This window comes from Streptomyces sp. NPDC046925 (assembly GCF_040644915.1).
GTDB lineage: Bacteria > Actinomycetota > Actinomycetes > Streptomycetales > Streptomycetaceae > Streptomyces.
This window is the reverse complement of the sequence record NZ_JBEYWZ010000007.1, coordinates 1-115,343: the sequence shown is the minus strand read 5'-3', so window position 1 is coordinate 115,343 and position 115,343 is coordinate 1. Positions and strand designations below refer to the sequence as shown.

Annotated in this window: 95 protein-coding genes, 2 tRNA genes and 1 pseudogene (1 of these 98 running past the window's edge); 57 read left to right on the top strand and 41 right to left on the bottom strand. The window is 70.5% G+C overall.

Features of this window, described 5'->3' with window-relative positions:
• From ABZ906_RS27485 to ABZ906_RS27465, 5 genes are all read left to right on the top strand, one after another.
• Positions 1–352: the 3' portion of a TetR family transcriptional regulator gene (locus ABZ906_RS27485; RefSeq protein WP_361387000.1), read on the top strand. It extends 305 nt beyond the left edge of the window; the window shows 352 of its 657 coding nt (coding positions 306–657); the start codon falls outside the window, past its left edge; its stop codon occupies positions 350–352.
• 399 nt (positions 353–751) lie between these two features.
• Positions 752–1,513 (top strand): DeoR/GlpR family DNA-binding transcription regulator, encoded by a 762-nt coding sequence (locus tag ABZ906_RS27480; protein WP_361195164.1) that lies wholly within the window; start codon positions 752–754, stop codon positions 1,511–1,513.
• A 71-nt stretch (positions 1,514–1,584) separates the two neighbouring features.
• Positions 1,585–2,532 carry a 1-phosphofructokinase gene (pfkB, locus tag ABZ906_RS27475; protein WP_361387439.1) on the top strand — a complete coding sequence of 316 codons (948 nt, stop codon included), beginning with the start codon at positions 1,585–1,587 and terminating at the stop codon, positions 2,530–2,532.
• Positions 2,533–2,623: 91 nt separating this feature from the next.
• The gene (locus ABZ906_RS27470) at positions 2,624–4,606 is read left to right on the top strand and encodes a fructose-specific PTS transporter subunit EIIC (protein ID WP_361386997.1); all 1,983 of its coding nucleotides are present in this window, start codon (positions 2,624–2,626) and stop codon (positions 4,604–4,606) included.
• A 126-nt stretch (positions 4,607–4,732) separates the two neighbouring features.
• Entirely contained in the window at positions 4,733–4,987 is a 255-nt protein-coding gene (locus ABZ906_RS27465) for a hypothetical protein (RefSeq protein WP_361386994.1), read from the top strand.
• Positions 4,988–5,066: 79 nt separating this feature from the next.
• Here ABZ906_RS27465 and ABZ906_RS27460 read toward each other — a convergent pair whose 3' ends face one another.
• The 4 genes from ABZ906_RS27460 to ABZ906_RS27445 form a co-directional block, all read right to left on the bottom strand.
• Entirely contained in the window at positions 5,067–5,858 is a 792-nt protein-coding gene (locus ABZ906_RS27460; protein WP_361386991.1) for a DUF6227 family protein, read from the bottom strand.
• 194 nt (positions 5,859–6,052) lie between these two features.
• A complete protein-coding gene (locus ABZ906_RS27455) occupies positions 6,053–7,282 on the bottom strand; it encodes an Ig-like domain-containing protein (RefSeq protein ID WP_361195172.1) in 1,230 nt (409 codons plus the stop codon).
• A 208-nt stretch (positions 7,283–7,490) separates the two neighbouring features.
• Positions 7,491–8,546 carry a P1 family peptidase gene (locus ABZ906_RS27450; protein ID WP_361386988.1) on the bottom strand — a complete coding sequence of 352 codons (1,056 nt, stop codon included), beginning with the start codon at positions 8,544–8,546 and terminating at the stop codon, positions 7,491–7,493.
• A 45-nt stretch (positions 8,547–8,591) separates the two neighbouring features.
• Positions 8,592–9,827: a low temperature requirement protein A gene (locus ABZ906_RS27445; RefSeq protein WP_361386985.1), complete on the bottom strand. Its 1,236-nt coding sequence runs from the start codon at positions 9,825–9,827 to the stop codon at positions 8,592–8,594.
• A 207-nt stretch (positions 9,828–10,034) separates the two neighbouring features.
• On the opposite strand from ABZ906_RS27445, the gene ABZ906_RS27440 reads away from it, so the two are divergent.
• The 4 genes from ABZ906_RS27440 (at position 10,035) to ABZ906_RS27425 (ending at position 15,153) form a co-directional block, all read left to right on the top strand.
• On the top strand, positions 10,035–11,468 hold the full coding sequence (locus ABZ906_RS27440) for a NarK family nitrate/nitrite MFS transporter (RefSeq protein WP_361195178.1): 1,434 nt from the start codon (positions 10,035–10,037) through the stop codon (positions 11,466–11,468).
• A gap of 324 nt (positions 11,469–11,792) precedes the next feature.
• Positions 11,793–14,060 carry a formate C-acetyltransferase gene (pflB, locus tag ABZ906_RS27435; protein WP_361386982.1) on the top strand — a complete coding sequence of 756 codons (2,268 nt, stop codon included), beginning with the start codon at positions 11,793–11,795 and terminating at the stop codon, positions 14,058–14,060.
• 18 nt (positions 14,061–14,078) lie between these two features.
• Positions 14,079–14,879, top strand: a complete 801-nt coding sequence (gene pflA, locus ABZ906_RS27430) for a pyruvate formate-lyase-activating protein (protein ID WP_361386979.1) — start codon at positions 14,079–14,081, stop codon at positions 14,877–14,879.
• A gap of 37 nt (positions 14,880–14,916) precedes the next feature.
• The gene (locus tag ABZ906_RS27425) at positions 14,917–15,153 is read left to right on the top strand and encodes a hypothetical protein (protein WP_361386976.1); all 237 of its coding nucleotides are present in this window, start codon (positions 14,917–14,919) and stop codon (positions 15,151–15,153) included.
• Between the two features lie 7 nt (positions 15,154–15,160).
• On the opposite strand, the gene mscL is transcribed toward ABZ906_RS27425, so the two are convergent.
• The 6 genes from mscL to ABZ906_RS27395 all read right to left on the bottom strand — a co-directional run bounded on the left by mscL (position 15,161) and on the right by ABZ906_RS27395 (position 21,045).
• Positions 15,161–15,688 carry a large conductance mechanosensitive channel protein MscL gene (gene mscL / locus ABZ906_RS27420; RefSeq protein WP_361386973.1) on the bottom strand — a complete coding sequence of 176 codons (528 nt, stop codon included), beginning with the start codon at positions 15,686–15,688 and terminating at the stop codon, positions 15,161–15,163.
• A gap of 138 nt (positions 15,689–15,826) precedes the next feature.
• A complete protein-coding gene (locus ABZ906_RS27415; protein ID WP_361386970.1) occupies positions 15,827–16,342 on the bottom strand; it encodes a hypothetical protein in 516 nt (171 codons plus the stop codon).
• Between the two features lie 276 nt (positions 16,343–16,618).
• The gene (locus ABZ906_RS27410; RefSeq protein WP_361386967.1) at positions 16,619–17,500 is read right to left on the bottom strand and encodes an S-methyl-5'-thioadenosine phosphorylase; all 882 of its coding nucleotides are present in this window, start codon (positions 17,498–17,500) and stop codon (positions 16,619–16,621) included.
• A 75-nt stretch (positions 17,501–17,575) separates the two neighbouring features.
• Positions 17,576–17,941: an FmdB family zinc ribbon protein gene (locus ABZ906_RS27405; RefSeq protein WP_361386964.1), complete on the bottom strand. Its 366-nt coding sequence runs from the start codon at positions 17,939–17,941 to the stop codon at positions 17,576–17,578.
• A 67-nt stretch (positions 17,942–18,008) separates the two neighbouring features.
• On the bottom strand, positions 18,009–19,274 hold the full coding sequence (locus tag ABZ906_RS27400) for an MFS transporter (RefSeq protein ID WP_361386961.1): 1,266 nt from the start codon (positions 19,272–19,274) through the stop codon (positions 18,009–18,011).
• 250 nt (positions 19,275–19,524) lie between these two features.
• A complete protein-coding gene (locus ABZ906_RS27395; protein WP_361387436.1) occupies positions 19,525–21,045 on the bottom strand; it encodes a potassium/proton antiporter in 1,521 nt (506 codons plus the stop codon).
• A 213-nt stretch (positions 21,046–21,258) separates the two neighbouring features.
• Between ABZ906_RS27395 and ABZ906_RS27390 the strand changes: the two genes are divergently transcribed.
• Positions 21,259–24,015 (top strand): penicillin acylase family protein, encoded by a 2,757-nt coding sequence (locus ABZ906_RS27390; protein WP_361386958.1) that lies wholly within the window; start codon positions 21,259–21,261, stop codon positions 24,013–24,015.
• Between the two features lie 67 nt (positions 24,016–24,082).
• Here the strand turns inward: ABZ906_RS27390 and ABZ906_RS27385 are convergent, their stop codons facing one another.
• Positions 24,083–24,694: a 5-formyltetrahydrofolate cyclo-ligase gene (locus tag ABZ906_RS27385; RefSeq protein ID WP_361195197.1), complete on the bottom strand. Its 612-nt coding sequence runs from the start codon at positions 24,692–24,694 to the stop codon at positions 24,083–24,085.
• A 94-nt stretch (positions 24,695–24,788) separates the two neighbouring features.
• Here ABZ906_RS27385 and galU point away from each other — a divergent pair, with 94 nt between their 5' ends.
• The 7 genes from galU (at position 24,789) to ABZ906_RS27350 (ending at position 30,374) form a co-directional block, all read left to right on the top strand.
• Positions 24,789–25,694: a UTP--glucose-1-phosphate uridylyltransferase GalU gene (galU, locus tag ABZ906_RS27380; protein WP_361195199.1), complete on the top strand. Its 906-nt coding sequence runs from the start codon at positions 24,789–24,791 to the stop codon at positions 25,692–25,694.
• Between the two features lie 4 nt (positions 25,695–25,698).
• Positions 25,699–27,030 (top strand): gephyrin-like molybdotransferase Glp, encoded by a 1,332-nt coding sequence (glp, locus tag ABZ906_RS27375; RefSeq protein ID WP_361386955.1) that lies wholly within the window; start codon positions 25,699–25,701, stop codon positions 27,028–27,030.
• 86 nt (positions 27,031–27,116) lie between these two features.
• Entirely contained in the window at positions 27,117–27,617 is a 501-nt protein-coding gene (gene moaC / locus ABZ906_RS27370) for a cyclic pyranopterin monophosphate synthase MoaC (protein WP_361386953.1), read from the top strand.
• Positions 27,614–28,114, top strand: coding sequence for a MogA/MoaB family molybdenum cofactor biosynthesis protein (locus ABZ906_RS27365; RefSeq protein ID WP_361195204.1), 501 nt, complete (start codon positions 27,614–27,616; stop codon positions 28,112–28,114). The genes moaC and ABZ906_RS27365 overlap by 4 nt, the downstream gene beginning before the upstream one ends.
• Entirely contained in the window at positions 28,111–28,734 is a 624-nt protein-coding gene (locus ABZ906_RS27360) for a GNAT family protein (RefSeq protein WP_361195325.1), read from the top strand. Before ABZ906_RS27365 ends, ABZ906_RS27360 begins: the two co-directional genes overlap by 4 nt.
• Positions 28,735–28,931: 197 nt before the next feature.
• On the top strand, positions 28,932–30,233 hold the full coding sequence (gene glpR, locus ABZ906_RS27355) for a gephyrin-like molybdotransferase receptor GlpR (RefSeq protein WP_361386950.1): 1,302 nt from the start codon (positions 28,932–28,934) through the stop codon (positions 30,231–30,233).
• A 67-nt stretch (positions 30,234–30,300) separates the two neighbouring features.
• Positions 30,301–30,374 (top strand) — tRNA-Ala (locus ABZ906_RS27350).
• Positions 30,375–30,469: 95 nt separating this feature from the next.
• Here ABZ906_RS27350 and ABZ906_RS27345 read toward each other — a convergent pair.
• On the bottom strand, positions 30,470–30,982 hold the full coding sequence (locus ABZ906_RS27345) for a GNAT family N-acetyltransferase (RefSeq protein WP_361386947.1): 513 nt from the start codon (positions 30,980–30,982) through the stop codon (positions 30,470–30,472).
• Positions 30,983–31,066: 84 nt separating this feature from the next.
• On the opposite strand from ABZ906_RS27345, the gene ABZ906_RS27340 reads away from it, so the two are divergent.
• Complete coding sequence (locus ABZ906_RS27340) at positions 31,067–31,867, top strand: exodeoxyribonuclease III (RefSeq protein ID WP_361195210.1); 801 nt, start codon at positions 31,067–31,069, stop codon at positions 31,865–31,867.
• Between the two features lie 91 nt (positions 31,868–31,958).
• On the top strand, positions 31,959–33,008 hold the full coding sequence (locus tag ABZ906_RS27335; protein ID WP_361386944.1) for a DUF6528 family protein: 1,050 nt from the start codon (positions 31,959–31,961) through the stop codon (positions 33,006–33,008).
• Positions 33,009–33,061: 53 nt separating this feature from the next.
• Here the strand turns inward: ABZ906_RS27335 and ABZ906_RS27330 are convergent, their stop codons facing one another.
• Complete coding sequence (locus ABZ906_RS27330; RefSeq protein ID WP_361387433.1) at positions 33,062–33,703, bottom strand: MerR family transcriptional regulator; 642 nt, start codon at positions 33,701–33,703, stop codon at positions 33,062–33,064.
• Between the two features lie 186 nt (positions 33,704–33,889).
• Between ABZ906_RS27330 and ABZ906_RS27325 the strand changes: the two genes are divergently transcribed.
• From ABZ906_RS27325 to ABZ906_RS27315, 3 genes are read left to right on the top strand one after another with little or no spacing between them, the layout of a single operon-like run.
• On the top strand, positions 33,890–35,473 hold the full coding sequence (locus tag ABZ906_RS27325; RefSeq protein WP_361386941.1) for an NAD(P)/FAD-dependent oxidoreductase: 1,584 nt from the start codon (positions 33,890–33,892) through the stop codon (positions 35,471–35,473).
• Complete coding sequence (locus tag ABZ906_RS27320; RefSeq protein ID WP_361386938.1) at positions 35,470–36,423, top strand: alpha/beta hydrolase; 954 nt, start codon at positions 35,470–35,472, stop codon at positions 36,421–36,423. Before ABZ906_RS27325 ends, ABZ906_RS27320 begins: the two co-directional genes overlap by 4 nt.
• Complete coding sequence (locus tag ABZ906_RS27315; RefSeq protein WP_361195216.1) at positions 36,420–37,298, top strand: SDR family oxidoreductase; 879 nt, start codon at positions 36,420–36,422, stop codon at positions 37,296–37,298. The genes ABZ906_RS27320 and ABZ906_RS27315 overlap by 4 nt, the downstream gene beginning before the upstream one ends.
• 88 nt (positions 37,299–37,386) lie before the next feature.
• On the opposite strand, the gene ABZ906_RS27310 is transcribed toward ABZ906_RS27315, so the two are convergent.
• Together ABZ906_RS27310 and ABZ906_RS27305 are read right to left on the bottom strand one after the other, a co-directional pair.
• The gene (locus ABZ906_RS27310; RefSeq protein ID WP_361195218.1) at positions 37,387–37,593 is read right to left on the bottom strand and encodes a hypothetical protein; all 207 of its coding nucleotides are present in this window, start codon (positions 37,591–37,593) and stop codon (positions 37,387–37,389) included.
• 86 nt (positions 37,594–37,679) lie between these two features.
• Complete coding sequence (locus tag ABZ906_RS27305) at positions 37,680–40,970, bottom strand: S41 family peptidase (protein WP_361386935.1); 3,291 nt, start codon at positions 40,968–40,970, stop codon at positions 37,680–37,682.
• Positions 40,971–41,228: 258 nt separating this feature from the next.
• On the opposite strand from ABZ906_RS27305, the gene ABZ906_RS27300 reads away from it, so the two are divergent.
• The 3 genes and pseudogenes from ABZ906_RS27300 to ABZ906_RS27290 all read left to right on the top strand — a co-directional run.
• Positions 41,229–41,801 carry a TetR/AcrR family transcriptional regulator gene (locus ABZ906_RS27300; RefSeq protein ID WP_361195328.1) on the top strand — a complete coding sequence of 191 codons (573 nt, stop codon included), beginning with the start codon at positions 41,229–41,231 and terminating at the stop codon, positions 41,799–41,801.
• A 109-nt stretch (positions 41,802–41,910) separates the two neighbouring features.
• Entirely contained in the window at positions 41,911–44,166 is a 2,256-nt protein-coding gene (locus ABZ906_RS27295; RefSeq protein ID WP_361386932.1) for an MMPL family transporter, read from the top strand.
• A 92-nt stretch (positions 44,167–44,258) separates the two neighbouring features.
• Positions 44,259–44,628: pseudogene (locus ABZ906_RS27290) on the top strand (hypothetical protein); the annotation flags it as partial.
• Positions 44,629–44,662: 34 nt separating this feature from the next.
• Here ABZ906_RS27290 and ABZ906_RS27285 read toward each other — a convergent pair.
• On the bottom strand, positions 44,663–45,004 hold the full coding sequence (locus ABZ906_RS27285; RefSeq protein ID WP_361386930.1) for an SsgA family sporulation/cell division regulator: 342 nt from the start codon (positions 45,002–45,004) through the stop codon (positions 44,663–44,665).
• Positions 45,005–45,216: 212 nt separating this feature from the next.
• Between ABZ906_RS27285 and ABZ906_RS27280 the strand changes: the two genes are divergently transcribed.
• Genes ABZ906_RS27280 through ABZ906_RS27265 form a run of 4 tightly spaced genes read left to right on the top strand, consistent with a single transcriptional unit; the run spans position 45,217 to position 48,995 of the window.
• Positions 45,217–46,281 carry an energy-coupling factor ABC transporter permease gene (locus ABZ906_RS27280; protein ID WP_361386927.1) on the top strand — a complete coding sequence of 355 codons (1,065 nt, stop codon included), beginning with the start codon at positions 45,217–45,219 and terminating at the stop codon, positions 46,279–46,281.
• A gap of 1 nt (position 46,282) precedes the next feature.
• On the top strand, positions 46,283–47,044 hold the full coding sequence (gene cbiQ / locus ABZ906_RS27275; protein ID WP_361386924.1) for a cobalt ECF transporter T component CbiQ: 762 nt from the start codon (positions 46,283–46,285) through the stop codon (positions 47,042–47,044).
• Complete coding sequence (locus ABZ906_RS27270; protein ID WP_361386921.1) at positions 47,032–47,796, top strand: ABC transporter ATP-binding protein; 765 nt, start codon at positions 47,032–47,034, stop codon at positions 47,794–47,796. Before cbiQ ends, ABZ906_RS27270 begins: the two co-directional genes overlap by 13 nt.
• Before the next feature lie 35 nt (positions 47,797–47,831).
• The gene (locus ABZ906_RS27265) at positions 47,832–48,995 is read left to right on the top strand and encodes a serine hydrolase domain-containing protein (RefSeq protein WP_361386918.1); all 1,164 of its coding nucleotides are present in this window, start codon (positions 47,832–47,834) and stop codon (positions 48,993–48,995) included.
• 121 nt (positions 48,996–49,116) lie between these two features.
• Here ABZ906_RS27265 and ABZ906_RS27260 read toward each other — a convergent pair whose 3' ends face one another.
• The 5 genes from ABZ906_RS27260 to ABZ906_RS27240 all read right to left on the bottom strand — a co-directional run bounded on the left by ABZ906_RS27260 (position 49,117) and on the right by ABZ906_RS27240 (position 56,025).
• Positions 49,117–49,968: a DMT family transporter gene (locus ABZ906_RS27260; protein WP_361386915.1), complete on the bottom strand. Its 852-nt coding sequence runs from the start codon at positions 49,966–49,968 to the stop codon at positions 49,117–49,119.
• Positions 49,965–50,480 carry a YbaK/EbsC family protein gene (locus tag ABZ906_RS27255; RefSeq protein WP_361195234.1) on the bottom strand — a complete coding sequence of 172 codons (516 nt, stop codon included), beginning with the start codon at positions 50,478–50,480 and terminating at the stop codon, positions 49,965–49,967. Before ABZ906_RS27255 ends, ABZ906_RS27260 begins: the two co-directional genes overlap by 4 nt.
• 119 nt (positions 50,481–50,599) lie before the next feature.
• Complete coding sequence (locus ABZ906_RS27250; RefSeq protein WP_361195236.1) at positions 50,600–52,297, bottom strand: penicillin-binding transpeptidase domain-containing protein; 1,698 nt, start codon at positions 52,295–52,297, stop codon at positions 50,600–50,602.
• A 228-nt stretch (positions 52,298–52,525) separates the two neighbouring features.
• Entirely contained in the window at positions 52,526–54,157 is a 1,632-nt protein-coding gene (locus ABZ906_RS27245; RefSeq protein ID WP_361386912.1) for a penicillin-binding transpeptidase domain-containing protein, read from the bottom strand.
• A gap of 119 nt (positions 54,158–54,276) precedes the next feature.
• Positions 54,277–56,025 carry a phospholipid carrier-dependent glycosyltransferase gene (locus ABZ906_RS27240; RefSeq protein WP_361386909.1) on the bottom strand — a complete coding sequence of 583 codons (1,749 nt, stop codon included), beginning with the start codon at positions 56,023–56,025 and terminating at the stop codon, positions 54,277–54,279.
• A 62-nt stretch (positions 56,026–56,087) separates the two neighbouring features.
• On the opposite strand from ABZ906_RS27240, the gene rsmI reads away from it, so the two are divergent.
• The 11 genes from rsmI (at position 56,088) to ABZ906_RS27185 (ending at position 70,612) form a co-directional block, all read left to right on the top strand.
• A complete protein-coding gene (rsmI, locus tag ABZ906_RS27235; protein WP_361195242.1) occupies positions 56,088–57,014 on the top strand; it encodes a 16S rRNA (cytidine(1402)-2'-O)-methyltransferase in 927 nt (308 codons plus the stop codon).
• Positions 57,015–57,323: 309 nt separating this feature from the next.
• On the top strand, positions 57,324–57,677 hold the full coding sequence (locus ABZ906_RS27230) for a hypothetical protein (protein ID WP_361387430.1): 354 nt from the start codon (positions 57,324–57,326) through the stop codon (positions 57,675–57,677).
• A gap of 79 nt (positions 57,678–57,756) precedes the next feature.
• Positions 57,757–58,647 (top strand): TatD family hydrolase, encoded by an 891-nt coding sequence (locus tag ABZ906_RS27225; protein WP_361195244.1) that lies wholly within the window; start codon positions 57,757–57,759, stop codon positions 58,645–58,647.
• Between the two features lie 179 nt (positions 58,648–58,826).
• The gene (locus ABZ906_RS27220) at positions 58,827–60,182 is read left to right on the top strand and encodes a ubiquitin-like domain-containing protein (RefSeq protein WP_361386906.1); all 1,356 of its coding nucleotides are present in this window, start codon (positions 58,827–58,829) and stop codon (positions 60,180–60,182) included.
• Positions 60,183–60,502: 320 nt separating this feature from the next.
• Entirely contained in the window at positions 60,503–61,372 is an 870-nt protein-coding gene (gene rsmA / locus ABZ906_RS27215; protein ID WP_361386903.1) for a 16S rRNA (adenine(1518)-N(6)/adenine(1519)-N(6))-dimethyltransferase RsmA, read from the top strand.
• Entirely contained in the window at positions 61,369–62,268 is a 900-nt protein-coding gene (locus tag ABZ906_RS27210) for a 4-(cytidine 5'-diphospho)-2-C-methyl-D-erythritol kinase (protein WP_361386900.1), read from the top strand. Before rsmA ends, ABZ906_RS27210 begins: the two co-directional genes overlap by 4 nt.
• A gap of 83 nt (positions 62,269–62,351) precedes the next feature.
• Complete coding sequence (locus ABZ906_RS27205; RefSeq protein WP_361386897.1) at positions 62,352–63,707, top strand: acyltransferase; 1,356 nt, start codon at positions 62,352–62,354, stop codon at positions 63,705–63,707.
• Between the two features lie 83 nt (positions 63,708–63,790).
• Positions 63,791–65,614: an ABC-F family ATP-binding cassette domain-containing protein gene (locus ABZ906_RS27200; protein ID WP_361195254.1), complete on the top strand. Its 1,824-nt coding sequence runs from the start codon at positions 63,791–63,793 to the stop codon at positions 65,612–65,614.
• 146 nt (positions 65,615–65,760) lie between these two features.
• Positions 65,761–67,623 (top strand): PQQ-binding-like beta-propeller repeat protein, encoded by a 1,863-nt coding sequence (locus ABZ906_RS27195; protein WP_361195255.1) that lies wholly within the window; start codon positions 65,761–65,763, stop codon positions 67,621–67,623.
• A 67-nt stretch (positions 67,624–67,690) separates the two neighbouring features.
• Positions 67,691–69,625, top strand: a complete 1,935-nt coding sequence (locus tag ABZ906_RS27190; RefSeq protein WP_361386894.1) for a PQQ-binding-like beta-propeller repeat protein — start codon at positions 67,691–67,693, stop codon at positions 69,623–69,625.
• 261 nt (positions 69,626–69,886) lie between these two features.
• Entirely contained in the window at positions 69,887–70,612 is a 726-nt protein-coding gene (locus tag ABZ906_RS27185; RefSeq protein WP_361195258.1) for a LuxR C-terminal-related transcriptional regulator, read from the top strand.
• A 24-nt stretch (positions 70,613–70,636) separates the two neighbouring features.
• Here ABZ906_RS27185 and ABZ906_RS27180 read toward each other — a convergent pair whose 3' ends face one another.
• Both ABZ906_RS27180 and ABZ906_RS27175 read right to left on the bottom strand, forming a co-directional pair.
• Positions 70,637–70,918, bottom strand: a complete 282-nt coding sequence (locus ABZ906_RS27180; protein WP_361195260.1) for a hypothetical protein — start codon at positions 70,916–70,918, stop codon at positions 70,637–70,639.
• A gap of 21 nt (positions 70,919–70,939) precedes the next feature.
• On the bottom strand, positions 70,940–72,622 hold the full coding sequence (locus tag ABZ906_RS27175; RefSeq protein ID WP_361195262.1) for a sodium:solute symporter family protein: 1,683 nt from the start codon (positions 72,620–72,622) through the stop codon (positions 70,940–70,942).
• 229 nt (positions 72,623–72,851) lie between these two features.
• Here ABZ906_RS27175 and galT point away from each other — a divergent pair, with 229 nt between their 5' ends.
• The 3 genes from galT to galK are packed head-to-tail and all read left to right on the top strand — an operon-like array spanning position 72,852 to position 76,056.
• Positions 72,852–73,922: a galactose-1-phosphate uridylyltransferase gene (galT, locus tag ABZ906_RS27170; RefSeq protein ID WP_361386891.1), complete on the top strand. Its 1,071-nt coding sequence runs from the start codon at positions 72,852–72,854 to the stop codon at positions 73,920–73,922.
• Positions 73,919–74,872 carry a UDP-glucose 4-epimerase GalE gene (gene galE / locus ABZ906_RS27165; protein ID WP_361386888.1) on the top strand — a complete coding sequence of 318 codons (954 nt, stop codon included), beginning with the start codon at positions 73,919–73,921 and terminating at the stop codon, positions 74,870–74,872. The genes galT and galE overlap by 4 nt, the downstream gene beginning before the upstream one ends.
• Before the next feature lie 23 nt (positions 74,873–74,895).
• Complete coding sequence (gene galK / locus ABZ906_RS27160) at positions 74,896–76,056, top strand: galactokinase (protein ID WP_361386885.1); 1,161 nt, start codon at positions 74,896–74,898, stop codon at positions 76,054–76,056.
• Positions 76,057–76,089: 33 nt separating this feature from the next.
• On the opposite strand, the gene ABZ906_RS27155 is transcribed toward galK, so the two are convergent.
• A complete protein-coding gene (locus ABZ906_RS27155; RefSeq protein WP_361386882.1) occupies positions 76,090–76,545 on the bottom strand; it encodes a GNAT family N-acetyltransferase in 456 nt (151 codons plus the stop codon).
• A 267-nt stretch (positions 76,546–76,812) separates the two neighbouring features.
• Here ABZ906_RS27155 and ABZ906_RS27150 point away from each other — a divergent pair, with 267 nt between their 5' ends.
• Positions 76,813–77,589 (top strand): response regulator transcription factor, encoded by a 777-nt coding sequence (locus tag ABZ906_RS27150; RefSeq protein ID WP_160505515.1) that lies wholly within the window; start codon positions 76,813–76,815, stop codon positions 77,587–77,589.
• Here the strand turns inward: ABZ906_RS27150 and tamR are convergent.
• Entirely contained in the window at positions 77,548–78,045 is a 498-nt protein-coding gene (gene tamR / locus ABZ906_RS27145) for a MarR family transcriptional regulator TamR (RefSeq protein WP_361195271.1), read from the bottom strand. The two genes, ABZ906_RS27150 and tamR, sit on opposite strands and share 42 nt — an antisense overlap.
• Before the next feature lie 141 nt (positions 78,046–78,186).
• Between tamR and ABZ906_RS27140 the strand changes: the two genes are divergently transcribed.
• Both ABZ906_RS27140 and ABZ906_RS27135 read left to right on the top strand, forming a co-directional pair.
• Positions 78,187–79,017: a trans-aconitate 2-methyltransferase gene (locus tag ABZ906_RS27140; protein WP_361386878.1), complete on the top strand. Its 831-nt coding sequence runs from the start codon at positions 78,187–78,189 to the stop codon at positions 79,015–79,017.
• 3 nt (positions 79,018–79,020) lie between these two features.
• Entirely contained in the window at positions 79,021–79,389 is a 369-nt protein-coding gene (locus ABZ906_RS27135; RefSeq protein WP_361386875.1) for a VOC family protein, read from the top strand.
• Between the two features lie 25 nt (positions 79,390–79,414).
• On the opposite strand, the gene ABZ906_RS27130 is transcribed toward ABZ906_RS27135, so the two are convergent.
• Positions 79,415–80,104: a TetR/AcrR family transcriptional regulator gene (locus tag ABZ906_RS27130; RefSeq protein WP_361195276.1), complete on the bottom strand. Its 690-nt coding sequence runs from the start codon at positions 80,102–80,104 to the stop codon at positions 79,415–79,417.
• Complete coding sequence (locus tag ABZ906_RS27125) at positions 80,101–81,114, bottom strand: fatty acid desaturase (RefSeq protein WP_361386872.1); 1,014 nt, start codon at positions 81,112–81,114, stop codon at positions 80,101–80,103. The genes ABZ906_RS27130 and ABZ906_RS27125 overlap by 4 nt, the downstream gene beginning before the upstream one ends.
• A 289-nt stretch (positions 81,115–81,403) precedes the next feature.
• On the opposite strand from ABZ906_RS27125, the gene ppc reads away from it, so the two are divergent.
• Positions 81,404–84,136 carry a phosphoenolpyruvate carboxylase gene (ppc, locus tag ABZ906_RS27120; protein ID WP_361195280.1) on the top strand — a complete coding sequence of 911 codons (2,733 nt, stop codon included), beginning with the start codon at positions 81,404–81,406 and terminating at the stop codon, positions 84,134–84,136.
• Positions 84,137–84,316: 180 nt separating this feature from the next.
• Here the strand turns inward: ppc and ABZ906_RS27115 are convergent, their stop codons facing one another.
• From ABZ906_RS27115 to ABZ906_RS27085, 7 genes are all read right to left on the bottom strand, one after another.
• Entirely contained in the window at positions 84,317–84,778 is a 462-nt protein-coding gene (locus ABZ906_RS27115; protein ID WP_361195282.1) for a hypothetical protein, read from the bottom strand.
• An 80-nt stretch (positions 84,779–84,858) separates the two neighbouring features.
• Complete coding sequence (gene pth / locus ABZ906_RS27110; RefSeq protein ID WP_361386869.1) at positions 84,859–85,461, bottom strand: aminoacyl-tRNA hydrolase; 603 nt, start codon at positions 85,459–85,461, stop codon at positions 84,859–84,861.
• Between the two features lie 93 nt (positions 85,462–85,554).
• Positions 85,555–86,148 (bottom strand): 50S ribosomal protein L25/general stress protein Ctc, encoded by a 594-nt coding sequence (locus ABZ906_RS27105; protein ID WP_361195286.1) that lies wholly within the window; start codon positions 86,146–86,148, stop codon positions 85,555–85,557.
• A 204-nt stretch (positions 86,149–86,352) separates the two neighbouring features.
• Positions 86,353–87,330: a ribose-phosphate diphosphokinase gene (locus ABZ906_RS27100; RefSeq protein ID WP_190083527.1), complete on the bottom strand. Its 978-nt coding sequence runs from the start codon at positions 87,328–87,330 to the stop codon at positions 86,353–86,355.
• Positions 87,331–87,465: 135 nt separating this feature from the next.
• Positions 87,466–88,923 (bottom strand): bifunctional UDP-N-acetylglucosamine diphosphorylase/glucosamine-1-phosphate N-acetyltransferase GlmU, encoded by a 1,458-nt coding sequence (glmU, locus tag ABZ906_RS27095; protein WP_361386866.1) that lies wholly within the window; start codon positions 88,921–88,923, stop codon positions 87,466–87,468.
• A 120-nt stretch (positions 88,924–89,043) separates the two neighbouring features.
• Positions 89,044–89,116: transfer RNA gene (locus ABZ906_RS27090), tRNA-Gln, on the bottom strand.
• Positions 89,117–89,143: 27 nt separating this feature from the next.
• Complete coding sequence (locus ABZ906_RS27085; RefSeq protein ID WP_361386863.1) at positions 89,144–90,007, bottom strand: hypothetical protein; 864 nt, start codon at positions 90,005–90,007, stop codon at positions 89,144–89,146.
• A gap of 167 nt (positions 90,008–90,174) precedes the next feature.
• Between ABZ906_RS27085 and ABZ906_RS27080 the strand changes: the two genes are divergently transcribed.
• Positions 90,175–91,512 (top strand): histidine kinase, encoded by a 1,338-nt coding sequence (locus ABZ906_RS27080; protein WP_361195291.1) that lies wholly within the window; start codon positions 90,175–90,177, stop codon positions 91,510–91,512.
• Between the two features lie 24 nt (positions 91,513–91,536).
• On the opposite strand, the gene ABZ906_RS27075 is transcribed toward ABZ906_RS27080, so the two are convergent.
• Positions 91,537–92,058 carry an SUKH-3 domain-containing protein gene (locus ABZ906_RS27075; protein WP_361195293.1) on the bottom strand — a complete coding sequence of 174 codons (522 nt, stop codon included), beginning with the start codon at positions 92,056–92,058 and terminating at the stop codon, positions 91,537–91,539.
• A gap of 34 nt (positions 92,059–92,092) precedes the next feature.
• Positions 92,093–92,650, bottom strand: coding sequence for a YwqJ-related putative deaminase (locus ABZ906_RS27070; RefSeq protein WP_361195295.1), 558 nt, complete (start codon positions 92,648–92,650; stop codon positions 92,093–92,095).
• Positions 92,651–92,965: 315 nt separating this feature from the next.
• On the opposite strand from ABZ906_RS27070, the gene ABZ906_RS27065 reads away from it, so the two are divergent.
• From ABZ906_RS27065 to ABZ906_RS27055, 3 genes are all read left to right on the top strand, one after another.
• Positions 92,966–93,952 (top strand): SMI1/KNR4 family protein, encoded by a 987-nt coding sequence (locus ABZ906_RS27065; RefSeq protein ID WP_361195297.1) that lies wholly within the window; start codon positions 92,966–92,968, stop codon positions 93,950–93,952.
• Positions 93,953–93,959: 7 nt separating this feature from the next.
• Entirely contained in the window at positions 93,960–96,833 is a 2,874-nt protein-coding gene (locus ABZ906_RS27060; RefSeq protein ID WP_361386860.1) for an SUKH-4 family immunity protein, read from the top strand.
• 222 nt (positions 96,834–97,055) lie between these two features.
• Positions 97,056–97,955 (top strand): cellulose-binding protein, encoded by a 900-nt coding sequence (locus ABZ906_RS27055; RefSeq protein WP_361386857.1) that lies wholly within the window; start codon positions 97,056–97,058, stop codon positions 97,953–97,955.
• 88 nt (positions 97,956–98,043) lie between these two features.
• Here the strand turns inward: ABZ906_RS27055 and ABZ906_RS27050 are convergent, their stop codons facing one another.
• The 3 genes from ABZ906_RS27050 to ABZ906_RS27040 form a co-directional block, all read right to left on the bottom strand.
• Positions 98,044–99,687 (bottom strand): cation acetate symporter, encoded by a 1,644-nt coding sequence (locus ABZ906_RS27050; protein ID WP_361386854.1) that lies wholly within the window; start codon positions 99,685–99,687, stop codon positions 98,044–98,046.
• A complete protein-coding gene (locus ABZ906_RS27045) occupies positions 99,684–100,256 on the bottom strand; it encodes a DUF485 domain-containing protein (protein ID WP_361386851.1) in 573 nt (190 codons plus the stop codon). Before ABZ906_RS27045 ends, ABZ906_RS27050 begins: the two co-directional genes overlap by 4 nt.
• Before the next feature lie 122 nt (positions 100,257–100,378).
• Positions 100,379–102,193, bottom strand: coding sequence for an MFS transporter (locus ABZ906_RS27040; protein WP_361386848.1), 1,815 nt, complete (start codon positions 102,191–102,193; stop codon positions 100,379–100,381).
• A gap of 427 nt (positions 102,194–102,620) precedes the next feature.
• On the opposite strand from ABZ906_RS27040, the gene ABZ906_RS27035 reads away from it, so the two are divergent.
• From ABZ906_RS27035 to mfd, 3 genes are all read left to right on the top strand, one after another.
• Positions 102,621–103,409, top strand: a complete 789-nt coding sequence (locus ABZ906_RS27035; protein WP_361386845.1) for an ABC transporter ATP-binding protein — start codon at positions 102,621–102,623, stop codon at positions 103,407–103,409.
• Complete coding sequence (locus ABZ906_RS27030; RefSeq protein WP_361386842.1) at positions 103,406–105,991, top strand: FtsX-like permease family protein; 2,586 nt, start codon at positions 103,406–103,408, stop codon at positions 105,989–105,991. The genes ABZ906_RS27035 and ABZ906_RS27030 overlap by 4 nt, the downstream gene beginning before the upstream one ends.
• 254 nt (positions 105,992–106,245) lie before the next feature.
• Complete coding sequence (gene mfd, locus ABZ906_RS27025) at positions 106,246–109,776, top strand: transcription-repair coupling factor (protein ID WP_361386839.1); 3,531 nt, start codon at positions 106,246–106,248, stop codon at positions 109,774–109,776.
• 19 nt (positions 109,777–109,795) lie between these two features.
• Here the strand turns inward: mfd and ABZ906_RS27020 are convergent, their stop codons facing one another.
• A complete protein-coding gene (locus tag ABZ906_RS27020) occupies positions 109,796–110,218 on the bottom strand; it encodes a nuclear transport factor 2 family protein (RefSeq protein WP_361386836.1) in 423 nt (140 codons plus the stop codon).
• A 233-nt stretch (positions 110,219–110,451) separates the two neighbouring features.
• On the opposite strand from ABZ906_RS27020, the gene ABZ906_RS27015 reads away from it, so the two are divergent.
• Together ABZ906_RS27015 and ABZ906_RS27010 are read left to right on the top strand one after the other, a co-directional pair.
• On the top strand, positions 110,452–111,150 hold the full coding sequence (locus tag ABZ906_RS27015; RefSeq protein ID WP_361387427.1) for an HNH endonuclease family protein: 699 nt from the start codon (positions 110,452–110,454) through the stop codon (positions 111,148–111,150).
• A gap of 85 nt (positions 111,151–111,235) precedes the next feature.
• Entirely contained in the window at positions 111,236–111,979 is a 744-nt protein-coding gene (locus tag ABZ906_RS27010; protein WP_361386833.1) for an N-acetyltransferase, read from the top strand.
• Between the two features lie 31 nt (positions 111,980–112,010).
• Here ABZ906_RS27010 and ABZ906_RS27005 read toward each other — a convergent pair whose 3' ends face one another.
• Positions 112,011–112,790, bottom strand: coding sequence for a hypothetical protein (locus tag ABZ906_RS27005; protein ID WP_361386830.1), 780 nt, complete (start codon positions 112,788–112,790; stop codon positions 112,011–112,013).
• Between the two features lie 197 nt (positions 112,791–112,987).
• Between ABZ906_RS27005 and ABZ906_RS27000 the strand changes: the two genes are divergently transcribed.
• Entirely contained in the window at positions 112,988–115,033 is a 2,046-nt protein-coding gene (locus ABZ906_RS27000; protein WP_361386827.1) for an N-6 DNA methylase, read from the top strand.
• Positions 115,034–115,343 lie beyond the last annotated feature (310 nt).

Here is a 115,343-nt window from a genome sequence, read left to right as displayed (position 1 = left end):
TGCGGCTCCGGGGGTCGCCATCGGGGACGCGGAGGCCCTTGAGTGGGTGCGGGCGCTGCTGCGGATGGTGATGGCGGGGGAGAGTGCGGCGCTGCGGGCGGTGTGGTCGGACGCTTGCCGCGTATCGGAGGAGACGCTGATCTCCGTCCTGGGGGAGCGGGAGGCGGGGGGTCCGGTCGCGGGGGAGGATGTGTCGCTGGAGCTGCGGCTGGTGGCGGGGGTTGCCAGTGCGGCGGTGCGGGTGGCGGTGGAGGCGTGGGCTTCGGGGGATGAGGCGGCCGGGGGTGCGGGTGGGCCTGCGGCCCTGGCTGAGCGGTGCATTGTTGCCCTGGAGGGCTTTCGCTGGCCGTAGGGCTTTTTCCGTCGCCGGGGGGCGGGGCGGGGGCGGGGGTGGGTCCGTGCCGGGTGTGTGCCGGGTGCGGGTCCGTACGGGGGCGGTGCGGGTCGTGTGTGGGTGCGGGGGCGCGCCGGTATGTCCGTCCTCGCCATCCGCTTGTGGGCGTCTGATTGCTTCGGTTCGGGAGAGCCGCTTGCCGTGCTCCGGGCGGAAATACCGGCACACCCCCTCGCGTCTCGTTGCCGACTGCGGGCCGTCGAGGGGTGCTGCTTGCCGTGCTCCGGGCTGCGGTCGGCGTGCCTGTCGGAGTCCGTTTGTGTCTGGGTTGGGTCCGGGTCTGTTTACTTTGGGGAAATCTCGCCGTAGCCTGCAAGTGAAACCACAGACTCGGGCATCAGGCGGAGGCAAACGGACATGTACGCACCGGAGCGGCAGCAGGAGATTCTGCGGCTCGCGCGTGACGGCGGACGGGTCGACGTGCTGTCGCTGGCCGAGGAGTTCAAGGTCACCGCCGAGACCATCCGGCGCGACCTGAAGGCCCTCGACCGTGCCGGTCTCGTGCGGCGCGTGCACGGCGGTGCCATACCGGCCGGACGTCTCGACTTCGAGCCCGACCTCGCCGAGCGCGAGGGAACGGCCGCCGACGAGAAGGACCGTATCGCCCGGGCCGCCCTCGCGGAGCTGCCCGCCGAAGGGAGCGTCATCCTCGACGCGGGCTCGACGGTGGCCCGCCTCGCCGCCTCCCTGCCGCTGGAAGCGACCTTCACCGTCGTCACGCACGGCCTGCCCACCGCCGCCCGCCTCGCCGACCACCCCGGCATCCAGCTCCACCTCATCGGGGGCCGCGTCCGCAGCCGTACGCGCGCCGCGGTCGATGCATGGGCGCTGCGGGCGTACGCCGAGATCCGCGCCGACGTCCTCTTCGTCGCCGCGAACGGCTTCTCCGCCGAAGCCGGTCTGACCACCCCCGACCTCGCCGAAGCGGCCGTCAAGCGCGCGGCGATCGGCGCGGCCCGCCGCGTGGTGCTCCTCGCGGACTCCGCCAAGCACGGGCAAGAGCACTTCGCGCGCTTCGGCGATCTCGACGACGTGGATCTGCTCATCACCGACACCGGACTCAGCCCCGAGGACGCCGCCGCGATCGAGAGCGGCGGCACGGAGGTGATCCGGGCATGAGCGGCGGCCCGGACCCGAACGCGGTCGACAGCAGCAATACGCAGGTCAGCAACGAAACGGTACGTACGCGCATGATCCTCACCGTCACCCCCAACCCCTCCCTCGACCGCACCTACGAGGTCCCCTCGCTGGACCGCGGCGAGGTCATCCGGGCCACCGGCGACCGGATGGACCCCGGTGGCAAGGGCGTCAACGTATCGAGGGCGGTCGCGGCGGCGGGGGGACAGACGCTCGCCGTCCTGCCGCTCGGCGGCGCGCCCGGCGCGCTCGTCGACCAACTCCTCGACGAGCAGGGCATCAAGGTCGCCCCGGTGTGGGTCGCGGGCCAGACCCGCTCCAACATCGCCGTGGCCGAACCGGACGGCACCCTCACCAAGATCAACGCGACCGGGCCCGAACTGACATCGGACGAGGCAGAGTTGCTGCTCTCCGCCGTGCGAGAGCGGTCCGCGGGGGCCGACTGGATCGCCTGCTGCGGCAGCCTCCCGCGCGGGCTCGCGCCCTCCTGGTACGCGGAGCTCGTGGCCCGCACGCACGCCGCGGGCGCCCGTATCGCCCTGGACACCTCGGGCCCCGCGCTGCTCGCGGCGCTCGCCGAGCGTCCCGATGTCGTCAAGCCGAACGCCCGTGAGCTCGCCGAAGCGGTGGGCCGCCCCCTGTCGACGGTCGGCGACGCGGTCAAGGCGGCGGAGGAGCTGCGGGCTTCGGGCGCGCGGGCCGTGCTCGCCAGCCTGGGCGCCGACGGGCAGATCCTGGTGGACGACACGGGCACGTACTTCGGCAGCGCTCCGGTCGACGCCGTACGCAGCAACGTCGGCGCCGGTGACTCCTCCCTGGCCGGTTTCCTCATCGCGGGCGGCAGCGGCCGGGACGCCCTCGCCTCGGCCGTGGCGCACGGCGCGGCGGCGGTGCAGCTGCCCGGCAGCGCGATGCCGACCCCGTCCGACCTCGCGCCCGGCGCGGTCACCGTCACCTCCGAGGTCCCCCTGGACCGCGTACTGACGGAGCCTGCGCCATGACGCCCCACCCCCAGCACCACCCGCACCTCCAGCTCCACACCCCCGTCCCCACCCCCGCCCTCCGGGCGATACGCGTGCGAAGGAGCCCGCGATGAGCGAGATGATCACCGCGGAACTGGTCGACCTCGAAATCGACCGGTCCGCCGGAACCAAGGAAGCGGCGGCCCGTGCCCTCGCCGAGCGCATGGTGGCCCTGGGCCGGGTGACCGACCTGGAGGGATTCCTCGCCGACGTGGCGGCCCGCGAGGCGCAGATGCCGACCGGCCTCGACGGCGGCATCGGCATCCCGCACTGCCGCAGCGCCCATGTCACCGAGCCGACCCTGGCCTTCGGCCGCTCGGCCGCCGGCATCGACTTCGGGGCGCCGGACGGACCGGCCGACCTGATCTTCCTGATCGCCGCCCCGGCAGGCGCCGACGACGCCCACCTGACCATCCTGTCGTCCCTCGCACGCCAGTTGATGGACGAGGAGTTCACCGGTGCGCTGCGGGGTGCGTCCGATCCGGCGTCGGCAGCGGCGCTGATCTCGGGTGACACGGCGGCCGCCCCCGACGCCGGGCAGCCGTCCCCGGAGGCGCCCGGCGAAGAGCCTCCTGCGTTCAGAATCGTCGCCGTCACGTCCTGCCCCACAGGCATCGCCCACACCTACATGGCGGCCGAGTCCCTGGAGAACGCCGCCCGCGAGGCAGGCGTAGAGCTGACGGTGGAGACCCAGGGCTCCGCGGGCTTCACCCGTCTCGGCCCGGAGGTCATCGCCGCCGCGGACGGTGTCGTCTTCGCGCACGACGTTCCCGTACGCGAGAAGGAGCGTTTCGCTGGTAAGCCCACCGTCGACGTCGGCGTGAAGGCCGGCATCAGCAGGCCCGCGGAGCTCATCGCGGAGGTCCGCGCGAAGGCGGCCCGCGGCGAGACGACGGCGGACGTCGGGCCGAGCCCCGTCGACAACGCCGGTGACAGCGGCGACGGCTACGGCACCAAGCTGCGCAAGTGGCTGATGTCCGGCGTCAGTTACATGGTCCCGTTCGTCGCCGCGGGCGGTCTCCTCATCGCACTCGGCTTCGCCATCGGCGGCTGGAAGATCGACAAGGCGCCGTCCGTCGCCGAGCACTTCGTGTGGACGGACACCACCAGCTGGGCCGCCCTCCTCTTCCAGATCGGCGGGCTCGCCTTCGCCTTCCTGGTGCCGGTACTCGCGGGCTACATCGCGTACGGCATGGCCGACCGCCCCGGACTCGTCCCCGGATTCGTCGGCGGCTCCGTCGCCGTCACCATCAACGCGGGCTTCCTCGGCGGCCTCGCGGCTGGTCTGATCGCGGGCGCGGTCGTCATGGGCATCCAGCGCGTGAAGATCCCGGCGGTCCTTCGCGGCATCATGCCGGTGGTCGTGATCCCGCTGATCTCCTCCGCGGTCGTCGGCTTCCTGATGTTCCTCGTCATCGGAAAGCCCATCGCCGAGTTGCAGAGCGCGCTCACCGACTGGCTGGAGGGCCTGTCCGGTGCCAACGCCATCATTCTCGGCGTCATCCTCGGCCTGATGATGTGCTTCGACCTCGGCGGCCCGCTGAACAAGGTCGCGTACGCCTTCGCCGTCGGCGGCCTCGCCAACCCGACCGAGGGCAGCCTCAAGGTCATGGCCGCGGTGATGGCGGCCGGTATGGTCCCGCCGCTTGCCATGGCCCTGGCCACCACGGTCCGCGGCCGCCTCTTCACCAAGACCGAGCGCGAGAACGGCAAGGCGGCCTGGTTCCTCGGCGCCTCCTTCATCACCGAGGGCGCGATTCCGTTCGCCGCGGCCGACCCGCTGCGGGTGATTCCCGCGTCGATGGCGGGCGGCGCGGTCACCGGCGCCCTGTCGATGGCCTTCGGCTGCACGCTGCGGGCCCCGCACGGCGGCATCTTCGTGGTGCCGCTCATCGGGCAGCCGCTGCTGTACCTGGTGGCGATCGTCGCCGGTGTCGGAGTCTCGACCGCGGCGGTCATCCTGCTCAAGGGCGCCCGGAAGACGGGCTCTCCGGAGGGCAGCGCCACGGCCGATGAGGCCGCGACGGACAAGCGCGTTCCGGCGGCCGTCTGAGCCCCTGCTGTCGGCCTCGGGCCGATGTAGCCCTATGAGGGGGGTTGTGCGACATGCGTCACTTCAGGACGTAAGTCCCACAACCCCCCTGTCGTAAGCCCCGGATCGTGTTGTCTACTGTGCGGCATGTTCCAGAATGTCTCGATCCTCCAGCAGGCAGGCGTGGCCGTACTGGCCGTCGCGACTGCCGCCTGGGCCGTGGGCCTGGTGCGGATGCTGCGGCGCGACCAGGTCGACATGGACGCCTTGCGCCGGTCGCAGGCGCTGGGCGTGCTGCCCGCACAGTCGGGCCCGCCGCGCGCGGAGACGGTCGAGCTGACGGCGGACGAACGAGCCGCCTTCGCCGGTCTCGTGCGCCAGTTCGGCGACCGCCGGTCCTGATACAGGCCGAGGGGCGCCGGTCCCGGCGCCCCTCGGGTGGCCGCGGTCGGCGCTGATGCCCCCGCGTCGCGGCCGGTGCCTACTTCGCCCGCTGCTGCGGGATGCTCCGTGCGCGCTGCTCCATCGCCGCGCGGGCGGCGCCCTCGGAGTCGTACACCTCGCAGCGGTGCCGCTTGTCGGGCGTGACCGTGTGCTCGACCTCCCAGAGGCTGAGCTCGCTGCCGTCGAAGAGCAGGAACGCGTGTTCGTAGAGCGAGAAGCTGAGGCGTGCCTCGCCCGGCAGGCAGGGGCGGCCGAAGGCCTGGGTGATCTGGTGCGCGAAGGCCGAGCGCAGTAACCGCTCGATGTCCTCGCCGGGACGCCCCTCGACCGCCGTGTTCTCCGCGCGGCGCAGCAGCCTTCGCGCGTGGTCCGCGGAGTCGTCCGGGACGTACGTATGACGGGGCTCCTCGGTTACCGGGAGCTGGAGCACGACGGGCTGTTCGCAGGCGCCCGCGGGGGTGTCGGGCGGGAGCGGCAGGCGTGAGGTGGCCACACCGGCGTCCTCCTCGTCCGCGTACAACTCGTGCTGGGCGTGGCTGCCGGGGCCCGTGTTGTGCACGAGCTCCCAGAGGGTGAGGGCGCTCGCGTCGGCGAGCAGCCACGTGTGGCGGTACGTCTCGCGGTGCAGGCCCGCGCTGTGGTGCGCTGAGTGCAGCGAACTGTCGTACGCGAGGGCGGACTCCAGGCGCCCTATCGTGTCGTCCGGCAGGTCGAAGGAGTTCAGGGCGCGGCGAAGAAGCTGCTCGAGATGCTCCTGTGGGGAGTGCGGAGACTTCTGCTCGGCAGACTGTGGCTCGTACGCCGTCTCGTACTCGTACGGAACGCTCAAGGTCTCTCCCGGCGTTGCTGCATGTCACCTTGTGAGTGCATACCGTAGCCCCTGTGTCGGACATCATGTCCGGGAACGGGAAAACGAACGAGCCGCACGGCAAGTTCCCGTGCGGCTCGCGGTGTTGGGGCTGGTGAGAGGCCTGTGCCGGAGGACTCCTCGATGGGCGTCCGGGGCCCGGCGGAGGGCCGGGGTCAGCCCGCGCTGCCCGCCGTCCACTGACTCCAGGACATGTTCCAGCCGTTGAGGCCGTTGTCCGGGGCGATGGTCTCGTCCGGCGAGCCCTTGACCGTCACGACGTCCCCGATGAGGGAGTTGTCGTAGAACCACGCGCCCGGCGTGCTGGAGTCGCCCGCGCCCTGCGCGTCCTGGAGGCCGACGCAGCCGTGGCTGGTGTTGGAGCTGCCGAAGATCGAGGGCGAGCCCCAGTAGTTGCCGTGGATGAAGGTGCCGGAGGACGACAGGCGCATCGCGTGCGGGACGTCCTTGATGTCGTACTCACCGCCGAAGCCGACCGTGTCGCCGTTCATACGGGTCTGGGTGAACTTCTCGGAGATCACCATCTTGCCGTTGTACGTGGGGTTCGACGGGCTGCCCGCGGAGATCGGGATGGTCTTGATGACCTTGCCGTCCCGCTCGACCGTCATCTTCTTGGCCTTCACGTCGACCGTGGAGACCTGCGCGCGGCCGATGGTGAAGGTGACCGTCTTGTTCTGCACGCCGGTGGCGCCGTCCGCGCCCTTCACGCCCTCGAGGTCGATCTTCATCGTGACCTTGGAGCCGGCCTTCCAGTACTCCTCGGGCCTGAAGTCGAGGCGCTGGTTGCCGAACCAGTGGCCCACGACCTTCTGGCCGCTGTCGGTGGTGACCTTGATGTGCGACTGGACGGACTGCTTCTCGGTGATCGCCTTGTCGAAGTTGAAGGAGACCGGCATGCCGACGCCGACCTTCGTGCCGCCGTCGGGGGTGTAACTGCCGATGAAGCTGTTGGCCTTCGAGACGGTGGTGAAGATCGAGTTCTCCGTCGCCTCCTTGCCTTCGGAGTCCTTCGCGTCGGCCGTGATCTTGTACTTCATGCCGCGTTCCAGCTGGGCCTTCGGCTTCCAGCTGGACCCGTCGTCCGCGAGCGTGCCGTCGACCGCGGCTCCGGTGGAGACCAGGGTCATCTTCACCTCGGTCAGCTTGCCGTTCTTGACCTTGACGCCGGTGGCGTTGATGGAGGCGCCGGTCGAGCCGTCCTTCGCCGAGATGGTGATCTCGGCGCCCTGCGCCTTGGACTTGCCGTCCTTGTCGTCGCCGTCGGCGTCCGCGTCGCCGCCGCAGGCCGTGAGGGCGAGTGCACCGACGGCGGCGAGTGCGGTGGCCGCCATCAGGGTGCGTCGCCGGGGCTTGGCTATGTGCGACGTTGTCACGGGCTGCTCCATCTTTTTGCGAAGTGCGCGTTCTGACCAGGTAGGAGATAAGAGCGGCCATCGGGCGGAAAGGTTCCGTCCGCTTGGTGTGAGGACGGGCACAGGGACATGGCCCGACGGCGGCCCAACGGGCTTTGCTCTGCGGCCATTTGTAGTTGTTCTTTCTGGGAATTCCCTTAGATGGCGCTTTGGGATACCTGAGAGGGATTTGGGTCGGCGGTCACCGGGACTGCTTGCCGTAGAGGTCCTCGTACGAGGGGAAGTTGCCGCCCGGCGTCTGCACGGACTCCGCGGCCAGGAGCGCCCGTACGATCGCCGCGGTCACCATGTCCGCGCCCGCCGCCAGGACCTCGTTCAGGGCGAGCGGGTTCTCCGCCGCTCCCGGCAGGGGGCGTTCGCCGGTGGCGAGGGCGAAGACGGTGTCCCCGTCGTTGAGGAGATGGACGGGGCGCACGGCGCGCGCGATGCCGTCGTGCGACGTGCCGGCGAGCTTCTGGGCCTGGGCCTTGCTGAGTTCGGCGTCCGTCGCGACCACGGCGAGGGTGGTGTTCAGCGGGGCGGGCCCGCTCTGGGCGGCGGCCTCGGCGAGGCGGCGCGCGGCCTCCTCGTGGACCTCGGGGGCGGGATAGGCCACCCGCCCTCCCTCGAAGTACCGCCCGTACAGCGCCCCCGTCCCCGGATCGACCCCCGAGCCCGCGGCGTTCGCCACCACCAGCGCGGCCACGGTGACCCCCGACTCCAGCCTGACGCTCGCGCTGCCGACGCCGCCCTTGACCTTGCCGACCAGGGCGCCGGTGCCCGCGCCGACGTTCCCCTCCTCGACCGGGGTGAACGGCCCGGTGCCCGCGGCGGCCTCCACGGCGGCGCGTCCTGTCGCGGCGTCGGGGCGTGCCGTGAACGCACCCCCGCGGCCGAGGTCGAAGACGCAGGCGGCCGGGACCACGGGCACGACGTGGGAGGGATCGGGGCCGACCCGTACGCCGCGGCCCTGCTCCTCGAGCCACGCCATCACCCCGGCCGCGGAGTCCAGGCCGTACGCGCTGCCGCCGGTCAGCACGACGGCCTCGACCCGCTGCACCAGATTGCGGGGGTCCAGGGCGTCCGTCTCGCGGGTGCCGGGGCCGCCGCCGCGCACATCCACCGCCGTGACGGCACCGCCCTCCGGGGCGAGCACGACGGTGGTGCCGGTGAGGTGGCCAGGGTGCGCCGGGGCGGTGCGGGTGGCATGCCCTACGCGGAGGCCGGGGACATCGGTGAGGGAGTTGGAGGAAGCCATGCCGACCTGCGTATCACGCACGGCAGTTGCACGGCTGCCCGGAAGCTACGTGGCTGCCACCTCCTTTCGCGCCGCACGGCTGGTCAGCGTCACACCGGTGGCGACGGTGGCCGTCGCCACGAGCCCCGCGACCAGGACGGCCCAGCTGCCCGCGAACGTACTGGCGAGGGTCGCCACGGCGGCGACGGGCAGCACGAGTTGCTGGGCGAGGCCCACCTTGTAGTAGCGGGAGTGCAGCAGCCAGACGGTGAAGAGGTACAGCGCCATCGGCACGGTCACGGCGGCCGACGCGGCGAGCGTCGAGATGTGCGCCTTGCCCGCGGCCTCCTCGACCGCGACCTCGATCCCGGCCCCGATCGCGGCGGCCGCGCCGAGGATGAAGTAGTGCCCGTAACCCCACAGGAAGGACTGCCGGTTGGAGTTCAGGTGGCCGTGGATGGGCACGACGAAGTAGATCCACCACGCGGCGAAGACCATCAGGAGGCCGCCCGCGGCGATGGGCAGGATCTCGCCGAGCGCGTCGTGCTCCTCGATGCCGGTCTTCACGGCGACGGTCGCCGCGGCGATCGTCTCGCCCAGCACGATGATCGTGAACAGGCCGTACCGCTCGGAGATGTGATGCGGATGCCAGGCCGTGCTGTAGACGCGCTCCGCGAACACCGGCACGCACATCTCGGCGATCGCCATCACGAGGAACAGCCAGGACCGCCCGCCCTCGGGCAGGAACAGCAGTCCCGACCAGCCGATCTGGCAGATCAGCACGCCGCACGCGTACCGCAGTGCGGTGGCCCGCTCCTCTCCGGTGGCCGATCTGGCGACGCGCAGCCACTGGGTGGTGAGCGCGACCCGCATGATCAGGTAGCCGAGCCAGATGAGGAGGAAGTCATGCTCCTCGAACCCCCGGGAGACTCCCGCGGCGAACACGAGCACACCGGCGATCTGTACGAGCGTGACGACCCGGTAGAGCACGTCGTCGTTGTCGTACGCCGACGCGAACCACGAGAAGTTGACCCACGCCCAGAACAGCGCGAAGAACACCATCGCGTAATTGAGCACGCCCTCGCCCGCGTGCCCCTCGGCGACGGCGTGCACGAGCTCGACGCCGGCCTGCGCGACCGCCACGACGAAACAGAGGTCGAAGAAGAGCTCCAGGGGAGTCGCGGCCCGATGCGCTTCCCCGCGCCCCCGTGAGCGCAGTGGCCGCAGGGCGGCGGGAGGGGAAGGCGGGCCCGATACGGGCTCGGGGGCGGGTGCTGGCTCGGGGGCAGGTGCTGACGTCATGGGGACCAGCACAGCAGAAGGTGCCTGCCGAACCGGGCTGCGGCACGCGCCCCGGCGGCCCCCGAGGTCCGAAGGGCCCCTGACTTTCGTGCCTTTGGGCTGGTCAGAGCGTGTCCTATGACTCTGCTCCCGGAGAACCGCGCGCGGGAACGTGGATATGTCAGGCCCCGGAGCAAGGTCGGGACCCGTAGCGAACAGGGATCCAACATGACATCGCCTGCCGCCCAAGAAGCGCGGTCCGCACCCTCGGTCAGTACGTACGACCCGGCGCAGTACCGCCCCGGCAAGACCATCACCGACTGGGAGCCGGAGAACGAACTCTTCTGGAAGTCCATCGGCAAGAAGGTCGCCTCCCGCAACCTGTGGATCGCCGTCCCCGCGCTCCTGGTCGCGTTCGTCGTCTGGCAGGTGTGGTCGGTCACCGCGACCAACCTCAAGGACGTCGGCTTCGGTTTCTCCACCTCGCAGCTGTTCTGGCTGACGGCCGTCCCCGGCATCACCGGCGGCACGGCGCGCGTGTTCTACACCTTCCTCGGCCCGATGATCGGCCAGCGCCGCTTCACCGCGCTCTCCACGGTCGTGCTGGTCATACCGCTGATCTGGCTCGGCATCGCGGTCCAGGACCCGAACACCTCGTACGGCGTGATGGTCGCCATCGCGGCCCTGTGCGGCGTCGGCGGCGCGAACTTCGCCTCCTCCCTCGCCAACATCGGCTTCTTCTTCCCCAAGCGGGACAAGGGCAACGCCACCGGCATCAACGGCGGCCTGGGCAACCTCGGTGTCTCCGTCGTCCAGCTGGTCACCCCGATCGTCATCACCAGCTCGGTCCTCGCGGTCGGCTCGGCCCAGCACAAGGCCGACGGGACGCCCGTGTGGCTGCAGAACGCCGCGTTCCTGTGGGTGCCCGTCCTGGTGATCCTGGCCGTCGTCGCGTGGTTCGGCCAGAACGACCTGAAGGTCGCATCGACCCCCTTCAGCCAGCAGAAGATCATCTTCAAGCGCAAGCACAACTGGCTGATGACCTGGCTCTACGTCGGTACGTTCGGTTCCTTCATCGGGTTCGCGGCAGCGCTGCCGATGCTCATCAAGACCACGTTCACGCCGATCGACGCGGCCTACTCCGCGGCCACCTACGCCTGGATGGGCCCGGCCGTGGGCGCGCTCGCCCGCTGGGCCGGCGGCTGGATCGCCGACAAGATCGGCGGCGCCAGGGTCACCATCATCTCGTTCGTCGGCATGGCGCTCTCGATCATCGGCGTCATCAACTTCCTTCCCTCCGGCGGCGACAACGGCAACTTCTGGGGCTTCTTCGCCTGCTTCCTGTGCGCGTTCTTCTTCTCGGGCATCGGCAACGGCTCGACGTTCCGCCAGATCCCGGTGATCTTCCGCGGCCAGCACCTGAAGGGCCTGGAGGAGGGCACTCCCGCCTACACGAAGGCGCTGAAGCAGTCCGAGATGGAGGCGGGCGCCGTCACCGGCTTCACCTCCGCCATCGCGGCGTACGGCTTCTTCTTCATCCCCGCGATGTTCGCCAATTTCGCGGTCACCAGCGCGATGTGGGGCTTCGTGGGCTTCTACGTCAGCTGTATCGCGGTCTGCTGGTGGTTCTATGCCCGCAAGGGCGCGGAATCGCCGAGCTGACGCCCCGAGGGGTGTCGGCGGGACGGGCCGGGTGTGGGAGCACCCGGCCCGTTCGCATGCCCGGATTCGGGCGCACGGGGGCTGCCGGTCCCGTGGAGGCTGCCGGTACCACGAGATCTCCCCGAAATTCTTGTGAATGCATTCACAAGCGAACTTAGGTCCAAAGTCCCGAGAGAAATGCTAGGTCAGGGCGGGTTCGGTGGACCGGGTGCGCCGGGAGTGGGGACCTCCGGCCCTGAAGTGGGGACCATTGCGGACCCCCTGAGCGGTCGCTTCGCAGTGCAATGGACACATAGCGAAAAGGCGACTCGGAAGGTGCCGGCGATGACTGCCACTCCCGCGGAAACGACAGTGCACGGCGAGGCATGGGACGGCTTCAAGGGCGGCTTGTGGCGGGACGCGGTCGACGTCCGCGACTTCGTCCAGCAGAACTACACCCCGTACGAGGGCGACGACTCCTTCCTGGCCGGCCCGACCGAACGCACCTCCCGGGTTTGGCAGAAGCTCCTGTCGATGTTCCCCGCGGAGATCGAGCGCGGCATCCACGACGTCGACGTGAAGACCCCGTCCCGCATCGACGCCTTCGCGCCCGGCTACATCGACGCCGACCTCGACCTCATCGTCGGCCTCCAGACCGACGCCCCGCTCAAGCGCGCCATCATGCCCAACGGCGGCTGGCGGATGGTCGAAGGGGCGCTCAACGCCTACGGCTACGAGGCGGACCCCGAGGTCAAGGAGGTCTACACGCACCTCCGCAAGACCCACAACGAAGGCGTCTTCGACGCCTACACGCCCGAGATCCGCGCCTGCCGCTCCTCCGGCATCATCACCGGCCTGCCCGACGCCTACGGCCGCGGCCGCATCATCGGCGACTACCGCCGCGTCGCGCTCTACGGAGTCGACCGCCTCATCGCCGAGAAGGAGGCCGACCGGGCCCGGCTCGGCCAGGAGTGGGCCACCGAGGACGTCATCCGCGCCCGCGAGGAGACCTCCGAGCAGATCAAGGCCCTGGGCGAGCTGAAGGCCATGGCGATGTCCTACGGCCACGACATCTCCGGCCCCGCCACCACCGGCCGCGAGGCCGTCCAGTGGCTGTACTTCGCCTACCTGGCCGCCGTGAAGGAGCAGAACGGCGCGGCCATGTCGATCGGCCGCATCGACAACTTCCTCGACATCTACCTCCAGCGCGACATCGAGTCCGGCCGCATCACCGAGACCGAGGCCCAGGAGTTCGTCGACGACTTCGTCATCAAGCTCCGCATCGTGCGCTTCCTGCGCACCCCCGAGTACAACGAGGGCTTCTCCGGCGACCCGACCTGGGTCACCTGGTCGATGGCCGGCATCGGCGAGGACGGCCGCCCGCTGGTCTCCCGCACCACGTTCCGTGCCCTGCAGACTCTCTACAACCTCGGCCCGGCCCCCGAGCCGAACCTGACGGTCTTCTGGTCGCGGGAACTGCCGAAGGGCTTCAAGGACTTCGCCGCCAAGGTCGCCGTCGACACCTCGGCCCTCCAGTTCGAGTCCGACGACCTGATGCGCCCCAAGTACGGCGACGACACCGCGATCGCCTGCTGCGTCTCGGCGATGGCCGTCGGCAAGCAGATGCAGTTCTTCGGAGCCCGCGTCAACGTCGCCAAGGCTCTCCTCTACGCGATCAACGGCGGCCGCGACGAGAAGACCGGCAAGCGCGTCGTCGAGGGCTTCGAGCCCATCGAGGACGAATACCTGGACCACGACAACTACGACACCCTCGCCGAGCGCTACGACGCGATGCTCGGCTGGCTCGCCAAGACCTACGTCCACGCGCTGAACGTCATCCACTACATGCACGACAAGTACGCCTACGAGCGCATCGAGATGGCGCTGCACGACCAGGAGATCCTGCGCACGATGGCATGCGGCATCGCGGGCCTCTCCGTCGCCGCCGACTCGCTCTCCGCCGTCAAGCACGCCAGGGTCAGGGTCATCCGCGACGAGACGGGACTCGCCGTCGACTACGAGATCGAGGGCGACTACCCCGCCTACGGCAACAACGACGATCGGGCCGACCAGATCGCCCGGCGGATCGTCTCGGACTTCATGGGCAAGATCCGGCAGCACCCGACCTACCGCGACGCGGTGCACACCCAGTCCGTCCTGACGATCACCTCGAACGTCGTCTACGGCAAGAAGACCGGCAACACCCCCGACGGCCGCCGCTCGGGCGAGCCGTTCGCCCCCGGCGCCAACCCGATGAACGGCCGTGACGAGCACGGCTACATCGCCTCCGCGCTGTCGGTGGCCAAGCTCGACTACGACGACGCCGAGGACGGCATCTCGCTCACCAACACCATTACGCCCGACGCCCTGGGCCGCACCCCCGGCGAGCGGATCCAGAACCTCTCCGGAGTCCTCGACGGCTTCACGGCCAGCGGCGGCTTCCACATGAACGTCAACGTGCTCGACAAGGCGACCCTGGAGGACGCCATGGAGCACCCGGAGAACTACCCGCAGCTGACCATCCGGGTCTCCGGCTACGCGGTCAACTTCATCCGCCTGACCCGCGACCAGCAGCTCGACGTCATCAACCGCACCTTCCACGGCTCCCTCTGAGCCACCTGGAGCCCTGCCATGACTGCTCTGCTCGACACCGCGACTCTGCTCGACACCGCGACCCCGGCTGCCGCGGTCACCCGGCGCCCCGTCACCGGATCCGTCCACTCCTGGGACCTGTCCACCGGAGTCGACGGCCCCGGCAGCCGCTTCGTCACGTTCCTCGCGGGCTGCCCGCTGACCTGCCTGTACTGCCACAACCCCGACACCTGGCGGATGCGTGACGGCAAGCGGACCACCGCCGACGACGTGATCGCGGAGGCCGCCAAGTACACGAAGTTCATCTCGGCGGCGGGCGGCGGAGCCACCGTCAGCGGCGGCGAACCCCTGCTGCAGCCCGTCTTCACCGGCGAACTGCTGCACCGCCTCAAGCACGAGCTCGGCCTGCACACCGCCCTCGACACCAGCGGCTTCCTCGGCACGCGCGCCACCGACGCCCTGCTCCGAGACGTCGACCTGGTGCTCCTCGACATCAAGTCCTGGCACCGGGAGACCTACCAGAAGGTCACCGGGCGGCCCTTGCAGCCCACCCTCGACTTCGCACGGCGCCTCGCCGACCGCGGCCAGGACGTCTGGGTGCGCTTCGTCCTCGTCCCCGGCCTGACCGACGACCCGGACAACATCGAGGGCGTCGCCCGCTTCGCCGCCTCGCTCGGCAACGTCTCGCGCGTCGACGTGCTGCCCTTCCACAAGCTGGGCGAGGCGAAGTGGGACGCGCTCGGCAAGGACTTCACCCTGCGCGACACCCCCACGCCCACGGCGGGGCAGCTGGGCGCCGCCAGGGAGATCTTCGCAGCTCAGGGGCTCTACGCCGTCTGACGGCCGCCGCCCCGCCGCACGGACGTACCCTGGAGGCATGAGCACCGCCCCCGCCCCCGAGCCGCGCGATCCCGAGGGTCCCGAGACCCCGAAGGGCTCCGCGTCGCCGAAGAAGCCGAAGCGGCCGAGCAGCGACCTGGTCTTCGACGACCCCCTGTCGCAGCAGTCTTCGGACGACACGGACCGCGGGTGGGGCGAGCGGCCGTCGGCAGGCGGCGACAGTGCCGCCGACCTGGCGCGCTTCCTCGACGAGAAGCCGCCCCACCACCTCTGAGCCCGCGCTAGAGCTTCTCGGGCCCCACGGGTCCGGAGCCAGGCCCGTCCGGCCCGGCACCGCGCTCGTCGGGCCCGGCGCCGCGCTGCGCCACCAGGGCGTCGCGGATCTCCTTGAGGACCTCCAGCTCCGAGATCTCGATGACCTCCTGCGTGCCCTCCTTCTCGGCCTTCCGCGCGGCCTGCCGCGCCAGGTACTTGGCCATGGGCAGCACCATCAGGAAGTAGACGACGGCCGCGGTGATCACGAAGCTGAGGGTGGCGCTGAGCACCGAGCCCCACATGATCGGGATGCCGCTCTCGACGGTGCCGTCGGCCGCCGTCTTGCACGGGGCCTTCAGACACGAGCTGTAGTGGTCGAGATCCTTCGTACCGAAGGCGCCGACCAGCGGGTTGATGACGCCCTTCACCACGGAGTTCACGATGTTCGTGAACGCGGCTCCGATGACGACCGCGACCGCCAGGTCGACGACATTGCCGCGCATCAGGAAGGCCTTGAAGCCCTCCCAGAGACCCGGTTCGTTCTTCTCGCTCACCACGAGGCCTTTCGTTGCAAATGCAGTTCGTGAAACAGACAGCTTCGCAAACTACGGGAGGCACTGGTCGGACTGTCCAATTGGGTAACCCGAACGAGCGACTTGACACGGATTCGGTGCAGTCGCACACGTTGTGAGTCAGCACAGCGTCACCGCCAGACGCATGCTCGCCCCGGCTCCGGCGAGCCGTGCCGCCGTCGCCCGCGGCACGGAGAGGACGACCAACGCCCCGGCCTCGGAGGCGCTTTCGGCCGAGCTCTCCCGGCGCTCCGGCACCTCGACCACCCGGGCGCCGGCCGCCACCACCCGTGACGTGGAGCCGTCGGCGCCGACGACATCGACCCGGTCGCCCCGGTGCAGCAGCCGCACCGTCTCCGCGTCCGCGATCCGCACCGGCGCCGTCACGGGGGCGGCTGCCCGATGCCGCTGCTCCGCATCAGCCGAGGGCGTCGCGGCGGCCGCCGGATGCCCCGGCGGGCGCGCCCGCTCGGCGTCCCGCGGTCCGGCGGCCACGAGCGTCGCCGCGGTCACCGCGAGCCCCACGGCCACGGCCCGCCGTCTGTGCCGCAGCAGCCTTCGCAGGCGCTGCCGCCCGCCTCGTACGCGCACGGGGGAGAAGTGCGGCACGGGGCACGGCGGGGGAGCGTCCCGCACGGGGGGAGCGTCCCGCACGTGAGGTGCGAGGGGAGTGGGTGAGGCTGAGGGAGGGGGAGTGTGCGTCACGACGGCCACCGCCTGCGGAGTCGGGAGAGCTGAGGATCTTGCCTGCCGCTCTCACGATGCAGGCCCGCGCCGAATCCCGCTGAGCCCCGTGCACTACTCGCCGGTTGTGGACAACTCCCTCACCCGAAGGCGAAGTTCCGCCCGCCCCCGACCATGCTCCGAACCGCTCCGAACCGCTCCGAACCGCTCCGAACCGCTCCGAACACCTCAGGGCAGCCGAATCCCCGGCTCCATCCCGCCCAGCGCCCCCGCACACGAACAGTCCCGCTCGCTCTCCGCGGGCAGCCCCGCCACCGCGTCGAACAGCACCGTCCGCAGCCGGTCCACATTCGCCGCGAAGACGCGAAGGACCTCTTCGTGCGAGACGCCCTCCCCGCTCTCAGCGCCCGCGTCCAAGTCCGTGACCAGCGTCAACGACGTGTAGCAGAGCTCCAGTTCGCGGGCGAGCACGGCCTCGGGGTGGCCGGTCATGCCCACCACCGACCAGCCCTGCGCCGCGTGCCAGAGCGATTCGGCCCGCGTCGAGAACCGCGGCCCCTCGATCACCACCAGCGTCCCGCCGTCCACCGGCTCCCACTCGCGCCCGCGCGCCGCCTTGAGCGCTGCGCCACGCCCGACGGGGCAGTACGGGTCGGCCAGCGACACGTGCACGACGTTCGGGACGGTCCCGTCCGGCAGCGGAACCCCGTCGAAGTACGTCTGCGTACGCGTCTTCGTGCGGTCCACGAGCTGATCGGGCACCAGCAGCGTGCCGGGCCCGAACTGGGGCCGCAGTCCGCCCACCGCACAGGGGCCGAGCACCTGCCGTACGCCCACGGAGCGCAACGCCCACAGGTTGGCGCGGTAGTTGATGCGGTGCGGCGGCAGATGGTGGCCGCGCCCGTGCCGGGGCAGGAACGCGACCCGGCGCCCGGCGATCTCACCGACGAACAGGGAGTCGCTCGGCGCTCCGTAAGGGGTGTCGACCTGGAGCTCGGTCACGTTGTCGAGGAAGGAGTAGAAGCCGGAGCCGCCGATGACACCGATCTCGGCCCGCACCCCGCTCGCCGGACCCGCGTTCACCGTCTCCGCGTTCGCCGTATTCACCATGCCGAGCACAGTAGCCGGACGCGGGAACGCCGAAATCCCCGCTGTCGTACGACAGCGGGGAAGCGGAAGAAGAACTTATGCGGCCGACGAGCTCGACGAGCTGGACGAACCGGCCGACGACCCCGAGGACGAGCCCGACGACTTCGAGTCCGAGGAACCTGACGAGGAGGACGAAGAAGTGCTCGCGGAGGACTTGGAGTCCGACGACTTGGAGTCCGAGGACTTCGAGGCGGACGTCGACGACGGCGTGCTGCTCGACGACGAGCCGCGGCTGTCGTTGCGGTAGAAACCGGAGCCCTTGAAGACGATGCCGACCGCCGAGAACACCTTCTTGAGGCGTCCGTCGCAGCTGGGGCACACGGTCAAGGCGTCATCGGTGAACTTCTGCACCGCCTCGAGGCCCTCGCCGCATTCGGTGCACTGGTACTGGTACGTCGGCACTTGCTTCCTCCTGGCACTCTCACTCGATGAGTGCTAACGACGGTCCATAGTGACCTATTCCGCGAGATCAGTCCACCGTGACCGGCTCGCGGTGACCCACGCCACGTGCCACGGTGCGTCCGACGGACCGCGGGACGAGCCGCGAGCGCAGGGTCACGAGCACCACGAGCGCCAGCGCCGTACCGCCGAGGGGCACCAGGAATCCGGCGCCGTCCCAGAAGCGGTCCTCCAACTGTCCGGCGACCGTGACGGCGGCCGCCTGGCCGAGCGCGACGGCACCGGTGAGCCAGGTGAACGCCTCGGTCCGGCCGCCCGGGGCGACGAGCCGGTCCACCAGCGTGTAGCCGGTGATCAGCGCGGGCGCGATGCAGACGCCGACCAGGAGGCCGAGCCCGGCGAGCAGCAGCACGGAGTGCGCGGCCCACAGACCGGACGCCATCAGGGTCAGCGCCGCGTACCCGACGAGGAGCCGCCGCTGCGGGGCGATCTTCCAGGCGATGGCACCGCAGACGAGACCGGAGAGCATGTTGCCCGCGGCGAACGTGCCGTACAGGACGCCGTTCAGGCCGGGTTCGCCGATGGACTCGGTGAAGGCGGCCAGCGAGACCTGCATGCCGCCGAAGACGGCGCCGATGCCCAGGAAGGTCACGATCAGGACCCGCACACCGGGGATCCGCAGCGCGGAGGCGTGCTCCACGCGCGCGTGCTCCTCGCGGGAGGCGGGCTTGGGCTGGGTGCTCTTCTGCGCGGCGAACAGCAGGCCGCCCACCAGCGTCAGTCCGGCCTCGGTGAAGAGTCCGGCGGCCGGGTCGATGGTGGTGCACAGCGCGGTCGCGAAGAGCGGGCCGAGGACGAACGTCAGCTCGTCCGTGACCGACTCGAAGGCGGCCGCCGTGCCCGCCAGGGGCGAGTCCTGGAGCTTGACGCCCCAGCGGGCCCGCACCATGGGGCTGATCTGCGGCTGTGAGGCGCCGGTGGGCACCGCGGCCGCGAAGAGCGCCCACAAGGGGGCGTCGGAGAGCGCGAGCACCGTCAGGGTGAGCACCGAGGCGGTGTGGATGAGTACGCCCGGCACGAGGACGGCGCGCTGGCCGAACCGGTCGGCGAGCTTGCCGCCGAAGGGGGCGAACACCGCCATGGAGACGCCGGTGACGGCGGACACGGCGCCCGCGACGCCGTACGAGCCGGTGGTGTGCTGCACGAGCAGCACGATGGAGATGGTCAGCATCGCGAAGGGCTGTCGCGCCGCGAAGCCGGGCAGGAGAAACGTCCAGGCGCCGCGGGTGCGCAGCAGCTGTCCGTATCCGGGGCGGGAGGTGACCGTGGATGCCACGGCCCGTGCCTTTCTGCTGCCTGGTAGCGCGGCCCCCCTGTTTCGGGGCGGCGGCGCCGAGAGCTGTCCTCTAGCGCGGAATCGCGGTAGATGCCGGGTTGCCCACTGCGAGGACACGCGGCCGCCATACGGTCGGCGCCAGCTCTGCTTCAGACAGAGTTGGTTCGATCATTCGGTACAGAAGAAGTGTGCCTTCATCGTACAGGGACTTGCGCCATCAGACCTGTGAATTCAGAGACTGAGGCGCCCGTCACCTGCGATTGCCCCGCCTCTCCGGCTCCTGACCAGTGGTTCCCAGCCATCCGGCCAGCTTTCCGCCTTGTCCGACGGCCCGCAGCCGCTTCTCCGCGGCGTCCCGCACCGGGTCGGTCGCGACGACCAGGAGTTCGTCCCCGCGCTGAAGGACGGTCGTGGGCTGCGGCACGAACGATTCGCCGTTGCGAACGACGAGGGTGACCGCCGCCCCCGCGGGCATCCGGAGCTCGCCCACCTCGACGCCGTGCATCCGCGATCCCTTCGGGATCGCCACCGAGAGCAGATGGCCGCGCAGGCGCTCCAGGGGCGCCGATTCGATGCCCAGGTCGGCGGCGCCCGAGGAGTCGCCGAGGCGCAGCTTCCTGGCCAGCCACGGCAGCGTGGGGCCCTGGATGAGGGTGTAGACGACGACCAGGACGAAGACGATGTTGAAGATCCGCTGGCTGTCGTCGACGCCGTTCACCATCGGGATCGTGGCCAGGATGATGGGCACGGCTCCGCGCAGCCCGGCCCAGGACATCAGGGCCTTCTCCTGCCAGGGCATGCGGAACGGCAGCAGGCTGGCGATGACCCCCAGCGGTCTGGCCACCATGGTCAGGATCAAGCCGATGATGATCGCGGGCCAGGTGTCGTCGAGCAGGTCGTGCGGGGTGACCAGGAGGCCGAGCAGGACGAACATGCCGATCTGCGCGATCCAGCCGAGCCCTTCGGCGAAGCCGCGGGTGGCGGGCCAGTGCGGCAGCTTGGCGTTGCCGAGGACCATCGAGGCGAGATAGACGGCGAGGAACCCGCTGCCGTGCGCCATGGCTCCGGCGGCGTAGGCGGCGACCGCGATGGCCATCACGGCGATGGGGTAGAGGCCGGACGCGGGCAGTGCGACGTGCCGCAGGCCGTAGGCGCCGAGCCAGCCCACCGCGATGCCGATCGCGGCACCGATCGCCAGTTCGAGGGCGATCTCGGCGATGAGGATGTACCAGTGCTCCACGGGGCCCGCCGCGGAGAAGGCCACGACCAGGATCACCACGGGGGCGTCGTTGAACCCAGATTCCGCTTCCAGGATGCCCGTCACGCGCGAGGGGAGCGGCACCTTCCGCAGCACGGAGAAGACCGCCGCCGCGTCCGTGGACGAGACGACCGCGCCGATGATGAGCGCCTGCCGCCACTCGAGGCCGACCAGGTAGTGGGCGCCCGCGGCCGTCACGCCGACGCTCACCGCGATGCCCGCGAGCGAGAGGACGGCGGCTGCGGGCAGCGCCGGCTTGATCTCTTTCCACTTCGTGCCGAGGCCGCCCTCGGCCAGGATCACGACGAGCGCCGCATAGCCGATGACCTGCGTCAGTTCGGCGTTGTTGAAGCTGAGATTGCCGACGCCGTCCTGGCCCATGGCAATGCCGATGCCCAGGTAGAGAAGCAGGCTGGGGAGCCCGCTGCGCGACGAAATGCGGACCGCCGCGACCGCGACGAGCAGGACGAGCGAGCAGACGAGCAGAAGCTGGTTGAGGTGATGGACAGTCAGGGGCCGTTCCTTCCTCCGCGCGAGCCAAGTACTTCGTTACCTTACCTAATTGTTAACGCTTCCTTGACGCCTTCGAACGCTCATACGATCTGTTGCCATGTAGGTTCCTGACTCCGCGTCCGAGGCCGCAGTGCCCTGCGCCTACAGTTGCTCCAGCGCTCCCACCACCGCCCAGCCAGCCCTGCCGCTCGCGTAAGGACAGCAAGGACAGCGATGCCCTCGAATACCACCGCCTCTTCCGGTCATAAGTCCGGCAAGAAGAAGGGGCGCCGAGCCCGCCTCATCGTGATCGTCCTGGTCCTGGCCATCGTGGCGGGCATCGGTTACGGCGCCTACTGGAGCGTCGACACGGTGCGGGCCTCCTTCCCGCAGACGAAGGGGACGATCAAACTCGACGGTCTCTCCGGCCCCGTCGACGTGAAGCGCGACGGCAACGGCATCCCGCAGATCTACGCCGAGTCCGACGCCGACCTCTTCATGGCCCAGGGCTTCGTCCAGGCGCAGGACCGCTTCTGGGAGATGGACGTACGCCGTCATACGACCTCCGGTCGCCTCTCCGAGATGTTCGGCAAGAGCCAGGTAAAGACCGACGAGTTCCTGCGGACGCTCGGCTGGCACCGAGTGGCGCAGAAGGAGTACGACTCCAAACTCTCGCCGGAGACGAAGAAGTACCTCCAGGCATACTCCAAGGGAGTCAACGCCTACTTGAAGGACAAGAGCGGCAAGGACATCTCCCTGGAGTACGCCGCCCTCGGCTTCACCAACGACTACGCGCCCCAGGAGTGGACTCCCGTCGACTCCGTGGCGTGGCTCAAGGCCATGGCCTGGGACCTGCGCGGCAACATGCAGGACGAGATCGACCGCTCCCTGATGACCAGCCGCCTTGGCCCGTCCCAGATCAAGTCTCTGTACCCGGCCTACCCGTACTCCCGGAACAAGCCCATCGTCCAGGAGGGCGCCTACAACAGCGCCACCAAGGAGTACGAGGCCAAGGGCAGCGCGGGCAGCCAGTCGCAGTCACAGACCGGCGGCGCGGCCGGTACGGGCCTCGCGGGCAACGCCCAGGCCCCCGACGGACTGCAGTCCCAGCTGTCGGGCCTCTCCGACATCCTGGACAGCGTCCCGGACGCGGGCCTCGGCCCGAACGGCAACGGCATCGGGTCCAATTCCTGGGTGGTCTCCGGTGACCACACGATCACCGGGAAGCCCCTGCTCGCCAACGACCCGCACCTGTCGCCGCAGCTGCCCTCCACCTGGTACCAGATGGGCCTGCACTGCCGCCCGGTCTCCGAGGACTGCCAGTACGACGTCTCCGGCTACACCTTCGCGGGGATGCCCGGCGTGGTCATCGGCCACAACCAGGACATCGCCTGGGGCATGACGAACCTCGGCGCCGACGTCACCGACCTCTACCTGGAGAAGTTCGAGGGCGACGGCTACTCGTACGACGACAAGGTGCTGCCCTTCAAGACCCGCACGGAGACCATCAAGGTCGCGGGCGGCAAGCCCAAGAAGATCACCGTCCGGGAGACCGGAAACGGACCTCTGCTGTCCGACCGCGACGACGAACTGGTGAAGGTCGGCAAGAAGGCCACCGTCGACAGCGCCGCCCCCGACCGGGGCGACGGCTACGGAGTCTCGCTGCGCTGGACCGCGCTGAAGCCGGGCAAGTCGATGGACGCCGTCTTCGAGCTCAACAAGGCGAAGGACTTCGCCGGCTTCCGCAAGGCGGCCGCTTCTTTTGAAGTGCCCTCGCAGAACCTGATCTACGCGGACACCAAGGGCCACATCGGCTACCAGGCGCCCGGCAAGATCCCGGTCCGCGGCAAGGGCGACGGCGCGCTGCCCGCGCCCGGCTGGGACTCCGACTACCGCTGGACCGGCTACATCCCGCAGTCCGCACTGCCCTACGAGTACGACCCCAAGCGCGGCTACATCGTGACCGCGAACCAGGCCGTCATCGACAAGAGCTACCCGTACAAGCTCACGTCGGACTGGGGCTACGGGGCGCGCAGCCAGCGCATCACCGACCTGATCCAGTCGAAGATCAAGAACGGTGGGAAGGTCTCCACCGAGGACATGCGCACGATGCAGATGGACAACAGCAGCGAGATCGCCAAGCTGCTCGTGCCCAAGCTGCTCAAGATCGACGTCAAGGACAGCTACGTCCGCGAGGCGCAGAAGCTCCTCGAGGGCTGGGACTACACCCAGGACGCCGATTCGGCGGCGGCCGCGTACTTCAACTCGGTCTGGCGCAACATCCTCAAGCTCTCCATCGGCAACAAGCTGCCCAAGGAGCTGCGGGTCAAGGGCCAGTGCCTGAACGTCGAACCGGCCGGCAACACGGGCCCGGCCGACGAGGCCGAGCCGGTGCGCGAGTGCGGCCAGCGCGACGCGGAATCCGCGCAGCCCGACGGCGGCGACCGCTACTACGAAGTGATCCGGTCGATCCTCGACGACGAGGACAACGACTGGTGGAAGTCGCCGAAGACCCGTACGGACTCCGCGACCAAGACCCGCGACCAGCTGTTCGGCCGGGCCATGGAGGACGCACGCTGGGACCTGACGGCCAAGCTCGGCAAGGACGTCGACACCTGGAGCTGGGGCCGCCTGCACCGGCTGACCCTGAAGAACCAGACCCTGGGCGTCGAAGGCCCCGGCTGGCTCCAGTTCATGCTCAACCGCGGCCCGTTCAAGCTGGGCGGCGGCGAGGCGGCGGTCAACGCCACCGGCTGGAACGCGGCGGGCGGCTACGGCGTGCAGTGGGTGCCCTCGATGCGCATGGTGGTGAACCTCGAAGACCTCGACAAGTCCAAGTGGATCAACCTCACCGGGGCTTCGGGGCACGCCTACAACGCGCACTACACCGACCAGACCAACAAGTGGGTCAAGGGCGAACTGTTGCCGTGGTCCTACACGGAGGACGCCGTCAAGAAGAGCACGAACGACACGCTGGTGCTGCGGCCGTGAGCTGACACCCGCACCACCGGAAGGGCCCTCCACGCGCGCGTGGAGGGCCCTTCCTGCTCCCTGGACCTCAACGGAAGCGGCGTGCTCCCGACGGCGTGACCACGGCGTGCACGGGCTTGTCGTGCGGCTCCCGGGGGACGTGCGCGACGACCTCCGTGTCGTACAGGAGCACCACCAGGGCGGGATCGGCACCGGCCCGCCCGAGCCGGGCAAGCACCCTGTCATAGGACCCGCCGCCGCGCCCGAGCCGCATCCCGCTCTCGTCCACGGCCAGACCCGGCAGCAGCACGGCGTCCGCCGCCACGACGGCATCGGGCCCGAGCGGCGCCCCCGCGGGCTCCAAGAGCTCCATCTTTCCGGCGTGTTGGACGCGGGCCAGCGAACCCGCGCCCTCATAGGCCGCCCAGTCCAGGTCGTTGTCCGCGAGGAGCACCGGCAGCAGGACCCGCGTCCCGCGCGCGTGGAGGGCGTCCAGGAGCGCCCGCGTCCCCGGTTCGCTCCCCACGGAGACGTACGCGGCGACCGTGCGCGCTCCGGAGAGCTCGGGCAGCTCCAGTGCGCGGTCGGCGAGAACCGCCGCGGCCTTCTGGGCGTCATCCCTAGTCAACCGGCGTCTCACCGCGAGGATTTCTCCGCGCAATGTGCGCTTGGTTGGCTCGGCAGGGCCGGTTTCTTGCATGGTGCGCTCACAAACCCCTTCAGGTGCGCTCATATGAGAACAAAATGTCCTCACCCACAGATTCCGCACATACTCACCAGTTATGGTTACGGACATGACTGAGTCTCACCCCCCGCGGATCAGCAAGGCTGTCATCCCCGCAGCAGGTCTCGGCACCCGGTTCCTGCCGGCCACCAAGGCCACTCCGAAGGAGATGCTGCCGGTCGTCGACAAGCCGGCGATCCAGTACGTGGTCGAGGAGGCCGCCTCCGCCGGCCTCGACGACGTCCTCATGATCACGGGCCGCAACAAGCGCCCCCTGGAGGACCACTTCGACCGCAACTACGAACTGGAATCCGCCCTCCTGAAGAAGGGCGACGAGGCGCGACTCGCGAAGGTCCAGGAGTCCAGCGACCTCGCGACCATGCACTACGTACGCCAGGGCGACCCCAAGGGGCTCGGTCACGCCGTCCTGTGCGCCGCCCCGCACGTGGGCAACGAACCGTTCGCGGTGCTCCTCGGCGACGACCTGATCGACCCGCGCGACCCGCTGCTCGCCCGCATGGTCGAGGTCCAGGAGCGGCACGGCGGCAGCGTCGTCGCCCTCATGGAGGTGGCCCCGGAGCAGATCCACCTCTACGGCTGCGCGGCCGTGGACGCCACGGACGAGGGTGACGTCGTCAAGGTGACGGGCCTGGTCGAGAAGCCCGACGCGGCGGACGCCCCCAGCAACTACGCCATCATCGGCCGCTATGTCCTGGACCCCCACGTCTTCGACATACTGCGCACGACCGAGCCGGGCCGCGGCGGCGAGATCCAGCTCACCGACGCCCTCCAGCAGCTCGCCGCGGACGAGAAGGTCGGCGGCCCCGTGCACGGCGTCGTCTTCAAGGGCCGCCGCTATGACACCGGTGACCGGGGCGACTATCTGCGTGCCATTGTCAGACTCGCGTGCGAACGTGAAGACCTGGGCCCGGACTTCCAGGCCTGGCTTCGCAGTTACGTGTCCGAGGAGATGTAGCACTTTGAGCAGCAGCGCGACGACCGAAGTCACCGGCCAGGACCATGTCTGGTCGGTGAGCGAGCACCTGGACGACATCCTCGGATCCGTCCGGCCCCTGGAGCCCATCGAGCTCCAACTCCTCGACGCCCAGGGCTGCGTCCTCGTCGAGGACGTCACGGTGCCCGTCTCGCTGCCGCCCTTCGACAACAGCTCCATGGACGGATATGCCGTCCGGGTCGCCGACATCGCGGGCGCGAGCGAGGAGTTCCCCGCCGTCCTGACGGTCATCGGCGACGTCGCCGCGGGCCAGGGCGAGCAGCCGGAAGTCGGCGCCGGCCAGGCCGCCCGCATCATGACCGGCGCCCCGCTGCCGCCCGGCGCCGAGGCCGTCGTCCCCGTGGAGTGGACCGACGGAGGCCTCGGCGAAGGCCCCGTCTCCGGAATGCGCGCGCACAGCGCGGCCCCCGAGGGAGCCTCCGGCGAGGTCCGCGTGCACCGCGCCGCCGAGGCACGCGCGCACGTGCGGGCGCGTGGCAGCGACGTCCAGGCCGGTGACCGCGCCCTGACCGCGGGCACGGTCCTCGGCGCCCCGCAGATCGGCCTGCTCGCCGCGATCGGCCGCGGCACGGTCAAGGTGCGCCCGCGCCCCCGGGTGGTCGTCATGTCCACCGGCAGCGAACTGATCCAGCCCGGCGAGGAGTTGGCCAAGGGCCAGATCTTCGACTCCAACAGCTTCGCCCTGACCGCCGCGGCCCGCGAGGCCGGAGCGATCGCCTACCGCGTGGGCGCGGTCGCCGACGACGCCGAGACGCTGCGCTCCACCATCGAGGACCAGCTGATCCGCGCCGACCTCATCGTCACCACGGGCGGCGTCAGCGTCGGCGCGTACGACGTCGTGAAGGAAGCCCTCTCCTCCGTCGGCGACGAGGACGAGGACGGCAGCGGCATCGAGTTCCGCAAGCTCGCCATGCAGCCCGGCAAGCCGCAGGGTTTCGGCTCCATCGGCCCCGACCACACCCCGCTGCTCGCGCTGCCGGGCAACCCGGTGTCGTCGTACGTCTCCTTCGAGATCTTCGTGCGTCCCGCGGTGCGCGCCCTGATGGGCCTGCCGGACGTCCACCGGCCCACGGCCCGCGCTGAGCTCGTCGCCGACAAGGCGCTGAGCTCGCCCGAGGGGAAGCGGCAGTTCCTGCGCGGGCAGTACGACGCCGAGGCGGGCAGCGTGCGCCCCGTGGGCGGCGCGGGCTCCCACCTCGTGGCGGCCCTCGCGCACGCGAACGCGCTGATCGTCGTGCCGGAGGACACCGCGTCGGTGGAGCCGGGCGCCGATGTCGAAGTGGTCCTGCTCGGCTGAAAGCCCCTTCCGCGCGGTACGGTATCGCGCACATAGGCCCCTTGCGCCGCACCGTGAGAGGGCCCGGACCGGGAGCGCCAGAGCACATGAGTACGCAGCAGGGGCAGCAGAGGCTGACACACATCGACGAAGCGGGCGCCGCCCGCATGGTCGACGTATCCGCGAAGGACGTGACGGCGCGCACCGCGAGCGCCAGCGGTCGCGTCCTGGTCTCGCCCCGGGTGATCGAGCTGCTGCGCGGGGAGGGCGTCCCCAAGGGCGACGCCCTGGCCACCGCGCGGATCGCGGGCATCATGGGCGCCAAGCGCACGCCCGACCTGATCCCGCTCTGCCACCCGCTGGCCGTCTCCGGGGTGAAACTGGACCTCTCCGTGGCGGACGACGCCGTCGAGATCCTGGCCACGGTGAAGACGACGGACCGTACGGGCGTCGAGATGGAGGCCCTCACCGCGGTGAGCGTCGCCGCCCTCACGGTGATCGACATGGTGAAGGCGGTCGACAAGGGCGCGGTCATCACGGACGTACGCGTCGAGGAGAAGTCGGGCGGCAAATCCGGGGACTGGAGCCGCGAAGGAGCCGACGCATGACGGCCTACCGCGCTCTCGTCGTCACGGCGTCCAACCGCGCGGCCGCCGGTGTCTACGCCGACCGGGGCGGGCCGATCATCGCCGAGGCGCTGGCCGCGCTCGGCTTCGAGGTCGAAGGCCCCCGGGTCGTCCCGGACGGCGACCCCGTCGAGCAGGCCCTGCGCGAGGGCGCCGACGCCGGATACGACGTGATCCTCACCACAGGCGGCACCGGCATCTCGCCCACCGACCGCACCCCCGAGGCCACCCGCGCCGTCATCGACCACGAAGTGCCGGGCATCCCCGAGGCGATCCGCGCCTACGGCAGGGAGAAGATCCCCACGGCCGTCCTGTCCCGCGGCCTCGCCGGAGTCGCCGGGCGCACTCTCATCGTGAACCTGCCGGGCTCCACCGGCGGCGTACGGGACGGCATGGCCGTCCTCGAGCCCCTCCTCGCACACGCCATCGAGCAGCTCAGGGGCGGCGACCATCCCAGACCCCCGGGCGGTGCGAGCTGAACAGCCCTTCCTGGCCCGTCGAGCTGACGGACGGCGATGTCGCCCTCCGTCCGATAAAGATGCGCGACCAGCGGCCCTGGCGTGAGGTCAACCGGCGCAACCGGGACTGGCTGCGCCCCTGGGAGGCGACGATCCCGCCGCCCGGTCCCAGCGGCCCGATCGTGCACCGCCCGACGTACCGTCAGATGGTCCGGCATCTGCGCGCCGAGGCGCACGCCGGGCGCATGCTGCCCTTCGTGATCGAGTACCAGGGCAGGCTCGTCGGACAGTTGACGGTCGCCGGGATCACCTGGGGATCGATGTGCTCGGGCCATGTCGGCTACTGGGTCGACCAGTCGGTCGCGGGCCGCGGCGTGATGCCGACCGCCGTCGCTCTCGCGGTCGACCATTGCTTCCGATCGGTCGGGCTGCACCGTATCGAGGTCTGTATTCGCCCCGAGAACGGGCCCAGTCGCAGGGTCGTGGAGAAACTCGGATTCCGCGAGGAGGGCCTTCGTCCACGCTATCTCCACATCGACGGCGCCTGGCGCGATCATCTTGTCTTCGCGCTCACCGCGGAAGAGGTACCGGAAGGGTTGCTGCGGCGCTGGCACCAGGCAAGACCTCGGAACACCGCGTAAATAGAATAAGTGTTTGAAAATGATCGGCGATCGTCCGTCTGATGCCCGACTTGATCCCCCCAGGGCATTAATTTCACGGTCTCGGTGGCCTGTTGATCGCATCAGTCACAAAAAAAGTTCGAGATATCAGCCAGATCGTGCGACACACCGGCGCAATTGGCAGATGGCCTCAAGCAAACCCCTCTACCGTGTGAGGCGTGAGCAGCAGCGGCCTCATCTACGCAGTCATCGTCGGGGCCTGGGCCGCCTACTTGGTGCCGATGTGGCTCCGTAGGCAGGACGAGCTCAATGAAGCCCGTCCGACGGAACGCTTCAGCACCGCCATCCGGCTCCTGTCCGGACGTGCGGGGATGGAGCGCCGGTACGCCAAGGACCTGCAAGCGCGCTCGCCTGAAGAGGAGGAGTCGCGCGACCCGGACAATGTCACCGGCTCGGTGGACGTCCGGGCCTTCGTCGCGCCTCCGCATCGGCAGGGCGCACCGGAAGAGCGGCCCGCGCCGCAGGGCAAGGCCCCGGTGAAATCCCGGGACCGGCAGCCATCGGCGAGACCGGCGCCCAAGCAGCAGCCTGCCAAACAGCAGTCGGCCAAACAGCAGGCCAAGCCCTCCGTGAAGGCCCGCGTCGACGCCCCGGAGCCCACCCCGGCCCCGACCGGCGCCCGGCCCCAGCAGTCCGCCGCCCGGCGCGCGGCATCGGCGGAAGCCGCCGCGCGCGCCCGGCGCACGAAGGTGCTCGCGCGCCGTCGGCGTACGACAGTGATGCTGTTCGTCGCCTTCACGCTCGGCGCGGTCGTCGCCGCGGTGGGCGGGCTCGCGTTCCTCTGGGTGCCCGCCGTACCGGCCGCGCTCCTGAGCGCGTACATCGTGTATCTGCGAGGCCAGGAGCGGCGGCGCTTCACCTACACCATGGACCAGCGCAGGGCCGAGGTCGCGGCGCAGCGGCTGCGGGAGCGCCAGCCGCGCAGGCGTGCGGCGGGCGGCGGCGCGGAAGCGGTCGTCGACGACGCGGAGGAAGGACCCGGGCCCGACACGGAGACCGGCCTTTCCGCGCTCGCCGCCGACCGCCGCGCCCTGGTCGAGCAGACCGACCACGCGGAGTGGGTGGACCAGCAGCGCGAGCGGCAGCGGCGCCCCGGCCACGGCGACAGCTGGGATCCGGTGCCGGTGCCCCTGCCGACGTACGTGACCGCGCCGGTCGCCCCGCGGGCCACCGGTGACGTCGACTTGAGCGCGCCCGACGCCTGGAGTTCGGCGCGGTCGAGCTCCGTGGAGCCCGCCGCCGACGAGGCGCAGGGTGAGGCGGAGGAGAGCGAGTACGCCGAGTACGGCGAGTACGGCGAGTACGGCGAGGACGCGGAGGCCGCCGAGGGCGCGGACGGAGGCGATGGCCGCAGCGACGCACGGCGGGCCGCGTCCGCCCGCCGGGCCCGCGAACGGGGGCGTACGCCGCTCTTCGATCAGTACGAAGAAGGGGAGCGGCCGCGTGCCGCCAACGAGTGAGGCCTGACCAGCCAGGAACGGATTTCCGAGCACCCCAATCGGGATGCTAGAGTTTCACTCGTTGCAAGGGCCTGTGGCGCAGTCTGGTAGCGCACCTCGTTCGCATCGAGGGGGTCTGGGGTTCAAATCCCCACAGGTCCACTGCACATGAGATCCCGTCCAGTTCATCGAACTGGGCGGGATCTTTGCGTGCGCCGACACCGGCGCCGTGAGGCGGGCGCCGCGTGCCGCGAGGGTTAGAGGAACTTCACGAAGCAGCGGCTCAGGTCCTCGAAGCGGTAGTGGCCGAACTTGGCGGGGGCCGGGGTGTAGCCGGTCGACGTGTAGAGGGCTATGGCCTCCGGCTGCTTCGTGCCCGTCTCCAGGACCATGCGGATACGGCCCGCGGACCTCGCGTCGTCCTCCAGGGCCGCCAGGATGCGGCGGGCCAGGCCGAGGCCGCGCGCCTCCGGGGTCACGTACATGCGCTTGATCTCGGCGTCGCCGTTTCCGTAGCCCTCGTCGTTCTCCTCGTGACCGCGCCAGCCGCCGGTGGCCAGAGGGGTGCCGTTCTCGTCGTACGCGAGGAGGTACAGGCCGCTCGGTGCCCTGAACATGGCCGGGTCGAGCGGTGTGACGTCGCCCTCATCGCCGTAGCGCTCCGCGTATTCGAGCTGGACGCGGTCGTTGAGCTTGACCGCGTCGGGGTGGTCGAAGGGGGTGGGGCGCAGCTCTACGGCGGGCCGCTGCGGCGAGGGCTGAATAGTCATGCGATCCATCGTACTTCTATGCGGGAGCGTCTTGGGCGCTTGCGGTGTGCGGGTGTGCTTCAAGTGTGCCGGTATCGTTCCCGGATGCTCACCGTGACCAGTGTGAATGTGAATGGGCTGCGCGCCGCCGCCAAGAAGGGCTTCGTGGAGTGGCTCGCCGAGACCTCCGCCGACGTGCTCTGCCTCCAGGAGGTACGGGCCGAGCCGCAGCAGCTGCCCGAGGAGGTGCGGGCGCCCGAGGGCTGGCACGTCACGCACGCGCCGGCCGCCGCCAAGGGGCGCGCGGGCGTCTCCCTCTATACGCGCCGTGAGCCGGACCGGGTGCAGATCGGGTTCGGTTCGGAAGAGTTCGACGGCAGCGGGCGCTACGTCGAGGCCGATCTGCCCGGTGTCACGGTCGCGAGCCTCTATCTGCCCTCCGGCGAGGTCGGCACGGAGCGGCAGGACGAGAAGATCCGCTTCATGGGGGAGTTCCTCACGTATCTGAAGGGGCTCAAGCAGCGGGCCGCCGCCGAGGGGCGCCAGGTCGTGGTCTGCGGCGACTGGAACATCGCGCACCAGGAGGCCGACCTCAAGAACTGGAAGGGCAACAAGAAGAACTCGGGCTTCCTGCCCGAGGAGCGTGACTGGCTCAGCGAGGTCTTCGAGGGGGAGGCCGGGTACGTCGACGTGGTGCGGGCGCTGCACCCCGACGTCGAGGGGCCCTACTCCTGGTGGTCCTACCGGGGGCGTGCCTTCGACAACGACACGGGCTGGCGGATCGACTACCACGTGGCGACGCCGGGGCTCGCGGAGCGCGCGGTCAAGGGGTTCGTGGAGCGGGCGGCCACGCACACGGAGCGGTGGTCGGACCATGCGCCCGTCACGGTGGTCTACGACATGTGAGTCCGCGCGGCGCCATGGCATGTTGCGAGCGCGTACCTGACAATGACTCAACTGTCAGCCGTGTGGGGGAGACTTCATGTCCGGTGCGTCGATGCCGTCTCGTCGGGGAGTGCTGCTGGGGGCGCTGGTCGCCGGGGTCGGGGCGGGGCTGCCGCTGGCCGCCGCGTCACCCGCCGGGGCGTCGGGCGGCACTCCGGGCGGGGTGCCCCGCCGGACGCCGCCCGTGCTCCTCACCGAGCAGGCGACCCAGCAGATCCTCGTGCTCGACCCGCGGCGCAGGGTGTGGGACGCGGAGCGTGATCCGTCCGTCGTGCGGTGGGCGTTCTCGCCGACGCGGCGCAAGGGGTACGAGGATCTCCGGCCCGAGGAGAGCTGGGTGTATCCGAGCGAGTCGAAGGTGCGCAGACTCAAAGGGCGTACGTACGTCCTGACCACCGCGTCCTTCGGGTTCGTCGCCGTCGTCGACTACCCCTCGGGAAAGCGCTACTGGGGCGCGGCGCTCGGTCCCGGCGACGACCTCTTCAATCCGCACAGCGCGGAACTCCTGCCCGACGGCAATGTCGCGGTGGCGTGCAGTACGGGGGCGCTGGTGCGGTTGTACGCGGCTTCGCAGGGGCCGCGTGCCTCGCAGTACGCCGAGGTGGAGCTGAAGGGGGCGCACGGGCTGCACTGGGATGGTGCGCGCCAAGTGCTGTGGGCCATCGGTGACGATGAGTTGGTCACGTACGAGGTGGGCGGGACGCGGGCGCGGCCGACGCTGACGCGGCGGTCCTCGGTGGGGCTTCCCGTCGGGACGCCGGGGAAGACCCCCGGCGGGCATGATCTCTTTCCCGTGGCCGGGGGCGTGGGGCGGGGCGGGCGTGTGGAGCGGCTCTGGGTGACCACCAACGCGGCCGTCTTCCAGTACGACATCGGGGGTGGGGGCTTTGTGCAGGACTTCGCCGGGGCCGAGGAGATTTCCCGGAAGTCCGTGAAGGCGGTCGGGGATGATCCGCGGACCGGGCAGGTGCTGTCCACCGTGCCGGAGGCTGGGCTTGAGGAGACCTGGTGGACCACCAAGGTGAGTGTCCATCGGCCCCGGGGTGAGTATTCGCTGGTCGACGGGGGGATTTACAAGGCTCGGTGGTTCTTGCCGCGGTGAGGGGGGTGAGTGCGGGTGGCGGGTGGGTGCGGGTGGTGGGCCCCCGGCAGGGGTTACTCCTCGGGCTTCTCCGAAGCCAGTCTGCGGTCCAGGGCCATCGACAGTTCCGCCTCCACCACGCTCTTCGCCAGTGGGCGCAGGCGTTCGATGCTGACGTTGCCTGCCTCCGACGGTGTGTGGGTGCGGATGGTCGTGATGAACAACTCCGCGAGCGCGTCCGCGTGTTCGCGTACGCGCTGGCCCGCCTCCAGGACAGCCGCCAGCGGGATGCCCTCGCGGACCAGGGCCGATGAGACGTCCAGGAGGCGGCGGCTCACGTGGACGATTTCGTCGCCGTCCGTGCCGAGATAGCCGAGGTCCATGGCCGCCGCGAGGTTCTCGGGGGTGACCTCGCCCGCGAAGCGGTCGGCCAGCTCCTCGGGGGTGAGGCGGACCGGGGTCTCCTCCGTGGGTTCGCCGATGCCCAGGAGCTCGCCGACGTCGCGGCCGTTCTCGAAGGCCTCCGCGAGTTCCGCGATGCCGCTCAGGGTGTGGCCGCGTTCCAGGAGGGCGGCGATCGTGCGGAGTCTTGCCAGGTGGTGGTCGTCGTACCAGGCGATGCGGCCCTCGCGGCGGGGCGGCGGGATCAGGCCGCGTTCACGGTAGAAGCGCACGGTGCGCACCGTGATGCCGGCGACCTTGGCCAGCTCCTCCATGCGGTACTCGCGTGTCTCTGCCACGGCAGCAGCCTATGTGCTGGCGGATCGCGTGCGTCGTGCGCGTGTTCTACCGGCGGTAACTCGCGGCGCCAGACCCCTACCCATCAGTAGGGAGTTGTTCTACTCTCCCAATTGCGCCAGTGGTCACTGGCAGAGTCGTGATGCAGTTCGGGAGGCGGCGGCATGGCCGAGGACGAGCGCCAGCAGGAGCGCGAGCAGGGGCGCGAAGGTGGTCGCGCACACGAACATGTGCGGGTGGCGGTGATCGGGTCCGGATTCGGCGGGCTCGGGGCCGCGGTCCGGCTGCGCCGCGAAGGCATCACCGACTTCGTCGTCCTGGAGCGGGCCGACGCGGTGGGCGGCACCTGGCGGGACAACAGCTATCCGGGCTGCGCGTGCGACGTGCCCTCGCATCTTTACTCGTTCTCCTTCGCGCCCAACCCCGACTGGCCGCGCACCTTCTCGGGCCAGGAGCGCATCAGGGAGTACCTGGAGCAGGTCGCCGACACCTTCCGGCTGCGCTCGCACATCCGCCTGAACACCGAGGTGGAGCTGTTGCGCTGGGACGCGGACCGGCTGCTGTGGGAGATCGAGACCAGCAACGGCACCCTCACCGCCGACGTCGTCGTCTCCGCCACCGGGCCGCTCTCCGACCCGAAGCTGCCGGACATCCCCGGCCTCGACACCTTCGAGGGCAAGGTCTTCCACTCCGCGCGCTGGGACCACGACTACGACCTGCGCGGCAAGCGCGTCGCGATGATCGGCACCGGCGCTTCCGCCATCCAGATCGTGCCCGCCATCCAGCGCGAGGTCGGCAAGCTCACCCTCTTCCAGCGCACCCCGCCCTGGGTGATGCCGCGCATGGACCGCCCCATCAGCAGGGCCGAGCGCTGGCTGCACCGCCAGCTGCCGTTCACCACGCAGGCCCGGCGCGGCATCCTGTGGGGCATCCGGGAGCTGCAGGTCCAGGCGTTCACCAAGCGGCCCAACGAGCTCGGCATGGTCGAGCAGCTCGCCAAGCGGAACATCGCCAGGGCCATCAAGGACCCGGCGCTGCGGGCCAAGCTGACCCCCTCGTACCGCATCGGCTGCAAGCGGATCCTGCTGTCCAACACCTACTACCCGGCGCTCGCGCAGCCCAATGTGGACGTCGTCGCCAGCGGGCTCAGCGAGGTGCGCGGCAATACCGTCGTCGCCGCGGACGGCACCGAGACCGAGGTCGACGCGATCATCTTCGGTACGGGGTTCCACGTCACGGACATGCCGATCGCCAACCGCGTGGTGGGTTCGGACGGCGTGACGATGATGGAGACCTGGAAGGACGGGATGAAGTCGCTGCGCGGCGCGACCGCTGCGGGCTTCCCCAACTTCATGACGGTCATCGGCCCGAACACCGGTCTCGGCAACTCCTCGATGATCCTGATGATCGAGTCCCAGCTGAACTATCTCGCCGACTACATGCGGCAGTTGGACGTGCTCGGCGACCGGGCCGCGCTCGCCGTACGGACCAGCGCCGTCAACGCCTGGAACGACAAGGTCCAGGAGCGGATGAAGCGCACCGTGTGGAACACCGGCGGCTGCAACAGCTGGTATCTCGACGAGAACGGCGTGAACACCACGATCTGGCCGGGGACGACGAGCGAGTTCCGCAGCGCGACGCGGCGGGTGGATCTCGCCGAGTACGAGGTGGTGCGGCCGCCGAAGGTGAGCGCGGAAGCGGCGAAGCCGAAGTCCCGTAAGACGAAGAAGGTCGAGGCAGGCGCATGAGCAGGCTGATGCATGTGACGAGCGGCCCCTTCGCGCCGCCTCCCGCGGCCAGGGAGCTGACCGTCGTGTCGGCGGACGGCGCGCGGCTGCACGCCGAGGTGCACGGGCCCGAGGGCGCGCCCGCGGTGGTGCTCGCGCACGGGTGGACCTGTTCGACGGCCTTCTGGGCGGCGCAGATACGCGAGCTCGCCGTCGACCACCGCGTGATCGCGTACGACCAGCGGGGGCACGGGCGCAGCGCCGCGCCGGACGGCATCGAGGGCTACAGCACCACCGCCCTCGCCGACGACCTGGAGGCGGTCCTCGCGGCGACGCTCGCCCCTGGCGAGCAGGCCGTCCTCGCCGGGCACTCCATGGGCGGCATGACGATCATGGCCGCGAGCACACGGCCCGGGTTCCGGGAGCACGCGGCGGCGGCCCTGCTGTGCAGTACGGGCAGTTCGCGGCTCGTCGCCGAGTCGCTTGTGGTGCCGCTGCGCGCCGGGCGGCTGCGGACGCGGATCACGCGGTCGGTCCTCGGTGCGAAGGCGCCGCTGGGCCCGGTGACGCCCGTGGCCCGCAAGATCCTCAAGTACGCGACGATGGGGCCGGGTTCGGCGCCGGAGCGGGTCGAGGTGTGCGCGCGGATCGTGCACGGATGCCCGCGGGTGGTGCGCTACCGCTGGTCGCACGTGCTGGACGAGCTCGAACTCGACGCCGGTGTCCTGGAGCTGACGGTGCCGACCGCGGTCGTCGCGGGCACGGCCGACCGGATGACACCCGTCGCGCACGCGCGCCGCATCGCCGGGATGCTGCCGGACTCCCTCGGCCTCACCGAGCTGCCGGGCCTCGGCCATATGACGCCCGTCGAGGCGCCGGAGGCGATCACGGACGGGATCAGGGATCTCGTGAAGAGGTACGTACGGGTCGGCGATCAGCAGGTTCAGGGGCTTGAGGGGAGCAGCGCATGAGCAAGGTCAGCCTTGAGGGTCAGGTCGCGGTCGTCACCGGGGCGGCGCGGGGCGTGGGCGAGCTGCTCGCGCGGAAGCTGTCGGCGCGGGGCGCGAAGATCGCGCTCGTCGGTCTCGAACCGGACGAGCTGAAGCAGGTCGCGGGGCGGCTGCACACCGAGGCCGAGGCCTGGCACGCGGACGTCACCGACCATGTCGAGATGGCGCGGGTCGCTCAGGAGGTCAAGGAGCGGTTCGGGAAGGTCGACATCGTCGTCGCCAACGCGGGCGTCGCCAACGGCGGTCCGTTCGTCGAGTCCGACCCCGTGGCGTGGCGCCGGGTGATCGAGGTCAACCTCATCGGCAGCGCGGTGACGGGGCGGGCGTTCCTGCCGGTCCTCACGGAGAGCCGGGGCTATCTGCTCCAGATCGCCTCGCTCGCGGCGATCACTCCGGCGCCGATGATGTCGGCGTACTGCGCGTCGAAGTCGGGCGTGGAGGCGTACGCGCACTGCCTGCGGGCCGAGGTCGGCTACAAGGGCGTGAAGGTGGGCGTCGGCTACCTGTCCTGGACGGACACGGACATGGTGCGGGGCGCCGACCAGGACGACGTGATGCGGGAGTTGCGGCAGCGCCTGCCGTGGCCGTCCAACAAGACGTACCCCCTCGGTCCGGCCGTCGACCGGATCGTCGCCGGGATCGAGCGCCGGTCCAGCCATGTGTACGCGCAGTGGTGGCTGCGGGGGATGCAGGGCATCCGGGGCTACCTCCCGGCGCTCATCGGCACGGTCGGACAGCGCGAGATGCGGCGGTTCGAACCCCGCCTCGCCTCGGTCTCCACGGGTCTTGTGGGGGCGGGGGGCTCCGCCGACGAACAGGCTCGTACCGGGCGGTAGTCGAGGGGTCCGGCACGCGTGCCGGACGCAGAAGCGAGGCCCGCCCGGCGTCCCGGGCGGGCCTCGCTGTCTCAAGCTCAGCGCAGCGTCAGGCGTCGTAGTCCCGGTTGAACTTGTCCTGCTGCTCCTGCGCGGCGTCCCGGGCCTGGTCCTGGCCCTGCGAGGAGCGCTCGCTCGCCTCGTCCCGCGCCTGCGAAGCCCGCTCGCTCGCCTCGTCCTTCGCGCCGCCCATCGAGTCCTTCGCCTTGTTGGCGAGGTCGTTGGCCTTGTCCTGGAACTGGTCCTTGATGCCCATGCTTGTTCACTCCTAGAGGGTGAGGTTGGAGGGGCCTCGATCAGCCTGACATGAGGGAACTTTCCGCGCATTTCGATCATTAACGGTCAGTTGTCACGGGGCGGCAGCTTCGGACGCCGCCGGTCCGGCACGTCGTCCAGGCCCGGAGGCGTCGCCGCCGGATGCTGTGCCAGGAGGTCGAGCGCGACCTGCACCGCGTCGTCGAGCTGCGCGTGCCGCCCCTCCGCCCAGTCCAGGGGTGTGCGAAGGACCTCCAGGTCCGGGGCCACGCCGTGGTTCTCCACGGACCAGCCGTAGGCGTCGAACCACGCCGCGTTCATCGGCACCGTGATCACCGTGCCGTCCCCGAGGACATGCCGCCCGGTCATCCCCACCACGCCGCCCCAGGTGCGCAGGCCCACCACGGGGCCGAGGTTCAGGAGCTTGAAGGCCGCCGTGATCATGTCGCCGTCGGAGGAGGTCGCCTCGTCGGCCAGGGCCACCACGGGCCCGCGTGGGGCGTTCGACGCGTACGAGACGGGCTGGGCGTTGCGTGTCAGGTCCCAGCCCAGGATTTTCCGCGTCAGCTTCTCGATCACGAGCTCGCTGATGTGGCCGCCCGCGTTGCCGCGCACGTCGACGATCAGGGCCGGGCGGGACACCTCAAGGCGCAGGTCCCGGTTGAACTGGGCCCACCCCGATCCGCCCATGTCGGGGATGTGCAGATAGCCGCACTTTCCCTCGCTCAACTCCCGTACGACGTCACGTCGTTTGGCCACCCAGTCCTGGTAGCGCAGGGGGCGTTCATTGATGAGCGGGACGATCGCCACCCTGCGCGGTCTGCCCTCCGACTCCGCCGCTTCGAACGTCAGCTCGACCGTCGTGCCGCCCGCCGCCGCGAGCAGCGGAAAGGGGCCCGTCACCGGGTCCACCGGGCGGCCGTCGATGTGGGTGAGGACCGCTCCTTCGCGGATGCCCGCGCCCGCGAGCGGCGAGCGTGCCTTGGAGTCGGACGATTCGCCGGGCAGGATGCGCTTGACCATCCACTTGTTGTCCCGGCAGACCAGGTTGGCGCCGAGCAGCCCCATCGCCCGCTGGTAGTGCGGCGGCCCTTCGTTGCGGCGGGCGGGGGAGACGTACGCGTGGGACGTGCCCAGTTCGCCGAGGACCTCGCGGAGCAGGTCGGCGAACTCGTCGGGGGACGCGACCCGCTCCACGAGCGGCCGGTACTGGTCCAGGATCGCGGGCCAGTCGATGCCGCACATGTGCGGCTCCCAGAAGTAGGCGCGGATGAGCCGGCCCGCCTCGTCGTAGGCCTGGCGCCACTCCGCCGCCGGGTCGACCTCGTGCAGGATGCGGCGCAGGTCGATCCAGACGGTCGTGTCGCCGTCGCCGACCTCCGTCGAAGGGACCGCGCTCAGATCGCCCTCGTCGACCACCACGAGCCGTGTGCCGTCGCCGCTGAGCGCGAACCAGTCGAGGTGATCGACCAGGGCGGACTTCTTGGCCTTGGCGATGTTGAAGTACTCCAGGGTGGGGCGGCCCGAGGTGTCCGCCGGGTTGGCGAACGTCTCGCCGAGGGCGCCCGAGATCGGCCAGCGCAGCCAGACGAGGCCGCCGCCGCTGACGGGGTGCAGGGCCGAGTACTTCGACGCCGAGACCGGGAACGGCGTCACCCTGTTCTCCAGGCCCTCCACCTCCACGATCACCGTGCCGTCCTGCGACCTGCCGTCGGCCGGATCGAGCCCGCCCGCGGCCGGGCGGCCGTCGGGGGAGAGCGCGAAGGGCGAGGGGGTCGCCGACGACAGGGGCACCAGGTAGGGGCGGCAGCCGAGCGGGAAGGAGAGGTCGCCGGTGTGCACGTCGTAGACGGGGTCGAAGCCGCGCCAGGACAGGAAGGCGAGATAGCGGCCGTCACGCGTGAAGACGGGGTTCTCGTCCTCGAAGCGGCCGTTGGTGACGTCGACGATGATGCGGCAGCCGGGGCCTTCGATACGGGCCATCTTGATCTGCCGCAGGGAGCGGCCGATCCCCGGATGCGACCAGGTCAGCCATGCCCCGTCCGGGGAGAACGCCAGGTCGCGCACCGGGCCGTTGGTGGAGACGATCAGCTCGGTCACCTCGCCGTCGGACTCCTCGGTCGCGTCGACCAGGAGGAGCCGCCCGTCGTTCGACGCGATCGCGAGGCGTTCGCCCTCGGGGTCGGAGACCAGTTCGAGGACCCGGCCGAGTTTCCCCTGCGCCAGCCTGCGCGGCAGGCGCGCACCGCTGGCCCGCGGCAGATAGGCGATCTCGACGGCGTCCTCGCCCTCCGCGTCGGTGACGTAGGCGACCTGCCCGCCCTTGCCGAGCATCTCCGGCAGCCGCACACGTACGCCGGGGGTGTCCGTGATGGTGCGCGCGGGCCCGTCCCGGTGCGTCAGCCAGTACAGGCTGCCGCGTACGACGACGGCGCTGGCCCGACCCGTCGCGTCCACGGAGAGCGAGTCGACGTGCTGCGCGGCCGGCACCTGGTAGATCCGCCGCCCGGCGCGCGGCCCGCCGAGGCGCACGTCGAGGCGGCGCGGCACGGAGCCGGCGCTCAGGTCGTCCACCAGCCAGACGTCGCCCGCGCACTGGTAGACGACGCGGGCGCCGTCGCTTGAGGCGTGCCGGGCGTAGAACGTGTCGTGATCGGTGTGCCGCCGCAGGTCGGAACCGTCCGGCAGGCAGGAGTAGAGATTGCCGATGCCCTCGTGGTCGGAGAGGAAGGCGATCCTGCCGTCCACGAACATCGGGGCGTCCAGATGTCCGCCGAGGTCGGGCAGGATCTGCTCGCCGTGCATCCACAGGCGGCCCATGGCGCCACCCCGGTAGCGCTTCCAGGCCGCGGGCTCGTGCGGCGGCTTTCCGGTGAGCAGGAGCGTCTTGCGGTCGCCGTCGACGTCGTTGACCGCGATGTCGTACACCGGGCCCCAGGGCAGCTTGCCGCCGGGCGAGCCGTCGGTGGGCACGCTGTAGGCCCAGCAGAAGTACGAGAAGGGCTGGCCGTGCGAGGAGACGGCGAGGATGTCGCCGTCGGGGGACCAGCCGCAGACCCGGGTGTCCGTACTGCCCCAGTAGGTGAGGCGGCGGGCGGGGCCGCCGTCCACCGGGGTGAGGTGGATCTCCGGGTCGAGACTGCGCCATGTCGTGTACGCGATGTGCCGGCCGTCCGGCGAGAAGCGCGGGTGGCTCACCTTGGTCCGGTCGACGGTCACCCGCCAGGCCCGGCCCGCGGGCTCGCCGTCCTTGCCCATCGGGGCCACCCAGAGATCGTCCTCGGCCGCGAAACAGAGGCGGTCGCCGCTGAGGTGCGGAAATCGCAGGTAGGCCTGGTCGGCGTGGTCAGCATGGGCTTCATCGCGCGCGTCGGTCACTTCACCATGCTTTTCCGGTGCGCAGGGCCCGGCAACTCGTACAGGGGGACGAACAGGCGTGGCCGGATGCGGCGGGGTGTGGCGGGGCGGGATGCGGCGGGCTGCGGTCGGACGCGGCGGGCGCGGTCGGGCGCGGGGACGTACGCGTGACGCAGCACACGTACGAAACGGTTTCGTTTCGTTAAGCTGCCGGGTACAGTCATGGCGTACGGAACAGTTTCGACAAGGAGCGGAGGGATCATGGCTGAGGCGGCAACGGTGCGGCGCAGCCGGATCACACCCGAGCGCGAGGCCGAGCTCTACGCGGCCGTGCTCGATCTGCTCCGTGAGGTCGGCTACGAAGCGCTCACGATGGACGCCATCGCGGCCCGCTCGAAATCCAGCAAGGCCACCCTCTACCGCCAGTGGGGGAGCAAGCCCGAGCTGATCGCCAGGGCGCTGCGGCACAACAAGCCGGTGTCCATCGCGGACATCGACACCGGGTCCCTGCGCGGGGACCTGATGGAGAGCGTGGACCGTTCGGACGACTGTCAGATGGAGCGGGACGCCGCGCTGATGCGGAGCCTGTTCCACGCCATCCACGGAAACCCCGAACTCCACCAGGCGCTGCGGCAGGTGCTCATCGAGCCGGAGCTCACCGGCCTGAACACCCTGTTGCGCAGGGCCGTGGAGCGCGGCGAAGTGTCCCCGGACAACCCCGCGCTCGACTTCGTCATCCACATGATGGTCGGCGGCTTCGTCGCCCGTGACCTGATCGAGGACCGCACGGTCGACCGTGAGTTCCTCCGTTCCTATGTCGACGCCGTGATCCTCCCCGCTCTCGGCGTCTGACCCACCCCCTTCACCAGGACCACCCCTTCCACCTGACGCGACCGCTCACGTCGTCGGGCTGATCCCTCCTGCCCCGTAGACACCACGACCTGACCGGGAGTACGCCCTCGTGGCCACTTTCCTCTACAAACTAGGCCGACTCGCCTTCAGGCGGCGGCACTTCGTCGCCTTGATATGGGTGGCGCTCCTGACCCTCGCCGGAGTCGGCGCCGCGTCCGCGCCCACCGCTGCGTCAAGCTCCTTCTCCATTCCGGGTACGGAGGCGCAGAAGGCCTTCGACCTGCTCGAAGAGCGGGTGCCCGAAGCCAGTGCCGACGGTGCGAGCGCCAAGGTCGTCTTCAAGGCGCCGGACGGCGAGAAGGTCACCGACCCGGCCAACAAGGCCGACATCGAGAAGACCGTCGCCGCTCTCAAGTCCGGTTCGGACGAGGTCGCGCGGGCGGACAGCCCCTTCCAGACCAAGACGGTCAGCAAGGACGGCTCCACGGCGTACGCGTCAGTGTCGTACAAGGTCACCTCGATGGAGCTGACCGAGGACAGCCGTGACGCCCTGGAGAAGACGACCGACGAGGCGCGGGAGTCCGGACTCACGGTCGAGGTCGGCGGCGACGCGCTCCAGGCGATGCCCGAGACCGGGGCCACGGAGGTCATCGGCATCGCGGTCGCGGCGGTCGTCCTCGTGATCACCTTCGGTTCGCTGGTCGCGGCGGGGCTTCCGCTGCTGACCGCGCTGATCGGTGTGGGCATCGGCGTCTCCACCATCACCGCGCTGGCCAGCGCGCTCGACCTGGGGACGACGACCTCCACGCTCGCCATGATGATCGGCCTCGCGGTCGGCATCGACTACGCCCTCTTCATCGTCTCGCGCTACCGCGGTGAACTCGCCGACGGGCGGGACCGCGAGGAGGCCGCGGGGCGGGCCGTGGGGACCGCCGGTTCTGCCGTGGTCTTCGCCGGGCTCACCGTGGTCATCGCCCTGGTCGGCCTCGCCGTGGTGAACATCCCGATGCTGACGAAGATGGGCTTCGCCGCGGCGGGCACGGTGGTCATCGCCGTCCTCATCGCGCTCACCCTGATTCCGGCGCTGCTCGGGTACGCGGGCAAGAAGGTCAAGCCCACGGGCGAGAAGAGCAAGGTGCTGGGCGGTGGCCGCAAGAAGGACGCGGCCGCGTCGGAATCCGCTGTCGCGGACGCCAAGCCGAAGGACAACCTCGGTACGCGCTGGGCGCGCTTCGTCGTCCGGCGGCCGCTCACCGTCCTGCTCGTCGGTGTGATCGGTCTGGGCGCCGCGGCGCTGCCCGTCTCCTCCCTCGAACTGGGCCTTCCGGACGACGGCTCGCAGCCGACGTCCACGACCCAGCGCAAGGCGTACGACCTGGTCTCCGAGGGATTCGGTCCCGGCTTCAACGGCCCGCTGATGGTGGTCGCCGACCTGAAGGACTCCAAGGATCCGAAGGCCGCCGCCGGTTCGATCACCAAGACGATCTCCGGACTCGACGACGTCCTCTCGGTCGCCCCGCCGGCGCTCAACAAGGAGGGTGACACGGCGATCATCAGCGTCGTCCCGTCCTCCAAGCCCAGCGGCATCGAGACCGAGAACCTCGTGCACGCGATCCGTGACGCGGGCGGCGACATCACGTCCGACACCGGTGCGAGTGTCATGGTCACCGGCACGACGGCCATGAACATCGACGTCTCGGAGAAGCTGAACGACGCGCTGCTGCCCTACCTGGCACTCGTCGTCGGCCTCGCCTTCCTCCTCCTGATCGTCGTCTTCCGCTCCATCCTGGTTCCGCTCAAGGCGGCGCTCGGCTTCCTGCTCTCGGTGCTCGCGGCCCTGGGCGCGGTCGTCGCGGTCTTCCAGTGGGGCTGGCTCGGCTCGCTCTTCGGGGTCGAGCAGACCGGCCCGATCATGAGCATGATGCCGATCTTCATGGTGGGCGTCGTCTTCGGCCTCGCGATGGACTACGAGGTGTTCCTCGTGACGCGCATGCGAGAGGCGTACGTCCACGGGGAGCGCCCCGGCCAGGCAATCGTGACCGGCTTCCGGCACGGCGCCCGGGTGGTCTCGGCAGCCGCCGTCATCATGATCGCGGTCTTCGCCGGATTCATCGGTTCCACGGAGCAGATGGTCAAGATGATCGGCTTCGGTCTGGCGATCGCGGTCTTCTTCGACGCGTTCATCGTCCGCATGGCACTGGTCCCGGCGGTGCTTGCGCTGCTCGGCAAGAAGGCGTGGTGGCTCCCGAAGTGGCTGGACCGCGCGCTGCCGAATGTGGATGTCGAGGGGGAGGGGCTGCGCGCGCTGGATGAGAAGGGCGCGGCTCAGGACCCGGACGCGGACCGGGAGCCGGCCCGAGTCTGATCTGGGGGCCGCTTGGTAGGGGCGGTGAGAAGCGCAGAAGGGCCCGCGCTTCTCACCGCCCCTTTCGCTCTGTCGGCCACCACTCGACCGCGACCGGCTTCCGGAGCGGCGGCGAGGCGTGCGCGCGGGTGGTCTCGGCGGCCGCCGTGATCATGATCGCGGTCTTCGCGGCCGGGGGTCCGGGGGGTTCCCCCGGAAAGACGCAGCATCGGTTCCACGGAGCAGATGGTCAAGATGATCGGCTTCGGTCTGGCGATCGCGGTCTTCTTCGACGCGTTCATCGTCCGCATGGCACTGGTCCCGGCGGTGCTTGCGCTGCTCGGCAAGAAGGCGTGGTGGCTCCCGAGGTGGCTGGACCGCGCGCTGCCGAATGTGGATGTCGAGGGGGAGGGGCTGCGTGGCCTCGACTCGGCGGGCAAGCAGGGTCCCGGCGACGACGACAGGGAGCTGGAGCGCGTCTGACGTACGGCGCTGACGTACGCGGCTGACCTGCGCGTCAGTGTGGGACGGGAGTGGCCGTGTATGTGCGGCGGAGGAAGCGGATCAGTGCGGACGCGTCGAACTGTACGACCGCCACTCCCTGCGCCGAATGGAACTCCATCACCGTCTGGACCCGCCCACAGGGCCAGATGTGGACGTCGCCGCTGGTGGTCGGGGCGCGCAGGCCCTGTTCGAGCAGTTGCCGGGCGAACGTCCACTCGTGGGAACCAGGGAGGCCGATCCGCACCGAATGCGGGTCGGCCTCCGGGTCGTAGCGCAGGACGGCGGGGACGGCGAGTTGGTCGTCGGGGGAGTCCGAGACGACGTGGACGCGTGCGAACTGTTCTACTGCGGGCATCGCCGACTCCTCACCGTCACGGCCGTCTCAGGCCTTATGACCTCTAATGTCCCATATATTCGGATTCTCGCTCCAGATGTGACCGAGTGTGACCGGGATAACTGGGTACTCATCGCTCTTGCAAGCCGTTCGCAACAGAGCACTATCATTGAACGGTTCACGAGCGACCCGCTCTGTCTGTCTTTCTTCCTGTCCTGCCCAGGAGCGCGCGCATGCATGTCCCCGACGGATTCATCAACGCCCCCGTCTCCGCCGCCACCGGACTCATCGCCGCCGGAGCGGTCGCCGTCAGCCTCCGCGGCGCCCGGCGCGAACTCGACGAACGGACCGCGCCGCTCGCCGGCCTCGTCGCCGCGTTCATCTTCGCCGTACAGATGCTGAACTTCCCCGTCGCCGCCGGGACCAGCGGACATCTGCTCGGCGGAGCGCTCGCCGCGATACTCGTCGGCCCCTATACGGGGGTCCTGTGCGTCTCCGTCGTCCTGCTCATGCAGGGCGTCCTCTTCGCGGACGGCGGCCTCACCGCCCTCGGCGTGAACATCACGGACATGGCGATCGTCACGACCGTCGTGGCCTATCTCACGTTCCGCGGACTCGTGAAGGTGCTCCCCCGCACCCGCCGTTCGATCACCGCCTCCTCCTTCGTCGCCGCGCTGATCTCCGTGCCCGCCGCCGCGGTCGCCTTCACGTTCCTCTACGCCCTCGGCGGCACCACCGACGTCTCCATCGGCAAGGTCGCCACGGCGATGATCGGCGTGCACGTCCTGATCGGCATCGGCGAGGCGGCCATCACCGCGCTCACCGTCGGCGCCGTCATCGCCGTCCGCCCCGACCTCGTCTATGGCGCCCGCGGCCTGACCCAGAAGCTCAAGCTCCGCGTCGGCGGCGAACTCGTCGACGCCCCCGACGCGACCCCCGAACCTGCCCCCGTCGCGGCCCGCTCGCACCGCAAGGTGTGGCTCGCGGGCCTGGTCACCTCCCTCGTCCTCGCGGGCTTCGTCAGCTTCTACGCGTCGGCGAACCCCGACGGTCTGGAGAAGGTCGCCGCCGACAAGGGCATCGACAAGAAGGCCGAGGAGCACGCCACCGCGGACTCCCCGCTCGCCGACTACGGCGTCAAGGACATCACCGACACCCGCCTCTCCGGCGGCCTCGCGGGCGTGATCGGCGTCGGCGTCACCGTCGTCGCGGGCTCGGGGATCTTCTGGGCGCTGCGCCGCCGCCGTACGACGGACGCGGGCCCGGCCTCCACGGACTCCGTCTCGGAGAACGCCTGACATGGGCGCGGGCCACGCCCACCGGCTCTACCGGCACGGCCACTCGCCGGTGCACGCGCTGCCCCCGCACACCAAGCTGGCGGCGGTCTTCTGCTTCGTGGTCGTGGTGGTCTCCACACCGCGCGAGGCGATGTGGGCGTTCGGCCTGTACGCGGTGCTGCTCGGCGCGGTGGCGTACGCCTCCCGCGTCCCGCTCCCCTTCCTCCTCAAGCGGCTGCTCATCGAGGTCCCGTTCGTGGCGTTCGCGGTGCTCATGCCGTTCGTGGCGGAGGGCGAGCGGATCGACGTACTCGGCATGTCCCTGAGCGTCAACGGCCTCTGGGGCGCCTGGAACGTCCTGGCCAAGGGCACGCTCGGCGTAGCGGCGTCGGTCCTCCTCGCCTCGACCACCGAACTACGGGCCCTGCTCCTGGGCCTCCAGCGCCTGAAGCTCCCCCCGCTCCTGGTGCAGATCGCCTCGTTCATGATCCGGTACGGCGACGTGATCACGGACGAGATGCGCCGCATGAAGATCGCCCGCGAGTCCCGCGGCTTCGAGGCGCGGGGCGTACGGCAGTGGGGCGTCCTCGCGAAGTCCGCGGGCGCGCTCTTCATCCGCTCGTACGAGAGGGGCGAGCGGGTGCACCTGGCCATGGTCAGCCGGGGGTACGCCGGTTCGATGCCGGTGATCGACGAGGTCACCGCCTCGCGTGCGCAGTGGACGTACGCCTTCGCCCTGCCGGCCGCCGCTCTTGTCGTATGTCTGTTGGGATGGACCCTGTGACTGCTGCACCCTCACTCGAAGTGGCCGGACTGGCCTTCGCCTACCCCGACGGGCACCAGGCGCTCTTCGGCGTCGACATGACGATCGGCCGCGGCGAGCGGGTGGCGCTGCTCGGCCCGAACGGCGCGGGCAAGACGACGCTCGTCCTGCACCTCAACGGCATCCTGACCGGCGGCGCGGGCACGGTCACCGTCGCGGGCCTCCCGGTCGGCAAGAAGCACATGGCGGAGATCAGGCGCCGGGTCGGCATCGTCTTCCAGGACCCCGACGATCAACTCTTCATGCCGACGGTGCGCGAGGACGTGGCGTTCGGTCCGGCGGCGGGGGGAATGCGGGGCCCGGAACTGGAGGCCCGGGTCCAGAAGGCCCTCGCCCGGGTCGGCATGGCGGAATTCGCGGACCGCCCGCCGCACCACCTCTCCTTCGGCCAGCGCAGGCGCGTCGCGGTGGCGACGGTCCTCGCCATGGAGCCGGAGATCCTGGTCCTCGACGAACCCTCCTCGAACCTCGACCCGGCCTCGCGCCGTGAACTGGCCGACATCCTGCGGTCGTTGGACGTGACGGTCCTGATGGTCACCCACGACCTGCCGTACGCCCTCGAACTCTGCCCCCGCGCCCTGATCCTGAGCGACGGCGTGATCGCCGCGGACGGCCCGACGGGGGAACTCCTCGCCAACGAGGACCTGATGTCCGCCCACCGGCTTGAACTACCGTTCGGCTTCGATCCGAAGACCGTCGAGGCGAATCGGTAGGGAATCCTTGGTCGGGGGAGGGTGTTGGTCCTGTCATGAACGTTGATGTGCACGGGACAGTCGCCGAGGGATACGAACCGGTCCGGGATGCCTTCGTACGGAACTTCACCGACCTCGGCGAGCGCGGAGCGGCCGTCAGCGTGTACCGCGACGGACGACCGGTCGTGGATCTGTGGGGCGGCACGAGGGATGTCGGCGGGGGCGGGCCCTGGGAGCACGGCACCGCGCAGGTCGTGCGCTCGGCCACCAAGGGTGTGGCCGCCGCCGTCCTGCTTCTCCTGCACCAGCGCGGGGAGTTGGACCTGGAAGCGCCCGTCGGGTCGTACTGGCCCGAGTTCAAGGCGCGCGGCAAGGAGCGGGTACTGGTCCGGCATGTGCTCGCGCATCGCGCGGGGGTGCCGGCGCTCGACCGTCCGCTGACGCCCTCGGAGGCGCTCGACCCGGATCTCGGCGCGGCGGTGGTCGCTGCCCAGGCCCCGTTCTGGGAGCCCGGCGAGGACCACGGGTATCACGCGCATACGTACAGCTGGCTCACCGGTGAACTCGTGCGGCGGGTGACGGGGCGGTCCATCGGGGAGTTCGTCGCCTCGGAGATCGCCGGGCCGCTCGGCATCGACCTGTGGATCGGTCTTCCGGAGGCGGAAGCGGGCCGCGTCGGGCGCCTCGGCCGGATCGAGGACTCCGTCCCTGCCGGAGGGCTCAGGGTGCGGCCCAAGCGGGGCGTCGCGGAGGCGTACGCGGACCCCGCCTCGCTGACCCGCCGTGCGTTCGGAGCGATCACCCCGGAGCCGGACGAGAACGAACCGGCGTACCGGGCGGCCGTCCTCCCCGCGTCCAACGGCGTCGCCACCGCCGACGGCCTGGCCCGCCTCTACGCCTCCCTGATCGGCGAAGTGGACGGCGCCGCACGGTTGTTCACGCCGCCCACGGTCGAACTGGCCCGCGCCGAGGCGTCCTCGGGGCCCGACCGCGTCCTGGTCGTGAACACCCGCTTCGGCCTCGGCTACATGCTGCACGGCGGGGCTTCGCCCCTGCTCGGCCCCGGCTCGTTCGGCCACCCCGGCCGGGGTGGCGCACTGGGCTTCGCCGACCCGGAGTCGGGGGTGGGGTTCGGGTACGTGACCAACGGGATGGCGAAGGGGGTTACGGCGGATCCGCGGGCGCAGGGGCTTGTGCGGGCGGTGCGGGGGCTGTTGTGAAGGGACTTTTCCCCAACCCCGCCCCTTCCCGGCTGTATCTATTTGCGGCTCCGCCGCGGAGGGGCTCCGCCCCGGCCCCCGCTCCTCAAGCGCCGGACGGGCTGAAATCGGGTACGCCCCCTCACCCCGCGTGCAGCATCAACCCGATTCCCGCCACCATCAGGCCCGCCGCCACCAGCCTCGGCGCTCCGAACTTCTCCTTGAAGAAGATCGCGCCTATGGCCGCGCCCACGATGATGGAGGACTCCCGGAGTGCCGAGATGGGCGCGAGGTCCGCCTTGGTCTGGGCCCACAGGACCAGGCCGTACGCCGCCACCGACAGGGCCGCTCCCAGTAGGCCCACCTTCGCGAACGGGCGCAATTTGCCGACCAGTTCGCCCCGCCAGCGGTACGCCGCGTATGCCGGGATCGCCAGGCCCTCCAGGATCATCAGCCAGGCGATGTAGCCCATCGAGGTGCCGGACGCGCGGACGCCGAGGCCGTCCACCACCGTGTACGCCGCGATCGAGACGCCCGTAGCGAGCGCGGCGCCGATCGCCGCCCAGTCGGGGCGGCGCCCCGAGCCCCGTATGCCCCAGAGGGCCAGGCCCGTCAGGCCCGCGCACGAGACCGCGACGCCCGCCGCCTGCCAGCCGTCCGGTATCTCGCCCGCGAAGACCGCCGCGAGGACCGTCACCACCAGCGGCGCCGTGCCGCGTGCGATCGGGTAGGCCTGGCCGAAGTCGCCGAGCTTGAACGACTTCATGAGCAGGGCGTAGTAGCCGACGTGGATCGCCGCGGAGACGATCAGGTACGGCCAGGCGCCCGCCGCGGGTATCGCCGCGAACGGGGCGATGAGCAGGCCGATCAAGAGCCCGCCGCCGGATATGAGGGTGAAGCCGACCAGCTTGTCGGTGATGTGGTGCGCGATCGCGTTCCAGCTCGCGTGCGTCACGGCGGCCAGCAGGACCGCCGCCGCCACCAGCGGCGTCACTTGGCGAGCTCGCGCACGTCCACCAGGGTGCCGTTCGCGTGGGTGATCAGATCCTTGGGCGCCATGGGGAAGACCGCGTACGGGGTGCCCGCCGCCGCCCACACCACCTCGTGGCCGAGCAGCGAGCGGTCCGCGAGGACCCGCGTCTTCGTCACGTGGCCGAAGGGCGGTACGCCGCCGATCGCGTAACCCGTGGTCTCCCGTACGACGTCCGCCTTCGCCCGCGTGACCTTCTCCGCGCCCAGTTCCCGCCGTACGAGTTCCAGGTCGACGCGCGAGGCGCCGTCCATCAGGACCAGGACCGGGACCCCGTCCGCGGCGAAGATCAAAGACTTGCAGATCTGGCTCAGCTCGCAGCCGATGGCCGCGGCGGCCTCCTGGGCCGTGCGCGTCGCCTCCGGGAAGCGGCGGACCTCGCCGACCAGGTCGGCGAGGCCAAGGTCGCCCAGAGCCGCGGCGAAACGGGGGTGTGCGGGGGAAGCGGGTGAAGCTGGGGAATCCGTAGCGCTCATGCCCGGCACGCTAGCGGTCCGTGTACCGGGCACGCGACCGTGTATCCGTATACCGGACGGCCGCTCCCGCCGAGCGGGACACCACACGGCCGCCCCGCCCCCGCCGAGCGCGACAGCGGCTACTTGTTCGCCAGGAACATCGCCCGCACCAGCGGACCCGCGGAGTCCCCGCCGTGGCCGCCCTCCTGCACCACCGCTCCCGCGGCGAGGTCACCGCGGTATGCCGTGAACCAGCCGTTGGGCTTCTTCTGGCCGTCGACCTCCGCCGAGCCCGTCTTGGCGCCCATGTCGGAGCCGAGCCCGGACATGGGTTCCATCGCCGTGCCCGAGGTCGCCGTGTAGTGCATCAGGTCCCGCAGCGCCGAAGACGTCGCGCCCGACATCTTCCGGGGAGCCGTCGCCAGCGTGCGGTTGTCGACGTCCGGCGAGACCAGGTACGGCTGCTTGAACGTGCCCGACTTCACCGTGGCCGCCACCGACGCCATGTTCAGCGGGTTCATCCGCACCCCGCCCTGCCCGATCAGCGAGGCCGCCATCTGCGCGTCGCTCTGCACGGGGATCGCGCCGTCGAAGGTGGGGGCGCCGGTCGACCAGTTGTCGCGGCCGAGCCCGAAGACCTCCTGCGCCTGCTTGGTCAGGGAGTCGTTCTCCAGCTCCTTGGCCTGGCTGATGAAGGCCGTGTTGCAGGACCGGGCGAAGCTCGCGCGGAACGTGCCGTCCTTGATCTGGAACTTGTCGTCGTTCTGGAACTTCCACCCGCCGTACGTCACGTACTTCGGGCAGGGGTGCTTCTTGTCGACCCCCGCGAGCTTCTTCTCCAGGAGCAGCGACGACGTGATGACCTTCATCGTCGAACCGGGGGCCAGCGAACCCTGGAACGCCGTGTTGAAGCCGCCGGGGTTGGAGTTGGCCGCCGCCAGGATCTCGCCCGTGCTCGGCTTCACCAGGACCACCGAAGCCTGCTTGCGCTTGCCGGTCTCCTTCTCCGCCGCCGCCTGGAGCGTGGCGTCGAAGGTCGTCTCCAGGGTGCCGGGAGTGCCCGGGGAGAGCGTCAGGAGCGTCTTGTCGGGCGTGGCCTCGGCGTCGTCCTTCGTCGTCTTCGACTTCTCGGCGTCCTTCGCGCTGTCCTTGCGCACGACGCGCAGCTCCACGCCCGCCTTGCCGCCTGCCTTGTCGCCGAACTTCTCGCGCAGGCTGTCCAGGACCGTGCCGAGGGAGGGGTACTTCGCCTTGGTCAGCTCGCCGCCGTCCCGGTCGACCGCCTTGATGGGCGGATCCCCGGCCTCGCCGGTGACCAGGCGGTCGCCGTCCTTCAGGTCCGGGTGGACGACGGAGGGCTGCCAGCCGACCAGCGTCTTGCCGTCGGCCTTTCTTCGTACGACGGTCAGCTCGGACTCGTACGCGAACGGCTTGCTCTGTCCCTCGTACGAGACCGTGGAGGTGACCGAGAACGGCACCTTCGCGCCCGCCCGCTTGCCCGGCGTCAGCTTCACCTTGGTCAGGTGCGAGTCCTTGGCGTACGCGGTGAGGGCCGTCTTCGCCGTCGCCCGGTCGTCGGTGAGCGCCGCGGCCCCCGCCGCGTCGCCCTTCTCCCATGCCGCGAGGAAGTCCTTCGTGGTGGCGCGGACCTCGGCGGCCGTCGGCGGGCCCGAGGCCACCTGCTTCTCGTCGACCGTCCCGTCGCCGTCACCGGACGAACCGCCGATCAGGCTGTACGCGGCGATGCCCACGCCGCACACGACCACGGCGGCAGCACCGCCGAGCACACCGGGATGCACCTTGCGCTTCGCACCGGAAGCCCCCGGTCCGCCCGGCATACCCGGTCCACCCGGTCCGCCGGGCATACCCGGTCCGCCCGGCCCGCCCGGAACACCCGGCGCACCGGACGCCACCCCCGCGCCCGTGATGCTCTTGAAGCCCTTGCGCTCGCTGGCGCGCCCTCGCTTACCCACTGACCCTCCGCAGATCCCAGATCACGGAGCCCCCAGGCTCCGCACCGGAAGGCTCACACTAGGGGGCTTTCATGAAGCCCCCGACCACATGCCTCAACTGCCTGCGGCAAGCACCGCCGCCACGATAGGGCCCGCGGTGTCGCCGCCGTGGCCGCCCTCCTGTGCCACCGCCGCCGCTGCCACGTCTTCCCGGTAGCCCGTGAACCAGCTGTTCGGCTTCTCCTGGCCCGTCACCTCGGCCGAGCCGGTCTTCGCGCCGATCCGGCCGCTGAGCCCGGCCATGGCGCCCGCGCCGGTGCCGCTGACCGCCGTACGGTTCATCATCTGACGCAGCTGCCCGACCGTGGCCGCGGGCAGTCCGCGCGCCTGCGCCAGCTCACGGTCGTCCATCGCCCGGGGCACGATGACCGGCTGCCGGAAGGCTCCCGTCATCGCGGTCGCCGTGACCGACGCCATGTTCAGCGGGTTCATCTGCACCTGGCCCTGGCCGATGACGTTCATCGCGCGGTCGGGGCCGGGAGACGCCGGGACCGAGCCGTCGGTCGTCGTGACGCCCACCTTCCAGTCGAGCCCGAGGCCGAACCCCTGCTGTGCCTCCTCGGTGAGCGACTCGTCCGAGATGCCGTCCTCGTCGACCAGCTTCACGAAAGCGGTGTTGCAGGAGCGGGCGAAGCTCTCCGAGAGGGTCGCGCTCTCGTTCGGCGCCATCCCCTTGAGGTTGTTGACCTGCTGCCCCTGCCAGACCGCCGTGTCGGGACAGGGCGCGGGACCGCTCGCCTTCGTCACGCCCTTGTCGATGAGCATCGCCGCCGAGACGATCTTCATCGTCGAGCCGGGGGCCAGCTTGCCCTCGAACGCCGCGTTGAACGCGTCCTGGCGGTGGTTGGCCACCGCGAGGACCTCGCCGGAGCTCGGCTGCACGGCCACCACGGACGACTCCGGGTGCTGCGCCACCGCCTTCTCGGCGGCCCGCTGGGCGGGCGCGCTCAGGGTCGTCTCCAGCCGGCCCGCCTTGCCCTTGGAGAGCGTGAGGAGCGTCTTGGTGCCCGCGTCCTCGTCCGCGCGCCGGACGTAGAGCTCGATGCCGGGGGTGCCGCCTGCCTCGTCGCCGTACTTCGCCCGCAGCTGGTCGAGGACAGGGCCGAGCGACGGATAGACCTTCCTGTCCAGGACCTGATCGTGCCGGTCGACGGCCTGGACGGGCGGCGCGGCGGCCTCACCCGTCTCCAGGGTGTCGTCCCGCTCCAGGTCCGGGTGGACGACCGAGGGCTGCCAGTCGACGAGCGCGCGGCCGGTGGTCTTGCCGCGCACGACGGTCAGTTCGGAGTCGTACGCGAACGGCTCGGTCTTCCCCTTGTACGACACGGTCGCCTCGACCGAGAACGGCACGACCGCGCCGGTGGCCTTGCCGGGTACGAGCTTCACCTTCGTCAGGTGGGCGTCCTCGCGGTAGCCGGTCAGAAGCGTCGATGCCGCTTCCGCGTTGTTCGTGTAGTACGAGGCCTGCCTGGCGTCCCCCTTCGCCCACGCGGCGAAGAACTTCTTCGTGGTCTCGCCTATCTCACCGCTCGTCGGCGGCCCCGCCTTCACCGTCTTGGGCCCCGCACCGGGCGAACCCCCGCCCCCGGTCACTCCGTTCACCAAGTTGTACGCGCCATATCCGGCGCCCCCCACCATGACGGCGAATACCCCGCCGACCAGCGTGACCTTTACCCCTTTACGCATGTCGCGTTCCCCTCCCCGGGAGCCTTCCCGAATGAATTCGGGAAGGTCGCACGCCCAGAACCCTAAGCGGCGGGAGTGACGGAAGAGAGGGCTGTTATGCGTCCGGTACAGGCAAATGTCTAGACCCATGTGTCGAGCAGCATGCGGGCCCGCCAGGAATCGATGGGAATGGCCTGACCCGTGTAGATCGGCCAGAACCAGACGAAGTTCCAGATGATCAGGAGCACCAGGACACCCGATGCCGCCGCCCCCACGACCCGGCGCCGCTCGGTGGACCCCGGCGGCCCCAGGATCGCGCCGATCATCATCGCCACGGCCAGACACAGGAACGGCACGAAGACGACGGCGTAGAAGAAGAAGATCGTCCGCTCCTGGTACATGAACCACGGCAGATAGCCCGCCGCGATCCCGCACACGATGGCGCCCGCCCGCCAGTCCCTGCGGAACACCCACCGCCACAGCACGTACAGCAGCGCGAACGCCCCCGCCCACCACAGCATCGGAGTGCCGAGCGCCAGGACCTCGCGGGCGCACTTCTCGGCGGTGCCCGACGGACAGCCGTCCTTGCCGGGCAGCGGCGACTCGTAGAAGTACGAGACGGGGCGGCCGTCGACGATCCAGCTCCACGGGTTCGACTGGTAGGTGTGCGGCGAGGAGAGCCCCACGTGGAAGTCGTACACCGCGTGCTCGTAGTGCCACAGGCTGCGCAGCCAGTCCGGCAGGATCGTCCAGGAGCCGCCCTTGCCGTCCGTCGCCGCCCAGTTGCGGTAGTAGCCGCCCGAGCCGTCCGTCGGGGAGAGGATCCAGCCGAGCCAGGACAGGACGTACGTGCCGATCGCGACCGGCACCGTCGAGACGAACGCCGGGAACACGTCCCGCTTGAGGACCGTGCGGTAGGGGTGCGCGGCGCCGGCGACCCGGCGGCTGCCCACGTCCCACAGGACGGTCATCAGGCAGAAGAAGACCATGATGTACAGGCCGTTCCACTTGGTCCCGAACGCGAGACCCAGGCAGAGCCCGGCCGCCCACCGCCAGGGCCGCCAGCCCAGGCGCAGCGTCCCGGCTACGTACGCGTCGGCGCGGACGATTCCGTCCTCGTCCGTCGGCAGCGCGTCCGCGAGCTTCTGCCGCGCCCTGTCCCGGTCGATGAGGAAGCAGCCGAACGCGGCGAGCACGAAGAACATCAGGACCTGGTCGAGCAGCGCGGTGCGGCTCATCACGAAGTGCAGCCCGTCCACCGCGAGCAGCGCGCCCGCCAGGCACCCCAGGAACGTGGAGCGGAAGAGCCGCCGCCCGATCCGGCACAGCATCAGGACCGAGAGCGTGCCCAGCAGCGCCGTCATGAAGCGCCAGCCGAACGGATCGAAACCGAAGATCCACTCGCCGATGCCGATGACGTACTTGCCGACCGGCGGATGCACGACGTACGCGGCGTCCGTGGGGATCGTGACGCCCGAGCCCTGCTGGAGGACGGTGTCGTTGACCTTGTCCGGCCAGTTGACCTCGAAGCCCCGGTGGATCAGCGCCCAGGCGTCCTTGGCGTAGTACGTCTCGTCGAATATCACGGCCTTCGGGCTGCCGAGATTCCAGAACCGGGTGAGCCCCGCGACGAGCGTGATCAGCAGGGGGCCGATCCAGCCCGACCACCGGACCAGCAGGTCGGCGTAGTGCTTGGGCATGCCGATCGACGCCCACAGCCGCGGGCTCGGCCCGGTGTACGCGGGCACGAGCCGGGCCCGGACGTCGGAGGTGGGCCCGGTGGGCCGCGCCACATATCCGAAGCGGCGCAGCCTGTGCTGCCACGACGGCTGCTGCTCCTCGGCTGCCTGGCCCTGGCGGGTGTCCGGGGAAGACGCGGTACTGGTCACCGCGCCATCGTAGGGAACCCGACTGTGTGAGTCCCGCTCCCGGCTCCTGCGAGGATGGAACAGTGACAGGAAGCGCAGATTCTCCCGGCAACCAGCCCCCCGGAAACCCCTCGTCGGGCACCCTCGTCCTCGCGGGCACGCCCATCGGCGACGTCGCGGACGCACCGCCGCGCCTGGCCGCCGAGCTGGAGTCGGCCGATGTGGTGGCCGCCGAGGACACCCGGCGGCTGCGCAGGCTCACCCAGGCGCTCGGTGTGCAGGTGGGCGGCCGGGTCGTCTCGTACTTCGAGGGCAACGAGAGCGCGCGGACGCCCGATCTCGTCGAGGCGCTGGTCGGCGGCGCGCGCGTGCTGCTCGTGACCGATGCCGGGATGCCTTCGGTGTCCGACCCCGGCTACCGGCTCGTCGCCGCCGCCGTCGAGAAGGACATCCGGGTGACCGCCGTGCCGGGGCCGTCCGCGGTGCTCACCGCGCTCGCGCTCTCGGGGCTTCCGGTGGACCGTTTCTGCTTCGAGGGCTTCCTGCCGCGCAAGGCGGGCGAGCGTCTTTCGCGGCTGCGCGAGGTGGCCGAGGACCGTCGCACTCTCGTCTACTTCGAGGCACCGCACCGTATCGACGACACCCTCGTCGCGATGGCCGAGGCGTTCGGCGAAGAGCGCAGGGCGGCCGTGTGCCGCGAGCTGACCAAGACGTACGAAGAGGTCAAGCGGGGTTCGCTGAAGGAACTCGCACAGTGGGCGGCCGACGGCGTACGCGGTGAGATCACCGTCGTCGTCGAGGGCGCACCCGAGAAAAGCCCCGGTGACCTGGGCCCGGACGAGCTGGTGCGCAGGGTGCGGGTGCGCGAGGAGGCGGGGGAGCGGCGCAAGGAGGCGATCGCCGCCGTCGCGGCCGAAGCGGGGCTACCCAAGCGTGATGTGTTCGATGCGGTGGTGGCGGCAAAGAATGCGGCTCGAAGCGCCCCATCGGAGAGCAAAGGACTATCGTAAAAGGCAAAGTGCGGGCCGCGCACCGGGCCTGAAGGCTATGGAAAGCCAAAATCGCCTTCAACTGTCGACAGGTCCGATGCGCTCGCTCCGGGAAAGGCGTCCACTGGTCAAAGGGGACGCACCCGTCCCCACGCTTCCGGCCGGGAGGAAATCCCCGGTCCGGCAGCGCTTGTCCAGCGGACAAGAGGAGCTGGCATGAGTGAGATCGCCGACACCGGTCGTCAACACACCACGGCGTCCAGGGCGTCCGACGCGATATCCGCGGCACACCCGGCAAACACCGTTCACGAGTCGTACGCCTTTGCCTGTATGCGCTGCGGGCACGGCTGGGAGCAGTCGTACGAGATCGAGCATCACGTGGACGGCGAGGGCAAGGAATTCGTGATGTACCGGGCGGACGGCCTTCATGTGCCCTCGCCCCTGACCCGGCCGACGTGCCTGAACTGCGGCGGGCATGTCGTACGGATCATGCGGGCCGGGCAGGTGTCGTCGGTACTCGATCTGATGCAGCGGCATCATGCGCCGCGGGGGGCCACGAAGGCGGTGGACGCGTCCGCGGACGACGGGCAGCCCGGGGCGGAGGCCGCCGGTGAGCCGAAGCAGCACCATCACTGGCATCTGTCGGCGCTGCTGCACCCCTTCCACCACCGCAAGGCGGGCTGACGGCCTCTTCCGCCGTCCCTGCCGGTCGTCCCTCGGTCGTCCTTTCCGGCGGGCCGATGTCCCTTCGTAGGATCGGGGCATGCCTTCCTCTTCCAAAGACGCCGACGCCAAGAACGCCGCGCCGCCGCTGCCCGAACCCCTTCGGGTGGCGGTCGCCGACTCCCACACCCACCTCGACATGCAGTCAGGGACGGTGGACGAGGGGCTCGCCAAGGCGGCGTCCGTGGGCGTGACGACGGTCGTGCAGGTGGGCTGTGACGTGGCGGGCTCGCGCTGGGCCGCCGAGACGGCCGCCGCGTACGGGAGCGTGCACGCCACCGTCGCCCTGCACCCCAACGAGGCGCCGCGCATCGTGCACGGCGACCCCGACGGCTGGTCCCGGCAGGGGGCGCGCGTGGCGGGCGGCGAGGGGGCGCTCGACGCGGCGCTCGCCGAGATCGACGCGCTCGCCGCCCTCGACCAGGTCAAGGGCGTGGGCGAGACCGGGCTCGACTACTTCCGCACCGGGCCCGAGGGCAAGGCCGCCCAGGAGCGCTCCTTCCGCGCCCACATCGAGATCGCCAAGCGGCACGGCAAGGCCCTGGTCATCCACGATCGCGAGGCGCACGAGGATGTGCTGCGGGTCCTGAAGGAGGAGGGGGCTCCGGAGCGCACCGTCTTCCACTGCTACTCGGGCGACGCGGCGATGGCCCAAGTGTGCGCGGAGAACGGGTACTTCATGTCCTTCGCGGGCAACATGACGTTCAAGAACGCGCAGGGTCTGCGCGACGCGCTGGCGGTGGCACCCCTCGAACTGGTTCTCGTGGAGACCGACGCGCCCTTCCTCACGCCCGCTCCCTACCGCGGACGGCCTAACGCGCCATATCTCATTCCGGTCACATTGCGGGCCATGGCCGAGGTGCGCGGCATCGGAGAGGACGCCATGGCTGAGGCGATCTCGGTCAATACGGCGCGTGCCTTTGATTACTGACGGATAACGCCCCGGGGCCTGTGGTTATGGGCCATGCCGCGACACTGCGTAGTCGTGCTGCTTTGGAGAGTGACGGTCGCTCCGCTAGGTTCTGGTCGCCTTGCTCGATCCGGACCGACCGGATCAGACCGGACCAGACCAGTACGAGAACGACAGTACGAGAACGCTGGAGCGTCGTCGTGAGTCATGCGCCGCAGTACGAGACGCCCTATGGGGTCGGCACGGCCTATGAGCCGGAGCCGGGCCCGGAGCCCGGACAGGTGCCGGTGCCGGAGCGGGACACCGAGCCGGCCTTCCGGGCCGACTTTCCCCGGCAGGCAGCCGGGCCCGTCTCCGCAGGGGGGCGGGCCGAGGCGCGCCGGGCCGCCCGGCGCAGGAAGACGAAGCCGACGCCCACGCCGCGGGCGGGTGCGCGGTCGAAGGGGACCGCCGAGCGTGTCTCCGAGCGGCCCGAGGCCTTCCGGCGGCTGTTGCCGCAGGCCCTGGTCGTCGCGTTTCTCGCGGGCGGCACCTCCGCGTTCGTCGCCGACGACAAGGCCGTGCAGCTGACGGTCGACGGGGAGTCGCGCACCCTGCACACCTTCGCGGACGACGTGGGCGAGCTCCTCGAGGACGAGGGCGTGGACTTCGGGGCGCACGACATCGTGGCGCCGGGCGCGGGCGCGGCCCTGGCCAGCGGCGACGAGATCGCCGTCCGCTACGGGCGGCCGGTCAAGCTCACGCTCGACGGGCAGCGGCGCGAGGTGTGGACGACGGCGCGCACGGTGGACGGCGCGCTGCGGCAGCTCGGGGTGCGGGCCGAGGGCGCCTATCTGTCGGCCTCGCGGAGCAAGCGGATCGAGCGGGCCGGTCTCGACCTGGACGTACGGACCGAGCGCACCGTGACGATCATGGCGGACGGGCGTGAGCGGACCATCCGTACGAACGCGGCGACGGTGGGAGAGGCGGTCGAGGAGTCGGGGGTCAGCCTGCACGGCCAGGACACCACATCCGTCCCGCCCGAGAGCTTCCCGCGGGACGGCCAGACGGTGACCGTCATGCGGATCTCCGGGCGCAAGGAGGTGCGGGACGAGCCGATTCCGTTCGACGTGCGGCGCAGCGACGATCCTTCGCTGTTCGCCGGTACGGAGGTCGTGGAGCGGCAGGGCCACCAGGGCACCCGGCGGGTCACGTACGCGCTGCGCACGGTCAACGGCGTCAAGCAGAAGCCGCGGCGGCTGCGTGCGGAGGTCGTGCGGGAGCCGCAGACGCAGATCGTGAAGGTCGGCACCAAGCAGCGGCCGAATTCGGTGGCCGGGGCGGAGGGGCTCAACTGGGGCTCGCTGGCGCACTGCGAGTCGGGCGGGCGGCCGGGCGCGGTGGACGCGTCGGGGACGTACGGGGGGCTCTACCAGTTCGACACGCAGACGTGGCAGAGCCTGGGCGGCTCGGGCCGCCCCCAGGACGCCTCCGCGGACGAACAGACGTTCCGCGCGAAGAAGCTGTACGTGCAGCGGGGGGCGAGCCCGTGGCCGCATTGCGGGGGGCGGTTGTAGGGGGCCGGCGGTGGTCCGGTTGCCGGGTGCGGGCGCGTGGGGCGACTGCGGTTTCGCTCCGTCTATGGGTGCGGGGGCGCGTCGGTATGTCCGTCCTCGCCATCCGCCTCTGGGCGCCTGTCCACTTCGCCTCGGGAGCGCCGCGAACCGTGCTCCGGGCGGAAATACCGACACACCCCCTCCCGTCTCGATGCCGGGTGCGGGTGTGCGGGGCCCGGGCTCCCGACACGGGGCGATCGGGCCGGCGGGAGAGCCTGGCAGGGCAGCGGGGCCGGGGTGACTGGTGTCAGGGGCCCGGGGGCCAGACGTAACCTGGTGCCGTGAGTAACAGTGAGCCCGGGGCCCTGCTTGGTGCCGCCGACATCCGCGAGCTGGCCGCAGCTCTGGGCGTACGCCCCACCAAGCAGCGCGGCCAGAATTTCGTCATCGACGCCAACACCGTCCGCCGTATCGTCCGCACCGCGGAAGTCGGCCCCGAGGACGTGGTCGTCGAGGTCGGTCCCGGGCTCGGCTCGCTGACCCTCGCGCTGCTCGACACCGCGGCCGGCGTCGTCGCGGTCGAGATCGACGACACCCTCGCGGCAGCCCTGCCGGCGACCATCGAGGCCAGGCTCCCCGCGAAGGCCGGATCCTTCGCGCTGGTGCACAGCGACGCCATGCTCGTCACCGACCTGCCGGGCCCCGCCCCGACCGCACTGGTCGCCAACCTCCCGTACAACGTCGCCGTGCCGGTCCTGCTGCACATGCTCGACACCTTCCCCACCATCGAGCGCACGCTCGTGATGGTGCAGGCCGAGGTCGCCGACCGCCTCGCCGCCGCCCCGGGCTCGAAGGTGTACGGGGTGCCGTCCGTGAAGGCGAACTGGTACGCCGACGTGAAGCGCGCCGGTTCCATCGGGCGCAACGTCTTCTGGCCCGCCCCGAACGTCGACTCGGGCCTCGTCTCGCTCGTGCGGCGCGCCGAGCCGGTGAAGACCACCGCATCGAAGAAGGAAGTCTTCGCCGTCGTCGACGCGGCCTTCGCCCAGCGCCGCAAGACCCTGCGCGCCGCGCTCGCCGGCTGGGCGGGCTCGGCCGCGGCCGCGGAGACGGCGCTCGTCGCCGCCGGGGTCTCGCCGCAGGCACGCGGCGAGGCACTGACCGTGGAGGAGTTCGCGCGGATCGCGGAGAACAAGGGAGCCGGCGCGTGAGCCACAGCGTGACCGTACGGGTGCCCGCCAAGGTCAATGTCCAGCTCGCCGTGGGGCCCGCCCGCGCCGACGGGTTCCATGACCTGGCGAATGTCTTTCTCGCCGTCGGCCTCTACGACGAGGTCACCGTGACCCCCGCCGAGCAGCTGCGGGTGACCTGCTCGGGGCCCGACGCCGGGCAAGTACCCCTCGACCGTACGAACCTGGCGGCGCGGGCCGCGGAGCTACTTGCCGCGCGCCACGGACGTACGGACGGCGTGCACATCCACATCGCCAAGGACATCCCCGTCGCGGGCGGCATGGCAGGCGGCAGCGCGGACGGCGCGGGCGCGCTCCTGGCGTGCGACGCACTGTGGGGGACACGGGCCTCGCGGGACGAACTGCTCGACATCTGCGCCGAGTTGGGCAGCGACGTGCCGTTCAGCCTGGTCGGCGGCGCGGCGCTCGGCACCGGGCGCGGCGAGAAGCTGGAGATCCTGGAGGTCGGCGGGGACTTCCACTGGGTGTTCGCGGTGGCCGACGGCGGCCTCTCCACGCCCGCGGTCTACCGCGAGTTCGACCGGCTGACTCCGCAGGCCCCGGCCCCGCAGGCGTCCCCCGCGCTGCTCGACGCCCTGCGCAAGGGTGACGTCGAGGCGCTCGCGGGCGCCGTCACCAATGATCTTCAGCCCGCGGCCCTCTCGCTGTTCCCCTCGCTCGCCGACACCCTCGCCGCCGGTACGGACGCGGGCGCCCTGGCCGCGCTGGTCTCCGGCTCCGGGCCGACGACGGCGTTCCTGGCCGCGGACGCCGCAGCCGCGCGCCGGATCGCCGACGCGCTGACGGCCTCCGGCACCTGCCGCACGGCCCGGATCGCGGACTCGCCCGCTCCGGGCGCGACGGTGCTCCAGGGGTAGGGGCAGCGGGCAGGGATACTCAGACGCCGATCTGAGTACGTACGCGCTGACGCGGGCCCCGCGGCCCGCGCGACCGTACGTACATGGGATCAAGCGTTCGCGAACTGGCCGAGAAGACGCCCGCCGGGCGCGACCGGTACATCGACCTGCTGCGGGTCGCCTCGCTGGGCACGGTCGTCGTCGGGCACTGGCTGATGGCGGCGGTGACCGTCGGGGACGACGGCCATGCCGAGGTCGGCAATCTCCTCGCCGTCGTGCCCGGCCTGCAACCACTCACCTGGCTGCTCCAGATCATGCCGGTGTTCTTCTTCGTCGGCGGCTTCTCGCACGCCCTGTCGTACCGCTCCCTCCGCCGCAAGACCCCCGGCGGTTCCGTCTACTCGGCGTTCCTGCGGGCACGACTGCAACGGCTCCTGCGGCCGACGATGGTCTTCATTGGGGTATGGGGCGCGGCTGCCCTGCTGCTCCAACTGCTCGGCCAGGGCGGGGCGTTGCTGGACGTGACGCTCCGGCTCGTCGCCCAGCCGCTGTGGTTCATCGGCATCTACCTGGCGATGGTGGCGTTCACACCGCCGCTGCTGAGGCTGCACGAGCGCTACGGGTGGGGCGCCTTCGGCGGCCTCGTCCTGGCCGCGGGGGCGGTGGACACGGCGCGTTTCGCCTTCGGGGTGCCGTACGTGGAGTTCCTGAACTTCGCCTTCGTATGGCTCGCGGTGCATCAGCTCGGCTTCCTGCGGGCGGACGGCAGGCTGCGGATGCCCGGCGTCCCCCTGCCCGCGGCCCTGGCTGCGGCTGGCCTCGCGGGCGCCGCCGCCCTGGTGGCCCTCGGCCCCTATCCGCTCTCGATGGTCGGCATGCCCGGCGAGCGCGTCTCGAACATGGCCCCGCCCACCTTCGCCCTCCTCTGCCACGGAATGTGGCTGGTGGGAGCGGTGGAGCTGCTGCGCCAGCCCGCCGTGCGGTGGCTCGCGCGGCCCCGGGTGTGGCGGGGCGTGGTGGCGGCGAACGGAGTCTCCATGACGGCGTTCCTGTGGCACCTGACGGCGATGCTCGGCGTGTACGGCACGCTCATCGCCGCGGACGTACCGCTGCCGGAGCCCGCTTCGGCCGCGTGGTGGGCGCAGGTCCCGCTGCGGATGGTCGCCGCCGCCCTGCTCACCGCGGTGCTCGTGGCCGCGTTCCGCCGCTTCGAACGGCCCTCGAGGGCGCGGGAGTCGGCGGCGGTCGCGCCGGGCGCGGTCTCCGGCCCCGCTGCCGCGCTCGGTGTCGCACTGTGCCTGTTCGGGGTGCTCGGCCTCTCCATGGTCGGCTTCGGCGGGCTGCTCGAAGGACGTACGGCGATGGTGGTGGCCGTCCGTATGACGGCGCCGGTGGCGGTGGGCATGGCCCTGGCGGGGTGGCTGCTCGTGGAGCGGGCGGGGCGGCGTTCCGCGGGCTGATCGGCTCCGCAGCGGCCGCCGGGCCGGTTGTCGTCGCCTCCGACTACGCTGGAGGTCGATCGATCCCCTTCCCTGGAGCGTTAATGGCCGTCAACCTGGTCAATGTCGAGGCAGTCAGCAAGGTGTACGGCACCCGTGCCCTGCTCGACGGTGTCTCCCTCGGCGTGTCCGAGGGAGACCGGATCGGCGTCGTGGGGCGCAACGGCGACGGCAAGACGACCCTCATCCGGATGCTCGCCAAGCTGGAGGAGGCCGACTCCGGGCGGGTCACGCACAACGGCGGTCTCGTGCTCGGCGTGCTGACCCAGCACGACTCCCTCGACCCGGCGGCCACCGTGCGGCACGAGGTCATCGGTGACCTCGCCGATCACGAGTGGGCGGGCAACGCCAAGATCCGCGACGTGCTCACCGGCCTCTTCGGCGGGCTCGACATGCCGGGCTTCCCGCAGGGGCTCGACACCGTCATCGGGCCGCTCTCCGGTGGCGAGCGGCGCCGTATCGCGCTCGCGAAGCTGCTCATCGGCGAACCCGACCTGATCGTGCTCGACGAGCCGACCAACCACCTGGACGTCGAGGGCATCGCCTGGCTCGCCGAGCACCTGCGCACCCGGCGCTCGGCGCTCGTCTGCGTCACGCACGACCGCTGGTTCCTCGACCAGGTGTGCACGCGCATGTGGGACGTCCAGGCGGGGGCCGTCTTCGAGTACGAGGGCGGGTACTCCGACTACGTCTTCGCGCGTGCCGAGCGCGAGCGCATCGCGGCCACCGAGGAGACCAAGCGCAAGAACCTGATGCGCAAGGAGCTCGCCTGGCTGCGGCGCGGCGCCCCCGCCCGCACCAGCAAGCCGCGGTACCGCATCGAGGCCGCGAACGAACTCATCGCCGACGTGCCGCCGCCCCGCGACACCAGCGAGCTGATGAAGTTCGCGACGACCCGGCTCGGCAAGACCGTCTTCGATCTGGAGGACGTGACCGTGCAGGCCGGGCCCAAGGTGCTCCTCAAGCATCTGACCTGGCAGCTCGGCCCCGGCGACCGCATCGGCCTGGTGGGCGTGAACGGCGCGGGCAAGACCTCGCTCCTGCGGGCGATGGCCCAGGCGCAGCGCTCGGACGGCGACGTGCAGCCCGAGGCGGGGCGCGTGGCGGTCGGCAAGACCGTCAAGCTCGCCTATCTCTCGCAGGAAGTGGCCGAACTCTCCCCGACGCTGCGGGTGTTGCAGGCCGTGCAGCAGGTGCGCGAGCGGGTCGACCTCGGCAAGGGCCGGGAGATGACCGCGGGCCAGCTCTGCGAGACGTTCGGCTTCAACAAGGAGAAGCAGTGGACGCCCGTCGGCGACCTCTCCGGCGGCGAGCGGCGGCGGCTCCAGCTGCTGAGGCTCCTCATGGACGAGCCGAACGTCCTCTTCCTCGACGAGCCGACGAACGACCTCGACATCGAGACGCTGACGCAGCTCGAAGACGTCCTCGACGGCTGGCCCGGATCGATGGTCGTGATCTCCCACGACCGGTTCTTCCTGGAGCGCACCACCGACAAGATCTTCGCGCTGCTCGGCGACGCCACGATGCGGATGCTGCCGCGCGGCATCGACGAGTATCTGGAGCGGCGCAAGCGGATGGAGGCCGCGGGTGTCCCTGCGGCCCCTCTCGCTGCCTCCGCCGCGCAGGCTGCCGCCCCGCAGAAGGCGGCGGTCTCCTCCGCCGACGCCCGCGCCGCGAAGAAGGAACTCCAGAAGATCGAGCGGCAGCTGGACAAGATGTCCACGAAGGAAACGTGGCTCCACGCCCAAATCGCCGATAACGCCACCGACTTCGAAAAGGTGGCCAAACTGGACGCGGAGCTGCGCGAACTCGTGAGCGAGCGGGACGAGTTGGAGATGCGCTGGCTGGAGCTTGCGGAGAGCGCGTAGAGGTCTCGTAACGGACACATCACGGGCCGGTCCTCCCTTGGGAACAGGGGGCGGACCGGTCAGTTGTGCTAGGGGGACAGGGTGATAGAAAGGTCCGCCTGAGCACCACTTGGCGTGCCGAAAAATCAGTGAAGGGGGAAGCGCTGATGTCTCAGCCGCCCAACCAGCCGCCGTCCGGCGGTTTCGGAGCTCCGCAGGATCCGCAGCAGGGAGCGCCGCAGCCACCGGGTCAGCCGCCGCAGCCACCGGCCCAACCGCCACAGGCTCCGGGCCAGCCGCCGCAGGCTCCGCAGACCCCGCCGTCCGGGGCCCCGCAGACGCCGCCCGCGCCGCAGCCCGGCTACGGCTACCCGCAGACTCCGCCCGCGCCCCAGCCGGGGTACGGCTACCCGCAGTCCGGACCGTACAACCAGCCCGGACCGTACAACCAGCCCACCCAGCCGGCTCAGCCCGGCCCTTACAACCAGCCCACGCAGCCGGGCCCCTACGCCGCCCAGCCGCAGTACGGCTACCCGCAGCAGCAGTTCCCCGGCGGCCCCGGCGCGCCCGGAACCCCGCCCGCCGGTGGCAGCAAGAACCCGTTCAAGGGCAAGCCCGGCCTGATCGTGGCGGCCGTGGCGGCCGCGGCGCTGGTCATCGGCGGTGTCGCCTGGGCGGTCGTCGGCGGTGACGACGAGCCGAGCAAGAAGAAGCCCGTCGCCGGAAACAGCGACGACCCCAAGGCCAGCGGCTCCGCCCCGGTCAACCCGGGCGACGGCGACGGTGACGGCGACAAGGCCACGGAAGACCTCAACGCGGGCCGCCAGCCCGGCGAGTCGAAGGTGCTCTGGTACAAGGAGGCGCCCAAGGTGCCCGGCTCCGGCGCCGACGCCAAGGGCATGTGGATCCACGACGACATCGCGGTCAAGGCGGCGTTCAAGGAGATCACCGCCTACAAGGTCAAGACGGGCGACCAGGCCTGGCCGACGATCAAGTTCCCGCAGAAGATCTGTGGCACGACCCCGCAGATCTCGGACGACAACAAGATCGTCGTGGCGTACAAGGACGGCCAGAAGGACGACGCCAAGTGCAACCAGGTCCAGGTCGTCGACCTGAAGACCGGTGGCAAGGGCTGGGTGAAGCCGGTGAAGGAGGAGGGCCTCTTCGACATGTCGATGAGCACCGACCTCTCCCTCACGGGTGACACGGTGATGGTCGGCCGCTCCCAGTCCGGCACGGCACTGCGCCTGAGCGACGGCAAGGAGCTCTTCGTCGCCGACAAGAAGGACCCGGGGACCTGCTTCCCCAGCGGCTTCGCGGGCGGCAAGAAGATGCTCGTCGCCTACTCGTGCGGGGCGAGCTCGCCCAGCGAGCACGACGAGCTCGCGCAGCTCGACCCGAAGACCGGCAAGACCGTGTGGACGAAGAAGTTCCCCAAGGGCTGGAAGGTCGGGCGGATCTACTCCGAGAGCCCGACGATCGTGTACCTCACCAATGAGGACAAGAAGCAGTGGAACATCACCACGCTGAAGCCCAACAGCAGCGCCACCCGCTCCGAGGTCGCCGTCGACGAGAAGTTCGCGCCCGAGTGTGACGGCTCGACGTTCCTCGGCGGCAGCCTCCAGGGCTGCCTGGGCGCGACGACCGACGACAAGAACCTCTACCTGCCGACCGATGCGACGTCCGGCCCCAACGAGGTCGTGGCGATCAGCCTCAACACCGGCAAGGAGGCCTGGCGCACGAAGTCCCCTGCTGACGAATCGATGCTGCCGATCAAGGTCGAGGGCGATGCGGTCATCGGATACGTCAATCCCTCGTACGACTCCGGCGGCCAGGTCGTCTCGATCCCGCTGTCGGGCTCGCACAAGCCGAAGACGCTCCTGAAGAACCCCTCGGGGACCTCGGAGATCGAGAGCGGCTTCTACTCCAAGGCGATCGACTACGTGGACGGTCGCTTCTACATCTCCACCACGCGGCTCTCGGGCAGCGCAAAGGGCCAGGAGAAGCTGATGCTGGCCTACGGCAAGTGACTTCTCCGTCGGGCAAGTCGCCCTCTCCGTCGCTCAGTTCATCTCTCGTCCCCAAGGAATCGACGTCATGACCCAGCCGCCCCAGCCGCCCAACGAGCCCCCGCAGGGTGGGTTCGGCGCTCCTCAGGACCCCCCGCCGGGCGGGTTCGGCGCTCCCCAGGACCCGCCGCCGGGCGGTTTCGGCAAGGCTCCCGAGCCGAACAACCCGTCGTACGGCTACCCGCAGACCCCGCCGCAGACTCCGCCGCCGGCCCAGCCGCCGACGCAGCCCGCGGGCCAGCCGCAGGTCGCGCCGCCGCAGACGCCGCCTCCGCCGCCGCAGGGCCAGCCGGGCCAGCCGCAGGGCCAGCCCAACTACGGCTACCCGCAGGCGCCGCAGGCCCCCGGCACCCCGCCCCCCGGCCAGCCGCAGGGCTACGGCTACCCGGGCCAGCCGACCCAGCCGTACGGCCAGCAGGCCCCGTACAACCAGCAGCCTCCCTACGGCGCCTACCAGCAGCCGGGCACGATGCCGATGGCCCCGCAGGCCGGTGCGCCCGCGTCGGGCGGTTCGAAGCTCAGCGGCCAGATGAAGATCATCATCGGTGCGGTCGTCGCGATCGCCCTGATCGTCGGCGGCGGTGTCTTCTACGCCTCGACCTCGGGCAAGGACGACACCGAGGCGAGCTCCGAGGGCTCGACCGGCGGCGGCAAGGGCGGCGAGGAGAAGAAGGGCGGCGACGAGCAGGGCCCGAGCGGCCCCGGCTCGGAGAAGGTGCCGACCAACACCAGCGCCACCGTCTCCATGCAGATCCCGCAGCCCGAGGTGCCCAAGGACGACGTCTGGAGCATCAAGGGCTCCTGGCTCACCGATGACGTCTACGCCAAGGCGGGCGTCAACGAGATCGTCGGCTACAACCCCACCGACGGCAAGGAACTGTGGACCCTGCCGCTCGCGGGCCAGACCTGCGCGGGCTCGCGCGAGGTCACCAAGGACGGCGTCGTCGCGGTCGCCTACGAAGAGGCCAAGCGGACCAAGAAGGGCGACCACCAGACCTGCTCGCAGATCTCCGCGGTCGACCTGAAGGACGGCCGCAAGCTCTGGACGAAGAGCATCGACGAGGGCAGCTCGAAGGCCCGGATCGAGGAGCTCACCATCAGCGGCAACACCGTCGCGGTCGGTTCCAGCGCGGGCGGCGCCGCCTTCGACATCGCCGACAAGGGCAAGCTCCTGTGGGAGCCCACCGTGGGCGACGAGTGCCAGGACGAGGGCTACGCAGGCGGCGAGCAGCTCGTCGTCGTCCAGAAGTGCGGTGACTACGGCGACGAGAAGCTCAAGATCCAGCTCCTCGACCCCAAGACCGGCGACGACAAGTGGACCTACCCGGTGACGCCGGGCGTCGACAACGCCAAGATCATCTCGACGCGTCCCGTCGTCTTCGGCCAGGACACGCAGGAGATCACCGCGAGCGGTGTCACGGACGCGTTCTCGCTCGACGACAAGGGCAGGCTCCGCGCCAAGATCTCGCTGCCCGACGGCAAGTACGACCACGACTGCGAGGTCAACGTCGTCTACGCCTGCAGCTCGCTGGCCGTCGGCAACGACAAGCTCTACGTCCCGACCCGTCAGCACAAGGGCGGCGGCGACGGCTACAGCCAGACGAACGAGATCATTTCCTTCTCGCTGGAGACCGGCAAGACCACGGGTGACCGCGCCGACGCGGGCGAGAACGGCGAGATGTTCCCGATCCGCATGGACGGCGGCAACATCCTGGCGTACAAGGACGCGGGCTACGACAAGGGCGCCCAGGTCGTCTCCCTCAACGGCAAGACGATGAAGGAGACCAAGCTCCTGGAGACCCCGGCCGCCGAGTCGGTCGGCAGCGCGATCAGCAGCATGGTGCCGAAATCGAACGAACTCCTTTACGGGAACGGCAAGCTGTATCTCGGCAAGGAGCTGATCAGCAAGCCGTACTCGAAGGACGAGAAGGAGTACACGGCGCTGGGATTTGTCGCCCAGTAACCCCTGTGACCTCCGCGTACACACCGGACGGCCCCGTTCCCGGGAGGGAGCGGGGCCGTTTGCTGTTCCTGTTCGCCCCTCCGTACGTATGTACTGACGGGGGCTTTCTTATGGCCGGGATTTCGGCATTCCAGGCCGCTTCTCACCGGTAGGGGGCGCGCGACGTCGAACAAGCGTGTAGCTTCCGGGGCATGAGTGGGTGCGGGGCCGGGGGGCCCTCGATCCGTGGGGGATCCGTGGGGATATCTGGGGGGTTGCTCGATGGGTGTGCGGCTCATGGTGGTCGACGACCACCGACTGCTCGCCGAGGCACTCGCCTCGGCCTTAAAACTGCGCGGGCACCGGGTGCTCGCCGCGGCCGCGCCCGCGGCCGGGGCGGCGGAGCTGGTCATCAGCAGGGCACCCGAGGTCTGCCTGCTCGGCACGGCGACGCCGGCGGAGGCCGGCATGTTCGATCCGGTCGTGAAGATCAAGCGGGAGCGCCCGCAGGTCGCCGTGGTGGTGCTCGGCCCGGTGCCGAGCCCGCGCGGCATCGCCGCGGCCTTCGCCTCGGGGGCCTCCGGCTACGTACGTCATGACGAGCGCATAGAGGGAGTCGAGCGCGCCATCATGAAGGCGCGGGCGGGCGAGGCGGCCGTCGCCCCGCAACTGCTCCAGGGTGCGTTCAGCGAGCTGCTCAATCCGGCCGCGCAGCCCGACGACGAGGGGCAGCGGCTGCTGCAGATGCTGACGCCGCGCGAGGTCGAGGTCCTGGTGCGGGTCGCGGACGGCGAGGACACCCGGCTCATCGCCGCGGGGATGGGCATAGCGCCCAGCACGGCGCGCACGCACGTGCAGCGCGTCCTGATGAAACTGGGCGTCGGCTCCCGCCTGGAAGCCGCGGCCCTTGCCGCGCGGACCGGGCTGCTCGACCGCGCGGAGCGGCCCGTGGCCGCTTTCGCGAACGACGTGGAGACGCCGACGGGGCCCGAGTCACCGGCACGGTGAACTCGGGCCCCGCGGGGTGTGGTGCTATTCGCCTTCCGGGTCCTCGGTGGGCGGCGGGGTGGGGCGCAGCCACAGCCAGCCGAGGAAGAAGAGGCCGAGCGCCAGCATGGCCAGGCCCGTCCACAGGTTGATGTTGATGTCCTCCGCCTTGTTCATGTCGGCGTCGGACGGGGAGATGCCGGCGATCGTCACGATGATTCCGTAGACGACGAACAGACCGCCGATGATCCGCCGGATGTCGAAGAGGCGAGCCGCCGTGGCGGACTTGCGCTCCAGCTCGGAGACTTCGTTGTGCAGTTCAGACATGTTCCAGACCTCCGATCGGATTTAGAACGAGTAGGGGACGTAGCAGAGCGCGGCGAGCACGATGGCGCCCCAGCCGAGCAGCGCCGGCTTGCGGTACCAGGCGTCGTCGCCCTCGGCGGGCGGCTCCTCCAGGCCCGGTGAGGCCGTTCCGTAGACAAGCCCTGCCAGTTCGTTCTCCGGCTTGGGCGCGGTGAAGAGCGTGACCGCGACCATCACCACGGCACCGGCGACGAAGCCGACGATCGCCGAGACGAAGTTGGCGCCCTGGTCGGTCGGGATGTCGATGACGCCCTGCTTGTAGATGTAGAAGTAGTTGATCATCGCGGCGCCGGTGCCCGCGACCAGGCCCCACACGCCGGACTTCATCGAGGCCCGCTTCCAGAACATGCCGATGATGAAGACCACGAACATCGGGACGTTGAAGAAGGAGAACAGCGTCTGGAGGTACCCCATGATGTTCGAGAACGACGAGGCGATGAAGGCCGTTCCGATGGAGGCGAGGACGCCGATCGCGGTGATCAGACGGCCGAACTTGAGGTAGTAGCCGTCCTCGCGGTCCTTGACCACGTACTTCGCCCAGATGTCGTACGTGAAGACGGTGTTGAAGGACGACACGTTCGCCGCCATGCCCGCCATGAACGCCGCGAGCAGACCGGTGACCGCGATGCCGAGCACGCCGTTGGGCAGCAGCTCCTGCATCAGGTACGGGATCGCGTCGTTGTAGGTGAGGTCCGAGCCCGCCGTGCCGATCTTCGGGACGAGGACGGCCGCGACCAGGCCGGGGATCATCACCAGGAACACGATGAAGATCTTCGGGAAGGCGGCGATCAGCGGGGTGCGCTGGGCCGCGGAGAGGTTCTTCGCGGACAGGGCGCGCTGCACCTCGGCGAAGTTGGTCGTCCAGTAGCCGAAGGAGAGCACGAAGCCGAGGCCGAGGATGATCGTCAGCCAGTTCGCGCCCAGCGGGTTGGCGTCACCGATGCCGGTGCCGCCCCAGGCGGTCATGAAGTCACCGCCGTGCGACTTCTCCAGGGAGCCGGACAGGCCGTCCCAGCCGCCGACCTTCTTCAGGCCGATGACGCAGATCGGGATCAGGGCCGCCAGGATCACGAAGAACTGGAGGACCTCGTTGTAGATCGCCGAGGAGAGCCCGCCGATCGTGATGTACGCCAGGACGAAGAAGCCGGCGACCACGATCGCCACCCACTGCGGCCAGCCCAGAAGCGCTTCGACGACGATCGACAGGGCGTAGAGGTTCACGCCCGCGATGAGGATCGCGGCGAAGGCGAAGAGCGCCGAGCTGAGCAGGTGCGCCGACTTGTCGAAGCGCTGGAGCAGGTACTCGGGGACCGAGCGGACCTTGCTGCGGTAGTAGAACGGCATCATCACGAGGCCGAGGAAGACCATCGCGGGGATGGCGCCGATCCAGTACCAGTGGACGACGGCGACGCCGTACTGCGCGCCGGTCGCGGCCATGCCCAGGATCTCGGTGGCGCCGAGGTTGGCGGCGACGAACGCGAGACCGGTGACCCAGGCGGGCAGTGAACGGCCCGAGAGGAAGAAGTCGAGGCTGGTCTTCACGGAGCGCCGGGCGGCGAAGCCGATGCCCAGGACGACGGCGAAGTAGATCGCGAGGATCGCGTAGTCGAGGCCGTTGGTGGGCAGCCGAAGCCCCTCGGCCAGGGTCTGTGTGGGGGACTGCATGGGGAACTCGCTTCGTTGCGCGAACTGATCAGACCGGAACCTACGCTCATCTCTTCAATAACTGAAGACTTCTTTTGGTGTTCTTTGTTTGATTGTGATCGGGCCGGTCCCCGTACGTGTCATGCCGCGGGTCGTGACACGTGTCGCGCACGGCATTGACGATGCTGTTGCCTTGTGATTTGTTATGTTCGGTTATGTTGGGTGTGGGTGTTGGTGAGGAGCCCCGGACGTGAAGAAGACCTCGACCCGTCTCGCAGACGGTCGTGAGCTCATCTACTACGACTCGCGCGACGACGCCGTGCGCGACGCCGTCGACCGAAGGCCCCTGGACCCCATCTCCACCACCTCGGAGATCCGCAGGGACCCGCTCCTCGGTGACGCGGTGGCCATCGCGTCGCACCGCCAGGGCCGCACCTACCACCCGCCGGCCGACGAGTGCCCCCTGTGCCCCTCCGCGGGCGACCGGCTGAGCGAGATCCCCGACTCCTCGTACGACGTGGTGGTCTTCGAGAACCGCTTCCCCTCGCTGGCCGGGGACGCCGGACGGTGCGAGGTCGTCTGCTTCACCTCCGACCACGACTCGTCCTTCGCCGACCTCACCGAAGACCAGGCCCGCCTCGTCCTCGACGCGTGGACGGACAGGACCGCGGAGCTCTCGCACCTTCCCTCCGTCGAGCAGGTGTTCTGCTTCGAGAACCGCGGTGCCGAGATCGGCGTGACCCTGGGCCACCCGCACGGCCAGATCTACGCCTACCCCTTCGTCACCCCGCGTACGTCCCTGATGCTCAGGTCGCTCGCCGCGCACAAGGAGTCGACGGGCCGCAACCTCTTCGACGACGTCGTGGCCGACGAGTCGGCCGGCGAGCGCGTGGTCCTGCAGGCCGAGCACTGGGTGGCCTTCGTCCCCTACTCCGCGCACTGGCCCTACGAGGTCCACCTCTACCCCAAGCGCCGCGTCGCGGACCTGCTCGGGCTCGACGAGGCGGCACGCACAGAATTCCCCAAGGTCTATCTGGAACTGTTGAGGCGCTTCGACCGGATCTTCGGTAACGGTGGAACCGAGGGCGAGCCGCTCACGCCGTACATCGCGGCGTGGCACCAGGCTCCCTTCGGCGCGCTGGAGGAGCACGAAGGGGTCAATCGGGACGACTTCGCGCTCCACCTCGAGCTTTTCACCATTCGCCGCACTTCGGGCAAGCTGAAGTTCCTCGCGGGTTCCGAATCCGGCATGAGTGTGTTCATCAACGACGTGCCGCCGGAAGCCGCGGCCCAGCGACTGCGAGAGGTAGCGAGTTCATGAGCCGTAAGTACCTGGTCACCGGCGGGGCGGGCTATGTGGGAAGCGTGGTGGCCCAGCATCTGATCGAGGCCGGGCACGAGGTGACCGTCCTCGACAACCTCTCCACCGGGTTCCGCGAGGGCGTCCCGGCCGGTGCCGCGTTCATCGAGGGCGACATCCGCGATGCCGCCAAGTGGCTGGACTCCTCCTACGAAGCCGTGTTGCACTTCGCCGCCTTCTCGCAGGTCGGCGAGTCCGTCGTGAAGCCCGAGAAGTACTGGGACAACAACGTCGGCGGCACGATGGCGCTGCTCGCCGCGATGCGCGACGCGGGCGTGCGCAAGCTCGTCTTCTCCTCCACGGCGGCGACGTACGGCGAGCCGGTCAGCAGCCCCATCACCGAGACCGACCCGACCGCCCCGACCTCTCCGTACGGCGCCTCCAAGCTCGCCGTCGACCACATGATCACCGGCGAGGCCGCGGCCCACGGCCTGGGCGCGGTGTCCCTGCGCTACTTCAACGTGGCGGGCGCCTACGGCGAGTACGGCGAGCGGCACGACCCCGAGTCGCACCTCATCCCCCTCGTCCTCCAGGTCGCGCAGGGCAAGCGCGAGGCGATCAGCGTCTTCGGCGACGACTACCCGACCCCGGACGGCACCTGCGTCCGCGACTACATCCACGTCGCGGACCTCGCGCAGGCGCACCTCCTCGCCGTCGAGGCGGCCACCTCCGGCGAGCACCTGATCTGCAACCTCGGCAACGGCAACGGCTTCTCCGTGCGCGAGGTCATCGAGACCGTCCGCCAGGTCACCGGGCACCCGATCCCCGAGGTCATGGCCCCGCGCCGCGGCGGCGACCCGGCGGTCCTCGTCGCGTCGGCGGCCACCGCGCGGGAGCGGCTCGGCTGGAATCCGTCCCGCGCGGACCTCGCGGGCATCGTCGCCGACGCATGGGCGTTCGCCCAGCGCTGAGCAGGGGTTGAAGGGGAGAACTGATGGACGTAGCGGGCCAGTTCGCTGAGCTGTACGGGTACGAGCCGGACGGGGTGTGGTCGGCTCCGGGCCGGGTCAACCTCATCGGCGAGTACACGGACTTCAACGAGGGCTTCGTGATGCCGCTCGCCCTGCCGCACACCGCGGTGGCGGCGGTGGCACGCCGCTCCGACGGCATCCTGCGGCTGCATTCGGCGGACATCGACGCTCCGGTCGCCGAGCTGCGCGTCGAGGACCTCACGCCCCTTTCGAAGTACGGGCAGGGCGGCTGGGCCGCCTACCCGGCGGGCGTGGTGTGGGCGCTGCGGGACGCGGGCCACGACGTCTCCGGCGGCGCGGACATCCACCTCGCGTCGACCGTACCGACGGGGGCCGGCCTGTCCTCGTCGGCCGCCCTGGAGGTCGTCACGGCACTCGCCCTGAACGACCTGTACGAACTCGGGCTCGACGCACCCCGGTTGGCGGTCCTCGCGCAGCGCGCCGAGAACGCCTTCGTCGGCGTGCCGTGCGGCGTGATGGACCAGATGGCGTCCGCGTGCGCCACGGAGGGCCACGCCCTGCACCTGGACTGCCGTGACCTGTCGACCCGGCAGGTCCCCTTCGACCTCGCCGCACAGGGCCTGCAACTGCTCGTCGTCGACACCCGCGTCAAGCACGAGCTGGGCGACGGGGCGTACGCCGAGCGGCGGGCGGGCTGCGAGGAGGGCGCGCGCATCCTCGGCGTATCGCATCTGCGGGACGTCGCATACGCAGAACTCCCCTCGGCCCTGGCCAAGTTGACGGACGCCGACGAGAAGATCGGCCGCTACGTCCGTCACATCGTCTCGGACGACCACCGGGTCGAGCAGGTCATCGGCCTGCTCGACGCGGGCGACGTCCGCGCGATCGGCCCCGTCCTGACCGAGGGCCACGCGTCGCTGCGGGACGATCTGCGCATCTCCTGCGAGGAGTTGGACCTGGTCGTGACCACCGCGAACGCGGCGGGCGCGATCGGCTCCCGGATGACGGGCGGCGGCTTCGGCGGCTCGGCGATCGTCCTCGTGGAGGAGGTCGACGCGGAACCGGTGACAAAGTCAATCCTGGAGGCCTTCACCGCAGCGGGCTACACGGCCCCACGGGTGTTCCCGGCGGTCCCTTCAGCGGGGGCACGACGGCTGGCGTGAACCGGCCCCGACCGGCCCTTACCGGCTGTCACCTCAGGCCAGTTTCTTCGTCAGGGTGAACTCCTTGGCGCCCTGGGGGTAGTCCGGGATGACCGAAACCACCTCGTAGCCCTGGTCGCGGTAGAAGCCGGGGGCCTGGAAGTCCCAGGTTTCCACGCGGGAGTTGAGACAGTTTCGGTCGTCCCGGGCGATGCGTTCGGCCTCTGCGAGCAGCTGTCTGCCCAGTCCCGCCCCCTGATGGGCCTCGCTGACCCAGAGGTGGTTCACGTGGAGCCAGCGGCCCCAGGTGTGGCCTGCGAGGCCGCCGACGAGGCCCTGCGTGTGCTCCATCAGCCATACGGCCAGCGGTGATTCACGATATTCGGGGGTGCCGCGCAGGGAGCGGATCACCGGTGAGGCAGCGTCGTTGGAGGCCTGGAGGCCGGCCAGAAGAAGAGCGAACCGCTCCTTGTCTACTCCTGTCTCAATACGAAACATACGGCTCACCATAAACGCGCTGGCCAGTCAGTTCTGTAAATTACCTTCCGCTCCTGCCGTGCGGCCCTACTCTGAGTGGCAGTGCCGGTGGGGGCCGGCACTGATCAGGGGGCGAGACAGTCGGGTACGACGCCCGGCGATGGGGGTAGCAGTCACAGCTCGGCGGCGGCCGTGCGACTGCGGCGACCCCCGTTCCGGGTGTCGTACCCGTACCGTACGCGTCCTCCGACGTTGGGGTATCCCCTGCTCTTCGAGGAGAGCCTGGGGGAGGGGGTTTCAGTGGTTCGTATCCGAGTCCTGGTCGTCGACGACCATCGCATCTTCGCCGAGTCGCTCGCAGCGGCACTGGCGGCGGAGCCCGACGTCGACGTGTCCGCGGCGGGCAGCGGCCCGGCCGCACTGCGCTGCCTGGAGCGGGCGATAGCCGAGGGGCGCAGATACGACGTGCTGCTCGTCGACGCCGACCTGGGCGCGTCCGCGAGCGCCGTACAGGGCGTCAGGCCCGCGCCCTCCGTGCAGGAGGGCAACGCGGACGGCCTGGTGGACGGCATCTCCCTGGTGGCCGGGGTCCGTTCGGGCCAGCCCATGGTCCGTACGGTCGTGCTCGCCGAGAAGGACGACCCGCGCCGGGCCGCCCTCGCGCTGCAGGCCGGCGCATCGGGCTGGGTCGCCAAGGACTGCTCGCTTTCCCGGCTCCTGACGGTCATAAGGGGCGTGCTGCGGGAGGAGACCCATCTGCCGCCCGCGCTGCTCACCGGCGTCCTGCGCGAGCTCACCGCCGCCCGCAAGCACCGCACGGAATCCGAGCGCCTGGTGGAGTCCCTGACCCCGCGCGAGCGCGAGGTGCTGCGCTGCATGGTGGCGGGCCTGGGCAGGAAGGCCGTGGCCGAGCGTCTCTTCCTCTCCCCGCACACGGTGCGTACGCACATGCAGAACGTGCTGGGGAAGCTGGGCGTGCACTCCACGCTCGCGGCCGTCGCCCTCGCGCGCAGGGCCGGGGTCGGCCCGGTCGACCTAGCCGGGGATGTTGTCGAACGGGGCGGTCAACTGGCGTAGCAGCCCGGCCAGTTCACCGCGCTGCCCGCGCGAGAGTTCGGCGAGGATCGCCCGCTCCTGCTTGAGGAGGCCGGCGAGGGCCTGGTCGGCGCGGTCCCGGCCTTCGCCGGTCAGCCGCACGAGCACGCCCCGCCGGTCACTGGGGTCCGGAAGCCGCTCCACCAGGCCCTTCTTCGCGAGCCGGTCGATGCGGTTGGTCATCGTGCCGGACGTCACCAGGGTCTGGGTCAGGAGCTGTCCGGGGGAGAGCTGGTACGGCGAGCCCGCGCGCCGCAGCGACGTCAGGACGTCGAACTCCCACGGCTCCAGATTGTGCTCCGAGAACGCGAGCCGACGGGCCCTGTCGAGATGCCGCGCGAGCCTGCTGACACGGCTGAGCACCTCGAGTGGTTCCACGTCGAGGTCGGGGCGCTCCCGGCGCCATGCTGCGACCAGACGGTCGACCTCGTCCTCCATGACGATCAGTGTAGGGGGTCTGTCGACATGAAGTCTCTTGACGTCAAGATACTTCGGGGTTGAGTATGACGGCACGGCGTTCGTACGGAGCCTTACGAAGTCGTACGGCGCCGACATCCCGAACCTAGGAGGGCCCTCCCCATGACCGCTGCCCCCACTCCCACCTGGGACCCCGGCCAGTATCTGCGCCACGCCGGCCACCGAGCCCGCCCCTTCGTCGACCTCCTGGCCCGCGTTCCCGAACTCCCCGCCGCGAAGGGGCGCCCGCCGCGCATCGCGGACCTGGGCTGCGGCCCCGGCAACGTCACCCGGCTCCTGGCCGAGCGCTGGCCCGCCGCGCACATCACCGGCTTCGACAACTCCGCACAGATGCTGGAACAGGCCGCGCGCCTCGCGGGGCCCACGTCCGGCGGCGGCCGCCTGGACTTCGCCGCGGCGGACGCGGCGGACTGGACACCGCCCGCGGGCACGTACGACCTGATCCTGTCCAACGCGACGCTCCAGTGGGTGCCGGGCCACGCGGACTCCTTCCCCGCCTGGGTGGCGGCGCTGGCCTCCGGCGGGACCTTCGCCTTCCAGGTGCCCGGCAACTTCGACGCCCCGAGCCATGTCCTGATGCGGGAGCTGAGCGAGTCCGAGCGGTGGCGGGACCGGCTCGGCGGGCGGCTGCGGCACGCCGACGCGGTGCTCTCGCCCGCGGCCTATCTGGAGCGCCTTGTCGCGGCGGGGTGCGAGGTGGACGCCTGGGAGACGACGTACCTGCATCTCCTCGAAGGGAAGGACCCGGTCCTCGACTGGGTCAAGGGCACGGGCCTGCGGCCGGTCCTGACGGCCCTCGCGGACGACGACGAGGCGCGGGAGGCGTTCCTCTGCGAGTACCGGGAGCTGCTGCGCAAGGCGTACCCCGCGGGCGCGGGCGGCACCGTGTTCCCCTTCCGCAGGGTCTTCGCGGTGGCCCGGCGGGCGGGCTGACGCATGACACTCGTCGGCATCGACCACGTACAGCTCGCCGCGCCACCCGGCAGCGAACCGGCGCTACGGGCCTACTACGTCGGCGTACTGGACATGACGGAGATTCCCAAGCCGCCCGCACTCGCCGCGCGCGGCGGCTGCTGGTTCCTCGCGGGCGGCGTCCAGCTGCACCTGGGCATCGAGGCCGGCTTCCGCCCCGCGCGGAAGGCACATCCGGGGCTGCGGGTACGGGACATCTCCGCGTACGCGCAACGCCTCGTCTCCCGGGGCGTCCCCGTCACCTGGGACGACGCCCTGCCGGGCCACCGCCGCTTCTACGCCGACGACCCGGTGGGCAACCGCCTGGAATTCCTGGAACCGGAGCAGCCCTAGCCCCGCCCCGTAGCCCCGCCACGGGCTAACTCTTGCGGTGCCCTATCAGCCGCGGCTTCGGCTCCAGGCCGTCCAGGCCGTGCCACGCCAGATTCACCAGATGCGCCGCCACCTCCGCCTTCTTCGGCTTGCGGGCATCCAGCCACCACTGGCCCGTCAGGGCCACCATGCCGACCAGCGCCTGCGCGTACAGCGGCGCCAGCTTCTGGTCGAAGCCCCGCGTCTTGAACTCCTGGCCCAGGATGTCCTCCACCTGCGTCGCGATGTCCGAGATCAGCGAGGCGAAGGTGCCCGTCGACTGCGCCACCGGCGAGTCGCGCACCAGGATGCGGAAGCCGTCCGTATACGTCTCGATGTAGTCCAGGAGAGCGAACGCCGCCTGTTCGAGGAGCTCACGCGGATGCCCCGCCGTCAGCGCCCCCGTCACACCGTCGAGCAGCGCCCGCATCTCGCGGTCCACCACCACCGCGTACAGGCCCTCCTTGCCGCCGAAGTGCTCGTACACGACGGGCTTGGAGACACCGGCCTTCGCCGCGATCTCCTCCACCGACGTGCCCTCGAAGCCCTTGGCGGCGAAGAGCGTGCGGCCGATGTCCAGCAACTGCTCCCGGCGCTCGGCACCCGTCATCCGCGTCCGGCGCGCACGCCGGGGCTGCTTCTCTTTGCTGCTGGAAGGGCTGGGATTACTGGAGTCGGTCGCCACGTCGTCAATCATGCCGGGCCGACGGTCTTCGGCTTCCGGCGGGAGTCGATACGGGACTCCGAAGGCCAGCGCACGTCCGTCGCCCACCCCAGCTGCTCGCACCAGCGGATGATCCGCGCCGACGAGTCGACCTGGCCCCGCAGCACACCATGCCGGGCCGACGTCGGATCGGCGTGGTGGAGGTTGTGCCAGGACTCGCCGCAGGACAGGACCGCGAGCCACCACACGTTGCCCGAACGGTCACGCGACTTGAAGGGACGTTTGCCCACCGCGTGGCAGATCGAGTTGATCGACCACGTGACGTGGTGCAGCAGCGCCACCCGGACAAGCGAACCCCAGAAGAACGCCGTGAAAGCGCCCCACCACGACATCGTCACCAGGCCGCCCACCAGCGGCGGAATCGACAGCGAAACGATCGTCCAGAACAGGAACTGGCGGGAGATCCGACGGAGCGCCGGGTCCTTGATCAGATCCGGCGCGTACTTCTCCTGCGGCGTCTGCTCCTCGTCGAACATCCAGCCGATGTGCGCCCACCACAGGCCCTTCATCAGCGCCGGAACCGTCTCGCCGAAACGCCACGGCGAATGCGGGTCGCCCTCCGCGTCCGAGAACTTGTGGTGCTTGCGGTGATCCGCCACCCAGCGCACCAGGGGCCCCTCCACCGCCATCGACCCCGCCACGGCCAGCGCGATCCGCAGCGGACGCTTCGCCTTGAAGGAACCGTGCGTGAAATACCGGTGGAAACCGATCGTGATGCCGTGGCAGCCCAGGTAGTACATGAACACGAGCAGGCCGAGGTCCAGCCAGCTCACCCCCCAGCCCCAGGCCAGCGGCACCGCCCCGACCAGGGCGACGAACGGGACCGTGATGAACGCGAGCAGCGCGAACTGTTCGAGCGACCGTTTCTGCTCACCCCCCAGCGTCGCGGACTGACCGGAGGGTGACGAGACGGTGTCGGTAGTCGGTCGCGAAGCGTCTTCGATCACATCGGTGGCTGAATACGCATCGGAAGATGTCGGCATGGGCACGTCCCCTGTGGGGTCGAGGGTTGAGGGTCACGACGCGAGTGCGGCGGGCACATGATCACGGGTCCCGCGTTATCTACGGTCCCGTAACCTACGGCGACGTAAGTATGGCAGCGCGGAACCCCGCGGCAAGAGGCTGCGAGTCCGTGCCGCGATGTGACACCTATCCTTGGGAACGGTCGGACAGCGCGGTCCGCTCTCTATTTCCCCCGGAACGCGGATTTATATCCGGCCCGGGACCCCCTCCCAGACCTGACGTGCTTCAACACTGCAAGGAGCCGCACCTGTGAGCAGTGCCGACGACCAGACCACCACGGCCAGCACCGAGCTGCGCGCCGACATCCGCCGCCTCGGCGATCTGCTGGGCGAGACCCTCGTACGTCAGGAGGGCTCAGAGCTCCTCGAACTGGTCGAGAAGGTCCGCCGCCTGACGCGCGAGGACGGCGAGGCCGCGGCCCGCCTGCTCGGTGGCACCGAACTGGAGACCGCGGCCAAGCTGGTCCGCGCCTTCTCCACGTACTTCCACCTGGCGAACGTGACCGAGCAGGTCCACCGCGGACGCGAGCTGCGCGCCCGGCGCGCCGCCGAGGGCGGGCTCCTGACCCGCACCGCCGACCGGCTCAAGGACGCCGACCCCGAGCACCTGCGCCAGACCGTGGAGCACCTCAACGTGCGCCCCGTCTTCACCGCGCACCCCACCGAGGCCGCCCGCCGCTCCGTCCTCAACAAGCTGCGCCGCATCGCGGAACTCCTGGAGACCCCGGTCATCGAGTCCGACCGGCGCCGCCACGACACCCGCCTCGCCGAGAGCATCGACCTGGTGTGGCAGACCGACGAGCTGCGCGTCGTCCGCCCGGAACCCGCCGACGAGGCACGCAACGCCATCTACTACCTGGACGAGCTGCACGCCGGCGCCGTCGGGGACGTACTGGAAGACCTCACCGCCGAGCTGGAGCGCGTCGGCGTCCAGCTGCCGGAAGGCACCCGCCCCCTCACCTTCGGCACCTGGATCGGCGGCGACCGCGACGGCAACCCCAACGTGACGCCCGCCGTCACCTGGGACGTCCTGATCCTCCAGCACGAGCACGGCATCAACGACGCCCTCGCCCTCGTCGACGAACTGCGCGGCTTCCTCTCCAACTCCATCCGCTACACCGGAGCTACCGAGGAACTCAAGGCGTCCCTCCAGCTCGACCTGGAGCGGCTGCCCGAGATCAGCCCCCGCTACAAGCGGCTGAACTCCGAGGAGCCCTACCGCCTCAAGGCCACCTGCATCCGGCAGAAGCTGGAGAACACCAAGGAGCGCCTGGCCCGCGGCACCGCCCACGAGGACGGCCGCGACTACCTCGGCACCGGCGAACTCCTGCACGACCTCACCCTCGTCCAGACCTCGCTGCGCGAGCACAAGGGCGCCCTGTTCGCCGACGGCCGGATGAACCGCACCATCCGTACGCTCGCCGCGTTCGGCCTCCAGCTCGCCACCATGGACGTACGGGAACACGCCGACGCCCACCACCACGCGCTCGGCCAGCTCTTCGACCGCCTGGGCGAGGAATCCTGGCGCTACGTGGACATGCCGCGCGAATACCGCCAGAAGCTGCTCGCCAAGGAACTGCGCTCCCGCAGGCCGCTCGGCCCGTCCCCGGCCCCCCTCGACGCCGCCGGCGAGAAGACCCTCGGGGTCTTCCTCACCATCAAGAAGGCCCTGCAAGTCTTCGGACCCGAGGTCATCGAGTCGTACATCATCTCGATGTGCCAGGGCGCCGACGACGTCTTCGCGGCCTCCGTCCTCGCCCGCGAGGCCGGACTCATCGACCTGCACGCCGGCTGGGCCAAGATCGGCATCGTGCCGCTCCTGGAGACCACGGACGAACTGCGCGCCGCCGACGTCATCCTCGACGAGATGCTCGCCGACCCCTCGTACCGCCGCCTCGTCGCGCTGCGCGGCGACGTCCAGGAGGTCATGCTCGGCTACTCGGACTCGTCCAAGTTCGGCGGCATCACCACCTCCCAGTGGGAGATCCACCGCGCCCAGCGGCGGCTGCGTGACGTCGCGCACCGCTACGGCGTACGGCTGCGGCTCTTCCACGGCCGCGGCGGCACCGTCGGCCGCGGCGGCGGCCCCTCGCACGACGCGATCCTCGCGCAGCCCTGGGGCACCCTGGAGGGCGAGATCAAGGTGACCGAGCAGGGCGAGGTCATCTCCGACAAGTACCTCGTGCCGTCCCTGGCCCGCGAGAACCTGGAACTGACCGTCGCGGCCACACTGCAGGCATCCGCCCTGCACACGGCGCCGCGCCAGTCCGACGAGGCCCTCGCCCGCTGGGACGCCGCCATGGACGTGGTGAGCGACGCGGCCCACACCGCCTACCGCAAGCTCGTCGAGGACCCGGACCTGCCCTCGTACTTCCTCGCGTCGACGCCGGTGGACCAGCTCGCCGAGCTCCACCTGGGCTCGCGTCCCTCGCGCCGCCCGGGCTCGGGCGTCTCGCTCGACGGACTGCGCGCCATCCCGTGGGTCTTCGGCTGGACGCAGTCGCGGCAGATCGTGCCGGGCTGGTTCGGCGTCGGCTCGGGCCTCAAGGCGCTGCGGGAGGCCGGTCTGGACACCGTGCTCGGCGAGATGCAGGAGCACTGGCACTTCTTCCGGAACTTCCTCTCGAACGTCGAGATGACGCTCGCGAAGACGGACCTGCGGATCGCCCGCCACTACGTGGACACGCTCGTCCCCGACGAGCTGAAGCACGTCTTCGACGTGATCGAGGCGGAGCACGCGCTCACCGTCCAGGAAGTCCTGCGGATCACCGGCGGCACGGAGCTCCTCGACAGCAACCCGGAGCTCCAGCAGACCTTCGCCATCCGTGACGCCTACCTGGACCCGATCTCGTACCTCCAGGTCGCGCTCCTGAAGCGCCAGCGGGACGCGGCGGCGGCGGACGAGGAAGCGGACCCCTTGCTGGGCCGCGCCCTGCTCCTCACCGTCAACGGCGTGGCGGCGGGCCTGCGCAACACGGGCTGATTTTCACTGGCGGAGGCGCCTTGCTCTGGCGGGGCGCCTTCACCGGGGGCCTGTGCCGCCGCTGCGCGGCGGATTTTTCCCGCCCACCCACCCGTTACCCCACGAGGCACTCGGGTGGGTGGGCGGGCTTGTGTGTGGAGCAAGGACGGCGTGCCCCATGCCGGTGACGTGACCCGCGGGTCAGAACGCCAGGGTCACGAAAGACGCCGTCAGCAGGGCGCCGCCCGACAGCGCCAGGGTCCAGGCCGTGCGGGGGAGGCGCAGGCCGCCCGCGACCACCACCGAGGACAGGAGCAGCGCGCCGCCCAGGGGGAGCCAGGCGTGGAGGAAGCCGGGGCCACCCGTGCGGACCACCTCGGACGTACCGGGCTTCACCGCCACCGGAACCCGCATCCCCTTCTCCTCCGCGATCGAGCGGTCGATCTCGACCCGGTCGCGCGGCTCGAAACCCTCGGTGGAAGGGACGTACGAACCGACGCACGTGTCGGAGGAGCACCGCGTCACCCGCATCGTGCCCCGCTCACGATCGTCGGAGAGCATCACGTGCTGCGCGGTGCCCCAGGACGCCCAGACGCCGGCGACGAGCAGCAGCACCGCGACCGCGCCCATCGCCGTCCGGCGGAGGAGCAGCAGCGCGTTCATGGCGGCGATCCTTGGCCATGGGGATGCGCTCAGTCAACAGCCCCGGGCAAGTGCTGACGAGTTGTTCTTACAAGTCGTGATTACGAGTTGTACGAACTCTGCGCCCGCTCCAACCCCTCGATCACCAGCGCCTCCGCGGAATCCGCCGCCCGGTCCACGAAGTAACCCAGCTCCTTGCGCTCCGCTGAAGCGAAATCCTTCAGGACGAAGTCCGCCACCTGCATACGGCCCGGCGGACGCCCGATCCCGAACCGCACCCGGTGGTAGTCGGAGCCCATCGCCTTCGTCATCGACTTCAGACCGTTGTGGCCGTTGTCGCCGCCGCCCAGCTTCAGCCGCAGCGTGCCGTAGTCGATGTCCAGCTCGTCGTGGACGGCGACGATGTTCGCCGTCGGCACCTTGTAGAAGTCGCGCAGCGCCGTCACCGGACCGCCCGACACATTCATGTACGACATCGGCTTCGCCAGGACGACACGGCGGCTCAGCGGACCCGCGGGACCGATCCGCCCCTCGAGCACCTGCGCCTGCGCACGCCCGCTCCGCTTGAACGAGCCGCCGATCCGCTCCGCGAGGAGATCGGCCACCATGAAGCCCACGTTGTGCCGGTTCATGGCGTACCCGGGGCCTGGATTGCCCAGACCCACGATCAGCCAGGGCGCGCCGGGATCCGTCGTCATCTGCATGTCTCCTTCATAACCCGACCGCCGCCCCGCGCGGGAGCGCGGAGCGGCGGTCGGCAGAGTCGAGCCCGAAGCTCAGACGGTAGCGGTCGAGGCTCAGGCCTCGGCGCCCTCGCCCTCACCCTCGGCGTCCTCGGTGACCTCCTCGGCCTGCGCGGCCAGGACCTGGAGGACGACGGTGTCCTCCTCGACGGCCAGGGACGTGCCGGCGGGCAGCTTGATGTCCTTGGCGAGGACGGTCGCACCGGCCTCGAGACCGGCGATGGAGACGGTGACCGACTCCGGGATGTGCGTGGCCTCGGCCTCGACGGGCAGCGCGTTCAGCACGTGCTCGAGCAGGTTGCCGCCCGGGGCGAGCTCACCCTCGGTGTGGACGAACACGTCGACGTTGACCTTCTCGCCCTTGCGGACGAGGAGCAGGTCGACGTGCTCCAGGATGCCGATGCGCACGGCGTCACGCTGGACGGCCTTGGGGATGACCAGCTGGCTCTTGCCGTCGATGTCCAGGTTGATCAGGACGTTCGGGGTCTTGAGCGCCATCAGGGTGCCGTGGTGCGGCAGCGTGATGTGGATCGGGTCCGAGCCGTGGCCGTAGACGACGGCGGGAAGCTTGTCGGCGCGACGCAGACGGCGGGCGGCGCCCTTGCCGAACTCGCTGCGGACCTCGGCGGTGATCTTCACCTCGGACATGTGCACTCCTCGTATGAGCGGTGACGGAACAGAGTCGGTCACCCGGCCACGACTTACTGGCCTGCTACGAAGAGCGCGTCGATAACGGACCGCCGTACTGCAATGAGTACGGCCTCCCTCGCCGAGCAACTCGCTGAGTCTACCCGGCGGGGAGGCCGCCTCAGAAATCGATCTTCAGTGGGCCCGCGGGCGAGCCCGCAGGGACTAGGCCTGCTCGTCGAAGAGGCTCGTCACCGAACCGTCCTCGAAGACCTCACGCACCGCGTTCGCGATGGTCGGCGCGATCGAGAGCACCGTGATCTTGTCGAGCTCCAGGTCACCCGGGTCGGGCAGCGTGTCCGTGAACACGAACTCGCTCACCTTGGAGTTCTTCAGACGGTCCGCGGCCGGACCGGAGAGCACGCCGTGCGTCGCCGTCACGATGACGTCCTCCGCACCGTGCGCGAACAGCGCGTCGGCGGCGGCGCAGATCGTGCCACCCGTGTCGATCATGTCGTCGACCAGCACGCAGACGCGGCCCTCGACCTCACCCACGACCTCGTGGACGGTGACCTGGTTGGCGACGTCCTTGTCGCGGCGCTTGTGCACGATGGCCAGCGGGGCGCCCAGACGGTCGCACCAGCGGTCGGCGACACGCACGCGGCCCGCGTCGGGGGAGACCACGGTCAGCTTCGAACGGTCGACCTTCGCGCCCACGTAGTCCGCGAGAATCGGCAGCGCGAAGAGGTGGTCGACCGGGCCGTCGAAGAAGCCCTGGATCTGGTCCGTGTGCAGGTCGACCGTGAGGATGCGGTCCGCGCCCGCGGTCTTCATCAGATCGGCCACCAGACGGGCCGAGATCGGCTCGCGGCCACGGTGCTTCTTGTCCTGGCGCGCGTAGCCGTAGAACGGCACGATCACGGTGATGGAGCGGGCCGACGCGCGCTTCAGCGCGTCGATCATGATCAACTGCTCCATGATCCACTTGTTGATCGGAGCCGTGTGGCTCTGGATCAAGAAGCAGTCCGCCCCACGAGCCGACTCCTGATACCGCACATAGATCTCGCCGTTGGCGAAATCGAAAGCCTTCGTCGGCACGATGCCGACACCCAGCTTGTGTGCGACCTCCTCGGCCAACTCGGGGTGGGCGCGGCCGGAGAAGAGCATCAACTTCTTCTCGCCGGTCGTCTTGATCCCGGTCACAGCACTAGTCTCCTCAGACGAGTTTTTCCCGCTGCCGTCCCCGCGCGCTCCGGAAAATCGCAGTCCGCAGCGCTGAGCCGGCCGAAATGGTGTGCACCTATCACGGTACGCCGTGTCCGACGCACCTGTTTCCGGTCAGCTTCCGCCGGCCGCATTCCCGGGCTTCCCGGACGACGCCTCCGCCGCCCTCGCGGCCGCGCTGCCCGGACGCTTGCGCGCCACCCAACCCTCGATATTCCTTTGCTGGCCACGGGCCACAGCCAGCGAACCGGCCGGAACGTCCTTCGTGATGACCGACCCCGCAGCCGTGTAAGCACCGTCCCCGACCGTGACAGGAGCCACAAACATGTTGTCCGAACCCGTCTTGCAGTGCGACCCCACCGTCGTGTGGTGCTTGGCCTCACCGTCGTAGTTCACGAACACGCTCGCGGCGCCGATGTTCGTGTAATCACCGATCGTCGCGTCACCCACATACGAAAGATGCGGAACCTTCGTCCCCTCACCGATCGACGCGTTCTTCATCTCCACGTACGTACCCGCCTTGGCCTTCAGGCCGAGCCGGGTACCCGGCCGCAGATACGCGAACGGACCCACGCTCGCCTGCTCCCCGACCTCCGAGTCGTACGCGACCGTGTTGTCCACCCGCGCACCCGCACCCACCCTGGTGTTCGTCAGACGCGTATTGGGACCGACCTCGGCACCCTCACCGAGATGCGTGACGCCGTGCAACTGCGTGCCGGGGTGCACCAGCGCGTCCTGCTCGTACGTCACCGTCGCGTCGATCCACGTCGACGCCGGGTCCACGACCGTCACACCCGCCAGCATCGCCTCCGTCAGCAGGCGGTCGTTCAAGGTGCGGCGGGCCTCGGCCAGTTGCACGCGGTTGTTGATCCCCGCGATCTCCTCGTGATCACCGGTGACGGCAGCACCCACGCGATGCCCCGCTTCACGCAGGATCCCCAGAACATCAGTCAGGTACTCCTCACCCTGGCTGTTGTCCGTACGCACCTTGCCCAGCGCCTGCGCGAGCAACTGCCCGTCGAACGCGAAAACCCCGGAGTTGATCTCACGGATCGCACGCTGCGCCTCGGTGGCGTCCTTGTGCTCGACGATGGCCGTCACCGCGCCGCTTTCGCCGTCCCGCACGATGCGGCCGTACCCGGTCGCGTCCGGGACCTCGGCCGTGAGCACCGTCACGGCGTTCCCGTCGCCGGTGTGCGTCGCGGCCAGCTGCTGCAGGGTCGCGCCAGTCAGCAGCGGGGTGTCGCCGCAGACGACGATGACGGTTCCGTCCACGGTGCCGCCGAGCTCCTCCAGGCCGATGCGGACGGCGTGACCGGTGCCCTTCTGCTCGCTCTGGTAGGCGGTGCGCACGTCCGGAGCGATGGTCCCCAGGTGCGCGACGACCTTCTCGCGAGCGAACCCGACGACGGTGACGAGCCGCTGGGGGCTCAGCGCGTACGCGGCTTCGAGCACGTGCCCGATGAGAGAACGCCCGCAGATCTCATGCAGGACCTTGGGGGTGGCCGACTTCATGCGGGTGCCCTCACCCGCTGCAAGGACGACGACGGCTGCCGGGCTGTTGGCGCTCACGGGGGTGCCCTTCGGCTTCGGATGTGCGGGGAGTGGACATCCGCAGGATACCGGGGCGTTGTGGGACGGAAATGAGGGCGGGTCCTGACCTTGAAGGTCAGGACCCGGCAAAAGGTGCGGCTCCCCCATCAGGATTTGAACCTGAACAGACGGTACCAAAAACCGCAGTGCTGCCTGATTACACCATGGGGGATTAAACACGACTAAACCGGACATTCGGTCAGGTCGCCGTGTCGGCACCCAACACTATGCCGTACCAAGCGCCTTCCATGCGACGGTACAGTTCGGCACCTTTCATGACGTAGACCGTCAGGCAGCCCCGGTAAGCGGTGCTGATGTTCTTTCGGTTGGTCCGAGGGTTGTGTTTCTTGAGGGTGGCCCGCTGAAGGGTTGCGGCGTCGACTCCGACCAGTCCGGCCCAGAACTCCTCGGCTTCCTTCACGTCTGCGGACTCGTGGATGCTGACGCGGAAGCGCATGCGCTCGCGTTCCACGCCGAGCAGTTCGAGCCAGCGCAGGTAGAGACTGATGACGTTCGGGTCGCTGTTGATGAACTGCAATCGCTCGGTGTGCAGCTCGTTGTAGGCCTTGTCCTTGCCGCCCTCTGCCCAATACAGGACCACGCCTGCGAGAAACAGTTCGCGGTCCGACAAGGTGCCGACCGCCTGCCTTGCGGCCTCCTTCGTGCGCTGCCGCTCCCCGTCCCGCATCGCCAGCTCGTGGTCCCACCGTTTCCGCGCCGCCAGCTTCGCCTGTTCCGAGGGGTTCCGTCGCTCCGGCTTCGGCAGATCTCGTACCCACAGGGAGATCGAACTCTTGGAGCAGCCCAGCTCCAGTTGGATCCGGTCGTACGTCCAGCCCTGGAGCCGCAGCTCCCGCGCCCGCTCCCGCAGGTCGTCCTTCGCGTTCGGGCGCTTCGTCCACTCCGGGGGCGGCTCGCCCTCCAGGAGGCGGTTGAGGATGTCGTTGTTGTGGATGAAGAGCCGGTCGCGGATCTGGCGGCGGCTCAAGCCTTCGCGCCGCAGCGCGATCGCCCGTTCCCGCAACCCCTCGAAGTCCGCGTACTTGCCCGTGATTTCCGTCATGTGGCAAGCCTTGTCCGGAATGCGGACGTCCGACTGGAGAGCGGGAGCGGTTCAGCAGTTCGAGGGAATTCTGGCCGTTTCGTTTCGCGTCGAACAGCGCGTGCGTTCGATCACTGAGCCGGAAACTCGCCGGAAAAGGAGGGCTTGTCGCCCGTAGGCTGGGAGGTATGACCACGACGGGGGAGAGCCACAGCGCGGCCGTGACCGGGCCGTGGTGGTGGGAGCGGCGGCGTAGTGCCGTGCTGGATGTGGGGCTCGCGTTGGCGTCGGCCGCGGAGTGCGGGGCCGAGGGGGTCACGTTCTCGGGGGATACGGGGGTTCCCGCGGCGGTGGGTGTGGGGTTCGGCGTGCTCGCCGGGTTCTCGCTGGTGCTGCGGCGGCGGTGGCCCATTGCCGTGGTGCTCGTCTCCATTGCGATCACGCCTGCCCAGATGGGGATTTTCCTCACTGTCGTCGGGCTCTACACGCTCGCCGCCTCGGAGCTGCCCCGGCGGATCATCGGGGCGCTCGCGGGGATGTCTCTGCTGGGGACGCTCATCGTCACGTTGGTGCGGACCCGGCAGGACATGGAGAGCGGGGATCTGGGGTTCGCGGAGGGGTTCATACCGTTCATCGCGATCACCACGTCGATCGGGCTGACGGCGCCGCCGATCCTGCTCGGGTTGTACGTGGGGGCGCGGCGGCGGCTCATGGAGAGTCTGCGGGAGCGGGCCGACAGCCTGGAGCGCGAGTTGCAGCTCCTTGCCGAGCGGGCCGAGGAGCGGGCGGAGTGGGCGCGTAACGAGGAGCGGACCCGTATCGCGCGGGAGATGCATGACGTCGTCGCTCACCGGGTGAGTCTGATGGTCGTGCATGCGGCGGCTTTGCAGGCGGTGGCGAGGAAGGATCCCGAGAAGGCCGTGAAGAACGCGGCTCTGGTCGGGGACATGGGGCGGCAGGCGCTGACGGAGCTGCGCGAGATGCTCGGTGTGCTGCGGACCGGGGAGCCGACGCCCCCTGCGGGTGGCCGGCACGGTTCGGTCTCGGATGTGGTGCCGCTGGCCGCCGTGGGGTTCGCCGCCGCGGCGGCCGCGTCGCGTGCGGTGGACGAGGACGGGCCGTGTCTGGCGGAGCTCGAGGAGTTGGTGGGGCAGTCGCGTGCGGCGGGGATGGCGGTGGCGCTGTCGGTGGAGGGGGAGTCCCGCGGGTATGCGGCGGACGTGGAGCAGACGGCGTACCGCGTGGTGCAGGAGGCGTTGACGAACGTGCACAAGCACGCCGCGGGCGCCAAGACGTATGTACGGCTCGCGCATCGTGGGGCGGAGATCGCGATGCAGGTGGAGAACGAACCGCCGCCGGAGGCGGGACCCGGGGATGCCCGGCTGCCCAGTGGCGGCAATGGCCTGGTGGGCATGAAGGAACGGGTCACCGCGTTGGGCGGGGTGTTCGTGTCGGGGCCGACGGATGCGGGTGGTTTCCGTGTGTCGGCGGTACTGCCGGCGGCGGCTGCCGTGGCCGAGGCTTGAGGGGCCCGGTCGCCCCCGTTTGTCTCAGCCTGTTTTGAGGCGTTCCGGTTGGGTGCCTGAGGCCAGGGTGGAGAGGGCCTCGTCGATGTGGGAGCCGAGGTACCAGTCGCCGCTGTGGTCGAGGCTGTAGACGCGGCCCTCCGCGTCGATGGCGAGGAGCGCCTGGGTCTCCGTCTCCTCTCCTATGGGGCACACCTCGGTGTCGAGGGCGCGGCCCAGGTCGCCGAGTGTGCGGGCCAGGTGGAGGCCGTAGAGGGGGTCCAGGTGCACGGTGGCGGGCGCTATGTGGCGGCCGGGCCCCTGCGGCGTGATGTGCAGCCCGCCGAACTCCGCCCACGCTTCGACGGCGGCGGGGAAGACGGCGTGCTGGTGTCCGGCGGGCGAGGTGTGGCGGCGCAGGACGTCGGCCCAGATCTCGGCCTGCTTTATGTCCCAGCGTCCGGGGGTCCAGCCGGCGGCGCGCAGGGCGGCGTCGACGGGGACGGGGAAGCGGGGTGACGCGGCCGTCGGGGACGCGGGGTTCTCGGTGTGCTGTTCCGTGTGCATGGGCCCTCGTAGTGTTTCGCGGCTCGGTGTGGGGTCAGGCTTCCGGCGTCGTGGGGTCCACGATCCGTACGCCGAAGTGCGCCGTGAGGGCGGTGCAGGAGCGGCAGGGGCGGGCGAAGCCGCCGTGCAGGGGGTCGCCGTCCTCGCGGATGCGGCGGGTGGTGAGCTTGGCGTGTTTGAGGGCCTTGCGGGCCTCGCCGTTGGTCATGGGTTTTCGTGCCGCGCGTTTGGACCGGCTGCCGTCGGCCGCGGTGAGGTGCCGCGAGATGAGGATGGCTTCGGCACACCTTCCGGTGAACCGTTCGCGCTGGCCGCTTGTGAGGGTGTCGAGGAAGTCCTGTACGAGTGGGTGCAGAGCGGGAGGTTCTTCGCCGCGCCCCGCGGTACAGGTGAGGGTCGCGCCGCGGACGGAGAGCGCGGCGGCGACGGTGGGAAGTATCCCGTCGCGGCGCTGGCGCAGTACGGGCGCGTGCGCGGAGGCGCTGCTCCAGCCGACGCGCGGATCACCCGCGCCGTCGGGGTGCCCGGCGGTCGCCGAGGGCGCCGTCGTGGCCGCTGGGCGGCCGGTCGTGCCGGTCTGTGCCGTGTGCATGGTGGTGCTTCCCTCCCCGCAACTCGCGGTAGTGACCGCGTGTGCCACGCCCCCGCGTTGCGGTGACAGCCTGCCAAATGGGGCGGGTGGTGCGGAAGCTGGGGCGCCGCGACACGCCTGGCTTTCGTCGCACGGTGACGGTCCGGTGGCTGCTGGTCATGGAACCGGAGGCCCGGTGACCGGTGTCGTCCTTGCGCATAGGCTGTCGACATCCGCAGACCGCGGAACGCAGGACGAAGTACGCACATTCGATGTACAGCGATCCGCAGAACCATTGACGCAGAACCATTAACAGTGCCGCAGGGGGCAACCGCCATGACGACAGGTCGGCTGGGGCAGCAAGCCGCGCCGCCGAACGCGGCCTACGCCGGGCAGGTCGTGCACTTCCCGGATCCGGTCCGGGCCACGCGCCATCCCAGAGGTGTGCGCGTCGACGAGCACGGCTATCCGGATTTCTCCGCCTACGCGCGTGCGGCCGCCGAGATCGCCGAGCCCCCGGAGGGTTTCGGCGTCGACGAGCTGCGCCTGACGGACTACGTCTCCGCGAACGCGGCGATGGCCGCGGCGGACCACGACCTGTGGGACACGATTCCGCCGGTGGCGACCCCGCACGGCTGGACGTGGCACCACGTGCCGGGCGGTCGGCGTCTTGAGCTGGTCCCGGTGGAGGTGAAGGCGCTCCTGCGGCATCACGGCGGGCTCGCGACGACGCCGGTGGACCAGAACAAGAGGGGTACGCGGCCGCTCCAGGAGACGCGTCCCGCGCATCTCGCGCTGCCGAGGTCGGCGGTCGCGGTGAGCGAGCAGGACGTCCTGGGCGTCGAGGAGGATCTGGGTTACCGGCTGCCGGGCGCCTACCGTTCCTTCCTGAAGGCGGCTGGCGGCTGCGCGCCGGTGGGTACGGCGCTCGACGCGGAGCTCGGTCTCCTGATCGACCAGCCGTTCTTCACGGTGCGGGACGAGGCCGCGGTCAACGACCTGGTGTACGTGAACAAATGCCTGCGGGACCATCTCACCAAGGACTACCTGGGAGTCGGTTTCGTGCAGGGCGGCATTCTCGCCGTGAAGGTCAAGGGTGACCGGATCGGGTCGGTGTGGTTCTGCGCGTACGACGACGCGCGGGACGTATCGGAGACGGCCGGCTGGGCACCCGCCGAGCGGGTGGAACGGCTGCTGCTGCCGTGCGGTGACGACTTCGACGCGTTCCTGTCGCGGCTCGCGGGCAATCCGCCGGAGTTGGAGACCGTGGCGAACCTGATGGTGGACGGCGGCTTCGCGCACGCCGTCCCGGTGGGGGAGTGACTTGTCGATGGTGACCTTCGCGCAGGCGCAGGAGCGCGCCGAGGAGTGGATCAACGCCGATGTGCCCGGCTACCAGCATCGTGAGGTGCGGGTGCGGGAGTTCGAGCTCGGGTTCGTCGTTTGGGCGGAGGACCGTGAGAACGGTCCGGTGTCCGACGGCGGCCGGCAGCGGCTCGTCATCGCACGGGACAGCGGTGAGGCCACGCTCTGGCCGGGTCTGCCGGTCGGTGAGGTGATCCGCCGGTACGAGGAGGAGTACGGCCTCCCGGAGGCGGCGCCGGAGGATGCGGCGCCGCCCGCGCCGGAGCGGGTCGACCTGAATCAGACGTCGTTCCTGTTGAGCCCTCCGGAGTGGCTCCAGGAGGCGGCGGACAAGCTGGGCATTCCGGATCGCAGGGCGGGGTCGGGGAGTTCGGCGGGGGCGACGGGCTCGGCGGGGGCGGGGGCGGCGGGTGCCGCGGCTTCGTCTGCGCCGTCTGCTCCGTCCGCGCCGGGTGCTCCGTCTGCTCCGTCCGCGCCTTCTGCCCCTTCCGCACCTGTCGCACCTGTCGCTCCTGCCGCGCCCGCGGCTGCCGCTGCTCCCGAGGCGCCCGGCGGGGGTACGCCGTGGCCTGCCGCCGGTGCGTCCGGTGCGCCTGCCGGGGCTACCCCGTGGGCCGGTACGGACACGAACGCCGACAACGGCGACGACCGTTCGGTGCAGGCGCCCGCGACGGTGTTCGCGCCGCCGTTGGTCGGCGGTGACGACGACGACACTCCGCCGCCCGGTGTGGCCCCCGAGGCCAAGACCGCGCTGATGCACGGCGGCAGCGGCCTGCCGTCCACGACGGTCGCGCCCGCGATCGACGGCCAGGGCCAGCCGCCGCAGCCCGGTGCCGGTGCTCCCGACCCGGCCGCGTACGGCTATCCGCAGGGCCCCGGCGCGCAGCCCCCGGCCGCTCCGACGGCTCCGGGGCCGAACCTTCCCCCACCGCCCGCCGGTGCCGCGGTGAACCTGCCGCCGCCTCCGGGTGTGAGCGCTCCTGACCCGGCCGCCTACGGCTACCCGCAGGGTTCCGCTCAGCAAGCCGTGCCGCCCGGCGCGGGGGACATCGCCGACGCCGCGACCAGCAAGGCGCAGGCTCCGCCGCGCGGTGCCCGTGGCGGCGGCGCCGGTACGCCGCCGCCTCCCGGTGCTCCGGGGGTGCCCGGCGCAGGCGCCGCAGGGGCTACGCCGCCGCCGTCAGGACCCGGCGCTCCGGGCACCCCGGCGGGCGGTTACGTCCCGACGCAGCTCGTCTCGGCGCTCGGCCCCGACGGACCTCAGCCGCCCGCGGCTCCGGATGCCCCGCAGCCTCCCGGCGCCCCGAACCCGCCCGGCAGCACCCCGCCACCCGGCGGCGGTGTCCACCACGCGGCGACGATGCTGGCCGACCCGAGTATGGGCGGCCCCGGCGGGATCAAGCCGCCGGGCGCTCCCGGCGCTCCGGGTGCCCCGCAGCCTCCCGGTCCGCCCGGTGCTCCGGGTGCTCCGGGTGCGCCCCAGCCTCCCGGTCCGCCCGGCGCCCCCGGTGCTCCGGGTACGCCTCCCGGCGGTGTCCACCACGCGGCGACGATGCTGGCCGACCCGAGCCTGGGCGGCCCCGGCGGGATCAAGCCGCCGGGCGCTCCGGGTGCCCCGCAGCCTCCAGGTCCGCCCGGCGCCCCCGGTGCTCCGGGTGCCCCGAACCCGCCCGGCGGCACCCCGCCCCCCGGCGGCGGCGTCCACCACGCGGCGACCATGCTGGCCGGACCCGCGGTCGGCGGCCCCGGCGCGCCCATGCCGCCGCAGGCCCCCGGTGCTCCCGGCGCCCCCGGCATGCCGCCGCCCGCGCCGGGTCAGCCCGCTCCCGGCCAGCCCTACGGCTACCCGCAGCCGCCCACCGGTCAGCCGACCGTCGGCCCCGGCTACCAGGCCGTACTGCGCTACCGCGCGCAGGACGGCTCCGAGCAGCAGCTCATCCGCCGCTCGGCGCCCGGTACTCCGCACCCGGAGTGGCAGATCCTGCACGAGCTGCGCGGCATGAACGTGCCGCCGCAGCAGGTGCTCGAACTCCACACGGAGCTGGAATCCTGCGAGCTGCCGGGCGCGTACTGCGCCCGCATGATCCGGGAGACCTGGCCGCAGGCGCGGATCACGAGCATCGCCCCGTACGGCAAGGACCACGCGTCCCGGCAGGGCGGCATGCAGCAGCTCATCGCGCACCAGGCCGAGCTGCACCAGGTCGCGGACGGTCCCGCGCGCCCCGCGCCGGTGCGCGCGCCGCTGCCGCAGGTGCAGCCCGCGCCGCCGATCCCGCCGGAGGGCGTGGCGCAGGAGTTGGTGGGTGCGTTCGGGCCCGGCATCTTCCGCTTCGACCAGCGGGCGGTGTCCCGGCAGGGCGTGCCCGACCTCGTGGCGCACACGCTCGTCGTGGCGGGCCTGCCCGTCGACTTCGGTCCGTTCTTCTGGGCGCAGGCCCAGCCGGGACGTCCGGTGCCCACTCTCGCCGAGACGGCGCAGGAGCGCGGGGTGCAGCCGGCGTCGGACGCCGGTTCGTACCTCGTGATGGGCAGCGACTTCGGCCGGGCGATCTGTGTGCAGTACGGCACGGCGAACATCGTCGCCGTGCCCGTGGAGGCCGGTCCCGGCGGTGCTCCGGTGCCGCCGCAGTTCGTGAACACGGGGCTGCCCGAGTTCGCGCGCTGCCTGGCGCTGCTCGGCCGGATGTGGCGGCTGCGCTTCGGGCTCAACCAGGAGCAGGCGGGCCGCTGGACCGTCGACTTCCAGAGTCAGCTCGCGGCCCTCGACCCGGCGGCGCTCGCGTCGCCGGAGAGCTGGTGGTCGGTGCTTCTCGAGCAGATGTGGGACGGCCTGCTGTAGTCCGCGCCGTGCCGCGTCAGGCGTCCGACCCCGTGCTGGGGTCGGGCGCCTCTCGCGTTTTGCGGGCCGTCGTACCCTCGATTCCGACTTCTGATGGCAAATGGCGCATCCTTGAGCGGATGAGATGTGCGGAGTGTCGCGTTATGAGCGCTTCCGCTTGATCCATCAAGATGTGCGCCAATCACGCAGTACGCGCGTGGAGCGTCGGAGGAGGGATTCACGATGAGCAGCGGTGCAACGGCGTCGGAGCACGGTTTCGTCGCCGTGCGCGGGCGTGGCTACCGTCCCGAGCAGGTGGACGCGTACGCCCTCGAACTGTCCGAGGACCGCGACGGCGCGTGGGAGCGCGCCGCCCGGCTCACCGTCCTCACCAAGGAGATGGAGGCGGAGGCCGAGCGGCTGCGGGAGGTGGTCTCGCGGCTCGCCCCGCAGACGTACGAGGAACTCGGCGAGCGCGCGCAGCGGATCCTGGCCCTGGGCGAGGAGGAGGTCGCCGCCGTGCGCGAAGCGGCCGATGCCGATGTGCGGGGCATGGCGGAGGCGGCCGACGCCGAGGCGCAGAAGCTGCGTGAGGCGGCTCGCGCGTACGCCGATGAGATCCTCGGCGAGGCCGACGAGCGGGCCCGGCAGCGGCTGCTCGCCTGCCGTGCCGCCGCGGACGAGTCGCGGATCGGGGCCCGGCACGACGTGAAGGAGTGGCGGGGCGAGGCGCTTGCCGCGCTGCGGGAGATGCGGGAGCGCAGTGCCGCGCTGATCGAGGAGCAGGAGAAGGAGCAGGCCGAACGCTGGGAGGCCGCCGAGCGGGAGATCGCCGCGCGGGAAGCGGAGGCGGAGAAGCGTGAGGCTTCGCTGGTGGCCGCGGCGGAGGAGCGCCTTTCCGAGGCGAAGCGGGCCCTTGCCGAGGCGGAGGAGTCCGCCCGGCACGGGCAGGAGGACGCGGAGGCGCGGGGCGCGGAGTTGATCGCTGCCGCGGGGGCGCGGGAGGAAGGGATCGCCCGGGACACCGAGCGGATGCTGCGGGAGCACGGGGAGGAGTGGGACGAGGTGCGGGCGCACATGGAGCATGTACGGAGCAGTCTCGCTGCGCTGACTGGGCGGGCTGCCGCCGAGGGAGCGCCTTAGCCTGCGGCTGGCCGGTGGGTTTCGGGGCGCCGCTTCGCGGCGAGTTTTTCCCGCCCGCCCGTTACTCCGCGTCCAGATCCTTGCCGTACTACCTTTTCGTCACCCCCGCCAGGATCCAGCCCTCCACCGCCTCGTACCGCCTGCGTTGGTCATCCGATTCCCTGGGGCCCGACGACACCGTGCCCAGCCAGCCCAGGAGGAAGCCGAGGGGGATGGAGGCGATGCCTGTGGTGGTGAAGGGGAACCAGTTGAAGTCGTGGTTCGGGAAGGCTGATGTGGGGGCGCCCGAGACCAGGTTGGTGCCCGTCATGATGATGATGGAGCCGAGGGTGCCGCCGATGAGGGTCCACAGCAGGCCCCTGCGGGTGTAGCGGCGCCAGAAGAGGCTGTAGACCAGTGCCGGGGCGAGTGCCGATGCGCCCAGGCAGAAGGAGAGGGTCACCAGCGGTTGCAGGTTGTGGTGCTGGACCATGACCGCGAGGACGATCGCCACGCCCCCTACGGCGAGCGCCGAGACGCGGGCCAGTGTCATCTCGCGGCGCGGGGTGAGCTCCTCGCGGAGGCGGAGGTGGGCGAAGACATCGTGGGCGAGGGAGTTGGCGCAGGCCAGGATCATCCCGGCGACCGACGCGAGCAGCGTCAGGAAGATCGCCGTCGTGACCGTGGTGAAGATGAGGGTTTCCGCCGTTGAGGCGTTGGACCCGAACACCGCTCTGGAACCCAGCAAGTACGCCGTGTTGCCCTGCGGGTCCGCCTGTGCGATCGCCGCCCGGCCGACCATCGCCGTCGCGCCGAAGCCGACGATCGCGATGATGAGGACGAAGAGCGCCACGGACGACACTGCCCACGACATCGACCGGCGCACCTCACGCGCGCTGCGCGCCGTGTACATCCGCATCGTGACGTGCGGCAGGCACGCGCCGCCGAGTACGACCGTGAGCTCCGAACTGATCATGTCCAGGCCGGGGTGGGGGCCGCCAGCGAACTGGAGCCCGGACTGGAGGAAGGCGGGGCCCACTCCGCTGCCCTTCTCGGCGGCGGCCAGGAGCGCGCCGGGGTCCCAGTCGAAGCGGCGCAGGATCAGGGCGGCGATGACCGCTCCGGAGCCGAGCAGCATCACGATCTTCAGGATCTGGATGAGGGCGGTGCCCTTCATGCCGCCGATCGCCGCGTAGCTGATCATGAGTGCGCCCAGTGCGACGACGCAGCCCGTCTTCACGCCCTCGCCGGAGAAGCCGAGGATGAAGGAGAGCAGGTCGCCCGCGCCCGCGAGTTGCACCAGCATGAGCGGGATGAGTGCGGCGAGTGTCGCCGCGCATGCCGTGATCCGCACGGCCCGGCCCGGCATCCGGCGGGCCAGTACGTCGCCCATGGTGAACTGGCCCGCGTTGCGCAGGGGTTCGGCCAGCAGGAACATCAGAAGCATCAGGGACAGGGCGGTGCTCAGGGCGAGGACCACGCCGTCGTATCCGAGGAGGGCGATGATTCCGCCCGTGCCGAGTACGGTCGCCGCCGAGATGTAGTCGCCCGCGATCGCCAGGCCGTTGCGCATCGGGGACAGCGCACCGTAACCCGCGTAGAACTCGCCGAGATTGTCGCGGTCGGGGCCCGTCATGACGCACAGGAGCAGGGTGAGCGTGACGACGGCGGTGAACGCCACCAGGGACATGGCCTGCGCCGAGTCGGCGGCCAGGGTAACGGACGGGAGCACGGGAGTGGTGCCGGGGGTCATCGGTTGGCCTCCAACTCCGCCAGTTTGCGCAGCCGTTCGGACAGCGGGTCGACCCGGCGGCGGGCCGTTGCCTCGTACAGTGCTATGGCGACGAGGGTGACGGGGACCTGGCACAGGCCGAGCAGCAGGCCGGTGGTCAGGCCGCCGGAGACCGTGTCCGTCATCAGGGACGGGGCGAAGGCGGAGAGGATCAGGAAGAGCGTGAAGTAGCCGAGCGCGGTGAGGGTGGCGACGCGGCGCTGCCAGCGGTAGGCGCTGCGCAGATGGCGCAGGTCGCTGTGGCGGCCGAGTGCGGGGTGCCGGGGGAGCTTCGGCCGTGGCGGGGGCGTCGGGGCCGCTGCGGGCTGCCAGGGGTAGGTGAGGTGGGTTGGGGGCGTGGGGTGAGTGGGGTGGGTTGGCTGCGTGGGGTGAGTGGGGTCAGTGGGGTAGGCGGGGTAGGCGGGGTACGAGGGGGACGAGGCGTGTGGGGGGAGGTGGGGGTGATAGGCGTGGTGAGGGTGGTGTGGTTCCCGGGGAGGGGCTGGCTGCTGCGAGCGGTCGGGGTGTTGGGGCTGGTGAGGGTAGGACATCCCGGTTCTCCTTGCGCGGCGTCGGTCCGGTGCGGGACCGCAGGGAGCGAGAGGTGAGGATCGAGCACGTTACTCGTAAGTAGTAGAGCCGCGTAAGGTTTTGCCCATACTGGGTGGTCGGTTTATTCGGCCGGTCTGTTCAAGGGGCTTTTACGCGCGGCCTGTTCGGCGGCCTGTTCGGTGTTTTCCCTGCTCGCCGGGGGTTCCGTCGCCCCGATTTCCGGGCCCTGCGCGCCGATTACCGGAAAGCCCCGAGGAGCCAGGAACACCAGTACGAGGAGGGCGAGTACCGCCGCGCAGCCCGCGCCCACGTACACCGTGTCCACCGCCGAGTCGACCGCGCGCCGCAGCCGTTCGGGGTCGGCGACGGCGGCCGGGTTCTCCAGGGCGTGGGCCACCGAGTCCAGGGAGCCCGCGCCGCCGAGCCGCGAGGTGAGGACTCCGTTGGCGACCGCGCCGAAGAGGGCGGCGCCCAGGGTCTGGCCTATCTGGCGGCAGAAGAGGATGGACGCGGTGGCCGTGCCGCGCTCGGACCAGCCGACGGTGGACTGCACCCCCACGATCAGCGGCAGTTGGAAGAGGCCGAGTGCCGCGCCGAGAAGCAGCATGATCAGCGCCGGCTGCCAGGCCTGACCCGGATAGGGCAGGAAGGGGAACGCGAAGAGGAAGAGCGCGGCCCCGCCGATGCCGATGAGCGCCGTGTCGCGGAAACCGAGCCTGCGGTAGACGTGCTGGCTCAGGGCGGCGGAGACCGGCCAGCTCAGCGTCATCACGGAGAGCACGAACCCGGCGGCGATCGGCGCGAGGCCGAGCACGGACTGGGCGTACGTCGGCAGGAAGACCGTCGGCGCGACCATCAGGAGGCCGAGCGCGCCGAGCGCGAGGTTGACCGCGGCGATGGTGCGCCGCCGCCAGACCCAGCCGGGGATGATCGGCTCCGCCGCGCGCCGCTCGATGACCACGACGGTCCCGGCGAGCAGCAGCCCGCCCCCGAACAGCGCGAGCGACTGCGCCGACAGCCAGCCCCAGGCGACGCCGCCCTGCACGAGCGCGGTGAGCAGGACGCCGCCGCAGGCGAAGACGGTGAGCGCGCCCGCCCAGTCGATGCGCCCCCGGACCACCGCCGCGCGCTCCGGCTCGTGCAGGTGGCGCACGATCAGCCACAGGGCCACCGCGCCGATGGGCAGGTTGATCAGGAAGATCCAGCGCCAGTCGGCGTACGCGGCGATCAGTCCGCCCAGCGCCGGGCCCGCCACGGACGAAGTCGCCCACACCGTGGACAACTTGGCCTGGATCTTGGGGCGTTCCTTGAGCGGGTAGAGGTCGGCGGCGAGCGTCTGCACCGTCCCCTGGAGCGCGCCGCCGCCCAGGCCCTGGACGATGCGGAAGGCGATGAGCGCACCCATGTTCCAGGCCACGGCGCACAGGGCCGAGCCGATCAGGAAGAGGATGCTGCCCGCGATGAGGACGGGCTTGCGGCCGAAGGTGTCGGAGAGCTTGCCGTAGATGGGCAGGGTGACGGTGACGGCGAGGAGATAGCCGGAGAAGAGCCAGGAGAAGACGGAGAAGCCGCCGAGGTCGCCGACGATCTGCGGAATGGCCGTCGAGACGATCGTGGAGTCCAGGGCGGCGAGCGCCATGGCGAGCATGAGAGCGGCGACGACGGGGCCGCGCCGCCGCCGTATGCCCTCCGGGCCCGACGCCGCCGCACTCGGCGCATCCGGTCCCGACGCATCCGACCCCGATGCCTTCGCGCCTGACCCCGACGCATCCGACCCCGATGCCTTCGCGCCCGACCCCGACGCCTCCGCCCCCGATCCCTTCGCGCCCGACCCCGACGCCTCCGCCCCCGACGCCTCCGCCCCCGCGCTCGCCGCCTCCGCGCCCGACCCATCCGCGCTGCCGTCCGCGTCCACCGAGATTCCTTCCCCCTGCATCTATTTGCTCCGGGCCACCATCTCACCCGGTGCACCCTCGGGGGCAGGGGTGGAGAGCATCCCGGCAGGTGGGCCGGTGTCCGCTCGGCAGGAGGGTGGAGCGACCCCGAGAACGGCTCCACCGGGAGGTGGAGATCCCCTAAGGGATCCTCCGTACTACGGACCGGGGACCGTTCGTACTGCTGGAGGACGAGAAGGCCGCTGCCGCTTCTTAGATTGGCTTTATGCCGACGGGGCGGGCCGGGAAAGACGTCGGGCGGGTCAGCGAGAAACGGCCCGGGTCCGACCAGCCACACCTTCGGGGGTGGGGTTTTCCCCAGCAGAAGACTGCGCCGGGCACCAGGGTGCTCGGGCCGTCGGACGACCAGAATCTTTATGCGCGGCGAACACGCCCGGCCTACTGCATGACCGACTTAGGAGACTTACCGTGACATCGGCTGTAACCATTCCCAGGCACGGGGGCACTGGAGGGCGTACGGCCGTGGCGGCACGGGCGCGCCAGGTCGTGAAGGCGTACGGATCGGGGGAGACCCGGGTCGTCGCGCTCGACGAGATCGACGTGGACATCGCCCGCGGGCAGTTCACCGCGATCATGGGTCCGTCCGGCTCCGGCAAGTCGACCCTGATGCACTGCCTCGCGGGTCTCGACACCGTCTCCTCCGGGCAGATCTACCTCGACGAGACCGAGATCACCGGCCTGAAGGACAAGAAGCTCACGCAGCTGCGCCGGGACCGGATCGGCTTCATCTTCCAGGCGTTCAACCTGCTGCCCACGCTCAACGCCATCGAGAACATCACGCTCCCGATGGACATCGCGGGCCGCAAGCCCGACCGCGGCTGGCTCGACCAGGTCGTGGAGACCGTCGGTCTCGCGGGCCGCCTCAAGCACCGCCCCACCGAGCTCTCCGGCGGCCAGCAGCAGCGCGTCGCCGTGGCCCGCGCCCTGGCCGCGCGCCCCGAGATCATCTTCGGTGACGAGCCGACCGGAAACCTCGACTCCCGTGCCGGAGCGGAGGTGTTGGGCTTCCTGCGCAAGTCGGTGACCGAGCTCGGCCAGACCATCGTGATGGTCACGCACGACCCGGTGGCCGCCTCGTACGCGGACCGTGTCCTCTACCTCGCGGACGGCCGGATCGTCGACGAGATGTACTCGCCGACCGCCGACTCCGTCCTGGACCGCATGAAGGACTTCGACGCGCGGGGGCGTACGTCATGACCGTCCTCAAGACCTCCGTGCGCAACTTCTTCGCGCACAAGGGCCGCATGGCGCTCTCCGCCGTGGCCGTGGTCCTGTCGGTGGCGTTCGTCTGCGGGACGCTCGTCTTCTCCGACACGATGAACACGACGTTCGACAAGCTCTTCGCGGCCACGTCCGCCGACGTCACCGTCACCTCCAAGTCCGCGACCGACCCCGGCGACCGGCCCGACTCGGGCAAGCCCGAGTCGATGCCCGCGTCGGTCGTCGAGCGGGCGAAGAAGGCGGACGGCGCCAAGTCCGCCGAGGGCGCGGTCAGCAGCGAGAGCGTCACCGTCGTCAACGCCAAGAAGAAGAACGTCGGACCGACCAACGGCGGCCCGACCATCGCCGGCAACTGGACGCGCAACGAACTGCGTTCGATGGACATCACCTCAGGGCACGCCCCGCGCGGCCCCACCGACGTGATGGTCGACGCCGACACCGCCGACAAGCACCACCTCAAGATCGGCGACGCGCTGCGCACCATCGCCGTCACCGGCGACCACACCGCCAAGATCTCCGGCATCGCCACCTTCAAGGTCACCAACCCCGGTGCCGCGATCGTCTACTTCGACACCCCGACCGCACAGCGCGAACTCCTCGGCGCCACCGGCCGGTTCACCCACGTCAACGTCACCGCCGACGCGGGCGTCAGCGACACCGTCCTCAAGCGGAACGTCGCCGGGACCATGGGCGCGGACGGCTCCGCGTACGCGGTCAAGACGCAGCAGGAGACGTCGGACGACAACCGCGACAGCGTCAGCGGTTTCCTGGACGTCATGAAGTACGCGATGCTCGGCTTCGCCGGAATCGCCTTCCTCGTCGGCATCTTCCTCATCATCAACACCTTCTCGATGCTGGTCGCCCAGCGCACCCGCGAGATCGGCCTGATGCGGGCCATCGGCTCCAGCCGCAAGCAGGTCAACCGCTCCGTGCTCGTCGAGGCGCTGATGCTCGGCGTCATCGGCTCGGTCCTCGGGGTCGGCGCGGGCGTCGGGCTCGCCGTCGGCCTGATGCAGCTGATGTCCGGCATGGGCATGGAACTGTCCACGCAGGACCTCACCGTCAAGTGGACGACGCCTGTGGTGGGCCTGGTCCTCGGCATCGTCGTCACCGTCCTCGCCGCCTACCTCCCCGCGCGGCGCGCCGCCAAGGTCTCCCCGATGGCCGCCCTGCGCGACGCCGGAACACCGGCCGACGGCAAGGCGAGCGCCCTGCGCGCGGTCATCGGCCTGGTCCTCACCGGCGCCGGCGCCTTCGGCCTCTACACCGCCTCGCAGGCGGACAAGGCCAGCGACGGTTCGCTCATGCTCGGCGGCGGCGTGGTCCTCACGCTCATCGGGTTCGTCGTCATCGGCCCGGTCCTCGCGTCCGGCGTGGTCCGCGTCATCAGCGCCGTACTCCTTCGGTGGTTCGGCCCCGTGGGGCGGATGGCCGAGCGCAACGCCCTGCGCAACCCGCGCCGCACCGGCGCCACCGGCGCGGCCCTGATGATCGGCCTCGCGCTCGTCGCCTGCCTCTCCGTGGTCGGCTCCTCGATGGTGGCCTCCGCGACGGACGAGCTCGACAAGTCGGTCGGCGCGGACTTCATCATCCAGTCGAACAACGGCCAGGCGATCACCCCGAAGGCCGCGAAGTCCCTGGAACAGGCCGACAACATCGCCCACATCACCCAGTACAAGGACATCAAGGCCGACCTGACGGCACCGAACGGCAAGACCGCGAAGAAGGTCGGCCTGAGCGCCGCCGACGCCACGTACGCCGAGGACCTGCGCAGCGAGACCGTCGCCGGCACGCTCGCCGACGCCTACAAGCCGGACTCCATGTCGGTCGGCGAGGACTTCGCCAAGGACCACGGCATCTCGGTGGGCGACAAGGTGAAGCTCGCCTTCGACCACGGCAGGACCGGCGAGCTGACGGTCCGGGCGATCACGTCGAGCGACGCGGCGATCGACGGCGGCGCGATGTACGTGAACATCAAGACCGCGGCGAAGTACCTGCCCGCCGACCGGATGCCGCCCAACATCATCATGTTCGCCAAGGCGGCCGAGGGTCAGCAGGACGCGGCGTACAAGTCGCTGAAGGCGGCCATGGCCGACTACCCGCAGTACAAGGTCATGGACCAGACCGACTTCAAGCAGACGCTGAAGGACCAGGTCGGCCAGATGCTGAACATGGTCTACGGCCTGCTCGGCCTCGCGATCATCGTCGCCATCCTGGGCGTCGTGAACACCCTGGCCCTCTCGGTGGTGGAGCGGACCCGGGAGATCGGCCTGATGCGGGCCATCGGCCTCTCGCGCCGCCAGCTGCGCCGCATGATCCGCATGGAGTCGGTGGTCATCGCCCTCTTCGGCGCGCTGCTCGGCCTGGGGCTCGGGATGGGCTGGGGAGCGACGGCCCAGAAGCTGCTCGCCCTGGAGGGTCTGAAGGTCCTGGAAATCCCCTGGCCGACGATCATCACCGTCTTCATCGGCTCGGCGTTCGTGGGCCTGTTCGCGGCGCTCGTCCCCGCCTTCCGGGCGGGCCGGATGAACGTCCTGAACGCCATCGCCACGGAATAGCTCCCGCCACGGGGGTGCGGGAGACGGCCCCGGCGGGCGCTACGGCGTCCGCCGGGGCCGGCTGCTGTTCCCCGGGGCCCCGTTTTCGTTGCGGACCGGCCGGATCTTGCCGACAGGAAGCGGCGACAGGACTCGACGACCAGCGGCTGTCACTCGGTAGTCGTACGCTGGAGACCCCCCGGCCCGTTTACGTTGCCGGGCGGTTCGCGTTGCCCCCGCGCGCCTTCGAACCTGGACGGAAAGCGAAAGCCCACATGAGCCTGCAAGGTCTGCTCGACGCTGTCGTCAAGGACGCTGCCCTCGCCGAAGCGGTCAAGGCCGCATCCGACGGCAACCGCATGCACGTGGACCTGGTCGGCCCGCCCGCTGCCCGCCCCTTCGCGATCGCCGCCCTCGCCCGCGAGACGAACCGCACCGTCCTGGCCGTGACGGCGACCGGCCGCGAGGCCGAGGACCTGGCCGCCGCCCTGCGCACGATCGTCCCGCCGGACGGTGTCGTCGAGTACCCCTCCTGGGAGACGCTCCCGCACGAGCGCCTCTCGCCCCGCTCCGACACCGTCGGCCGCCGCCTCGCCGTCCTGCGCCGCCTCGCGCACCCGCGCCCCGACGACCCCGAGACCGGCCCGGTCTCCGTCATCGTCGCCCCCGTCCGCTCGGTCCTCCAGCCGCAGGTCAAGGGCCTGGGCGACCTGGAGCCCGTCGCCCTGCGCACCGGCGACAGCGTGGACCTGAACGACACCGTGGAGGCCCTCGCGGCAGCCGCGTACTCCCGCGTCGAGCTGGTCGAGAAGCGCGGCGAGTTCGCCGTGCGCGGCGGCATCCTGGACGTCTTCCCGCCGACCGAGGAACACCCCCTGCGCGTCGAGTTCTGGGGCGACGACGTCGAGGAGATCCGCTACTTCAAGGTCGCCGACCAGCGCTCCCTCGAAGTCGCCGAGCACGGCCTGTGGGCCCCGCCCTGCCGCGAGCTGCTCCTCACCGACGACGTACGGGAGCGCGCCGCCGCCCTCGCCGAACAGCACCCCGAGCTCGGCGAACTGCTCGGCAAGATCGCCGAGGGCATCGCCGTCGAGGGCATGGAGTCCCTCGCCCCCGTCCTGGTCGACGACATGGAGCTGCTGCTCGACGTCCTGCCGGAGCAGAGCATGGCCGTGGTCTGCGACCCCGAGCGCGTGCGCACTCGCGCGGCCGACCTGGTGGCGACCTCGCAGGAGTTCCTCCAGGCGTCCTGGGCGGCGACGGCGGGCGGCGGCGAGGCCCCGATCGACGTGGGCGCGGCCTCTCTCTGGGGTATCGCGGACGTCCGTGACCACGCGAGCGACCTCGGCATGATGTGGTGGTCGGTCTCGCCCTTCGCGGCGGACGAGGAGCTTGACGACGACACCCTCAAGCTCGGCATGCACGCCACCGAGACCTACCGCGGCGACACCGCGAAGGCGCTCGCCGACACCAAGGGCTGGCTCGCCGAGGGCTGGCGCACCGTCTATGTGACGGAGGGCCACGGCCCCGCGGCCCGTACCGTCGAGGTCCTGGGCGGCGAGGGCATCGCGGCCCGCCTGGACGCGGAGCTCGCCGCACTCACGCCCTCCCTCGTGCACGTCACCTGCGGCTCGATCGACTACGGCTTCGTGGACCCGGCCCTCAAGCTCGCGGTCCTCACCGAGACCGACCTCTCCGGCCAGAAGGCGGCCGGCAAGGACGGCCAGCGGATGCCCGCGCGCCGCAGGAAGACCATCGACCCGCTGACCCTGGAGTCCGGCGACTACATCGTCCACGAGCAGCACGGCGTCGGCCGCTACATCGAGATGGTGCAGCGCACGGTCCAGGGCGCGACGCGCGAATACCTCGTCGTGGAGTACGCCCCCGCCAAGCGCGGCCAGCCCGGCGACCGCCTCTACATCCCCACCGACCAGCTGGAGCAGATCACCAAGTACGTCGGCGGCGAGGCCCCCACCCTGCACCGCCTCGGCGGCGCCGACTGGACGAAGACGAAGGCGCGCGCGAAGAAGGCGGTCAAGGAGATCGCCGCCGACCTCATCAAGCTCTACAGCGCCCGCATGGCCGCCCCCGGCCACGCCTTCGCCGCCGACACCCCCTGGCAGCGCGAACTGGAGGACGCCTTCCCGTACGTGGAGACGCCCGACCAGCTCACCACCATCGCCGAGGTCAAGGACGACATGGAGAAGACGGTCCCGATGGACCGCCTGATCTGCGGCGACGTCGGCTACGGCAAGACGGAGATCGCGGTCCGCGCCGCCTTCAAGGCCGTCCAGGACGGCAAGCAGGTCGCAGTCCTCGTCCCGACGACGCTCCTGGTGCAGCAGCACTTCGGCACGTTCTCCGAGCGGTACTCGCAATTCCCGGTGAAGGTGCGGGCATTGAGCCGCTTCCAGACGGAGACGGAGTCCAAGGCGACCCTGGAGGGCCTGCACGACGGCTCGATCGACATCGTTATCGGAACGCACCGCCTCTTCTCCTCCGAGACGAAGTTCAAGGACCTGGGCCTGGTCATCGTCGACGAGGAGCAGCGCTTCGGCGTCGAGCACAAGGAGCAGCTGAAGAAGCTGCGCGCCAACGTCGACGTCCTGACCATGTCGGCGACCCCCATCCCCCGTACGCTCGAAATGGCCGTGACCGGCATCCGCGAGATGTCGACGATCACCACGCCCCCCGAGGAGCGCCACCCGGTCCTGACCTTCGTCGGTCCCTACGAGGAGAAGCAGATCGGCGCGGCCATCCGCCGCGAACTCCTGCGCGAGGGCCAGGTCTTCTACATCCACAACCGCGTCGAGTCGATCGACCGGGCCGCGGCCCGCCTGCGGGACATCGTCCCCGAGGCGCGCATCGCCACCGCGCACGGCCAGATGTCCGAACAGGCCCTGGAGCAGGTGGTGGTGGACTTCTGGGAGAAGAAGTTCGACGTGCTCGTCTCCACGACCATCGTCGAGTCGGGCATCGACATCTCGAACGCCAACACCCTGATCGTCGAGCGCGGCGACAACTTCGGCCTCTCGCAGCTCCACCAGCTGCGCGGCCGCGTGGGCCGTGGCCGCGAGCGCGGTTACGCCTACTTCCTCTACCCGCCGGAGAAGCCCCTCACGGAGACCGCCCACGAGCGCCTGGCGACCATCGCCCAGCACACGGAGATGGGCGCGGGCATGTACGTGGCGATGAAGGACCTGGAGATCCGCGGCGCGGGCAACCTCCTGGGCGGCGAGCAGTCGGGCCACATCGCGGGCGTCGGCTTCGACCTCTACGTCCGCATGGTGGGCGAGGCGGTGGCCGACTACCGCGCGTCCCTGGAGGGCGGCGTGGAGGAGGAGCCGCCGCTGGAGGTCAAGGTCGAGCTGCCGGTCGACGCGCACGTCCCGCACGACTACGCCCCCGGCGAGCGGCTGCGCCTCGCGGCCTACCGCTCCATCGCGTCCGCGAGCAGCGAGGAGGACGTCAAGGCGGTGCGCGAGGAGCTCACCGACCGCTACGGCAAGCTGCCCGAGCCCGTGGAGAACCTTCTCCTGGTGGCGGGTCTGCGGATGCTGGCCCGCGCGTGCTCGGTCGGCGAGATCGTGCTCCAGGGCAACAACATCCGGTTCGCCCCGGTGGAGCTGCGGGAGTCGCAGGAGCTGCGCCTCAAGCGCCTCTATCCCGGCACGGTCATCAAGGGCAATGCCCACCAGCTCCTGGTGCCGCGCCCCAAGACGGCCAAGGTCGGCGGGAAGCCGTTGGTCGGCCGTGAACTGCTCGGCTGGGTGGGGGAGTTCCTGACGTCGATCCTGGGGTCGTAGCCGGAGTTCCGGCCGGGCCCTAGGCGGTGCAGGCGTCGGCGATCGAGCGGCTGTTCTCGTAGAGGTGGTGGCGCGTGACGCGGCCGTCCTCGACGGTCAGCCGCAGCGCGAAGGGCCCTTCGAAGGACTTGCCGGTCTCGCGCACGGTGCCCCAGAGCTGTCCGAAGATCACGGCGTCCGTTCCGTCGACCATGATGGTGTCGACGGAGGCGCCGGCCTTCTCCGGAACCGTGTGCGCGGCGAGTTCGCCCGACTGGGCGGCGCACTCGGCGGCGGTGGACCGCGGCCGGATCCAGGGCACGCCCGGGTTCTCGGCGAGCATCCAGTCGACCTCGTCGGAGAAGAGGGCGGTGAGGCCTTCGGTGTCACCGTTCAGCCGGTAGCCCAGGAAGGCCTGGACGGCGGCGCGGGTGGCTTCCTCGGTGGAGGGCGTGACGGTCATCGGGACTCCTCGGTCGGTGTTCCTGCGATGCCCTCGATACTTCTGCGGCGCCGGGGAAGGGTCGATTACGCCGGAGGTAATACCGGCGGCCATTACGGTGACGGTGGCAGATCGCAGCGCGTGGAACAGGGAGGGGATGTGCCGTGGGGCATGGAGCCGAGGCGGGGCTCGTCCGTGAGGGGCGGGGCGCGGACGAAGTGAGGCCCGGCAGGCGCGGAGTTGGCGCCGCGCTGCTGCTCGCGCTCGTCGTCACCGCGACCGGAGCCGTCACGGGGTGCTCGCCCGAGGAGAAGACCGGGGGCTCCTCCGGGCCGGGCGCCAAGGCCGGGCCCGCGCTCGCCGCCGTGGACACGCTCACCGTCAAGGGCCGCGCGCCCAAGACCGGTTACGACCGGGAGCGGTTCGGCAGCCCCTGGGCCGACACGGACTCCAACGGCTGCGGCACCCGCGACGACATACTCAAGCGGGACCTGGACGACGTGAAGTACCGCGACGGCGGGGACTGCGACGTGGCGTCGGGGAAGCTCTCGCCCGACCCCTACACGGGCAAGGAAGTGACGTTCGTGCGCGGCCGCAGCCAGGTCGACATCGACCATCTCGTCGCTCTCTCGGACGCCTGGCAGAAGGGCGCGGGCAAGTGGGAGCCGAGCAAGCGCATCGCCTTCGCCAACGACCCGCTCAACCTCCTGGCGGTCGACGCGGGCCCCAACCGCGGCAAGGGCGACGGCGACACGGCCACGTGGCTGCCGCCGGACAAGGGCTACCGGTGCGCGTACGTGGCCCGGCAGGTGGCGGTGAAGAAGAAGTACGAGGTGTGGGTGACGGGCGCGGAGCGGGACGCGATGAAGCGGGTCCTTTCGGGCTGTCCCGACGAGAAGCTGCCCACCGGCGACAGCCCGACGGCGGCGCCGGGCCGTTTCCACGCCCGCTGAGGCGGCTCCCCGGCACCGGCTGGTACGGACGAACGTGCGAAAAATGGCTTAACAGGCGAGGTCCGTGCCCGCTAGCGTCCGGGGCATGGACCTGAAGATCACGACCCTCTCGGAGCGGCCCGAACTGGCGCAGCCGCTCTGGGCGATGGACGACACCTGGCCGGAGTTCATCGGCAACGACCCCGTCGCCTGGTCGATGATCGGGCGGATCGTCACGGACTTCCCCGAGTACGTCCTGGTCGCCACGGACGAGCGGGGCGAGGTCGCGGCCAAGGGGTTCAGCGTGCCGTTCGCGCTGCGTGCCGAGGGGCGCGGGGAGCTGCCGGACGGCGGCTGGGACCAGGTCATGCTGTGGGCGTTCTCGGATCTGCGGCACGGCAGGAAGCCCGACACGGTGAGCGCCATCGAGATCACCGTGGCCAAGGAGTACCTCGGGCACGGTGTCTCGGGGCGGATGCTCGCCGCGATGCGCGAGAACGCGGGCGCGCGCGGCTTCGCGGAAGTCGTCGCACCGGTGCGCCCCAACGCCAAGCACCTCGAACCGGCCGCGCCGATCGACACGTATGCACAGCGCAAGCGGGACGACGGCCTGCCCGCCGACCCGTGGCTGCGGGTGCACGTGCGGGCGGGCGGCACCATCGCGAAGGTGGCGCACGCGTCGATGACGGTGTCCGGGTCGACCGCGCAGTGGCGGGCGTGGACGGGCCTTCCCTTCGACACGGCGGGCCTAGTCGAGGTGCCGGGCGCGCTGGTGCCGGTGCACTGCGAGCCGGAGCGCGGGTACGCGGTGTACGTCGAACCGAACGTGTGGGTACGGCACGTGCTGTGAGCCCGTGCCGCACAGCGTGTGGCCTCGGGAGTCAGCCCGCGAGCTTGTCGATGTCCATGACGTCGCCCTTGGGGGGCGTCGCGTCGACCGGCTTGTCGAAGTCGCTGAACGACAGGAACTCCGGCGTCTTGGCGCTCTCGTTCACGATCTTCAGCAGGTACGGCTTGCCCTCCGTCGCGACGTAGAGGGTGTGCCGGTCCTTGCCGTCCCGTTCGGTGAGGGTGAGGGCCGGTGTGCCGTCGACCGTGGTCGTCTTGCCCCTGCTGGCGGCGGAGTCGACGTCCTTGAAGTCCGCGAGCAGGACGTCCAGATCGCAGAACTCGGCGATCTCCTTCGTGTCGGTGCCGGTGGCGGACGTCTTCACCCACTTGTCGGCGAGCATGTTCACGGCGGCGTCGGTCTCGGCGGCGGGCTCGCCCTTGCCCTGGGCGCGCAGGAACTTCTCGTCGTACTTCATGTAGACCGTGCTCTTGGTCGTGATCAGGTCGAGCGAGCCCTCCCCGCCCATGGCCATCGAGCCCGCGCACCGGCCCTTGGTGTCGAAGGCCATGTCCAGCTCGATGGTGCCGTCCTCGTCCGGGACCTTGCCCTGCACGGTGAGGGACGAGGCGTCGGTCGTCGCCTTCACCGCCTTGTCGACGATCTCGGGCCCGGACAGGCCGGGGAACGGCCCCGCCTCCTTCTTCCCGGCGTCGCTCGATCCTTTGGAGCTGCCGGCCCCTCCCGAACCTGCGGATTCGCTGCCGCAGGCGGTCAGCCCGACGGTCGCTGCGGCGGCCAGGCACACGGCGGCAAGAGTGGTACGTCGCATGAAGATCCCCCCACGGGAACTCGGAAGTGCTGTCAATATTTCAACAGAGCTTGTGAACCGAGTCAACACGAATCAAATTCAAGCCTCAGTACACACGCGTGAAGTCGGTGCTCCCGCATACGTGAGTAGGATCGGCGCCACACACGCCGGGGCGGGCACGCTGCCGGCGGGGCGGCGGGACCGAGGGGAGCCAGGCGGTGCGGGACAACGCGACAGAGGTGACCGCCGCGGGGATCGCCCGGCTCGCCGGTGTGGGCCGGGCGGCCGTCAGCAACTGGCGGCGCCGCCACCCGGACTTCCCCAAACCCGTCGGCGGCACGGAGACCAGCCCCTCCTTCGCGCTCACGGAGATCGAGAAGTGGCTGCGCGCCCAGGGCAAGCTCGGTGAAGTACCGCTGCGTGAACGCGTCTGGCAGCACCTCGCGGGCCACCCCGCGGGCCCGGTCACCGCCCTCCTGCACGCGGGCTGCGCCCTGCTCCTCGTACGGGACCGCCCCTCTCAGTGGGCCGGGGTGAGCGCGGAGCCGGACGAGCGGATGGCCGAGCTGCTTCCGAAGGCGCTGGAGAGCGCGGTCGCCCCCCGCTTCGGCGGCCCCTTCCCGCCCGTCCCCGACGCCGCGCGACTGCTGCCCTCCGTCCCCCTCCTGCGCGGCGTGGCCGAACTCGCCTCCGAGACGGGGGCCCGGCAGGCGTACGAGTTCCTGGTCGGGCGGCACATCGACGCCAACCCCCGGCAGTACACGCTCACTCCGGCCGGACCCGCCGACCTGATGGTCGCGCTCGCCGGGCCCGCGACGACCGTGCTCGATCCCGCCTGCGGGACCGGCGCCCTGCTGCGAGCCGTCGAGCCGGGCCCCGGCCAGTGCCTCCAGGGCCAGGACAGCGCCCCCGAACTCGCCGCCCTCACGGCCCTGCGCCTCGCCCTGCACTCCGACGCCGGAGTGCGCACCGCCGCCGCCGACACCCTGCGCGCGGACGCCTTCGCCGGGACGCGGGCCGACGCGGTGCTCTGCCACCCGCCGTTCAACGAGCGCAACTGGGGGCACGACGAACTCGCCTACGACCCCCGGTGGGAGTACGGCTTCCCGGCCCGTACGGAGTCCGAACTCGCCTGGGTCCAGCACGCGTTGGCCCGGCTCAGGGACGACGGCACCGCGGTCCTGCTGATGCCGCCCGCCGCCGCGTCCCGCCGCTCGGGGCGCCGGGTGCGCGCCGATCTGCTGCGCCGCGGCGCCCTGCGGGCCGTCATCGCACTGCCCGCGGGCGCGGCACCCCCGTACAACATTCCGCTGCACGTCTGGGTCCTGAAGAGGCCTGCGCCCGGCGTGCAGGCCCCGCCCGGACTGCTCCTCGTCGAGACGGCGGGGCTCGCCGAGGTCGACGGCAGGGACCGGCGGACGTGGCAGCCGGTGCAGGACGCCGTGCTGGACGTCTGGCGCCGCTTCGACCGGCACGGCACGGTCGACGAACAGCCGGGGCTCGCCCGCTGCGTGCCGGTGCTCGAACTCCTCGACGACGAGGTCGACCTGGCCCCGGCCCGCCGCCTGCCGCCCCCGGCCGCGGGCGGCGGCGCCGAGGAGCTGACGGCCGTCCGCGAACGGCTCGGGGACGCCGTACGGCGGACGGCCGACCTCATGCCGCCGCCCGTGAAGGCGGCCGAAGCGGTCAGCAGGCCCCTCACCACGGTGGGGGAACTCGCCCGCGCGGGCGCGCTGTTGCTGCACACCGGAACCGGCGCGGGAGGCGCGGCGCCCGGCGTCACACGGGTCCTCACCGAGCACGACGTGCTGGCCGGCACGCAGCCCTCGGGATCCGTCGGCCCGCCGGTCGACCAGGTCGGCGACCCTGTGGTGACCCGCCCCGGCGACGTCGTCATCCCCGTCTCCGGCGGCACCACCGCGGCCCGCGTCATCGACGCGACCACGGCGGGCGCCGCCCTGGGCAGGGGGCTCACCCTCCTGCGCCCCGACCCGGACGCCCTCGACCCTTGGTTCCTCGCCGGCTTCCTGCGCGGCACCGCCAACAACCGCCAGGCGAGCAGCTATGCGTCCACCGCGGCCCGGCTCGACGTCCGCAGGCTCCAGCTGCCGCGCCTGCCCCTAGAGGGACAGCGCGGGTACGGGGAGCGGTTCCGCTCGCTCGCCGCCTTCGAGGACTCCCTGCGCCTGGCGGCCGTGCTGGGCGAGCAGTTGGTGCGGGGCCTGCACGACGGACTGACGGACGGCACGCTTCCGCCGGAATGAGAGGACCGGGTTCCGGCCGCGCCGCGGCACAGGCCGCGACCGGGACGTGACCAGTACGGCAACGGTTCGGTACAACCCGGGACCGCTTCTCCTTGTCGGCCTATACGCTCGAATCTGCATCCGTTCGTATTTCGACTTTCGGCCGTGCGTTCCCCCGGGGGCCCACCCCCGCTACGACCTGGACACCCGCGCACGGGTCTTTCCCGCCCTGCCCACCCCGCTGATCCGCGACAGGCGTACGGGCGAACTGCTCGGCGTCCGTTACCTGGGGGAGCGGCAGGTGATCCACGCCCTCGACCCGCATTTCGCC

Excerpts from the sequence above, each read along its gene's own strand:
- ABZ906_RS27480 (WP_361195164.1), top strand. The coding sequence starts at position 752 with ATGTACGCACCGGAGCGGCAGCAGGAGATTCTGCGGCTCGCGCGTGAC.
- pfkB (WP_361387439.1), top strand. The coding sequence starts at position 1,585 with ATGATCCTCACCGTCACCCCCAACCCCTCCCTCGACCGCACCTACGAG.
- ABZ906_RS27470 (WP_361386997.1), top strand. The coding sequence starts at position 2,624 with ATGAGCGAGATGATCACCGCGGAACTGGTCGACCTCGAAATCGACCGG.
- ABZ906_RS27465 (WP_361386994.1), top strand. The coding sequence starts at position 4,733 with ATGTTCCAGAATGTCTCGATCCTCCAGCAGGCAGGCGTGGCCGTACTG.
- ABZ906_RS27455 (WP_361195172.1), bottom strand. The coding sequence starts at position 7,282 with ATGGAGCAGCCCGTGACAACGTCGCACATAGCCAAGCCCCGGCGACGC.
- ABZ906_RS27450 (WP_361386988.1), bottom strand. The coding sequence starts at position 8,546 with ATGGCTTCCTCCAACTCCCTCACCGATGTCCCCGGCCTCCGCGTAGGG.
- ABZ906_RS27445 (WP_361386985.1), bottom strand. The coding sequence starts at position 9,827 with ATGACGTCAGCACCTGCCCCCGAGCCAGCACCCGCCCCCGAGCCCGTA.
- ABZ906_RS27440 (WP_361195178.1), top strand. The coding sequence starts at position 10,035 with ATGACATCGCCTGCCGCCCAAGAAGCGCGGTCCGCACCCTCGGTCAGT.
- pflB (WP_361386982.1), top strand. The coding sequence starts at position 11,793 with ATGACTGCCACTCCCGCGGAAACGACAGTGCACGGCGAGGCATGGGAC.
- pflA (WP_361386979.1), top strand. The coding sequence starts at position 14,079 with ATGACTGCTCTGCTCGACACCGCGACTCTGCTCGACACCGCGACCCCG.
- ABZ906_RS27425 (WP_361386976.1), top strand. The coding sequence starts at position 14,917 with ATGAGCACCGCCCCCGCCCCCGAGCCGCGCGATCCCGAGGGTCCCGAG.
- ABZ906_RS27410 (WP_361386967.1), bottom strand. The coding sequence starts at position 17,500 with ATGGTGAATACGGCGAACGCGGAGACGGTGAACGCGGGTCCGGCGAGC.
- ABZ906_RS27390 (WP_361386958.1), top strand. The coding sequence starts at position 21,259 with ATGCCCTCGAATACCACCGCCTCTTCCGGTCATAAGTCCGGCAAGAAG.
- ABZ906_RS27385 (WP_361195197.1), bottom strand. The coding sequence starts at position 24,694 with ATGCAAGAAACCGGCCCTGCCGAGCCAACCAAGCGCACATTGCGCGGA.
- galU (WP_361195199.1), top strand. The coding sequence starts at position 24,789 with ATGACTGAGTCTCACCCCCCGCGGATCAGCAAGGCTGTCATCCCCGCA.
- moaC (WP_361386953.1), top strand. The coding sequence starts at position 27,117 with ATGAGTACGCAGCAGGGGCAGCAGAGGCTGACACACATCGACGAAGCG.
- ABZ906_RS27365 (WP_361195204.1), top strand. The coding sequence starts at position 27,614 with ATGACGGCCTACCGCGCTCTCGTCGTCACGGCGTCCAACCGCGCGGCC.
- ABZ906_RS27345 (WP_361386947.1), bottom strand. The coding sequence starts at position 30,982 with ATGACTATTCAGCCCTCGCCGCAGCGGCCCGCCGTAGAGCTGCGCCCC.
- ABZ906_RS27340 (WP_361195210.1), top strand. The coding sequence starts at position 31,067 with ATGCTCACCGTGACCAGTGTGAATGTGAATGGGCTGCGCGCCGCCGCC.
- ABZ906_RS27335 (WP_361386944.1), top strand. The coding sequence starts at position 31,959 with ATGCCGTCTCGTCGGGGAGTGCTGCTGGGGGCGCTGGTCGCCGGGGTC.
- ABZ906_RS27330 (WP_361387433.1), bottom strand. The coding sequence starts at position 33,703 with ATGGAGGAGCTGGCCAAGGTCGCCGGCATCACGGTGCGCACCGTGCGC.
- ABZ906_RS27325 (WP_361386941.1), top strand. The coding sequence starts at position 33,890 with ATGGCCGAGGACGAGCGCCAGCAGGAGCGCGAGCAGGGGCGCGAAGGT.
- ABZ906_RS27320 (WP_361386938.1), top strand. The coding sequence starts at position 35,470 with ATGAGCAGGCTGATGCATGTGACGAGCGGCCCCTTCGCGCCGCCTCCC.
- ABZ906_RS27315 (WP_361195216.1), top strand. The coding sequence starts at position 36,420 with ATGAGCAAGGTCAGCCTTGAGGGTCAGGTCGCGGTCGTCACCGGGGCG.
- ABZ906_RS27310 (WP_361195218.1), bottom strand. The coding sequence starts at position 37,593 with ATGGGCATCAAGGACCAGTTCCAGGACAAGGCCAACGACCTCGCCAAC.
- ABZ906_RS27285 (WP_361386930.1), bottom strand. The coding sequence starts at position 45,004 with ATGCCCGCAGTAGAACAGTTCGCACGCGTCCACGTCGTCTCGGACTCC.
- ABZ906_RS27280 (WP_361386927.1), top strand. The coding sequence starts at position 45,217 with ATGCATGTCCCCGACGGATTCATCAACGCCCCCGTCTCCGCCGCCACC.
- cbiQ (WP_361386924.1), top strand. The coding sequence starts at position 46,283 with ATGGGCGCGGGCCACGCCCACCGGCTCTACCGGCACGGCCACTCGCCG.
- ABZ906_RS27270 (WP_361386921.1), top strand. The coding sequence starts at position 47,032 with ATGGACCCTGTGACTGCTGCACCCTCACTCGAAGTGGCCGGACTGGCC.
- ABZ906_RS27265 (WP_361386918.1), top strand. The coding sequence starts at position 47,832 with ATGAACGTTGATGTGCACGGGACAGTCGCCGAGGGATACGAACCGGTC.
- ABZ906_RS27255 (WP_361195234.1), bottom strand. The coding sequence starts at position 50,480 with ATGAGCGCTACGGATTCCCCAGCTTCACCCGCTTCCCCCGCACACCCC.
- ABZ906_RS27250 (WP_361195236.1), bottom strand. The coding sequence starts at position 52,297 with ATGCCGGGCGGACCGGGGGCTTCCGGTGCGAAGCGCAAGGTGCATCCC.
- ABZ906_RS27245 (WP_361386912.1), bottom strand. The coding sequence starts at position 54,157 with ATGCGTAAAGGGGTAAAGGTCACGCTGGTCGGCGGGGTATTCGCCGTC.
- ABZ906_RS27230 (WP_361387430.1), top strand. The coding sequence starts at position 57,324 with ATGCGCTGCGGGCACGGCTGGGAGCAGTCGTACGAGATCGAGCATCAC.
- ABZ906_RS27225 (WP_361195244.1), top strand. The coding sequence starts at position 57,757 with ATGCCTTCCTCTTCCAAAGACGCCGACGCCAAGAACGCCGCGCCGCCG.
- ABZ906_RS27205 (WP_361386897.1), top strand. The coding sequence starts at position 62,352 with ATGGGATCAAGCGTTCGCGAACTGGCCGAGAAGACGCCCGCCGGGCGC.
- ABZ906_RS27200 (WP_361195254.1), top strand. The coding sequence starts at position 63,791 with ATGGCCGTCAACCTGGTCAATGTCGAGGCAGTCAGCAAGGTGTACGGC.
- ABZ906_RS27195 (WP_361195255.1), top strand. The coding sequence starts at position 65,761 with ATGTCTCAGCCGCCCAACCAGCCGCCGTCCGGCGGTTTCGGAGCTCCG.
- ABZ906_RS27190 (WP_361386894.1), top strand. The coding sequence starts at position 67,691 with ATGACCCAGCCGCCCCAGCCGCCCAACGAGCCCCCGCAGGGTGGGTTC.
- ABZ906_RS27185 (WP_361195258.1), top strand. The coding sequence starts at position 69,887 with ATGGGTGTGCGGCTCATGGTGGTCGACGACCACCGACTGCTCGCCGAG.
- ABZ906_RS27180 (WP_361195260.1), bottom strand. The coding sequence starts at position 70,918 with ATGTCTGAACTGCACAACGAAGTCTCCGAGCTGGAGCGCAAGTCCGCC.
- ABZ906_RS27175 (WP_361195262.1), bottom strand. The coding sequence starts at position 72,622 with ATGCAGTCCCCCACACAGACCCTGGCCGAGGGGCTTCGGCTGCCCACC.
- galE (WP_361386888.1), top strand. The coding sequence starts at position 73,919 with ATGAGCCGTAAGTACCTGGTCACCGGCGGGGCGGGCTATGTGGGAAGC.
- galK (WP_361386885.1), top strand. The coding sequence starts at position 74,896 with ATGGACGTAGCGGGCCAGTTCGCTGAGCTGTACGGGTACGAGCCGGAC.
- ABZ906_RS27155 (WP_361386882.1), bottom strand. The coding sequence starts at position 76,545 with ATGGTGAGCCGTATGTTTCGTATTGAGACAGGAGTAGACAAGGAGCGG.
- tamR (WP_361195271.1), bottom strand. The coding sequence starts at position 78,045 with ATGGAGGACGAGGTCGACCGTCTGGTCGCAGCATGGCGCCGGGAGCGC.
- ABZ906_RS27140 (WP_361386878.1), top strand. The coding sequence starts at position 78,187 with ATGACCGCTGCCCCCACTCCCACCTGGGACCCCGGCCAGTATCTGCGC.
- ABZ906_RS27135 (WP_361386875.1), top strand. The coding sequence starts at position 79,021 with ATGACACTCGTCGGCATCGACCACGTACAGCTCGCCGCGCCACCCGGC.
- ABZ906_RS27130 (WP_361195276.1), bottom strand. The coding sequence starts at position 80,104 with ATGATTGACGACGTGGCGACCGACTCCAGTAATCCCAGCCCTTCCAGC.
- ABZ906_RS27125 (WP_361386872.1), bottom strand. The coding sequence starts at position 81,114 with ATGCCGACATCTTCCGATGCGTATTCAGCCACCGATGTGATCGAAGAC.
- ABZ906_RS27115 (WP_361195282.1), bottom strand. The coding sequence starts at position 84,778 with ATGAACGCGCTGCTGCTCCTCCGCCGGACGGCGATGGGCGCGGTCGCG.
- pth (WP_361386869.1), bottom strand. The coding sequence starts at position 85,461 with ATGCAGATGACGACGGATCCCGGCGCGCCCTGGCTGATCGTGGGTCTG.
- ABZ906_RS27105 (WP_361195286.1), bottom strand. The coding sequence starts at position 86,148 with ATGTCCGAGGTGAAGATCACCGCCGAGGTCCGCAGCGAGTTCGGCAAG.
- ABZ906_RS27085 (WP_361386863.1), bottom strand. The coding sequence starts at position 90,007 with ATGACGGAAATCACGGGCAAGTACGCGGACTTCGAGGGGTTGCGGGAA.
- ABZ906_RS27080 (WP_361195291.1), top strand. The coding sequence starts at position 90,175 with ATGACCACGACGGGGGAGAGCCACAGCGCGGCCGTGACCGGGCCGTGG.
- ABZ906_RS27075 (WP_361195293.1), bottom strand. The coding sequence starts at position 92,058 with ATGCACACGGAACAGCACACCGAGAACCCCGCGTCCCCGACGGCCGCG.
- ABZ906_RS27070 (WP_361195295.1), bottom strand. The coding sequence starts at position 92,650 with ATGCACACGGCACAGACCGGCACGACCGGCCGCCCAGCGGCCACGACG.
- ABZ906_RS27065 (WP_361195297.1), top strand. The coding sequence starts at position 92,966 with ATGACGACAGGTCGGCTGGGGCAGCAAGCCGCGCCGCCGAACGCGGCC.
- ABZ906_RS27060 (WP_361386860.1), top strand. The coding sequence starts at position 93,960 with ATGGTGACCTTCGCGCAGGCGCAGGAGCGCGCCGAGGAGTGGATCAAC.
- ABZ906_RS27055 (WP_361386857.1), top strand. The coding sequence starts at position 97,056 with ATGAGCAGCGGTGCAACGGCGTCGGAGCACGGTTTCGTCGCCGTGCGC.
- ABZ906_RS27050 (WP_361386854.1), bottom strand. The coding sequence starts at position 99,687 with ATGACCCCCGGCACCACTCCCGTGCTCCCGTCCGTTACCCTGGCCGCC.
- ABZ906_RS27045 (WP_361386851.1), bottom strand. The coding sequence starts at position 100,256 with ATGTCCTACCCTCACCAGCCCCAACACCCCGACCGCTCGCAGCAGCCA.
- ABZ906_RS27040 (WP_361386848.1), bottom strand. The coding sequence starts at position 102,193 with ATGCAGGGGGAAGGAATCTCGGTGGACGCGGACGGCAGCGCGGATGGG.
- ABZ906_RS27030 (WP_361386842.1), top strand. The coding sequence starts at position 103,406 with ATGACCGTCCTCAAGACCTCCGTGCGCAACTTCTTCGCGCACAAGGGC.
- mfd (WP_361386839.1), top strand. The coding sequence starts at position 106,246 with ATGAGCCTGCAAGGTCTGCTCGACGCTGTCGTCAAGGACGCTGCCCTC.
- ABZ906_RS27020 (WP_361386836.1), bottom strand. The coding sequence starts at position 110,218 with ATGACCGTCACGCCCTCCACCGAGGAAGCCACCCGCGCCGCCGTCCAG.
- ABZ906_RS27010 (WP_361386833.1), top strand. The coding sequence starts at position 111,236 with ATGGACCTGAAGATCACGACCCTCTCGGAGCGGCCCGAACTGGCGCAG.
- ABZ906_RS27005 (WP_361386830.1), bottom strand. The coding sequence starts at position 112,790 with ATGCGACGTACCACTCTTGCCGCCGTGTGCCTGGCCGCCGCAGCGACC.